102 protein-coding genes and 1 pseudogene (2 of these 103 only partly in view) are annotated in these 115,343 nt (G+C 69.4%); 56 read left to right on the top strand and 47 right to left on the bottom strand.

Annotated features, from left to right (window positions below):
* The 5 genes from glmS to H4Q84_RS12455 all read left to right on the top strand — a co-directional run.
* Positions 1–993 carry the 3' portion of a glutamine--fructose-6-phosphate transaminase (isomerizing) gene (glmS, locus tag H4Q84_RS12475; RefSeq protein ID WP_248579423.1) on the top strand. The gene continues 855 nt to the left of window position 1, outside the view, so 993 of the gene's 1,848 nt are visible here — the last part of the coding sequence; the start codon falls outside the window, past its left edge; its stop codon occupies positions 991–993.
* A gap of 24 nt (positions 994–1,017) precedes the next feature.
* Positions 1,018–2,844 carry a penicillin-binding transpeptidase domain-containing protein gene (locus tag H4Q84_RS12470; RefSeq protein WP_248579422.1) on the top strand — a complete coding sequence of 609 codons (1,827 nt, stop codon included), beginning with the start codon at positions 1,018–1,020 and terminating at the stop codon, positions 2,842–2,844.
* Positions 2,845–2,928: 84 nt separating this feature from the next.
* Positions 2,929–3,933 carry an SGNH/GDSL hydrolase family protein gene (locus H4Q84_RS12465; RefSeq protein WP_248579421.1) on the top strand — a complete coding sequence of 335 codons (1,005 nt, stop codon included), beginning with the start codon at positions 2,929–2,931 and terminating at the stop codon, positions 3,931–3,933.
* Between the two features lie 293 nt (positions 3,934–4,226).
* Complete coding sequence (locus H4Q84_RS12460; protein ID WP_248579420.1) at positions 4,227–5,675, top strand: NAD-dependent succinate-semialdehyde dehydrogenase; 1,449 nt, start codon at positions 4,227–4,229, stop codon at positions 5,673–5,675.
* Positions 5,675–6,655 (top strand): DUF2332 domain-containing protein, encoded by a 981-nt coding sequence (locus H4Q84_RS12455; RefSeq protein ID WP_248579419.1) that lies wholly within the window; start codon positions 5,675–5,677, stop codon positions 6,653–6,655. The genes H4Q84_RS12460 and H4Q84_RS12455 overlap by 1 nt, the downstream gene beginning before the upstream one ends.
* A gap of 73 nt (positions 6,656–6,728) precedes the next feature.
* On the opposite strand, the gene H4Q84_RS12450 is transcribed toward H4Q84_RS12455, so the two are convergent.
* Genes H4Q84_RS12450 through H4Q84_RS12440 form a run of 3 tightly spaced genes read right to left on the bottom strand, consistent with a single transcriptional unit; the run spans position 6,729 to position 10,146 of the window.
* Positions 6,729–8,012 carry an MFS transporter gene (locus H4Q84_RS12450; protein ID WP_248579418.1) on the bottom strand — a complete coding sequence of 428 codons (1,284 nt, stop codon included), beginning with the start codon at positions 8,010–8,012 and terminating at the stop codon, positions 6,729–6,731.
* 47 nt (positions 8,013–8,059) lie between these two features.
* Positions 8,060–9,589, bottom strand: a complete 1,530-nt coding sequence (locus H4Q84_RS12445; RefSeq protein WP_248579417.1) for a glycerol-3-phosphate dehydrogenase/oxidase — start codon at positions 9,587–9,589, stop codon at positions 8,060–8,062.
* Positions 9,586–10,146: a TetR/AcrR family transcriptional regulator gene (locus H4Q84_RS12440; RefSeq protein WP_248579416.1), complete on the bottom strand. Its 561-nt coding sequence runs from the start codon at positions 10,144–10,146 to the stop codon at positions 9,586–9,588. Before H4Q84_RS12440 ends, H4Q84_RS12445 begins: the two co-directional genes overlap by 4 nt.
* A 17-nt stretch (positions 10,147–10,163) precedes the next feature.
* On the opposite strand from H4Q84_RS12440, the gene H4Q84_RS12435 reads away from it, so the two are divergent.
* Both H4Q84_RS12435 and H4Q84_RS12430 read left to right on the top strand, forming a co-directional pair.
* On the top strand, positions 10,164–11,744 hold the full coding sequence (locus H4Q84_RS12435) for an FAD-binding oxidoreductase (RefSeq protein WP_248579415.1): 1,581 nt from the start codon (positions 10,164–10,166) through the stop codon (positions 11,742–11,744).
* Positions 11,741–12,646, top strand: a complete 906-nt coding sequence (locus H4Q84_RS12430; RefSeq protein WP_248579414.1) for a diacylglycerol kinase family lipid kinase — start codon at positions 11,741–11,743, stop codon at positions 12,644–12,646. Before H4Q84_RS12435 ends, H4Q84_RS12430 begins: the two co-directional genes overlap by 4 nt.
* 209 nt (positions 12,647–12,855) lie before the next feature.
* Here the strand turns inward: H4Q84_RS12430 and H4Q84_RS12425 are convergent, their stop codons facing one another.
* Positions 12,856–14,010 carry an MFS transporter gene (locus H4Q84_RS12425; RefSeq protein WP_248579413.1) on the bottom strand — a complete coding sequence of 385 codons (1,155 nt, stop codon included), beginning with the start codon at positions 14,008–14,010 and terminating at the stop codon, positions 12,856–12,858.
* Positions 14,011–14,035: 25 nt separating this feature from the next.
* On the bottom strand, positions 14,036–14,677 hold the full coding sequence (locus H4Q84_RS12420) for a pirin family protein (protein WP_248579412.1): 642 nt from the start codon (positions 14,675–14,677) through the stop codon (positions 14,036–14,038).
* Between the two features lie 17 nt (positions 14,678–14,694).
* On the opposite strand from H4Q84_RS12420, the gene H4Q84_RS12415 reads away from it, so the two are divergent.
* Positions 14,695–16,083 (top strand): GH1 family beta-glucosidase, encoded by a 1,389-nt coding sequence (locus H4Q84_RS12415; RefSeq protein ID WP_248579411.1) that lies wholly within the window; start codon positions 14,695–14,697, stop codon positions 16,081–16,083.
* A gap of 21 nt (positions 16,084–16,104) precedes the next feature.
* On the opposite strand, the gene H4Q84_RS12410 is transcribed toward H4Q84_RS12415, so the two are convergent.
* The 4 genes from H4Q84_RS12410 to H4Q84_RS12395 all read right to left on the bottom strand — a co-directional run bounded on the left by H4Q84_RS12410 (position 16,105) and on the right by H4Q84_RS12395 (position 20,074).
* Positions 16,105–16,665: a hypothetical protein gene (locus H4Q84_RS12410; RefSeq protein ID WP_248579410.1), complete on the bottom strand. Its 561-nt coding sequence runs from the start codon at positions 16,663–16,665 to the stop codon at positions 16,105–16,107.
* Positions 16,666–16,776: 111 nt separating this feature from the next.
* A complete protein-coding gene (locus H4Q84_RS12405) occupies positions 16,777–17,238 on the bottom strand; it encodes an SRPBCC family protein (RefSeq protein WP_248579409.1) in 462 nt (153 codons plus the stop codon).
* A gap of 284 nt (positions 17,239–17,522) precedes the next feature.
* Positions 17,523–18,770, bottom strand: a complete 1,248-nt coding sequence (locus H4Q84_RS12400) for a hypothetical protein (protein WP_248579408.1) — start codon at positions 18,768–18,770, stop codon at positions 17,523–17,525.
* Positions 18,771–18,976: 206 nt separating this feature from the next.
* The gene (locus H4Q84_RS12395) at positions 18,977–20,074 is read right to left on the bottom strand and encodes an IS630 family transposase (protein WP_248579407.1); all 1,098 of its coding nucleotides are present in this window, start codon (positions 20,072–20,074) and stop codon (positions 18,977–18,979) included.
* Between the two features lie 209 nt (positions 20,075–20,283).
* Here H4Q84_RS12395 and H4Q84_RS12390 point away from each other — a divergent pair, with 209 nt between their 5' ends.
* Positions 20,284–21,078: a hypothetical protein gene (locus tag H4Q84_RS12390; RefSeq protein WP_248579406.1), complete on the top strand. Its 795-nt coding sequence runs from the start codon at positions 20,284–20,286 to the stop codon at positions 21,076–21,078.
* Positions 21,079–21,382: 304 nt separating this feature from the next.
* Here the strand turns inward: H4Q84_RS12390 and H4Q84_RS12385 are convergent, their stop codons facing one another.
* The 5 genes from H4Q84_RS12385 to H4Q84_RS12365 form a co-directional block, all read right to left on the bottom strand.
* Positions 21,383–21,805 carry a DUF1036 domain-containing protein gene (locus tag H4Q84_RS12385; RefSeq protein WP_248579405.1) on the bottom strand — a complete coding sequence of 141 codons (423 nt, stop codon included), beginning with the start codon at positions 21,803–21,805 and terminating at the stop codon, positions 21,383–21,385.
* Positions 21,802–22,011, bottom strand: coding sequence for a hypothetical protein (locus H4Q84_RS12380; protein WP_248579404.1), 210 nt, complete (start codon positions 22,009–22,011; stop codon positions 21,802–21,804). Before H4Q84_RS12380 ends, H4Q84_RS12385 begins: the two co-directional genes overlap by 4 nt.
* Positions 22,012–22,348: 337 nt before the next feature.
* Positions 22,349–22,660, bottom strand: coding sequence for a hypothetical protein (locus H4Q84_RS12375; protein WP_248579403.1), 312 nt, complete (start codon positions 22,658–22,660; stop codon positions 22,349–22,351).
* A 574-nt stretch (positions 22,661–23,234) separates the two neighbouring features.
* On the bottom strand, positions 23,235–23,810 hold the full coding sequence (locus tag H4Q84_RS12370; protein ID WP_248579402.1) for a metallophosphoesterase: 576 nt from the start codon (positions 23,808–23,810) through the stop codon (positions 23,235–23,237).
* 9 nt (positions 23,811–23,819) lie between these two features.
* The gene (locus H4Q84_RS12365) at positions 23,820–25,013 is read right to left on the bottom strand and encodes an acyl-CoA desaturase (protein WP_248579401.1); all 1,194 of its coding nucleotides are present in this window, start codon (positions 25,011–25,013) and stop codon (positions 23,820–23,822) included.
* Positions 25,014–25,517: 504 nt separating this feature from the next.
* On the opposite strand from H4Q84_RS12365, the gene H4Q84_RS12360 reads away from it, so the two are divergent.
* The 4 genes from H4Q84_RS12360 to H4Q84_RS12345 are packed head-to-tail and all read left to right on the top strand — an operon-like array spanning position 25,518 to position 30,766.
* The gene (locus tag H4Q84_RS12360) at positions 25,518–26,570 is read left to right on the top strand and encodes a sulfotransferase family protein (protein ID WP_248579400.1); all 1,053 of its coding nucleotides are present in this window, start codon (positions 25,518–25,520) and stop codon (positions 26,568–26,570) included.
* Positions 26,560–27,495 carry a glycosyltransferase gene (locus H4Q84_RS12355; RefSeq protein ID WP_248579399.1) on the top strand — a complete coding sequence of 312 codons (936 nt, stop codon included), beginning with the start codon at positions 26,560–26,562 and terminating at the stop codon, positions 27,493–27,495. The genes H4Q84_RS12360 and H4Q84_RS12355 overlap by 11 nt, the downstream gene beginning before the upstream one ends.
* On the top strand, positions 27,492–29,225 hold the full coding sequence (locus tag H4Q84_RS12350) for a hypothetical protein (RefSeq protein ID WP_248579398.1): 1,734 nt from the start codon (positions 27,492–27,494) through the stop codon (positions 29,223–29,225). The genes H4Q84_RS12355 and H4Q84_RS12350 overlap by 4 nt, the downstream gene beginning before the upstream one ends.
* Positions 29,225–30,766 carry a glycosyltransferase family A protein gene (locus tag H4Q84_RS12345; RefSeq protein WP_248579397.1) on the top strand — a complete coding sequence of 514 codons (1,542 nt, stop codon included), beginning with the start codon at positions 29,225–29,227 and terminating at the stop codon, positions 30,764–30,766. Before H4Q84_RS12350 ends, H4Q84_RS12345 begins: the two co-directional genes overlap by 1 nt.
* A gap of 69 nt (positions 30,767–30,835) precedes the next feature.
* Here H4Q84_RS12345 and H4Q84_RS12340 read toward each other — a convergent pair whose 3' ends face one another.
* From H4Q84_RS12340 to H4Q84_RS12320, 5 genes are all read right to left on the bottom strand, one after another.
* The gene (locus H4Q84_RS12340) at positions 30,836–32,008 is read right to left on the bottom strand and encodes a nucleotide sugar dehydrogenase (protein WP_248579396.1); all 1,173 of its coding nucleotides are present in this window, start codon (positions 32,006–32,008) and stop codon (positions 30,836–30,838) included.
* A 28-nt stretch (positions 32,009–32,036) separates the two neighbouring features.
* A complete protein-coding gene (locus H4Q84_RS12335) occupies positions 32,037–33,179 on the bottom strand; it encodes an aminotransferase class I/II-fold pyridoxal phosphate-dependent enzyme (protein WP_248579395.1) in 1,143 nt (380 codons plus the stop codon).
* A gap of 87 nt (positions 33,180–33,266) precedes the next feature.
* A complete protein-coding gene (locus H4Q84_RS12330) occupies positions 33,267–35,264 on the bottom strand; it encodes an NADPH-dependent 2,4-dienoyl-CoA reductase (protein WP_248579394.1) in 1,998 nt (665 codons plus the stop codon).
* On the bottom strand, positions 35,261–35,791 hold the full coding sequence (locus H4Q84_RS12325) for a PadR family transcriptional regulator (protein ID WP_248579393.1): 531 nt from the start codon (positions 35,789–35,791) through the stop codon (positions 35,261–35,263). The genes H4Q84_RS12330 and H4Q84_RS12325 overlap by 4 nt, the downstream gene beginning before the upstream one ends.
* Before the next feature lie 52 nt (positions 35,792–35,843).
* A complete protein-coding gene (locus tag H4Q84_RS12320; protein WP_248579392.1) occupies positions 35,844–36,236 on the bottom strand; it encodes a hypothetical protein in 393 nt (130 codons plus the stop codon).
* 255 nt (positions 36,237–36,491) lie between these two features.
* Here H4Q84_RS12320 and H4Q84_RS12315 point away from each other — a divergent pair, with 255 nt between their 5' ends.
* Positions 36,492–37,643, top strand: coding sequence for a CaiB/BaiF CoA-transferase family protein (locus H4Q84_RS12315; protein ID WP_282580235.1), 1,152 nt, complete (start codon positions 36,492–36,494; stop codon positions 37,641–37,643).
* On the top strand, positions 37,640–39,088 hold the full coding sequence (locus H4Q84_RS12310) for an NAD(P)/FAD-dependent oxidoreductase (protein ID WP_248579391.1): 1,449 nt from the start codon (positions 37,640–37,642) through the stop codon (positions 39,086–39,088). Before H4Q84_RS12315 ends, H4Q84_RS12310 begins: the two co-directional genes overlap by 4 nt.
* A gap of 2 nt (positions 39,089–39,090) precedes the next feature.
* On the opposite strand, the gene H4Q84_RS12305 is transcribed toward H4Q84_RS12310, so the two are convergent.
* From H4Q84_RS12305 to H4Q84_RS12275, 7 genes are read right to left on the bottom strand one after another with little or no spacing between them, the layout of a single operon-like run.
* Positions 39,091–40,305, bottom strand: a complete 1,215-nt coding sequence (locus tag H4Q84_RS12305) for an AGE family epimerase/isomerase (RefSeq protein WP_248579390.1) — start codon at positions 40,303–40,305, stop codon at positions 39,091–39,093.
* Entirely contained in the window at positions 40,302–41,270 is a 969-nt protein-coding gene (locus H4Q84_RS12300) for a glycoside hydrolase family 130 protein (protein ID WP_248579389.1), read from the bottom strand. Before H4Q84_RS12300 ends, H4Q84_RS12305 begins: the two co-directional genes overlap by 4 nt.
* Before the next feature lie 50 nt (positions 41,271–41,320).
* Entirely contained in the window at positions 41,321–43,375 is a 2,055-nt protein-coding gene (locus H4Q84_RS12295; RefSeq protein WP_248579388.1) for a hypothetical protein, read from the bottom strand.
* A gap of 44 nt (positions 43,376–43,419) precedes the next feature.
* The gene (locus H4Q84_RS12290; RefSeq protein ID WP_248579387.1) at positions 43,420–44,241 is read right to left on the bottom strand and encodes a carbohydrate ABC transporter permease; all 822 of its coding nucleotides are present in this window, start codon (positions 44,239–44,241) and stop codon (positions 43,420–43,422) included.
* A 1-nt stretch (position 44,242) separates the two neighbouring features.
* Entirely contained in the window at positions 44,243–45,184 is a 942-nt protein-coding gene (locus H4Q84_RS12285) for a sugar ABC transporter permease (protein ID WP_248579386.1), read from the bottom strand.
* A gap of 11 nt (positions 45,185–45,195) precedes the next feature.
* Positions 45,196–46,482 (bottom strand): extracellular solute-binding protein, encoded by a 1,287-nt coding sequence (locus tag H4Q84_RS12280; RefSeq protein ID WP_248579385.1) that lies wholly within the window; start codon positions 46,480–46,482, stop codon positions 45,196–45,198.
* A 59-nt stretch (positions 46,483–46,541) separates the two neighbouring features.
* The gene (locus H4Q84_RS12275) at positions 46,542–47,558 is read right to left on the bottom strand and encodes a LacI family DNA-binding transcriptional regulator (protein WP_248579384.1); all 1,017 of its coding nucleotides are present in this window, start codon (positions 47,556–47,558) and stop codon (positions 46,542–46,544) included.
* 238 nt (positions 47,559–47,796) lie between these two features.
* Between H4Q84_RS12275 and H4Q84_RS12270 the strand changes: the two genes are divergently transcribed.
* Positions 47,797–49,281 (top strand): DEAD/DEAH box helicase, encoded by a 1,485-nt coding sequence (locus H4Q84_RS12270; protein WP_248579383.1) that lies wholly within the window; start codon positions 47,797–47,799, stop codon positions 49,279–49,281.
* A 78-nt stretch (positions 49,282–49,359) separates the two neighbouring features.
* Complete coding sequence (locus tag H4Q84_RS12265) at positions 49,360–49,554, top strand: CsbD family protein (protein WP_248579382.1); 195 nt, start codon at positions 49,360–49,362, stop codon at positions 49,552–49,554.
* 54 nt (positions 49,555–49,608) lie between these two features.
* On the opposite strand, the gene H4Q84_RS12260 is transcribed toward H4Q84_RS12265, so the two are convergent.
* Positions 49,609–50,361 carry a MerR family transcriptional regulator gene (locus tag H4Q84_RS12260; protein ID WP_248579381.1) on the bottom strand — a complete coding sequence of 251 codons (753 nt, stop codon included), beginning with the start codon at positions 50,359–50,361 and terminating at the stop codon, positions 49,609–49,611.
* A gap of 116 nt (positions 50,362–50,477) precedes the next feature.
* Here H4Q84_RS12260 and H4Q84_RS12255 point away from each other — a divergent pair, with 116 nt between their 5' ends.
* On the top strand, positions 50,478–51,689 hold the full coding sequence (locus tag H4Q84_RS12255; protein ID WP_248579380.1) for an acetyl-CoA C-acetyltransferase: 1,212 nt from the start codon (positions 50,478–50,480) through the stop codon (positions 51,687–51,689).
* A 150-nt stretch (positions 51,690–51,839) separates the two neighbouring features.
* On the top strand, positions 51,840–54,038 hold the full coding sequence (locus tag H4Q84_RS12250) for a 3-hydroxyacyl-CoA dehydrogenase NAD-binding domain-containing protein (protein ID WP_248579379.1): 2,199 nt from the start codon (positions 51,840–51,842) through the stop codon (positions 54,036–54,038).
* Between the two features lie 55 nt (positions 54,039–54,093).
* On the opposite strand, the gene H4Q84_RS12245 is transcribed toward H4Q84_RS12250, so the two are convergent.
* Positions 54,094–55,080: a LacI family DNA-binding transcriptional regulator gene (locus H4Q84_RS12245; RefSeq protein ID WP_248579378.1), complete on the bottom strand. Its 987-nt coding sequence runs from the start codon at positions 55,078–55,080 to the stop codon at positions 54,094–54,096.
* Between the two features lie 11 nt (positions 55,081–55,091).
* On the opposite strand from H4Q84_RS12245, the gene H4Q84_RS12240 reads away from it, so the two are divergent.
* The 7 genes from H4Q84_RS12240 to H4Q84_RS12210 all read left to right on the top strand — a co-directional run bounded on the left by H4Q84_RS12240 (position 55,092) and on the right by H4Q84_RS12210 (position 61,731).
* Complete coding sequence (locus H4Q84_RS12240) at positions 55,092–56,234, top strand: substrate-binding domain-containing protein (protein WP_248579377.1); 1,143 nt, start codon at positions 55,092–55,094, stop codon at positions 56,232–56,234.
* Between the two features lie 65 nt (positions 56,235–56,299).
* Positions 56,300–57,031: an ATP-binding cassette domain-containing protein gene (locus H4Q84_RS12235; protein ID WP_248579376.1), complete on the top strand. Its 732-nt coding sequence runs from the start codon at positions 56,300–56,302 to the stop codon at positions 57,029–57,031.
* Between the two features lie 4 nt (positions 57,032–57,035).
* On the top strand, positions 57,036–58,055 hold the full coding sequence (locus H4Q84_RS12230) for an ABC transporter permease (RefSeq protein ID WP_248579375.1): 1,020 nt from the start codon (positions 57,036–57,038) through the stop codon (positions 58,053–58,055).
* Positions 58,052–59,107, top strand: coding sequence for a hypothetical protein (locus H4Q84_RS12225; protein ID WP_248579374.1), 1,056 nt, complete (start codon positions 58,052–58,054; stop codon positions 59,105–59,107). The genes H4Q84_RS12230 and H4Q84_RS12225 overlap by 4 nt, the downstream gene beginning before the upstream one ends.
* Before the next feature lie 13 nt (positions 59,108–59,120).
* Entirely contained in the window at positions 59,121–59,876 is a 756-nt protein-coding gene (locus H4Q84_RS12220) for a glutamine amidotransferase (RefSeq protein WP_248579373.1), read from the top strand.
* On the top strand, positions 59,876–60,826 hold the full coding sequence (locus tag H4Q84_RS12215; protein WP_248579372.1) for a nucleoside hydrolase: 951 nt from the start codon (positions 59,876–59,878) through the stop codon (positions 60,824–60,826). Before H4Q84_RS12220 ends, H4Q84_RS12215 begins: the two co-directional genes overlap by 1 nt.
* Positions 60,823–61,731 carry a PfkB family carbohydrate kinase gene (locus H4Q84_RS12210; protein WP_248579371.1) on the top strand — a complete coding sequence of 303 codons (909 nt, stop codon included), beginning with the start codon at positions 60,823–60,825 and terminating at the stop codon, positions 61,729–61,731. The genes H4Q84_RS12215 and H4Q84_RS12210 overlap by 4 nt, the downstream gene beginning before the upstream one ends.
* 25 nt (positions 61,732–61,756) lie before the next feature.
* Here the strand turns inward: H4Q84_RS12210 and H4Q84_RS12205 are convergent, their stop codons facing one another.
* A complete protein-coding gene (locus H4Q84_RS12205; RefSeq protein ID WP_248579370.1) occupies positions 61,757–62,920 on the bottom strand; it encodes a M20 family metallopeptidase in 1,164 nt (387 codons plus the stop codon).
* Positions 62,921–63,019: 99 nt separating this feature from the next.
* Here H4Q84_RS12205 and H4Q84_RS12200 point away from each other — a divergent pair, with 99 nt between their 5' ends.
* The 7 genes from H4Q84_RS12200 to H4Q84_RS12170 all read left to right on the top strand — a co-directional run bounded on the left by H4Q84_RS12200 (position 63,020) and on the right by H4Q84_RS12170 (position 71,132).
* Positions 63,020–63,727, top strand: coding sequence for an ABC transporter ATP-binding protein (locus H4Q84_RS12200; protein WP_248579369.1), 708 nt, complete (start codon positions 63,020–63,022; stop codon positions 63,725–63,727).
* On the top strand, positions 63,702–65,240 hold the full coding sequence (locus tag H4Q84_RS12195) for a hypothetical protein (protein WP_248579368.1): 1,539 nt from the start codon (positions 63,702–63,704) through the stop codon (positions 65,238–65,240). The genes H4Q84_RS12200 and H4Q84_RS12195 overlap by 26 nt, the downstream gene beginning before the upstream one ends.
* Before the next feature lie 293 nt (positions 65,241–65,533).
* Complete coding sequence (locus H4Q84_RS12190; protein WP_248579367.1) at positions 65,534–67,216, top strand: glycosyl hydrolase family 18 protein; 1,683 nt, start codon at positions 65,534–65,536, stop codon at positions 67,214–67,216.
* Positions 67,217–67,383: 167 nt separating this feature from the next.
* Positions 67,384–68,646, top strand: coding sequence for an acyl-CoA dehydrogenase family protein (locus tag H4Q84_RS12185; protein ID WP_248579366.1), 1,263 nt, complete (start codon positions 67,384–67,386; stop codon positions 68,644–68,646).
* Entirely contained in the window at positions 68,646–69,401 is a 756-nt protein-coding gene (locus H4Q84_RS12180; protein ID WP_248579365.1) for an SDR family NAD(P)-dependent oxidoreductase, read from the top strand. Before H4Q84_RS12185 ends, H4Q84_RS12180 begins: the two co-directional genes overlap by 1 nt.
* Complete coding sequence (locus H4Q84_RS12175) at positions 69,394–70,464, top strand: phosphotransferase family protein (RefSeq protein WP_248579364.1); 1,071 nt, start codon at positions 69,394–69,396, stop codon at positions 70,462–70,464. The genes H4Q84_RS12180 and H4Q84_RS12175 overlap by 8 nt, the downstream gene beginning before the upstream one ends.
* Positions 70,464–71,132 carry a histidine phosphatase family protein gene (locus tag H4Q84_RS12170; protein WP_248579363.1) on the top strand — a complete coding sequence of 223 codons (669 nt, stop codon included), beginning with the start codon at positions 70,464–70,466 and terminating at the stop codon, positions 71,130–71,132. Before H4Q84_RS12175 ends, H4Q84_RS12170 begins: the two co-directional genes overlap by 1 nt.
* 92 nt (positions 71,133–71,224) lie before the next feature.
* Here the strand turns inward: H4Q84_RS12170 and H4Q84_RS12165 are convergent, their stop codons facing one another.
* The 4 genes and pseudogenes from H4Q84_RS12165 to H4Q84_RS12150 all read right to left on the bottom strand — a co-directional run bounded on the left by H4Q84_RS12165 (position 71,225) and on the right by H4Q84_RS12150 (position 73,694).
* A complete protein-coding gene (locus H4Q84_RS12165; RefSeq protein WP_248579362.1) occupies positions 71,225–71,977 on the bottom strand; it encodes an SDR family oxidoreductase in 753 nt (250 codons plus the stop codon).
* Positions 71,978–72,042: 65 nt separating this feature from the next.
* A complete protein-coding gene (locus H4Q84_RS12160; RefSeq protein WP_248579361.1) occupies positions 72,043–72,459 on the bottom strand; it encodes a TM2 domain-containing protein in 417 nt (138 codons plus the stop codon).
* 126 nt (positions 72,460–72,585) lie between these two features.
* Positions 72,586–72,828 (bottom strand): annotated as a pseudogene (locus tag H4Q84_RS12155) (DUF4282 domain-containing protein); the annotation flags it as partial.
* A gap of 284 nt (positions 72,829–73,112) precedes the next feature.
* Entirely contained in the window at positions 73,113–73,694 is a 582-nt protein-coding gene (locus H4Q84_RS12150) for an RDD family protein (RefSeq protein ID WP_248579360.1), read from the bottom strand.
* 118 nt (positions 73,695–73,812) lie between these two features.
* Between H4Q84_RS12150 and H4Q84_RS12145 the strand changes: the two genes are divergently transcribed.
* The 9 genes from H4Q84_RS12145 to H4Q84_RS12105 all read left to right on the top strand — a co-directional run bounded on the left by H4Q84_RS12145 (position 73,813) and on the right by H4Q84_RS12105 (position 84,425).
* Positions 73,813–74,868 carry an LLM class flavin-dependent oxidoreductase gene (locus H4Q84_RS12145; protein ID WP_248579359.1) on the top strand — a complete coding sequence of 352 codons (1,056 nt, stop codon included), beginning with the start codon at positions 73,813–73,815 and terminating at the stop codon, positions 74,866–74,868.
* A 4-nt stretch (positions 74,869–74,872) separates the two neighbouring features.
* Positions 74,873–75,367, top strand: a complete 495-nt coding sequence (locus H4Q84_RS12140; protein ID WP_248579358.1) for a VanZ family protein — start codon at positions 74,873–74,875, stop codon at positions 75,365–75,367.
* Between the two features lie 31 nt (positions 75,368–75,398).
* A complete protein-coding gene (locus H4Q84_RS12135) occupies positions 75,399–76,004 on the top strand; it encodes a TetR family transcriptional regulator (protein WP_248579357.1) in 606 nt (201 codons plus the stop codon).
* On the top strand, positions 76,001–76,786 hold the full coding sequence (locus H4Q84_RS12130) for a TIGR03084 family metal-binding protein (protein WP_248579356.1): 786 nt from the start codon (positions 76,001–76,003) through the stop codon (positions 76,784–76,786). Before H4Q84_RS12135 ends, H4Q84_RS12130 begins: the two co-directional genes overlap by 4 nt.
* On the top strand, positions 76,783–78,546 hold the full coding sequence (locus H4Q84_RS12125; protein ID WP_248579355.1) for an acyclic terpene utilization AtuA family protein: 1,764 nt from the start codon (positions 76,783–76,785) through the stop codon (positions 78,544–78,546). Before H4Q84_RS12130 ends, H4Q84_RS12125 begins: the two co-directional genes overlap by 4 nt.
* Before the next feature lie 119 nt (positions 78,547–78,665).
* A complete protein-coding gene (locus H4Q84_RS12120; RefSeq protein ID WP_248579354.1) occupies positions 78,666–79,778 on the top strand; it encodes an acyl-CoA dehydrogenase family protein in 1,113 nt (370 codons plus the stop codon).
* The gene (locus tag H4Q84_RS12115; RefSeq protein ID WP_248579353.1) at positions 79,775–81,358 is read left to right on the top strand and encodes a carboxyl transferase domain-containing protein; all 1,584 of its coding nucleotides are present in this window, start codon (positions 79,775–79,777) and stop codon (positions 81,356–81,358) included. Before H4Q84_RS12120 ends, H4Q84_RS12115 begins: the two co-directional genes overlap by 4 nt.
* Entirely contained in the window at positions 81,355–83,268 is a 1,914-nt protein-coding gene (locus H4Q84_RS12110; protein WP_248579352.1) for a biotin carboxylase N-terminal domain-containing protein, read from the top strand. Before H4Q84_RS12115 ends, H4Q84_RS12110 begins: the two co-directional genes overlap by 4 nt.
* A complete protein-coding gene (locus H4Q84_RS12105; protein ID WP_248579351.1) occupies positions 83,265–84,425 on the top strand; it encodes an acyl-CoA dehydrogenase family protein in 1,161 nt (386 codons plus the stop codon). Before H4Q84_RS12110 ends, H4Q84_RS12105 begins: the two co-directional genes overlap by 4 nt.
* A 139-nt stretch (positions 84,426–84,564) precedes the next feature.
* On the opposite strand, the gene H4Q84_RS12100 is transcribed toward H4Q84_RS12105, so the two are convergent.
* The 3 genes from H4Q84_RS12100 to H4Q84_RS12090 form a co-directional block, all read right to left on the bottom strand.
* Positions 84,565–85,422, bottom strand: coding sequence for a hypothetical protein (locus H4Q84_RS12100; protein WP_248579350.1), 858 nt, complete (start codon positions 85,420–85,422; stop codon positions 84,565–84,567).
* A gap of 376 nt (positions 85,423–85,798) precedes the next feature.
* The gene (locus H4Q84_RS12095) at positions 85,799–86,935 is read right to left on the bottom strand and encodes a hypothetical protein (RefSeq protein WP_248579349.1); all 1,137 of its coding nucleotides are present in this window, start codon (positions 86,933–86,935) and stop codon (positions 85,799–85,801) included.
* A 77-nt stretch (positions 86,936–87,012) separates the two neighbouring features.
* Entirely contained in the window at positions 87,013–87,576 is a 564-nt protein-coding gene (locus H4Q84_RS12090; protein ID WP_248579348.1) for a protein-L-isoaspartate carboxylmethyltransferase, read from the bottom strand.
* Between the two features lie 70 nt (positions 87,577–87,646).
* Between H4Q84_RS12090 and H4Q84_RS12085 the strand changes: the two genes are divergently transcribed.
* From H4Q84_RS12085 to H4Q84_RS12070, 4 genes are all read left to right on the top strand, one after another.
* The gene (locus tag H4Q84_RS12085; protein ID WP_248579347.1) at positions 87,647–88,018 is read left to right on the top strand and encodes a PLD nuclease N-terminal domain-containing protein; all 372 of its coding nucleotides are present in this window, start codon (positions 87,647–87,649) and stop codon (positions 88,016–88,018) included.
* A gap of 67 nt (positions 88,019–88,085) precedes the next feature.
* Positions 88,086–88,553, top strand: coding sequence for a phage holin family protein (locus H4Q84_RS12080; protein WP_248579346.1), 468 nt, complete (start codon positions 88,086–88,088; stop codon positions 88,551–88,553).
* Complete coding sequence (locus H4Q84_RS12075; protein WP_248579345.1) at positions 88,550–88,840, top strand: DUF3618 domain-containing protein; 291 nt, start codon at positions 88,550–88,552, stop codon at positions 88,838–88,840. Before H4Q84_RS12080 ends, H4Q84_RS12075 begins: the two co-directional genes overlap by 4 nt.
* Complete coding sequence (locus tag H4Q84_RS12070) at positions 88,837–89,955, top strand: YihY/virulence factor BrkB family protein (RefSeq protein WP_248579344.1); 1,119 nt, start codon at positions 88,837–88,839, stop codon at positions 89,953–89,955. Before H4Q84_RS12075 ends, H4Q84_RS12070 begins: the two co-directional genes overlap by 4 nt.
* A 6-nt stretch (positions 89,956–89,961) precedes the next feature.
* On the opposite strand, the gene H4Q84_RS12065 is transcribed toward H4Q84_RS12070, so the two are convergent.
* The 9 genes from H4Q84_RS12065 to H4Q84_RS12025 form a co-directional block, all read right to left on the bottom strand.
* The gene (locus H4Q84_RS12065; RefSeq protein ID WP_248579343.1) at positions 89,962–90,759 is read right to left on the bottom strand and encodes a DUF1295 domain-containing protein; all 798 of its coding nucleotides are present in this window, start codon (positions 90,757–90,759) and stop codon (positions 89,962–89,964) included.
* Positions 90,756–92,075 (bottom strand): cyclopropane-fatty-acyl-phospholipid synthase family protein, encoded by a 1,320-nt coding sequence (locus H4Q84_RS12060; protein WP_248579342.1) that lies wholly within the window; start codon positions 92,073–92,075, stop codon positions 90,756–90,758. The genes H4Q84_RS12065 and H4Q84_RS12060 overlap by 4 nt, the downstream gene beginning before the upstream one ends.
* Positions 92,072–93,346, bottom strand: a complete 1,275-nt coding sequence (locus H4Q84_RS12055; protein ID WP_248579341.1) for a cyclopropane-fatty-acyl-phospholipid synthase family protein — start codon at positions 93,344–93,346, stop codon at positions 92,072–92,074. Before H4Q84_RS12055 ends, H4Q84_RS12060 begins: the two co-directional genes overlap by 4 nt.
* Complete coding sequence (locus tag H4Q84_RS12050) at positions 93,343–95,322, bottom strand: FAD-dependent oxidoreductase (protein ID WP_248579340.1); 1,980 nt, start codon at positions 95,320–95,322, stop codon at positions 93,343–93,345. Before H4Q84_RS12050 ends, H4Q84_RS12055 begins: the two co-directional genes overlap by 4 nt.
* The gene (locus tag H4Q84_RS12045) at positions 95,319–96,035 is read right to left on the bottom strand and encodes an anti-sigma factor (RefSeq protein WP_248579339.1); all 717 of its coding nucleotides are present in this window, start codon (positions 96,033–96,035) and stop codon (positions 95,319–95,321) included. Before H4Q84_RS12045 ends, H4Q84_RS12050 begins: the two co-directional genes overlap by 4 nt.
* Positions 96,028–96,630, bottom strand: coding sequence for an ECF RNA polymerase sigma factor SigK (sigK, locus tag H4Q84_RS12040; protein WP_248579338.1), 603 nt, complete (start codon positions 96,628–96,630; stop codon positions 96,028–96,030). Before sigK ends, H4Q84_RS12045 begins: the two co-directional genes overlap by 8 nt.
* Positions 96,631–96,652: 22 nt before the next feature.
* A complete protein-coding gene (locus H4Q84_RS12035; RefSeq protein WP_248579337.1) occupies positions 96,653–97,321 on the bottom strand; it encodes a fasciclin domain-containing protein in 669 nt (222 codons plus the stop codon).
* 76 nt (positions 97,322–97,397) lie between these two features.
* The gene (locus H4Q84_RS12030) at positions 97,398–98,927 is read right to left on the bottom strand and encodes a molybdopterin-dependent oxidoreductase (RefSeq protein ID WP_248579336.1); all 1,530 of its coding nucleotides are present in this window, start codon (positions 98,925–98,927) and stop codon (positions 97,398–97,400) included.
* Positions 98,928–99,079: 152 nt separating this feature from the next.
* Positions 99,080–100,081 carry a type IV toxin-antitoxin system AbiEi family antitoxin domain-containing protein gene (locus H4Q84_RS12025; protein ID WP_248579335.1) on the bottom strand — a complete coding sequence of 334 codons (1,002 nt, stop codon included), beginning with the start codon at positions 100,079–100,081 and terminating at the stop codon, positions 99,080–99,082.
* A gap of 201 nt (positions 100,082–100,282) precedes the next feature.
* On the opposite strand from H4Q84_RS12025, the gene H4Q84_RS12020 reads away from it, so the two are divergent.
* From H4Q84_RS12020 to H4Q84_RS12000, 5 genes are all read left to right on the top strand, one after another.
* A complete protein-coding gene (locus H4Q84_RS12020; protein ID WP_248579334.1) occupies positions 100,283–101,038 on the top strand; it encodes an enoyl-CoA hydratase-related protein in 756 nt (251 codons plus the stop codon).
* A gap of 65 nt (positions 101,039–101,103) precedes the next feature.
* Complete coding sequence (locus H4Q84_RS12015; protein WP_248579333.1) at positions 101,104–103,281, top strand: UvrD-helicase domain-containing protein; 2,178 nt, start codon at positions 101,104–101,106, stop codon at positions 103,279–103,281.
* Between the two features lie 144 nt (positions 103,282–103,425).
* On the top strand, positions 103,426–105,153 hold the full coding sequence (locus H4Q84_RS12010) for a hypothetical protein (RefSeq protein ID WP_248579332.1): 1,728 nt from the start codon (positions 103,426–103,428) through the stop codon (positions 105,151–105,153).
* A gap of 46 nt (positions 105,154–105,199) precedes the next feature.
* Positions 105,200–106,357, top strand: coding sequence for a glycosyltransferase (locus H4Q84_RS12005; RefSeq protein ID WP_248579331.1), 1,158 nt, complete (start codon positions 105,200–105,202; stop codon positions 106,355–106,357).
* Positions 106,354–107,418 carry a class I SAM-dependent methyltransferase gene (locus tag H4Q84_RS12000; protein ID WP_248579330.1) on the top strand — a complete coding sequence of 355 codons (1,065 nt, stop codon included), beginning with the start codon at positions 106,354–106,356 and terminating at the stop codon, positions 107,416–107,418. The genes H4Q84_RS12005 and H4Q84_RS12000 overlap by 4 nt, the downstream gene beginning before the upstream one ends.
* On the opposite strand, the gene H4Q84_RS11995 is transcribed toward H4Q84_RS12000, so the two are convergent.
* Positions 107,404–108,966 (bottom strand): DUF2142 domain-containing protein, encoded by a 1,563-nt coding sequence (locus H4Q84_RS11995; RefSeq protein WP_248579329.1) that lies wholly within the window; start codon positions 108,964–108,966, stop codon positions 107,404–107,406. The genes H4Q84_RS12000 and H4Q84_RS11995 overlap by 15 nt on opposite strands.
* A 232-nt stretch (positions 108,967–109,198) precedes the next feature.
* Here H4Q84_RS11995 and H4Q84_RS11990 point away from each other — a divergent pair, with 232 nt between their 5' ends.
* Positions 109,199–110,128, top strand: coding sequence for a glycosyltransferase (locus H4Q84_RS11990; RefSeq protein ID WP_248579328.1), 930 nt, complete (start codon positions 109,199–109,201; stop codon positions 110,126–110,128).
* Here H4Q84_RS11990 and H4Q84_RS11985 read toward each other — a convergent pair.
* The gene (locus tag H4Q84_RS11985; RefSeq protein ID WP_282580234.1) at positions 110,125–110,871 is read right to left on the bottom strand and encodes a class I SAM-dependent methyltransferase; all 747 of its coding nucleotides are present in this window, start codon (positions 110,869–110,871) and stop codon (positions 110,125–110,127) included. The two genes, H4Q84_RS11990 and H4Q84_RS11985, sit on opposite strands and share 4 nt — an antisense overlap.
* A 176-nt stretch (positions 110,872–111,047) precedes the next feature.
* Between H4Q84_RS11985 and H4Q84_RS11980 the strand changes: the two genes are divergently transcribed.
* From H4Q84_RS11980 to H4Q84_RS11965, 4 genes are all read left to right on the top strand, one after another.
* A complete protein-coding gene (locus H4Q84_RS11980) occupies positions 111,048–111,842 on the top strand; it encodes a glycosyltransferase family 2 protein (protein ID WP_248579326.1) in 795 nt (264 codons plus the stop codon).
* On the top strand, positions 111,839–112,255 hold the full coding sequence (locus tag H4Q84_RS11975; protein ID WP_248579325.1) for a DUF2304 domain-containing protein: 417 nt from the start codon (positions 111,839–111,841) through the stop codon (positions 112,253–112,255). The genes H4Q84_RS11980 and H4Q84_RS11975 overlap by 4 nt, the downstream gene beginning before the upstream one ends.
* 99 nt (positions 112,256–112,354) lie before the next feature.
* Positions 112,355–114,295, top strand: coding sequence for an anthranilate synthase family protein (locus H4Q84_RS11970; protein ID WP_248579324.1), 1,941 nt, complete (start codon positions 112,355–112,357; stop codon positions 114,293–114,295).
* Positions 114,296–114,383: 88 nt separating this feature from the next.
* Positions 114,384–115,343, top strand: the 5' portion of a protein-coding gene (locus H4Q84_RS11965; protein ID WP_248579323.1) for a sulfatase-like hydrolase/transferase. The gene runs 783 nt beyond the window's last position; the window shows 960 of its 1,743 coding nt (coding positions 1–960); its start codon is at positions 114,384–114,386; its stop codon lies off the right edge, out of view.

Below are 115,343 nucleotides of genomic sequence, written 5' to 3'. Positions count from 1 at the left end.
GCCCACCTGGGCGGGCTGAACATGGAGCCGCGGGAGTTCCGTGCGATCCGGCGGGTGAAGATCCTGGGCTGTGGCTCGGCGTACTACGTCGGCCAGATGGGTGCCGGGCTGATCGAGGACCTGGCGCGCATCCCCGCCGACGCCGAGGCGGCCAGCGAGTTCCGCTACCGCAACCCGATCATCGAGCCCGACACGCTGTACGTCGCGGTCAGCCAGTCCGGCGAGACCATCGACTCGCTGCTGGCCGTGCAGGAGATCCGGCGCAAGGGCGGGCGCGTCATCGGGCTCGTCAACGTCGTCGGCAGCGCCATCGCCCGCGAGTGCGACGGCGGGATCTACCTGCACGCCGGCCCCGAGGTCGCGGTGGCGAGCACGAAGGCGCTGACCAACATGTTCCTCGGCTTCGCGCTGCTGGCGATCCAGCTCGGCCGGGTGCGTGACCTCTCCATCGCCGACGGCAAGCGGCTGGTCACCGCGCTGGCGGCGCTGCCCGGACAGATCGAGCAGATCCTGGCCAAGGAGGAGGAGTACGCCGAGGTGGCGCGCACTCTCGCCGAGGCGCCGAGTCTGTTCTTCATCGGTCGAGTGCGCGGCTTCCCGGTGGCGCGCGAGGGTGCGCAGAAGTTCAAGGAGATCAGCTACCGGCACGCCGAGGCCTACCAGACCTCCGAGCTCAAGCACGGGCCGCTGGCGCTGATCGAGCCTGCCCTGCCCACCGTGGCGATCGTGCCGGCCGACGACCTGACCGAGCGCAACGTCGGCGCCCTGCACGAGATCGCCGCCCGCCGCGGACCGCTCGTCGTGGTCACCCACGAAGGCGTCGACCTCGGCGGGGTCGCGGCCACGCGCCTCGACGTACCGAGGAGTGAGCCGGAGCTCGACCCGATCCTGATGACCCTGCCGCTGCAACTGCTGGCCTACCACGCCGCGTTGCACCTGGGTCATGACATCGACAAGCCGCGGAACCTCGCGAAGTCGGTCACGGTGGAGTAGCCGGTCACTTGGTAGACAGGGGCCATGCATCTGCGGACCGGTTCGGCGGCCCTTGCCCTCACTGCCCTTGCGGCCACGCTCACGGCGTGCGATCTGCCCTGGTCGGGCGGACCCGACCCGGAGCCGGTGCTGGAGAAGCTTGCCGTCGCGCTCGAGGCCGGTGACGTGCCCGCCGACATGGAGCCAGTGCTCGCCGAAGTGGCCGACCTGCCGCACTCGGTGACGGCAGCGCCGGCGAAGATCGAGGAGGACGCCGCGACATCCGCGCTGACCTGGCAGTGGGAGGTGGCGGGCGAGCCCTGGGAGTACGACGTGCCCGTCGAGCTGAACCTTGTCGGGGACGAGTGGCAGTTCGACTGGACCCCGACGCTGATCCACCCCGAGCTGACCGACGGCGACACCCTCGACACCACCACGATCAACTCGGCGCGCGGCCCGATCACCGGCGCCGGTGACCTGCCGTTGGTGACCGGGCGCGACGTCGTGCGGTTCGGCATCGACCGGTCCCTGATCGACCCGGCGCAGGCCGACGCGTCCGCCCGGGCGCTGGCCGCGCTCATGCAGGTCGACCCCGAGCGGTTCGCGACCTCGGTCGTCAAGGCCGGGCCGAAGGCGTTCGTCGAGGCCATCGCGCTGCGCACCGAGGACGTCGATCCGGCTGTCTCCGCGGGACTCGAGGCCATCCCGGGCGCCCGCGCCGTACCCGGCACGCAACAGCTCGGCCCCACGCGCGGCTTCGCGGCGCCCATCGTCGGCACGGTCGGACCGGTGACCGCCGAGATGGTCGAGGAGAAGCCCGACACCTACGCCGCCGGAGACGTGGCCGGCCTGTCCGGCCTCCAGGCGAGGTACGACGACCAGCTGCGCGGCACGCCCGGCCTGGTGATCAACCGCGTGACAGGCGACGGCGAGGAGGAGCTCTTCCGGGTCGACCAGGTCGACGGTCAGCCGCTCGCCACCACGCTCGACGAGAACCTCCAGGTGGCGGCCGAGAAGATCCTCGCCGACGTCGGCCCGGCCAGCGCACTGGTGGCGATCCGGCCGTCAGACGGGGCGATCCTGGCAGCCGCCAACGGTCCCGGCGCGGGTGGCTACAACAACGCGACGTTCGGCCAGCTCGCGCCCGGCTCGACGTTCAAGACCGTCAGCACCCTGGCGCTGTTGCGGGCCGGACTCACGCCCGAGACTCCCGTGCCGTGCACGGCGTCGATCGTGGTCGACGGGAAGCCGTTCGAGAACTACGACGACTACCCGGACGACCGGCTCGGCACGATCCCGCTGCGGTCGGCGCTTGCCAACTCCTGCAACACCGCTTTCATCTCCCAGCGCGACAAGATCCCGGCCGGCGGCCTGGCAGAGGCGGCCGCGGCGCTCGGGCTCGGGGTCGACCACGACCTCGGCTTCCCGGCGTACTTCGGCCAGGTCGAGCCGCCGGCCAGCGACACCGAGGGCGCGGCCGACATGATCGGCCAGGGCAGCGTGCTCGCGTCGCCGATGACGATGGCCTCGGTGATCGGGTCCGTCCAGGCAGGGCACACCGTCGTACCCAAGCTGCTCACCTCGACCGTGGCGACCGAGCAGACGCCGATCCCCGAGGCCGAGGCGCTGCGCGGGATGATGCGCGGCGTGGTCACCGACGGCAGCGGCACCTTCTTGAACGCGCTGCCCGGCCCGCCGGTGATCGCGAAGACCGGCACGGCCGAGTTCGACCGTGACGGCAAGCGGCTGCTGCACGCCTGGATGGTCGCTGCGCAGGGCGATCTCGCCGTCGCGGCCTTCGTCGACGAAGGCGTTGGTGGACGGGTGACGGCGGGCCCGTTGCTCGAGGCGATGTTGCGCGCGGGGCGTTGACGCCCTTCCCCTCACCGCGCGGTAGCCCTAGCGTGACGTGGGCCACATCTTGTGGCGATGTTGTTCTGATTCTCGGAGGAACCAATGTCGTTCTCACTCGTGCGCGCCATGGCGACCGCGTCCGCGGCCGCCGTGCTCGCCGTACCTCTCCTGCATGCACCCGCCCAGGCGGCCGCTGCCGAGTACGTCGCCCTCGGCGACAGCTACTCGTCGGGCACCGGCACGCGCAGCTACATCGCCGACGGCACGTCGTGCCAGCGGTCGACGAAGGCCTACCCGTCCCTGATCGCGGCGGCGCGCGGCTACTCGCTGAACTTCCGTGCCTGCTCCGGGGCCCGCATCCCCGACGTCACCAACACCCAGCTCTCCGCGCTGACCGCCGCGACCAGCTTCGTGACGATCTCGGTCGGCGGCAACGACGCCGGGTTCGCCGACGTACTCACCGAGTGCGCGAAGCCGGGTTGGATGAGCAACTGCAACGGCGCTGTCGACCGCGCGCAGGCCTTCATCAACAACGCGCTCCCCGGGCAGCTGGCCGGCCTGTACGCCGCGATCCGCAGCCGGGCGCCGAACGCGCAGGTGGTGGTCGCCGGCTACCCGCGCATCTTCAACGGCGAGGACTGCAACGCCGCGACCTTCTTCTCGCCCGCCGAGGAGATCCGGCTCAACCAGACCGCCGACCTGCTCAACAGCCGGACCAGTACCCAGGCCGCGGCCGCCGGCTTCGGCTACGCGAACCCGACCTCGGCCTTCATCGGCCACGCGGTCTGTGACAACCCCGAGTGGCTGAACGGCCTCTCCAACCCGATCAGCGAGAGCTACCACCCCAATGTCGCCGGCCACGCCAGTGGCTACACGCCGACCGTCAGCGGTGTGCTCACCGGCGTCGCGCTCCAGGTGACCGGCGCGATGCGGCGTACGTCCGCGGCCAGCGCCTCATCGCAGGCAGCTACTCAGCGCCAGTACGCCGCGGCAGACCGCTCCATCCGTCCGAAGGAGTTCACCGCCCCGGACCTGACCTCGAAGGCCGCCCGGGTGGCGGCACGGAAGGCCGGGATCGACCTGGAGAAGTGGGTGGCGCGGCACTGATTCTCGCCTGGTGTGGCTATCGGCGAGCTGCTCACGATATCCGCCGCTCGGTCGCCGACCACCGACGTTGCTCGTTGGTCGAGTGGGGCGATGCGAAGCGAGCCCGTATCGAGACCCAGCCCGAATGACCGGGAAATGGCGCAGGCCCCTTGCCGCATGGGGTCGGCAAGGGGCCTGCGCTGACCAACCTTACGGTGGGCCGTGAGAATGTTCCCACGGCGGAACATCGCACGTCACGGGCTCCGCCAAATGACAAAGCAAAATCCCGACCCGGTCCAGACGAGGTGAGGCACATGTCCGACTTCAAAGACCTGCTGTTCATCGGCGGCGAGTGGCGAGAAGCCGCTGATGGCGCGAGGTTCGAGGTCATCGACCCGGCCGACGAGTCGGTCCTGGCGCGGGTCGCCGACGCCGGCGAGGCCGACGCGATCGACGCCCTCGAAGCCGCCGTCGGGGCCCAGGCGGCCTGGGCCGCGACCGCCCCCCGCGAACGCGGCGAGATCCTGCGGACGGCCTACGAGCTGCTCGTCGAACGTGCCGATGACCTGGCCAGGCTGATCAGCCTCGAGATGGGCAAGCCGCTGGCCGAGGCGGCGGGCGAGGTGGCCTACGGTCGCGAGTTCCTGCGCTGGTTCAGCGAGGAGGCGGTGCGGATCCACGGTCGCTGGATGAGCGCTCCCGACGGCAAGAGCCGGCTGCTGACCTTGAAGAAGCCGGTCGGGCCGTGCCTGTTCGTGACGCCGTGGAACTTCCCGCTCGCGATGGGCACCCGCAAGATCGGGCCGGCGCTGGCGGCCGGCTGCACGATGGTCGTGAAGCCCGCGGCGCAGACTCCGTTGACGATGCTCGAGCTGGCCGCGGTCTTCGCCGAGGCGGGCGTGCCGGCGGGCGTGCTCAACGTCGTCACGACCAGCTCATCGGCCGAGATAGGCCAGGCCATCATGGGCGACGACCGGTTGCGCAAGGTGAGCTTCACCGGGTCGACCGGGGTCGGCAAGGTGCTGGTCAAGCAGTCGGCCGAGAACCTTCAGCGGGTCTCGATGGAGCTGGGCGGCAACGCGCCGTTCATCGTCTTCGGCGACGCCGACCTCGGCGCCGCCATCGACGGCGCGATGATCGCCAAGATGCGCAACATGGGCGAGGCCTGCACCTCGGCCAACCGCTTCCTGGTGCACTCGTCGGTGGCCGAGGAGTTCGCGACCAGACTGGGTGAGCGGATGTCGGCGCTGACCGTCGGCCGTGGCCAGGACGACGGCGTCGACGTCGGTCCGCTGATCGACCCCGACGCGGTCGAGTCGGTCGGGCAGCTCGTGATCGACGCAGTCCACGACGGGGCTCGGGTGGTCTGCGGTGGCGAGACGCCGAACGGCGCGGGCTACTTCTACCCGCCGACCGTGCTGGTCGACGTACCCGCCGAAGCCCAGATCAACACCGTCGAGATCTTCGGCCCGGTCGCGCCGATCACCAGCTTCGAGACCGAGCAGGAGGCGGTCGCTGCGGCCAACGCGACGGAGTACGGCCTGGTTGCCTACGTCTACACGCGCGAGCTGGCCCGCTCGCTGAGGCTGGCGGAGTCACTCGAGTTCGGCATGGTCGGGATGAACACCGGCCTCGTGTCCAACCCCGCTGCGCCGTTCGGTGGCGTGAAGTCGAGCGGGTTCGGTCGTGAGGGCGGGTTCGAGGGGATCGAGGAGTACCTCGAGACGACGTACGTCGCGCTGCCGGTGACCGAGCTCGACTGATGGAGCTGTTTGCCGACGTCACCACGCAGTACGCCGACTTCGCGACCTCTGCTGCCGACTCGCCCTGCTTCGAGGCGTGGTCGCTAGCGGTGGTCGACGACCCACAGGTGCAGGAGTGGGTGGCGACCCTGCCGGGCATCAAGCAGCAGCCGAACCTGGTGTTCGCGGCGGCCCGGTGGCACGGCGTACCCGCTCCAGGCCCGTACGCCGGCTTGCGCGAGGCGCTGCTGACCGACGACGGATCGATTCGGGCCACGATCATGGCGCGCGCCACCCAGACCAACGAGGTCGGGCGACTGGCCACCTTGCTGCCGGCTTTCGTGCAGGCGGCGGCCGGTCGGCCGCTGGCACTCCTGGAAGTAGGTGCGTCGGCGGGGCTGTGCCTCTATCCCGATCGCTGGTCCTATGCGTGGCCGCCGGTGGGGGCGCTGGCCGGCCCGGGTCCGGAGCTGCGGTGCGAGGTGAGGGGACCGATGCCCGTGCCCGACGCCCTGCCCGAAGTGTCGTGGCGTGGCGGGCTCGACCTGCACCCGCTGTCGGTCACCGACGCCGACCAGATGGCGTGGCTGGCCAACCTCGTCTGGCCCGAGCAGGACGACCGGCGCGCCCGTCTCCAGCAGGCCATCGAGATCGCCGCCGCCGATCCGCCGCAGCTGGTCCAGGGTGACCTGCTCGAGGACCTGCCGGCGCTGGTGGACGAGACGTCGTCGTACGGCGAGGTGGTGGTGTTCCACAGCGCGGTGCTGGCGTACGTCGACGAGCAGGGCCGGCGTCGCTTCGAGACCATGATGGCGGGGCTGGTCGCCGACGGTCGGTGCCACTGGGTGAGCAACGAGGGCAGACGCGTGCACCCGGTGGTCACCGAGACCGGCCCGGAGCTGCCGGCCGACCTGGCGTCGTTCGTGCTCGGGCTCGACGGGCAGGCCGTGGCGTGGACGCACGGTCACGGCGCCTCGATGCGCTGGCTTCCCGCTGGTTGAGGTCCGAGCGCAGCGAGCCTCGAAGCCAAGGGCACGGCCGCCTCGGGTCTCGATACGGCGCTCGTCCTCGCGCCTACTCGACCACCGATGAGCGCAGCATGACCCGGTAGCGCACGAACGTCGGCACGGCGATCGACGCGACCACGGTGAGTACGACGACCAGCACGCCACCGCCGGCGGCGGCGGCCGCGGTCCCGACGACTGCGGCGGTCGCGCCGTGGGCGACGTCGGCGATCCGCGGACCTCCGGCGACCACGACGATGAAGATGCCCTGCAACCGACCGCGCACGGCGTCGGTCGCGACGGTCTGCAGCATGCTCGTGCGGAACGCGGCGCTGGCCATGTCGGCGGCGCCACCGATGACCAGCATGAGCAACGCGATCACGAGCATCGCGCGCGGTGACACGTCGGCGAACCCGACGGCAAGTCCGAATCCGGCCATCGCCAGACCCCACACGATGATGGCGACGACGACCGCCTTGCCCTGCGCAGAGACCCGCGAGACCCAGCCCGAGAGGATCCCGCCGATCACGGCACCGGCAGGGATCGCGGCGAAGAGCAGCGCGAAGGCGAGCCCACCCTCCTCCGGCCCGGCGAAGCTCTCGTGCGCCACCTCGGGGAAGAGCGCGCGCGGCATGCCGAAGACCATCGCGATGATGTCGACCAGGAACGACATCAGCAGCACCGGCTGGCCGCGCAGGTAGCCCAGCCCCTCGATCACCGAGCGAATGCCCGGCACCCCGGCCACCGCGCCCTCGACGGGCAGCGCCGGCAGCCGCACCACAGCGGACAACGTGGCGAAGAGGGTGAGGGTGTCGATGAGATAGAGCCACTCGAAGCCCAGCACCGGGATCAGCGCGCCGGCCACGAGGGGTCCGCCGATCGCACCGGCCTGCATGACGGTCATGTTGAGCGAGTTGGCCGCCGGCAACAGCTCATCCCCGACGAGCTTGGGCACCACCGCGCTGCGGGTCGGCTGATTCACCGCGAAGAACGCCTGCTGCACCGAGAACAGACAGAGCAGCGCCCACACGTTGTCCATGCCCAGCGCCGCCTGCAGCCAGAACAGCCCGCTCGTGACTATCAGGCCGAGCGTCGTGACCACCAGCAACGTGCGGCGGTCGAAGACATCGGCCAGCGCGCCGCCGTACAGGCCGAAGACGACGAGCGGCACGAGGCCGAAGACACCCGTGAGCCCGACGTACGCCGACGAGCCGGTGTCGGCATAGATCTGCGCGGGCACCGCGACGACCGTGAGCTGGGCGCCGATGACGGTGATGATGTTGGCCGACCAGAGCCGGCGGAAGTGCGGGTTCTTCAACGGCCGGGTGTCGGCGACCAGACCCCGGATGTGCATGCGTGGACGATACGTGGTGCGGACCGAGTCGTCCGCCTGACGCCGGGTCAGGGCACGGTGTGGGGCGGACGAGTCAGCGCGAGGGCGCGTTCGGCTGCGGCTACGGCGAGTGCCCGGTCCTCGGCGATCAACCCGACCCGAGTACGCCGGTCGAGCAGGTCGCCGACATCGGCAGCACCCTCGTGGGTGACGCCGAAGACCAGCTCGGCCAATGTGACCGGCACGCCCTCGGCTACCGGTGCGAGCAGCGTCTGGTCATCGAGCCCGGTGACCTCGCGGGCGTTGTCCAGCACCAGCGCAGCATCGGTGCCGAACCGCCGGACCAGCCTGGCCGGCAGCTCGAGCGCGGCCAGGTCGGCGCGGGGTGCGGCGCCGAGCAGAGGCGTACGCGCTGTCACGCATGGGCCGGCGTCGAGACCGATGGCGTCGATGGCGTCCTCGGCCATCCGGCGGTACGTCGTGAGCTTGCCGCCAACCACTGTGACGACGCCGCTGGCCGAGCGCAGCACGGCGTGGGTGCGGGAGAGGTCGGCGGTCTCGGTCTGGCCGGCGACCTCGAGCAGGGGCCGGAGCCCGGCGAACGCGCCGACCACATCGCAGCGCCGCAGTGGCCGCGAGAACGCCGCCGCCACGACGTCGAGGAGGAAGCCGATCTCGCCGTCGGTGGGTTCGGGAACATCGGGCACGTCGCCCTCGATGGGCTCGTCGGTGAGGCCGACGTAGATCGTGCCGTCGGGCTGGGGGAGCACGAGCACGAAGCGGTTGGTCTCGCCCGGCACCGGCGCGGTGACCGCGACCCGGAGGCCGGGCAGGGTGTCGGCGCGCAGCACGAGGTGGGTGCCCCGGCTCGGCCGGAGTCGGACCTCGTCGACGAGGGTGTCGGCCCACACACCGGTCGCGTTGACGACGGCCCGTGCCGTCACGGTGTGGGTGGCGCCGGTGAGCTCGTCGCGCAGCTCGACCAGGTGACCAGTGGCGGACAGGACGCGGGCGCGGGTGCGCACGTGCGCGCCGTACGACGCTGCTGTGCGGGCGATCGTGGTGACGAGCCGGGCGTCGTCCTCGAGCTGGCCGTCCCATGACAGCAGTCCGCCGCGCAGGCCGGCGTGGCGCAGGTCGGGAGCCAGAGCGAGCGCTTCGGTCGCGGAGATGCGGCGCGGGTGGGGCAGGGTCTCGGCGGACGTGTGGGCGCTGCGTCGCAGCAGGTCGCCGGCGGCGAAACCCGCCCGGGTCAGGGCGCCCTGGAACCCGCCGACGCTCGAGTTGAGGGGGAGGAGCATCGGCATGGCGTGGGTGAGGTGCGGTGCGGTGACCTCCATGAGGATGCCGCGCTCGACGGCACTCTCGTGTGCAACGCCGACCTGGCCCCTGGCGAGGTAGCGCAGCCCGCCATGCACCAGCTTCGACGACCAGCGGCTGGTGCCGAAGGCGAGGTCGTGGGCATCGACGGCGAGAGTCGTCAGGCCGCGGGTCACGGCGTCGAGGGCGCAGCCGGCGCCGGTGACGCCCAGGCCGATGACCACGACGTCGACCTCGGTCGGCGCTCCGGCCAGACCGGGCGTGATGCGCGGGCTCATGGCGCCAGTGCCCGTTCGACCAGGGTGCGCAGCTCGGTCTCGAGGTCGGTCTCGGTGACGTCGTCGTCGACCATCGTGTGCGCGCTGAGCACGAAGCCGTGGGCGGCCAGCACCAGCGCTCGCGCGATCACCCGCGGGTTGCCGCGCCGGATCGTGCCGTCGGCCTGGCCGTCCACGATCGCCTGCTCGACGAGGACGAGGATCCCCTCCTGCGAACGCCCACGCCGATTGAGCAGGTAGGGCAGCAGCAGCTCGGGATCGAGCTCGACGATCCGCATGAACAGCTCGTTCTCGCGCAGCGCCTGCACCGTCGTCAGCACGCTCTCCATCAGCGTCTTGCCGTGGCTCGCGGCCACCACGTCGCGCCACTCGCGGGTCATCAGGTCGCCGAGCAGCTGCGGCATGTCGGACCACGCGCGGTAGATGGTCATCCGGCTGACGCCGGCCCGGCGGGCGACCTCGGTGAGGGTCGTTCGCCGCCAGCCGACGTCGAGGATGCAAGCCCGGGCCGCATCGAGATAGGAGTCCAGGAGACCGTTGTGACGAAGTGACGTCATATGTCACACTGTAACACATGACCCATGTCGACAACCGCGAGATGCACACCAGCCGCTGGGGCGATCCCGCCTCGGCCACCGCGCTGCCCGAGGCCGCCCGCGGCCTGATCGAGCTGGCCTTCGGCCTGACCGAGACCCCGGCGGTTGAGACGTCCGTGCTGCCCGAGGGGCGGTTCCCATCGGAGGCACTCTCCGAGCTGCGCGCCTTCATCGGCGACGAGCATGTGCTGACCGACGACGACAGCCGACGCCGTCGTACTCGCGGCAAGTCGACGCCCGACCTCCTCAAGGCCCGTGCGGGCGACTGGAGCGACGCGCCCGACGTGGTGGTGCGACCGGCCAGCCACGACGACGTGCAGCGGGTCCTCGACCTGGCCGTCGCCCACCGACTCGCGGTGGTGCCGTTCGGCGGCGGCACCGCGGTCACCGGCGGGCTCGTCGCCCGGCGCGACGGCCTGGCCGGCGTCATCTCGCTCGACCTGGTGCGGATGAAGGCGCTCCGCGACGTCGACACCGTCTCGATGACCGCCACCCTCGAGCCCGGCCTGCGCGGACCCGAGGCCGAGGCGCTGCTCGCCGAGCACGGGCTGACGCTCGGCCACTACCCGCAGTCGTTCGAGTACGCCTCCATCGGCGGCTTCGCCGCCACCCGCTCGTCGGGCCAGTCGTCGGCCGGCTACGGCCGCTTCGACGCCCTCGTCATGGCACTCACCGCGGCCACGCCGTCGGGCCGTCTCGACCTCGGCACCGCGCCCGCCAACGCGGCCGGCCCCGACCTGCGACAGCTGCTGCTCGGCTCCGAGGGCGCGTTCGGCGTGATCACGTCGGTGACCGTGCGGGTGCGGGCGCTGCCCGAGGTGACGGCGTACGACGGGTGGCGCTGGCCGTCGTTCGAGGCCGGCGCGACCGCCATGCGCACCCTGGCCCAGTCGGGGCTGGTGCCGACCGTGATCCGGCTGTCCGACGAGTCGGAGACCGCGCTGAACCTGGCCCGGCCGGAGTCGATCGGCGACTCCAATGACGGTGGCTGCCTGATGATCACTGGCTTCGAGGGCACCCCGGCCGCCGTCGACCTGCGACGTGTCGCCGTGACCGCCGTCCTCACCAACCTCGGAGGCACCCCGCTCGGCGAGGAGCCGGGGGCGGCATGGGTGCACGGCCGCTTCCACGCGCCGTACCTCCGCGACTCGCTGCTCGACGTCGGCGTGCTCGTCGAGACGCTCGAGACGGCCACGTTCTGGTCCAACCTCGACCGGGTGTACGCCGACGTGAAGGCCGCGCTCACCGGCGCTCTGGGTGACGGGGCGATCGTGCTCTGCCACATCTCGCACATCTACGAGACGGGGGCGTCGCTGTACTTCACCGTGGCCGCCAAGCAGGCCGACGACCCGCTCGCGCAGTGGCAGGTGGCCAAGACCGCGGCCAGCGACGCGATGATCGACGCCGGCGCCACGATCACCCACCACCATGCCGTCGGCATCGACCACAAGCCGTGGCTGGAGCGAGAGATCGGGCCGGTCGGCGTGCAGGTGCTGCGCGCGGTCAAGGCGTCGCTCGACCCGGCCGGCGTGCTCAACCCGGGGGTGCTGATCCCGTGACGCGGTCGTTCACGTTTCTCGTCAACCCCGCCGCCGGTGGCGGCGCCGCCCCGGAGGCCGTGGTGCCTGTGGCGCGGGTGCTGCGTCAGGCCGGGGCGACGGTCGAGGTGACCTACTCGCCCGGCCCGCAGGCCATGCGCGCGCTGGCCATCGAAGCCATCGAACGTGGCGACGTGGTCGTCTCGGTCGGTGGTGACGGCATGCTGTCGTCGCTCGCCGGTCTCGTCTCCGGCCTCGGCGGCACCCTGGGGATCGTGCCGGCCGGCCGCGGCAACGACTTCGCCCGGATGCTCGGGCTGCCCGCATCTCCGGCCCAGCAGGCATCGATCCTGCTCGAGGCGTCGCCACGCAAGGTCGACCTGCTGCGCGTCGGCGACCTGCTGGTGGCCGGCTCGGTCTACGCCGGGGTCGACGCCCGCGCGGCCGCCATCGTCGACCGCGCCCGGTGGGTGCCGAGGTCGCTGCAGTACCCGCTCGCTGCGGTGCGCGCGCTCGCTTCGTACAGGCCGGGGCGCTATCGCCTCGACGTCGACGGAACCGGGCACGAGTTCTCCGCGGCGACCGTGGTGGTGGCCAACTCGGCCTACTACGGCAAGGGCATGAAGATCGCGCCCGATGCCGGCCTCGACGACGGGCTCCTCGACATCGTCGTCATCGAAGCGGCATCCCGGGTCGCCCTGATCCGGTCGCTCCCGAGCGTGTACGACGGCTCGCACGTCGCCCGTCCCGAGGTGACCGTGCTGCGTGGCCGGCGGGTCGAGCTGTCCGGCCGTGCTCGGGGCCCCATCCCGGTCGGTGCCGATGGTGAGCCCTTGGGTGACCTGCCTGGGCTGACTGACCCGCCCCTCGTCGTCGAGGTGGTGCCGGGAGCATTGTCCGTCCTCGCTCCCACCGCTGGTTGAGGTGCGAGGAGCGCTAGCGACGAGCCTCGAAACCGAGGCGAAACGGTCTTGGCTTCGAGGCTCGTTTCGAGGCTCGCTGCGCTCGCACCTCAACGCAAGGCTGCGCTCGCACCTCAACGCAAGGCTGCGCTCGCACCTCAACGCAAGGCTGCGCTCGCACCTCAACGCAAGGCTGCGCTCGCACCTCAACGCAAGGCTGCGCTCGCACCTCAACCAGCGGCGGTAGCCGACGCCAGCACGAACCCTGCCGCCACAACCGCGGTGGCTCCCATCGCCGGCCAGAGCAACCCCGGCGCTGCGGCGTACAAGGTCGTGCCGATCGGGCCGGCCAGCATCATGCCGCTGGTGGAGGCGCCGCTGTAGAGGCCCTGGTACTGCCCGACGAGGTGGTCGGGCGCCGCATCGAGGAAGTGCGCGGTGGCGGTCGTCTTGTAGAGGATCTCGCCGGCCGTGAGCACCGTCATCGCGATCACTACCGTCACGACCGTCACCGGCAGACCGAACATGACGGTGCCGACTCCGACCAGGGCGTAGCCGATCGCGATCACGGGGTACGCCGACCGGTGGCGCAACTGCTGCGTCGCCGGGATCTCGAGCAGCAGAATGAGCCCGGAGCCGACCGCGATCACGGTCGCGTAGAGGCCGATGGGCGCCCCCGAGTCTCGCAGGTGCAGCGGGAGAGTCGTGTAGAGCTGGCGATAGACGATGTCGACGAGCACCACGCCGACGAGCAGCACCACCAGCGACCGGTCGGCGCGCACGGAGCCCCACATTCCGGGATGCGGAACCTCCTCGACCTCGACGGCAGGCTCCTCCTTGGGCAGCGCTCGGCTGAGCGCGACCCGGATCGCCAGCACGGCCAGGCCGTCGAGGATGAACAGGGCGTCGCAACTCCAGGTGAACACCAGCGCTCCGAGCAGCGGGCCGATCACGAAGCCGGCGTTGGAGGCGGCCCGGTTGATGGCCACGGCGGTACGCCGGCTGCCCCGGGGCACGGCAAGAGCGGTGAGGGCGCCTGTCGAGACGCCGCCGGTGGCACTCAGATACGCGGCCACCGGGAGGGCGGCTGCCATCAGCCAGACCGGCAGCCACGGCACGGACATGAGTACGACGGCGCCGACCGACGACGCGATGAGCAGCACCCGGCGGTGGCCGAACCGGTCACCCCAGCGTCCGCCGGTGAAGTTGCCCACCAGCAGGGCGACCCCGATGACACCGGAGATCACGCCTGCGGTCGGCGCGCTCAGGTCGCGCGGCCCGGTCAGATAGAGGGTGAGGAAGAGGAAGACGAACGCCGTCGCCGAGCCGACGAAGCGGGAGGCCGCCAGCACCCACACGACGCGGGGCAGCTCGCGGAGGTCCACGGGCAGCACCCTCTCAGACCAGCGCTCAGTGATCGAACGCCCACACCAGCAGCGATCCGGGCGCCGCCAGCTCCAGAGAGCGACCCGGCTCGTCGCGGACGCGCCACGCATCGCCCGAGCTCGCGTCGAACACGTGCAGCAGCGGAGCTTCCGGCAGTACGACGCTCGAAGCGACCGAGCCCACCCAGAACGTCGCCCCGGCCACCCCGATCGGCAGGTCCGAACCCCCGGCAACCCGGTGCAACCCCGCCGCGACAACGGGCGAGGAGACGGCGCGCGACGGCGTACCTCCGGACGAGTCGGGCCGCACCCACGCCTGTACGAACCTGGTCGGCCCGGACGCGGCGTCTGCGATCTCGGAGTGCGTAATGCCCGAGCCGGCCGACTGCACCTGCACGGTCCCGGGCTCCAGCACCGAGTGATGCCCGAGCGAGTCGGTGTGCACCAGCGCCCCCGACAGCACCCAGGTGACGATCTCGAGGTCGCTGTGCGGATGCGTCGGATAGCCGCCTCCGGGCGACACCTTGTCGTCGTTGTGGGCGATCAGCGGCCCGAAGCCGAGGTTCGCGGGGTCGTAGTGCTCGCCGAACGAGAACGAGTGCGCGGTCTCGCGGTCCGGACGTCTGGTCAGCGGCCTCGACGAAGCGGCGTACAGGTCGAGGGTCATGCGGATATCGTCGCCGGGTGACCGACCGGGAGACAACTGTGCGCTCAGCCGGGCGCGACTTCCCGTTGCTGCCCGCCGGCTTCACGTTCGGCACCAGCACCGCGTCGTACCAGATCGAGGGCGCTGCCAGCGCTGACGGCAAGGGCCGCAGTATCTGGGACACCTTCACCCACGCCGACGGCAGCGTCGTCGACGGCAGCACGGGCGACGAGGCGTGCGATCACTACCACCGGGTCGACCAGGACGTCGCGCTGATGAAGGGGCTGAGCCACGGTCTGGGCACCACCGGCTACCGCTTCTCGATCTCGTGGCCGCGCATCCAGCCGACCGGCTCCGGCCCGGCCAACGCCAAGGGCCTCGCGTTCTACGACCGGCTCGTCGACACCCTGCTCGACAACGGTGTCGCACCGATGGCGACGCTCTACCACTGGGACCTCCCGCAGGCGCTCGAGGACGACGGCGGCTGGCTGAACCGCGTCACCGTCGACCGCTTCGCGGAGTACGCCCACATCGTGGGCGCGAAGCTCGCCGACCGGGTCGCGCACTGGATCCCGGTCAACGAGCCCAACGTGGTCACGATGCTGGGCTACGGGCTCGGCGTGCACGCGCCCGGCAAGGACCTGCTGTTCGAGGCCATGCCGGTCGCCCACCACCTGCTGCTCGGGCACGGCCGGGCCGCGATGGCGCTGCGCTCGCACGGCGCCGAGAGTGTCGGCTGCGCCAACAACCACGCGCCGATCTGGCCGGCCAGCGAGGACCCCGCCGACACCGGGATGAGCAAGATCTTCGACCAGCTGTGGAACGGCGTGTATCTGGAGCCGATGCTGCTGGGCCGCTACCCGATCGACATCGAACCGCTGCTCGAGCCCGTCGTACTCCCCGGCGACATGGCCACCATCCGCCAGCCCCTCGACTTCTACGGCGTCAACTACTACAACCCGATGCGCATCGCGGCAGCCGACGAAGGCGCGACGATGCCCTTCGAGATCCGCGACATCCTGGGCTACCCGACCACCGACTTCGGCTGGCCCGTGGTGCCCGACGCGCTGCGCGAGTGGCTGATCGTCTTCCGCGCGCGCTACCGCGCCGCCCTGCCGCCGATCGTCATCACCGAGTCGGGCTGCAGCTACAACATGGGGCCGGACGAGCACGGCGTCGTCGACGACCAGCCGCGCATCGACTACCTCGACGCCCACATCCGTGCCGTCTCCGACGCCGTCAACCGCGGCGTCGACGTGCGCGGCTACTACTGCTGGTCGCTGATGGACAACTTCGAGTGGGCCGAGGGCTACACCCAGCGCTTCGGCCTGGTGCACGTCGACTTCGAGACCCAGAAGCGCACACCGAAGCGGTCCTATGCCTGGTACGCCGACCTCATCGCCGCCCAGCCGCCCGCCGACGCCTGACTGTCCCCGGTCGAGGCAGGCTCAGGGGGACCAGTCGTCGCCGTCACTCCACTCGCGGAAGTTCGTGTCCGCGAACAGCGCGTCGTCCCCGTGCTCCAGCCGCTCAGCAGCGGCCGTCTCCTCGTCGTCGGCCAGCACGATGAGGTCGGCGGGGTCGTCGGTGAGGTAGAAGACGACCACCGAGGACTCCGACACGTCACCGGCCTCGAACCACCGCCGCAACGACTCCCGGCTGACCTCGTCGCCGAGGTAGAGCGCCGACCCGCGCACCTCGTCGGCGTGGTCGGTGCCGTTGGGACGAAGCAGCCGGTAGTGGGCGATCGTCCAGTCCTTCTCGAAGCGGGAGTCGTCGAGCTCGGTCATCCGGTCGGCCAGGGCGCCGAGCTGCTCGACCGTCACGTCCTCGGTGAGCTCGATGTCGATCCACTCGGGATACTGGAAACCCGTATGGGTCTCCACCGCGGCCACGCCCGGCGCCATGGAGAGGTGGTCGCGCACCGCCGTGCCGCCGTAGTCCGGACCCGAGCACCCGGTGAGCACGAGTACGGCGCCGAGCAGGCGGACCGTCCCCCGAAGTCCCATGACCCCATGCTCGCACGACGGGCGGGACGCCCTGTCGCACTCGGACACCGGCGTCTGCGGCCAACTGCGACCGCCACGCTGGCTTGGACGTCCCCTGCGGTGGTTGGCGCGTCAGGACCCGGCGTCGACGTCGCCGCGCCACGCGCCGGACTCGTTGCCCTGCCTCTCGATGAAGTCCTTGAAGCGGTCGAGGTCCTTGGCGACCTGGCGATCGTCGACGTTGACCATCGATCCGAGCTTCTCGAGGAGGCCCGAGGCGTCCCAGTCGATCTGGACCATGACGCGGGTCCTCGACTCGTCGAGGCGGTGGAAGGTGACCACGCCGGCGTGCTTCGTGTCGCCCCCCACGCTGTGCCACGCGACCCGCTCGTCAGGGTGCTGTTCGCTGACCTCGGTGTCGAACTCGCGCTCGACGCCGGCGATGTTGGTGACCCAGTGGCTCCGGGTGTCGCCGATCTGGGTGATCGACTCGACGCCCGACATGAACTCCGGGAAGGACTCGAACTGCGTCCACTGGTTGTACGCCGTGCTGACCGGTACGTCGACATCGATGGACTTCTGGATCTGGCTCACGATGGAACCTCTCTTCGTGTCTGGATGGGTGGTGCCCGCGCTCGGAGCTCGACCGTCTGGTGTCGCTCGCGAACTTCTCGGTACCCGACCCGGGTGCTCCTACGCAGCCTGTGCAGCAGGCTCTGGTCCTGGCGGTGAGGCCCGGCTGCGGGTTGCTCCGACCCGTCGTACGTCTTGACAGTCATAGGCGGGCGAAGTGACGCGCCCTCTCGCCGGGCTCATGGCGCGGCCTGATCATGCGGCGGGGCACGGAGTCGATCAGTAGAAGTGCGCGGCCATCTTTGCTAAAGAATTGCCGCGGGGAGCGGTCGCTGGTCATCCCCGGGCGACGGCAGCATCTCTATGTAGTCAAGAGGGTAGTCCTCGTCACCGGCGCTCGACGATTGAGTGAACTTGCGAGCACCTTTTGCCACCCGCGAAAGAGCCTGTGCGATCTCGTCCTCGGTGGCTGCGCCGCCTCCGACAAGCGCGGCGGCCGCCAGGAGGTCATTCGGGATTGGCTCGGGGCCGGGCTTGTCCTTGGGCCCGGGGAAAGCCTCTACGAAAACCACCCGGAGGGTCCAGTAGGCGTAGAACAATAGGAAGGCTGAAAGCGCTAGCGCGATAATCGCTACGGAGTCGCCGCTCATCACAAGTGTAAGCACTTGACGAGGGATTGAGTACATCGTGTCAGTGGCCTCCACTTCCCCCTTGCGAAGAATCCAAGCGATCGTGACGATTTGGCCAAGGACACCCGTCAGAGTGAAGAGGGCGCCGGCCATCAGACCACCCACGGTGGGAACAGTCGAGGGTCCGATCGTCTTTACGACCAAAGGGGCGAGCCCCACGAATAGTCCGGCGAAGGCGCCGACAACAAGCAACTGGGCAAGACTCTCGTCAGTTGCCTCTCCGAAAATTGCGGTGATGATCTCCTTCGACCCGAAGAGTGCGATGAAGACCGTGGTGCCGACGCTCAGATTGCTGGCCCAACTATCCTTGAAGGTCCATCCTGTCGGCACCCCAACGACAGGCGTGCGCCAATCGACATCCTTGGTCTTGGCTGTCGACACCCCATTACCTGGCGGGTTGGCCGCCGGCTCGTTGTAGGCAATCTTGCCCTGAGCGTCCTTCCCCGGCACCTTCAGCTTCGGTCGAGCCAGATACCAAACGAGGAGAAGAGTGAATGCCGCGAGCGCCATCCAGCCGAAAGGTGGAAGCAGTGGCTCCAAATTCGTTTCCGGCTTCGTGGGGTTGGTCAACACGACCGAGAGGTCGCCCGGAATCGTTGCATCGAAGTGAAGCGTTACGGCGTCACCGTTCCCTGACACGGTGCACGGCTGCACGACCTTCAGCGCGATCTTCATTGTGCGATTGGCCGGCAAAGATGAAGGAACGACCTGCAATGCGCAGTTCTCGATGGCACCGGTGCCTTTGGCTGTGACGGTGTAGAGGACGTCGGAGACGTTGCTGAGAGAGATGTTTCCCGTGAAGCCGCCCTCACTGGTCCGAGACACCGACACCGTGTCGCCACCCTGTGCGTCCGTCGTGAGCACTACACCCGGAGGCTCGTCGGCCCAGCTTGGGCCCGGAGTCAAAAGCACAACCGCAGCAGAAAGGAGCCAGAGCCCAAGATGTCCTGACGCCCGACGTTTCATGGTCACCCCCGTGTGGTGATTCTCTTGCCAGCAATCTATGAGAAGCACTGCAGGTGTCCAGCCTGACTAGTCCACCCTGCCCCATAGCGTCGCGGATACGTCCGCTAGTGGCGCGGATTTGAAGTTGTTGGACGGTTGGCCTTCTTGAGGATTTCCTCGGCGGTCTTTGTCCACACGAAGGGGTGGGAGCGGTCGTTCCAGCCGTCGATGAAGGTGCGGATCTTGGTGTTGAGGTCTTTGACGGACTTGAACACTCCGCGGCGGATGGCTTGTCGCTCGACGATGCCGAACCAGACCTCGACCAGGTTCATCCAGGAGGCGTGGGTCGGGGTGAAGTGGACCTTGAACCGCGGGTTCTTCTCGAGCCACGCGCGGACGTTCGTGTGTTTGTGTGCGGCGTAGTTGTCCATCACCAGGTGCAGCTCGACGGGCTCGCCGTCGCTGTCGAGGACGTGTCGGTAGGCCCGTTCGATCTGCTTGAGGAACGCCAGGAACTCCTGATGTCGGTGCCGTTGCTTGAGGGCGGCGGTGACTTGCCCGGTGGCGATGTCGAGGGCGGCGAAAAGGGTCGAGGTACCGTGTCGGTAGTAGTCGTGGGATCGGCGCTCGATCCGCCCCTCCTGCATGGGCAGGATCGGGACGGTGCGGTCCAGCGCCTGGATCTGGGACTTCTCATCCACGCACAGCACGATCGCGTTCTGTGGTGGCGCGAGGTAGAGACCGCAGATGTCGGTGACCTTCCCGGCCAGCTCGGGGTCGGTGGAGAACCGGAACGATTCGGCCTTCCACGGCTTGACCCCGTAGGCCCGCCACGCGCGGGCGACCGAGGTGTTGCTGATCTTCAGACGCTCGGCAAGCAGTCGCGAGGACCAGTGCGTGACACCCAGCTTCTTCGGCGGCGGCTTCAAGGTCTCGGCCACGATCGCACGATGGTCCAGCGTCCGCGGACGACCAGACCGCGGCTGATCAGCCAGACCAACCAACCCCTTGGCCTGGTACCGCTGCCGCCACAACAACACCGTGGTCACCGTCGCGTCGACCAGCTCCGCGATCCGGGTGTTGGCCACCCCGTCGTCCGCGAGCAACACGATCCGGGCACGCTTCGCAGCAGACGCCGTCACTGTCGATGCCCGGGTCCAACGTTCGAGCTCTTCGCGATCGCCAGCACGCAGAACAAGGGCCGGAGCAGGACGATTCGCCATACCCCCATGATTTCAGACCACAACCATCTAGACAGTTACGACACGAACCACTAGCTGCCCGGCCTCGCGAACTGCGTTGATGGCGCTACCCGTGAGTGGGCTGAACGCGGCGGATAGACGCAGGGCTGTTGGATCGATCCCCGCCAAGCGGTAGGTCGACGGCGGTGGGGTGCGAGCGGGGTAGGCGACTTGGTCTAAGTTCCACGCATATGAACGCTGACCCTCTGGCCGGTCTCTCCTCGCAAGAGGTGTTCGCAGCCATCGTCGTCGCTAACGCCGTCGGCGCACGAGCGGAGGCGTACGACGTCCGAGGCAGGCAACGCGCGTTTGACGTCCGGCTGACGTATCCGGATGGCCGCGAGGCCGCCTTGGAGGTGACCAGCCAAGCCGGTGTGGGCGTTCAGCAGCGAAATTCACTGACGCGCGACGAGGTGCCGAACCCCGGTAGGTGGACGTGGCACATCTCCATTGGGGACGTGAGGGATCTACCCGAGTTGTTGGAGCGGTACGCCCGCATCATCACAACGTCAGAGGCTCTTGGGATTTCTGATCCGTCCAGCCTTTACAGCCGCCATCTGCCGTCCCTCGACTTCGAATGGCTGATGGAGTCCAGCGCCTCCATGTCAGGCATGCCCGACATGGCTGCCGACGAGAGGCCAAACCGGCAGACGATCCGGATCCTTCCGCCTGGGACCGGTGGTGCAGTCGATGACTCGCTCGAGGGGCTACCTGGCGTTATCGCCGGAGTGTTGTCGCTCCCGAATCAGCTGCGCCACGTCGACAAGCTTCGAGCAAGTGGCTATGAGGAGACCCACCTGTTTCTGGCGCTCGATGAGGGCTCTTTACCCTTCGCTCAACGCGCTGCGCTGGTCGGCAAGCCGACTGCGGTGCCGAGCGAGGGCTTGCTCCTGCCAGAGGGATTGAACTTCCTGTGGTTCGTTTCAGACTTTTCCCACACGCTCTACGCCTATGGAGAGGGCGGATGGCGTCTTCACGCCATCTAGAGGGTCGAAAGCAGCGCTCCTAGCGGTTTAGGCTCAGACGTGCGACCAAGGCGCGCCGCGTTCGAGATCTACGTTGGCCACGCCGTCTCGCGACGGAATGACGCTGCCGGGATCGTGGCTTGTCCATGGCCAGGGTTGAAGCCGTTTGCCGGTGAGGCAGCTCGGCGTCTCGCTTGCTGCCTCCTGGCTGCTAGGCCGTCGCCTGGTCGAGGGGCCAGCGGTAAGCACGCGCGGTTATCAGCCATTCGGGAGGCGATGACCGCGCCGCTGCACGACCTGCCGCTCGTGCCGCTGTGAACGCGACCTAGAGGTGCAGATCGACCGTCAGGTCTTGCGACGGTGAGTAGAACTCAAGGAACCAGCATCGATCGAGGGGCTGGTCGAACTGGTACCAGATGCACTCCTTGAACCCGTAGTGCAGTGGCAGGTTTCTCGGACTCCTGTCTCCCCAGCCAGCCACCCAGTTCGATCCGTTCCAGGCTCTGGCGTGCACGTAGACGTACCGTCTCTTGATGCTGCCGGTAATCACCTCTTTTCGGCCCCCAAAGGTCAAAGGTGGTGCCCCTTCGTATGGCGGGGGCAGCGTTTGGAACGGGGGCACGCGATACCAGCCGGCTTTGGCCCAGCTTCCGTCGGGCGGGGGATTGCCGTCGCACATGCGATCCTCGTACATGATCGCGACGTAGAGATCGAGACCGTCGACGCGGTTCACGATCGTGAGGCTCATTTGGAATCGGCCTCCGGCACATCCTCGGCCCGTGCCCGTCGGGCGTCCGCTGGCGGCGGCAACGGGTCGGTCTCATCGTCGTCCGGGATGGCCTCAGCAATGGCCTTGCCCCGTTGGTCGGGCAGTGGTGAATAGTCGCTGCCGCTCGGAAGCGCCTGGCGGCCAGTGGCAGCCTTGATATCGGGGGTGTCGTCATCGCTCGACATGGGCAACTTCCTTCCGACGCGAGCATGGCGCGATGGCCGTTGAGAAGTCAAGAAGCCCGAGTTGTGGCGTTCGCGGAGGGCCAACACCAGGCGGCCAAGAGGGCGAGAACCCACCACACGAGATTCGACGCCGCTCATCACCCGCGGGCTTCCTGCGCACACGCCAATCTTGCTCTCACCAGCGCGGCTCCATGAACCGTTGCGCACAACCAGCGCACCTCGTGGGCCCACCCAGAGGGACTGACGCGGCGGAGCGTCTGTGAGGATCGCCTTCGCAGCCTGATGGTGGTGGGCTGTGGGTGGCGACCACGGGTGTGACCCCCGGAATGACGTACTACTACCTACAGCCCGCGATCTCGGCCGCATCAAGGTAAAACAGGGCGTCCTCGATGTAGTCCGTGTCGCCTGTGTCGTCAGCGAGAGTCAATGCGATGTAGGCCAGCAGGTGGTACGTGCCGCAGTGCGGCGACGAGCGGTCCGCGAGCCCTACGCCCCTCTTCCGATGTGTGAGGGTCTTCCGCAGTTCGTCGACGTTCACCGACGCCAGTTCGTCCCGACCCGCGTCATCGCCGACCCGCCTGAGCTCGTCGAGAACGGCGCGCACGTGGGGTTTCAACATTTCGACGTCCAGCACAGTTTCTTCGCTCATCGGCGATCCTTTCATCAGATCTCAAGGCAAGTCACCTTGCCGCGCTGACACCCCTCACCGCAAGGGTCACTTCAACGCAAGGTGCCTGGCGGCGCCCTCGACGCTCTTTCGCCACGGCTCCGGTGGCAGGCGGTTTCGCCAATGAACGGATTCCTCCTCCGCCGCAGTCTTCAGGTCGAGTTTCTTCAGAATCGACGTGGGCACTTCTCGCACCTTCGGAAGAATTCACAAGTCTTCGATCCTGTCGCGCGTGGGTCGTGCCTGATCGACAACAGACGGTCTGGTCAGAAGCGCCTGCCGCGGCAATCTGGGCGCAATGGGCTACACGGGTCAACGTCCTGGTAGCGACGGGGAGTGCGAGTCACGCCGGTCAGCTTCGGACCAGCGCCGTAGTGCATCTCCGATCGCCGGTCTCGGTTGCACTCACCCTGTGGAACTTTGGCGAGTGAGACCTGTTCCCAACGGTCCTGTCGGTATGGCGTGGGGGAGTCCACATCACGGGTGTTGGTCCTTGGCGGGCATGCCAGCGAGAGCCCTGCTGCATCCTCATCCTCACGTCAAGCCATCGCTGGAGTCACTGCTGGCGCGATGGTGTGCCCACGTTCGCCACGGTTGGCGTGAGCGTGTTGCTCATGTCCGAAGGAGCGGCCGACACCGGGTGGAGTACGACGTTGGCTAGCGCGCCGTCCGCCGCCGTGGCGGTCATGAAGGTGCAGTGAGGTTGGCGCCGGCGATCGCTGGGTGAGCCGGGATTGAGTAGCCGGATGCCGCCGGGCGTCGTGGAGTCCCATGGAATGTGGCTGTGGCCGAAGACGAGCACGTCGAGGCCTGGGTGGGCCAGGTCCATCCGGCGCTCGCGTTCCTGCTTGGCGCCCGTCTCGTGCGTCACGCCGAGCCGCACGCCGTCGATCTCCACTCGGGCGAACTCGGGGATTCGCGCCCGCAGCCTCGGACCGTCGTTGTTTCCCCAACAGGCCACCAGCAGTCGTGACCGAGTCTCGAAAGCGTCCAGGGTCGCCTCGTCGACCCAGTCGCCGGCGTGCACCACGACGTCAGCAGCGTCGATAGCGCTCCACAACTCCTCAGGCAGGCGTTTGGCGCGCGTGGGCAGGTGCGTGTCGGAGGTCAGGACGAGGCGGGTCGGGGCCATGCTCTCGTCCTAACCCGCCGCAGACTGGGCTGCCGCCTCGTCGGGCCCGTGCGCCACCCCGCGGACGAGGTCGCGAACCTGCGAGACGACGTTGTGACGGTTCGTGGCCGCCAGCCAACCGTTCGGCAGTGACAGGCGCAGCACCTTGTGCCACGCCGACGCGAGCTGCCGGGGGAGCGGCGCGGAGTGGTAGGTGAGGCCGTAGCGCTCGAAGAGCTGCTCCACCTCGACGGCTATCTCCGCGTAGCGGTTGCTCGGGAGGTCGGGGAAGAGGTGGTGCTCGATCTGGTGCGAGAGGTTGCCGCTCATCAGGTGCATCAGCGGGCTGCCCGAGATGTCGGCCGACCCGAGCATCTGGCGCAGGTACCACTCGCCGCGCGTCTCCTGGTCGTCGAGCGCCGGTGTCTCGAAGGTCTCGACGCCCTCGGGAAAGTGTCCGCACATGATGACCGAGTGGCTCCACACGTTGCGCAGGAAGCTGGCGGTGAGATTGGCCGTCAGGGTGCTGCGCCACCCAGGCCCGGCCAGCAGTGGGTGAACGACGAAGTCCTTGGTCACCTGTTTGCGGATCTTGGCCAGGGCCGTGCCCACACGCTGTTTCAGCTCAGGGGTGAAGCCCCGCTTCTGGCGCAGGTGCTCGCCGAACTCGATGTCGTACATTGCGATGCCGTACTCGAAGATGCAGGCGTTCAGCAGGTTCCACAGCGGCTGGGCGAGATGTCGCGGTTCCCACTCCTGGTCCTCGTCGACGCGCATGATGCCGTAGCCGAGGTCGTTGTCCTTGCCGAGGATGTTCGTGTAGCGGTGGTGGGTGTCGTTGTGGGCGTGCTTCCACTGCTCCGGCGGGGAGGCGTGGTCCCAGTCCCAGGTCGTGGAGTGGATCTTCGGATCGCGCATCCAGTCCCACTGGCCGTGGAGCACGTTGTGCCCGATCTCCATGTTGTCCAGGCTCTTCGCCACCGCAAGCCCTAGCGTGCCGACCACCCAAGCAGGGCGCCAACGGCCGGCCAGCAGCGCGACGCGACTGCCGAGCTCGAGACTGCGCTGGAACCTGATCACCCGACGGATGTACGCCGCGTCACGAGCTCCCCGGCTGTCGACCACGCGCTGCCGGACCGCGTCGAGCTCGCGACCGACTTGCGCAACATCTTCCAGCGTCAGGTGCGCGACCTGACTGTGTCGTTGCTTCTGGAGGACCGTCATTGAACACCTCGTAGTCATGTCCGGAGAGGTCCGGTACCCGTTGCAGACCGTTCCACCCGTCTGACAGCCGGAGCCTCGGGGTGGCCGGGGGGCAGGCGCTTCCTGTCAGATGTCAGGAAGCCGCGAGGACGGAGGAGGTCAGCCGAGAGAAGTGGGGGGACATCGCGTTACGGCGCAGGGCGACGAGCACCACGTGGAGGAGAAGGGCGTCTCGGGTCATCGACCAAAGGAGCCTCCCTTCCCGCAAGCTCGCCCGAGGACCACATGTTCGAACATCGTGCTCGATTACCCTCCCATGCCGACTACAAGGCACTGATCTGCGCAGAGCATGCGCCTGATCGAGGCCGCGAGCAGAGGAAAGGCCAGCGCACGAAATCCGCAGCACCTTCGATGGAGCGATCTGGTCTCGTGACACCTCGCTCGCCCGTCGCGAGGTAGCCAATCTCCGGAGGAACCCGCGCCGGCGCTCACGCCTCCGATTTCGCCGACGATAGGCTGCCCGCCATGTCGACAACTCCGGTGCAGCCGTCGGACCAGCCGCGCCGGATCGTGTTCGTGGCGGGCTCCGGGCGCAGCGGCACGAGCGTCATGGCGGGCACGCTCCGCACCCTCGGCCTGCACGTCCCGCAGCCCGAGGTGGCAGCCGACTCGACCAACCCCAAGGGGTTCGGTGAGCCGCAGTGGGTGGTCGACCTGCACGACGAGCTGCTCAGAGCCAGCAACGTGCAGGTCTCCGACGCCCGGCCCCAGGCCTGGCTCGAGGCCGGCAAGGTCAGCGCAGACCACGCGGTGCGCGAGCGCGTCACGCAGTGGCTGACAGGCCAGTTCGAGGCCGGCGACGAGCTGGTGATCAAGGATCCGCGGGCCGCCTGGTTTCTCGGGCTCTGGCGGGCTGGAGCCGACCGCAGCGCCGCCACGTCGTCGTACGTCACGATGCTCCGGCCCGTCACCGAGGTGGTCGGCAGCAAGCAGGCCTACTACGACGCTCGCCAGAGCGGCGTCACCCGCACCGCCGCGTGGATCAACATGATGCTGCACACGGAGCGGGCCACGCGCGGGGAGCCGCGGGCGTTCGTGCGGTACGCCGACATGCTGGCCGACTGGACCATTCCCGTCTTCCGCATCGGCGACGCCTTCGACCTGCACGCCGTGAAGACCGCGATGGCCAACGACATCCGCGAGGTGCACAAGTTCATCGACCCGAACCTCCGCCGAGTCACCCTCACCTGGGACGACGTCGACGTGCCCGACCGCCTCCGCGACCTCGCCGACGAGACGTGGCACGCGCTCGACGGGCTGGCCGACGAAGGTGGTGACGACGCGAGGGCACACGAGACGTGCGACCAGCTGCGGGTCGCCTACGCCGACATGTACGCCGAGGCGGAGGCCTTTGCACACTCCACGACGCTGGCCGCGCGCCGCGAGGGCGCCCGCACCGCCACCGGCCCGGCCCCGGCCGCGCAGAGCCGGGTCGACAAGGTGCCGCACGCCGTACGCGCGATGGTGCCGCCCGCCGCCCGTCAGAAGATCCGGAAGGCGCTGGGGCGTGAGCGCTGACATCCCCACGCTCGAGGGCATCAGCGAGTACGACGTCACCTGGCCCTGGCGCGAAGGTCGACTGAGCCCCGGGCTGACGTGTGTCTTCCGGGTGCGCAACGAGGCGCGCAACCTGCCGTGGGTGCTGCCGCCCATCCTCGACGCCGTGCAGCACGTGGTGTTCGTGGACAACGGGTCCGACGACGGCACCCCCGAGCTGGCCGCGCAGATCGCCAAGGAGCACGGCGCGACCGACAGGTTCACCGGGCTGACCTATCCGCACCAGGTCTCCCGCGCCGGCGCCGAGCACCTGGCCACGCCGGCGACGAGCGTGCACTCGCTGGCGCACTTCTACAACTGGTCGTTCAGCAAGGTGCGCACGTCGTACTCCATGAAGTGGGACGGCGACATGGTGCTCTCACCCGAGGGCGTGTCGATCCTGCGCGACCTCTCGTGGCAGCTCGAGACCAGCCGGGCGATCGTCGCGATGCCGCGGCACCCGCTGACCGTGGTCGACGAGTCGACCGGCTGGATCGACCTGAGCCTGAGCTTCCTGGAGCCGTGGATCTACCCGATGGGGCCGGATTTCACGTTCGTGAAGGCGTTCGACTGGGAGCTGCGCGAGTACCCCTCCGACACCGAGCGGATCGTGCTGCCGCAGGGGTTGTGCGTCGAGGTGATGTGGCACGACGCCGACGAGTTCGCGCACTGGCGCAAGGACGGCGTCGACTTCACAAACACCCGGCTCTACCGCAAGCTGCGGGAGTTCGAGGTCGACGACGCGATCCGCACCGGCACGCCGCTCAACGGGCTGGTGAAGGTGACCGCACCGGCCGGCGTCCACATCATTGACCACGTCACGCACACCTGGCTGCGCGAGCAGCCGCGGCCGCTGGTCAAGCACTCGCTGCCCCCGAGCCTCTCTCTGCGCAAGGCGAAACCGTGACTCATCCCCTCGACAGCTTCCTCGCCAACGCGCCCACGCCGATCCTCATCGTCACGGCGGACAACCCCGTCGTGGCGGCACTCCCCACCGGCTTCGACGGCTCGTTCCTCGCGCTCTCCCAGGTGGATCGTGGTGCCCCGGTCAAGCGCGGCTGGAAGTCGATCCTGCTCGTCGCGTCCGACCGGGCCACCCTGCGTCAGGCTGCATCCGTCATCCCGCGCCTCGGCCAGTGCCGCACCGTCGGCGTCTGGCTCACCGAAGGCACCAGCCCGCTGGTGCTGCATCCGCGCGGCGAGTGGGCGCCGCTCTCCAGCCTCAACGCCCGGCCGCTGGCCCGGGGGTTCCTGACTGTCGCCCGCTTCGACGACCCGGTGGGCGCCCATGCGGTGCTCGCGGAGTTTGCCCGCCAGGCCGTGCCGGGCGCCGACGCCACTCATGGCGGTGTCGTCGTGGCGTACGCCGGCCGGCCGGCCGCGCCGGGTCTCGACGTGCGGGCGCTGCATGTGTCGTCGGTCGAGGAGGCCGGGGACGCTGACCGTGACGTCCCGCCGGACGTTGTGATCTCGACTTCGCTCGACCAGCCGGAGACTCACCACGTCATCGACCGCGCTCCCACCGTGGTCACCGACCCCGGGCTCGACCCGGTCGACGAGCTCGTCTTCAACCCCGTCGGCTGGCGCAAGGACTGGGACCGCCCCGTCATCGACCTGCTCAAGCTCGCGCCCGGACCTGCCGGCGTCACGGAGGCGATCGTCGACCGGGCGCGCGGTCACCAGGGTGTCCGGGTCGACCTCGGCCGCGACGACGCCAACCACGTGCTGCGGCTCGCGATGGCCGGGGTGCCGCTCGTAGCCACCGGCACCGGGATCGGTCTTTCCCCCGCGGTCATCGAAGCCCTGTCCACGACCGCCGACCTCGCCGACCCGCTCTCTCGCGAGGAGCACGCCCTTCGCTTACGTCGCGCCACCTTCGCCCACCACTCCACGCTGGCCTGGCGTTCCGGCCTCGCCGCGCGCGCCGGCGTACGCCATGCGGGGTTGCCGGCGGTGAGCGTCCTGCTCGCGACGATGCGGCCCCAGCAGCTCGACTTCGCGCTCGGCCAGGTGGCCGCGCAGCGTGGCGCCGACGTTGAACTGGTGCTCGCGACGCACGGGTTCGCCGCCGACGAGGAGCAGGTGAGGGCGGTGCTCGGCGCGACGCCGTACGTGTTGCTCGACTTCGAGAAGGATGCCTTCTTCGGTGACGTGCTGAGGGCCGCGGCCCGCGCTGCGTCGGGCGAGGTGCTGATGAAGATCGACGACGACGACTGGTACTCCCCGCATGCCGTGCACGACCTGCTGATGGCCCGTCGTTTCAGCGGCGCAGACGTGGTCGGGATGCCGTCGGAGTTCGTCTACCTCCAGCAGGACGACGTCACCGTGCGCCGCAACCACCCGTCCGAGTGCTTCAACCGCTTCATCGCCGGCGGGACGATCATGATCGACCGCGGGATGCTGCGCGCCCTGGGCGACTTCCGCCGCGTACGACGCTTCGTCGACACCCAGCTGCTCGCCGGCGTGGAGGCAGCCGGTGGCCGGATCTACCGCACGCACGGGCTCGGCTATGTCCTGCGGCGTACGGGCTCCGGGCACACGTGGGCGATGGACGACGACCAGTTCCGGCGGGCGGAGATCACCGAGACGCAGTGGCCGGGCTTCCACCCCGGCAGCGAGATGCGGGTGGCCGACTGATGCCGCGGCAGACCGTCGTACGCCACAACGACTGGAGCGTGCTCACCCCGCCGGCGCTGGGGCAGTGGGAGCCGACGAAGACCGTCACGATGGTGGTGCCGGCGTACAACTATCACCGCACGCTGCCCTACGTGCTTGCCGGTCTGGCGGCGCAGAGCTACCCAGCCCACCTGATGGAGGTCGTCGTCGTCGACGACCAGAGCACGCCGCCGCTCGAGCTGCCCGAGGTGCGGCCCGACAACACCCGCATCCTCCGCGTCGAGTCGGGCTGGGGGCGCGCGAATGCCGCTCACCTGGGGGCGTTGGCGAGCGACGGCGAGGTGCTGCACTGGTACGACGCCGACATGCTCGCCCATCGCCAGGAGGTCGAGGCGCAGCTGCGCTGGCACCACCTCATCGACTATGCAGTGCCCGGTGGCGACAAGCGGTTCGTCGACCCGGCATCTCTTTTCGACCGTACGCCGACCGAGGTGCGCGACGTCGTCGCCGAGGGTGGCGCGGCCGACCTCTTCCCCGGCGAGGAGCACGAGAAGCACACCTGGGTGGAGGGCTTCTGGAAGCGCACCGATGATCTGCGGAAGGCCGGCCCACGCGCGCAGCGGGTGCACATCGGCATGACCGGCTCGGTCTCCCGTGACCTCTACTTCTCCTCACGCGGCTTCGACCCGATGCTCCGTCTGGGCGAGGACATGGCCGTCGGCCACGAGCTGGCGCAGGCCGGCGGCGTCTTCATCGTCGACCGCGAGGCGATGAGCTGGCACCTCGGCCGGTCGCAGGTGCTGCGTCGCGCCGAGCTGGTCAACCGCTACAACGACCCGTACCTCGCCAACCTCGTGCCCGCGATGCGCCCCAAGCGCAACCGGCACGGCCGCACCTACGAGGTGCCCTACCTCGAGGTCGTCGTGCCGCTCGGCCCCGCCGACGAGACCGTGCGCGTGGTCGACGCCCTGCTCGACTCGTCCGTGCCCGACCTGCGGGTCGTCGTCGTCGGACCCTGGGACGACGTGCACGAGGACCGCATCCAGCCCGTCGAGGACCCCGTGCTCGAGACCCGCATCGTGCACCGGTCGTATCGCGGCGAGCCCCGGGTGCGGCTCGTGTCATCGGTCGACCCGGACACCGACGCGGAGTTCCGGCTGACCCTGCCCGGCGTCGCCTTCGCGCCGTCGTACGACGCGATGGGCGCGCTGCTCGACGACCTCGAACGCACCCACCACGGCGAGCGCATCATCGCCTTCCCCGACGGCTCCACCACACGGTTGACACGGATCGCGGCCCGGGCGCGGGTCGAGCGACTGCTCGACGAGGGCGAAGACCCCGACGCGCTGATGGCCGCGGCCTTCGGCCTCGTGGAGTACGACGCGGCGCGGGCCGGGTTCCTGCCGATCGCCGATCGCGTGGTCGAGCGGTTCGAGCTGCGCGCCAAGCCCGCAATGGACCCGGCTGCGTCGTCGGCGCTGCTGGACGAGAAGTTGTCGCGGTCGGACGCCGAACCAGAGCAACTGGGCGACGACAGGCGCAACTGGTGGCGGCGTAGCTGAACTTGTCGGCCCGTGCACTGCCTGACAAGTTCAGGAATCCCCGGTCGACCGGGGATTCCGAACGCGACCTCAGTCAGACCCGAACAGGTCCCGCGTGTAGACCTTGTCGTCGACATCCCTGATCTCGTCGACCATCCGGTTGGCCACGATCACGTCGGAGACCTGCTTGAACTCGTCGAGGTCGCGCACGACGCGCGACCCGAAGAACGTGTCCTCCCGCAGCTCGGGCTCGTAGACGACGACCTCGACGCCCTTGGCCTTGATGCGCTTCATGATGCCCTGCACGCTGCTCGACCTGATGTTGTCGGCGGCCGCCTTCATGATGAGCCGATGGATGCCGACGACCTGTGGCCGGCGCGACAGGATGTCGGTCGCGACGAAGTCCTTGCGCGCGGTGTTGGAGGTGACAATCGCCTCGATCAGGCTCTGCGGCACGTCCTGGTAGTTGGCCAGCAGCTGCTTGGTGTCCTTCGGCAGGCAATAGCCGCCGTAGCCGAACGACGGGTTGTTGTAGTGCGTCCCGATGCGCGGGTCGAGGCCGACGGCGTCGATGATCTGACGCGTCGCGAGCCCCCGCGTGATCGCAAACGAGTCGAGCTCGTTGAAGAACGCCACCCGCATGGCCAGGTAGGTGTTGGCGAAGAGCTTGATCGCTTCGGCCTCGGTCGGCTGGGTCAGCAGGATCGGCACGTCCTTGTCGATCGCGCCCTCGACGAGCAGGTCGGCGAAGCGTTGCGCCCGCGGGCTGTCCTCGCCGACGACGATCCGCGACGGGTGCAGGTTGTCGAGCAGGGCCTTGCCCTCCCGCAGGAACTCCGGCGAGAAGATCACGGTGTCGATGCCGAGCCGGGCGCGGACGTCCTCGACGTAGCCCACCGGGATCGTCGACTTGATCACCATGGTTGCTTCGGGGTTCGCGGCCAGCACGTCGGCGATCACCTTCTCGACCGAGTCGGTGTTGAAGTAGTTGGTGACCGGGTCGTAGTCGGTCGGCGTCGCGATGACGACGTACTCCGCATCCGCGTACGCCGAGGCTCCGTTGAGGGTGAAGGCGAGATCGAGCTCGCGGGTCCTCAGGTACTCCTCGATCTCGGCGTCGCTGATCGGACTGATGCCCCGGCCGAGCCGATCGACGCGATCGGGGTCGACATCGACGCCGATCACCTCGTGGTGCTGGGAGAGGAGTACGGCGATGGAGAGGCCGACATAGCCGAGGCCGACGACGACGATCTTGGTGGTCACCCCGGCATTGTGCCCGAACCGGCCCTGGTCAGGAGGCAAGGGCAGCGGCCATCCGGTGGACGATCTCGGTCAGCCGCTCGGGCGAGGTTGCGATGTTCAGGCGCACATGGCCCGCCAGACCCGCCTGGTAGTCGCTTCCGTCGAACAGCCACACCCGCCCGCGGTCCCTGATCAGCTGCGCCGCTTCGTCATGCCCGTAGGCCCGCAGGTCGAGCCAGACGAGGTACGTCGCCTCGAGCGGCCGCATCCGCGCCTGCGGCAGGTGTTCCGCCAGTAGGCTGGCCAGGAGTGAGCGCTGTTCGTCGAGCCGTTGCACGAGTGCCGCCAGCCACGGGTCCCCGTGGTTGTACGCCGCCACGGCGGCCACGACGCCCAGCGTCGACCACGAGTCGTTACGCACCATCGGCACGTTCACGAGCCGGTCGCGGGTGGCCGGGTCGGTGGTGATGATCTGCGCGCACCGCAGCCCTGCAGTGTTGAACGCCTTCGACGAGGCCACGACCGCGACCGCGTGGTCGGCCGTGCCGTCGATCGCCAGGTACGACACGTGCTCCGCGCCCGGCAGCACCAGCGGGGCGTGGATCTCGTCGCTGATCACCCGGGCCCCGTGCCGCACCACGACGTCGCGGATGCCCTCGAGCTCGGCACGCGTGAACACCCGACCCCACGGGTTGTGCGGCTGGGTCAGCAGCAGGGTCCGCGCACCGTCGGCGAAGAGCCGGTCGAGGTGGTCGAGGTCGATCTCGGCCCGGTCGGCGTCGGGGTCGAGCAGCAGGTCGACGCGCTCGCGCCCGGTGACCTGCGCGACCTCGAGCTGCGGCGAGTACGCCGGTCCGGGCATCACCATCGGGCCTTCGTCGGAGAGGACGTCGAGGGCGAACCGCACGCCCGCCGTCACGTCGACCACCGGCAGCACCTGCCCCGGGTCGACGTCCTGGTCGTAGTGCCGCGCCGCGAACCCGGCGTACGCCTTGCCCAGCTCGCCGCCCGTCTCGAACGGCGGGTAGCCGGTCATGCCCAGCGCCACGGCATCGGCCAGCGCCTCGGCGACCGGCGGCGCCAGGGCGTAGTCCATCTCGGCTACCCAGGCGGGGATCTCGTCGGCCGCCGCCATGCCCCACTTGAGGACCAGGGCGCGCCGGGCTTCGTCGTCGGTGAAGTCGCGGATCATGTCGCCACGCTATCGCCCGGTAGTCCAGTCACCTTTCGTCGTCCCGCCGGCAGCGAAGCGACAAGTTCCGACTGGACTATCCAGCGGTCACAGCGAGGCAGCGACCTCGGTGCCCTGCTTGATCGCCCGCTTGGCATCCAGCTCGGCAGCCACGTCGGCCCCGCCGATCAGGTGCAGCGAGGGGTGTTCGAGGTCGTCGTACACCGAACGCACCGAGTCCTGACCCGCGCACACCACCACGGTGTCCACGGCCAGCACCTGCGGCTGCCCGTCGACGGTGATGTGGAGGCCGGCGTCGTCGATCCGGTCGTACGACGCCCCCCCGATCTGCCGGATCCCCGACTGCTTCAGCACGGCCCGGTGCGCCCAGCCCGACGTCTTGCCCAGGCCGATGCCGATGGGCGTGGTCTTGCGCTGCACGAGCGTGACCTCGCGGATCGGCGTACGCGGCTTCGGCGAGCTGAGCCCGCCCACGTGCAGCGTCGGGTCGCCGACACCCCAGTGCGACATCCAGTCGTCCAGGTCGTCGGCGGGGTCGTGGGTGAGGAACACACTGATGTCCACCCCGATGCCGCCGGCGCCGATGACCGCGACGCGAGGACCAGGCACCACGGTGCCGTTCAGGACGTCTGCGTACGACGCCACGCTGGGGTGGTCGATGCCGTCGATGTCTGGCATTCGCGGCACGACCCCGCTCGCGACCACCACGTGGTCGAAGCCGGCCAGGTCGTCGGGCGAGGCCGCCGTCGAGAGGCGTACGTCGACACCGAGGACCTCGAGCCGCCGGGTGTAGTAGCGGAGCGTGTCGGTGAAGTCCTCCTTGCCGGGCACCCGCATGGCCAGCCGGAACTGGCCGCCGGGCTCGGCCGACTTCTCGAAGAGGGTCACCGCGAGACCGCGCTCGGCAGCGCTGACCGCCGCCGCGAGACCGGCAGGCCCGGCGCCCACGACCGCCACCGAAGCCGGCCGACGAGTCGGCATCAGCACCAGCTCGGTCTCGTGGCACGCCCGGGGGTTCACCAGGCACGACGCCCGCAAGTTGTCGAAGACATGGTCGAGGCATGCCTGGTTGCAGGCGATGCACGTGTTGATCTCGTCGGCCCGCCCGGCCGCGGCCTTGGCCACGAACTCCGGGTCGGCCAGCAGCGGACGAGCCATCGACACGAGGTCGGCCTCGCCCGACGCCAGGATGGAGTCGGCCAGCTCGGGGGTGTTGATGCGGTTGCTCGCGCACACCAGCACCGACACCTCCGACTTGAGTCGCGCCGTCGCGCTGCGCCAGGCCGCGCGCGGCACCTGGGTGATGATCGTCGGCACCCGCGCCTCGTGCCAGCCGATGCCGGTGTTGAGCACGCTCACGCCGACCTCCTCGAGGCGGTGCGCCAACTCGACGACCTCGTCCCAGCTCTGCCCTCCCTCGACCAGGTCCAGCAGCGAGATCCGGTAGATGATCGGGAAGTCGTCGCCGACCTGCTCACGCGCCCGGCGCACGATCTCGACGGGCAGTCGCATCCGCTTGGTCGCCGTACCTCCCCACGCGTCGGACCGGTCATTGGTGCGCGCGGCGAGGAACTGGTTGATGAGGTAGCCCTCGGACCCCATGATCTCGACGCCGTCGTAGCCGGCCTTCTTCGCCAGGCGTACGGCGTTCGCGAAGTCCGACGCCGTCCTGTCGACACCGCGTGTCGACAACGCCGACGGCTTGAACGGCGTGATGGGCGACTGCTTGTTCGACGCGCTCACGCTGAACGGGTGGTAGCCGTAGCGCCCCGCGTGCAGGATCTGCATGGCGATCGCGCCGCCCTCGTCGTGCACAGCGTCGGTCACCCGGCGGTGCCGCATCGCCTGCAGCCGCGTCGTCATCTCGGAGCCGAACGGCTTGAGCCAGCCGCGCTTGTTGGGGGCGTAGCCGCCGGTGATGATCAGCCCGACCTCGCCGCGCGCCCGCTCCGCGAAGTACGCCGCGAGCTTGTCGATGTCCCACGGGTAGTCCTCGAGCCCGGTGTGCATCGAGCCCATCACGACCCGGTTCCGCATCCTCAACGAGCCGATGGTCAGCGGCGCGAGCAGGTGGTCGTAGGTCATGGGTGTGCCTCCAGGTATTCGTCGAGCCAGCTGATCCAGAACTTCTCGAGCCCGATGCCCCCGCGCAGCACGAGGTACTGGTCGAGCTCGTGACCCACGAGGAGCGACGGCTCGGGGTAGTCGCGCTTGGCGAGCAGTTCGTAGTGGGCGAGCCGGGTCCGGTGGTCGGCCAGCGTGTCTCGCACCGTAGCCAGCACCGCTTCCCGATCTCCGTACGACGCCCCGCGGAGCTTGACGGCCAGCGCACTGCGGAAGGTCTCGACCGGGGTCGGCTCGGCCAGCCACTCGGCGAGCACGCGCTCGCCCGCCGTCGAGACGGCGTACACCTTCTTGTCGGGCTTCCCGCTCTGGGCGACCGCCTCGGCGCTCACCCAGCCGTCGGCCTCCATCCGCGCAAGGACCCGGTAGATCTGCTGGTGGGTGGCGTGCCAGAAGTAGCCGATCGACTTCTCGAACCGTCGCGCGAGGTCGAGCCCGGACGCGGGCTGTTCGCGCAGGGCGACGAGGAGGGCGTGTTCGAGGGCCACGGAGCGAGGATGGCAGACCTATGCAACGAGTTGCAATCGGGTGTGGTCCGGGTCACTCCGGGATCGGAATGCCGCGCGAGGTCAGGTAGGCCTCGGACCGTGCGAGCAGGTCGGCGCGCTTCGCCGAGATCTGCTTGATGCTGGCGTAGACGGACTTCTTGAACGCGCCCTCGTGGAGCAGGTCCAGGTCGGGACGCTCGAGGAAGACGTCGTAGAACGGCGCCAGCGTGGCATCGGTGAACTTGAAAACCCCGGCAAGCGCCTCGAGGGGAGCGCCGAGCCGCGGGACCACCCGGTTGACGTCGGCGCCGGCCTCGATCATCCGCCGGAGGAGTGCGGGCTCGGCGTCGAAGTCGTGCGCCGTACCGCTCAGCAGCACGTGCAGCTCGTTGGCGTGTGCGGTCACCTCGGCGCCGCCGTCGAGCAGCCGGTTGGAGATCGCCACGCGCGCCGCCGGGTTGCCGCTGCCGAGCGCCAGCCCCAGAAGGGATGCACCCGAGAAGTCGAGGTTCGCGTCCCCGGGCTCGTAGATCGCGCTGAACTCCGCGAAGGAACCCCGGGCGGCGGCGCCGTGCAGCGCAGAGTTGTCGCGCCTGGTGCAGTTGAAGATGCCCCATGTCTCTCACCGTAGCCGGATCCCTACCCGGACCTGAGACGCTCATTTCCTCGACCCTGACAGTGGTTCTGTCATGATCGCGCCATGGACTACGCGCTGGGACAGGGCACCGGACCGCTGCGAGGGGTCAAGGTCGTCGAGATCGCCGGCATTGGGCCCGGCCCGCACGCCTGCATGATCCTGGCCGACCTCGGTGCCGACGTGATCCGCATCGAGCGCCCCTCCGACGGGATGTTCCCGACCAACGACAAGGACGTGCTCAACCGTGGCCGGCCGAGCGTCGCGCTCGACCTCAAGGACACCGCCGCGGCGGGCGTCGTACTCGAACTGGTCGAGGGTGCCGACGTGCTCATCGAGGGCATGCGGCCCGGCGCCATCGAGCGCCTCGGCCTCGGGCCCGACGATTGCCTCGGGCGCAACCCGCGGCTGGTCTACGGCCGGATGACCGGGTGGGGGCAGGACGGTCCGCTGGCACACACGGCCGGGCACGACATGAACTACATCGCCATCACCGGCGCACTCTTCGGCCTCGGCCAGGACCGCGGCCGGCCGCACTTCCCGAGCAACCTGGTCGGCGACTTCGGCGGCGGCTCGACGTACCTTGTGATCGGCGTGCTCGCGGCCCTCCTGGAGGCCCGGCTCAGCGGTCAGGGGCAGGTCGTCGACGCCGCGATCGTCGACGGTACGGCGCACCTCAACGCCATGGCGATCACCCTGTCCGCCGTCGGGCTGCAGCGCGAACGCCGCGCCTCCGGGCTGCTCGACGGCGGCACGCCGTTCTACGACATCTATGAGACCTCCGACGGCCGGCACATGTCGGTGGGTGCGCTGGAGCCGCAGTTCTACGACGAGCTGGTGCGGCTGCTCGAGGTCGACGTGCCCGACCGCAACGACCCGGCCAGCCTGCCGGCGCTGCGTGAGGTGTTCACCGCACGGTTCAGGGAGAAGACGCAGGCCGAGTGGGTCGAGCTCTTCGAGGGCACCGACGCCTGCGTCGCCGGCATCATCACTCTCTCCGAGGCGGCGACGCATCCGCACCTCGCGGCCCGTGGCACGTTCGTCGAGGCAGACGGGCTGACCCAGCCGGCCCCGGCTCCGCGCTTCTCGCGCACGAAGGCCGAGCTCGGCCAACCGCCCGCCCCGGCCCCCGGCGCCCACACCCGCGAAGCGCTGGCCGCCTGGGGCATCGACGACATCGACCACCTGCTCGACAACGGAACGGCGGTCCAGGCATGACTGACATCGACCACGTCGACGTACTCCTCATCGGTGCCGGCCTCTCCGGCATCGGCGCGGCCTGCCAGCTCGGCCGGGAGCACCCGGGGCGCTCCTACACGATCCTCGAACGGCGCGACGCGAGCGGCGGCACGTGGGACCTGTTCCGCTACCCGGGCGTGCGGTCGGACTCCGACATGTTCACCCTCGGCTACCGGTTCAAGCCGTGGCGCGGCGACAAGGCGCTCGCCGACGGGCCGTCGATCCTGGAGTACGTCCGCGAGACCGCGCAGGAGTACGGCGTCGACGAGCACATCCAGTACGCCACGCACGTCACGGGCGCGTCCTGGGACACCGACACCGGGCGCTGGGCCGTCACCGGCACCCGCGACGGCGCGCCGTTCGCGATGACCTGCGACTTCCTGTGGTGCACCAGTGGCTACTACAACTACGACCAGGGCTTCACGCCGCACTTCGAGGGCATCGACGACTTCGGTGGCCAGGTGATCCACCCGCAGCTCTGGCCCGAGGACATCGACTACGCAGGCAAGAAGGTCGTCGTCATCGGCTCCGGCGCGACCGCCGTGACGCTGGTGCCGGCACTGGCTGACTCGGGCGCCGCCCACGTGACGATGCTGCAGCGCTCGCCGACGTACATCCTGTCCCTGCCGGCGATCGACAAGATCGCGCGAGGGCTGCGCAGGGTGCTGCCCGAGAAGGCGTCGTACTCCGCGACCCGGTGGAAGAACGTCGGCGTCGCCACCGGCATCTACCAGCTCTCGCAGCGGCGGCCGGAGTTCATGCGCGGGCTGATCCGCAAGGCGACGGTCAAGGCGCTTCCCGAGGGGTACGACGTAGACACCCACTTCAAGCCGGTCTACGACCCGTGGGACCAGCGGTTGTGCCTGGTGCCCGACGGCGACCTCTTTGCGTCGATCTCGCGCGGCGACGCGTCGGTGGTGACCGACACGATCGTGCGGTTCACCGAGACGGGCGTGCTGCTCGGGTCAGGTGAGGAGCTCGAGGCCGACATCGTGGTCACCGCCACCGGCCTCAACCTGGTGGCGTTCGGTGGGCTCGACCTGGTCGTCGACGGCGAGCCGGTCGCGCTGCCCGACACGATGGCCTACAAGGCGCTGATGCTCTCGGGCGTGCCCAACTTCGCCTACACGATCGGCTACACCAACGCCTCGTGGACGCTGAAGGCCGACCTGGTCGCGGAGTTCGTCTGCCGGGTGCTCGCGCACCTCGACGAGCACGGCCAGCGCATCGTCGTACCCGTCGACGACCCCGACGTCGCGCGGCTGCCGTTCATGGACTTCATGGCCGGCTACGTCCTGCGCGCCATCGACCAGCTGCCCAAGCAGGGTGACGTGGAGCCGTGGAAGCTGCGCCAGAACTACCTGTACGACGTCCGCTCGATCCGGCGCGCGCCGATCGACGACGGGGTGCTGGCGTTCAGCTGAACTCAGCCCAACAACCCGTCCCGCAACGCAGCCGCGAGCGTCGGCGCCAGCGGCAGCCGCGGAATGAGCGTGGCCTGGAACGCGTGGTAGGTGTCGGGCTTGCCGCTCCACACCACCGCGCTGGGCCGGTTCTGCGCATCGAGCTCGTGCCGCCAGGAGCCGAGATCGCGGTCGATGAAGAACTCCGCGAGGTGGTCCCACCAGGTGGAGTACCACTCGGCGTACGACGCGTCGCCGGTCGCCGTGTGTAGGACGGCGGCGGTGGCGGTGGCTTCCGCGGCGACCCAGTGCATGCGCTCGCGTACGACGGGTGCGCCGGCCCAGTCGACGGTGTAGACGAACCCGTCGGCGCCGTCGACCGCCCAGCCCTCCCGCACTGACGCGTCGAAGAGCGCGACGGCGTCGTCGAGCAGCCACTCGGGTGCCGAAGGTCCGAGGGCGGCCCGCAGGTGCAGGGCCAGCCGCGCCCACTCGAGCCAGTGGCCGATCGTGGCGCCGTACGGGCGGAACGGGTCGGCTGGGGCGTCGATGTTGTAGTCCAGCAGCGGCGTCCACTGCTCGTCGAAGTGCTCCGGCAGCCGCCACTCGTGGGCAGGCCCCAGCTCGTGCACGACCCGCGTCACGATGCGCAGCGCCCGGTCGAGCAGGGTCCGGTCGCCGGTGGCGTCGGCCGCGGCGAGCAGTGCCTCGACGGTGTGCATGTTGGCGTTCACGCCGCGGTAGGGGTCGAGCGTCGAGAACGACTCGTCCCACTCCTCGACGACCATGCCGTGCTCGTCGTCCCAGAAGCGTGTGAGCAGGACAGACAGTGCCTCGTCCAGCAGCTCGCGCGCACCAGGTCGCCCGGCACAGGTCGCACTGGCCGCAGCTAGTACGACGAACGCGTGCGGGTAGGCGCTCTTCTCGCGACCGGTCGGGCCGTCGGGCGTCACCGCGGCGTACCACCCACCGTTGTCGGCGTCCCGGAAGCGGCCGGCGAGCGCAGCAAGCCCGTGGTCGGCCAGGGCTCCGCTCCCCGGGCGGCCCAGCAGGTGCCCGAGGGAGAAGACGTGCGTCATCCGGCAGGTGATCCACAGCTCGACCGGCCGGTCGAGCTGTGGCCGCCCCGACTCATCGAGCCAGGCGAAACCTCCCGACGGGTGGCGCGAGCCCCGGCTGAAGTCGAGCAGCCGGTCGCCCTCGCCCTCGAGCCACCGGGCGTGTGCGGGGGAGATCACTCGCCGAGCTTGGAGTAGCGGGTCCCGACCTCGTAGGTGGCCACACCGAGAGTCGAGTCGCTCTGGCCGTAGTAGGCGAACCAGGTGCCCTTGAAGTGCACCAGCCCCTCGACGAAGGTCACGTTCGAGACCAGCCCGTGCGTGTCCTCGTACGTCGACGGCTCGAGCCACGGCTTGTTCATCTGCGCCAGGATCTCGGTGGGCGCCGCAGGGTCGAACAACAGCTGCCCGCACGAGTAGCGGACCGAGCCGTCCGGGTTCTTCACCGCTGCGTTGTGCACCAGCAGGATCAACCCGTTGTCGGTGATGATCGGCGGCGGCCCGACCTCGACCAGGAACTCGCCGAAGGTGCCCGGTGCGGTCGGCACCATGATCGGGTCGTCGTTGGGGCCGGGCGTCCAGTGGAGCAGGTCGTCGGACCACGCGTGATAGATCGAGCCCTCGCCGAAGTACATGAGGTAGCGACCGTCGATCGGAACCGGCAGGATCCCGCCAGCCTTGCTCCACGGTGCGTCCTGCCCGTTGCCCTGCGGCAGGAACGTGTTGAAGTCGGGGAACATCGGTCCGTGCTTGGTCCAGCTGACCAGGTCGGTGGACGTGGCCAGGCAGAGCTGGGCCGACGTCCGGTCCCAGCCGGTGTAGGTCAGGTAGTAGGTGCCGTCGACCTCGCTGACCCGCGGGTCCTCGGCGCCGAACTCCTCGTAGGGCTCGGTCGGCGAGAGCACCGGATCCGGGTGCCGCTCGAAGTTGATGCCGTCGTCGCTGGTGGCCAGCCCGACGTACGACACGATGTCGTCGGCGTGCGCCCGGTAGAGCAGCACGATCTTGTCGTCCTTGACGATGGCGGCCGGGTTGTAGACGTTCGCGGACTCCCAGCCGTCGCCCCGGGGGCTCAGGATCGGGTTCTGCGCGTACGGCGTGAAGGGTCCCAGCGGGAAGCTGGCTGGTGCGGTCGGTGAAGGCATGGTTCCTCAGATCTGCTCGTGTCGAACGGCGCGTTCAGCGGGTCGGGCTGTCATCGACGGACCAGGACGAATCCTCCGGCCGGTACGGCGACGGACACCGTGGTCGCGGGGGAGCGTCGGCTCTCCACGAGCCTGCCTCGGCCGTCGTACGCCCGGATGAGGGCCTGGCGGCTCCCGGGCAGCCGCACCTGCGTGCGCTCGGTCGAGTCCGAAGCGCTCCGCAGCAGCGCGGTGGTGTGGCCGTTGCCCTGGAGGACGAGGCGGGAGACCAGGGGCTCCAGCATCACGCCGTCCAGGGCGGCGGGGTCGCCCGGCGCGGTCGACGTCGTCGCGGTGAGTGTGCCGGCGCTGGCCTTCAGGGTCCGCGGCAGCGTCACGGGGAGAAGTGCGCCGGGGGCGGGCGAGTCGCCCTGTGCGCCGATGTCTCCGGAGTCGACGGTGCCGAGCACCTTCTTGCCAGCGCGGAACGTGGTGACGGCATCGCTCCCCGGCCGAAGGTCCGTGACCGGGAGGACGAGGGAGCGGGTGTGGTCGGGCAGGGTGATGGTGGCGGAACCGCCCGAGCCGAGTGCGGCGTAGCCGGTGCCGGAGAACAACGACTCACCCGTCCACAGCGACGTCGGTACGACGGCAGTGGCGTCGCCGGCGAGCGCGCCGTCCTCGGCCTGCACGGTGACAGTTCCCTGTCGCTCCACGATGGAAGCGGTCTGGGCAAGCTCCGCCACGTCGGGCGCCTGGTCGAGGGCGATCATCGCGAGCAGCCCGTGGATCGTCGACTCCGCGCCGGAGTTGCGGTTGATCACGCCTGCCGCGGAGATCCCGTCGAAGGTCCGCCCGGTGGCTGGGTTGTACATCGCCTCACCGGCCGGGTTCGCTCCGAAGAACCAGGCGGCGACGATGCCCGCGAGCTGGCGGGCGGAGTCCTTGCCGGTGGCCTGGCCGGTGGCCAGCAGCGACTGCAGCCTCGCGTCGGCGCCGTACGCGATCTGCGAGGCGTCGCCACGGGTGGGCAGCCGGCCGTTGTCGGGCCCGCCGGACGTCAGCATCCACGGGTCGAACGTGAACGAGTCCCTGATGGCGGGCCTGGCCAGCCCGGGGTCACCGAGGGTGACCGACGCGCGGGCGAGTGCGGCCGGCATCTGCGAACCCCAGGCGTGCCACAGCGAGCGGGACAGTGCCCACGGGCGGACGGACCCCATCGGCCAGGTCTGTGCATCGCCGCCGGAGAGGGCGGCGATGCCCTCGCTCAGCTTCGCCAGGGTGGCGCGGGCCTTGTCGGAGCCGCCCGCGTCGACGTACGCCGCCAGCCCGAGCACGGCCTCGGCCGACGCGTCTGCGCCGTCGGCGATCAGCCAGGCGGGCGCTAGCTCGCCGTCGATGTCCAGGTGCTCGCCGTAGGCGTCGAGGACCTGCCGATCGATGGCGTCGATCGAGAGCTCGAGCCGGTCGCGCAGGAAGGCCGCGAAATCGGGGTCCGACTCGGCGAACGCGGCGTAGCCCTCGCCGAGGGCCCAGATGGTGCGGGCCACCCAGTAGGACGCATCGCTGTCGGAGGGGTCGGGCAGCTCGACCGGCTCGGCACTGGGGTTCAGCGTGCCGTCGGGCTGCATCCAGAGCACCACGTTGCCGGCGTTGGGGCCGGTCGCGGTCTGCAGGTAGGTGAGCCCGCGCAACATCTCGTACGCCGCGTCACGACTGGCGGTCGCACCGGTGGCCTGCCAGTGGCGCAGGTAGACGACGGCCGCACGGGCCATGTCGTCGGCGTTGAACGCGCCCTGGCCCCAGGTGTCGGTGGCCGCGTCGTAGCTGCCGCCGCCGACGTGCCTGTAGCTGCCGTCGGGGTTCGGCTCCGCGTAGGTCCACAGGGTGCCGATCGACGGCTCCTCCGCCAGCCGGTACGTCGTGTGGTCGTCCTGGGCGGGTGGCGTGACGGGCACGCTCAGCCAGTCGAGGTGGTCGAGGTTCGTCAGTGCCGACGAGGCAGCACCGGGCGCGGTCTGAGCGGAGACGGCTGGCGTCGAGCCGGCTGACAGGGCGACGCCGAGTACGACGGTCGCCGCGGCCGCAGTCAGGCGCGTCCAGCGGCGTACGGGCTGGCTGTTCATGGGGTTCCCCATTCGGTGGAGGTGGCTGGCTCGCGGAGTCCAGGTCATCCCTTGACTCCCGACCCGATGTCGGAGGTGGTGAAGTGCTTCTGGAAGACGACGAACAGCGCGACCGCGGGCGCAGCCAGCACGACAGCGCCGGCGAGGATCGCGCCATACGGGTTGGCGGCACGGCCGGCGATGTTGCTGATGTAGTTCGCCAGCGATACCGCGAGCGGCTGCATGTCGGCGTCCTTGGTGACCAGGAACGGCCACAGGAACTCGTTCCACGGTCCGATGAAGGTGAACAGGATCGCGGTGAGCATGGCCGGGCGGACCAGAGGCAGGGCCACCGACCACAGGATTCGCAGCTCACCGGCGCCGTCGAGACGAGCGGCAGAGAAGAGGTCCTCGGGCAACTGCAGGAAGAACTGCCGGAACAGGAACACCGCAGTGGAGTTGATCGCGAACGGCAAGATCATGCCGAGGTAGGAGTCCGAGAGCCCGTAGGTGCGCACGATCATCACGTAGATCGGGATGATCAGCAGCTGGAACGGGACGATCTGGACGAGCAGCATGACCGAGAACAGGGTCCCCCGGCCACGGAAGCGCAGCCGGGCCAGGGCGTAGCCGGCCAGCACACCGAACACGACAGTGCCAAGGAGCACGCCGCCGGTGAAGATCCCGGAGTTGGCCAGCGACTGGAGCAGGTTGATCCGCTCGTTGATCTGCACGTAGTTGTGGAAGGTGAAGCCACCGGTGGGGAACACCCCGGCCAGGGACGTGTCGGGTTCCCTCTGCACCGACGTGACGAACATGTAGTAGAAGGGGAACAGGAACAACAGGGCACCGATGAAGAGCACCAGGTGTCGAAGGATCCGGGTCATGTCACTCCCTCTCCAGCAAGAACTTGTTGACCAGCGCGATCAACAGGACGCCGATCACGAGGAGTACGCCGATCGCCGCGGCGGTGTCGGGACTGCCCTGCTCGATGCCCTTCTGGTACATCACGAGGACCGGTGAGGCCGAGGCGCCGTTGGGGCCGCCGCCGTTGGTGAGCAGGTAGGGCTCGGTGAAGAGGTTGGCGCCGGTGATGATCGCCAGGATGAGGACCAGCGTCGTGGCCGGCCGCACGCCCGGGACGGTCACGTGCCAGAACGACTTCGCCTGGCCGGCGCCGTCGACCGAGGCCGACTCGTAGAGCTCCTTGGGCACGTTCTGCAACGCGGCCAGGTAGATCAGGACGGAGAAGCCGAGCTGCTTCCAGGTCACGAACATCGCGATCACCGGCATGGCCAGGCCCTTGTTGACCAGCCACGAGGGTTTCGGCGCCAGGTCACCGAGCAGCTGGTTGACCATGCCGCCCTGACTGAACAGGAAGAGCCACACCGACACCAGCGCCACGCTGGCGGTGACGTAGGGGACGAAGTAGGCGATCCGCAGGAACGAACGGCCGCGGATGGCCCCGTTGAGCGCGGCGGCCAGGACCAGGGAGAGCGCCACGGTCAGCGGCACGTTGATCACGAGGAACTCGAGGACGTTGAGGAACGACCGGCGTACGGCGGGGTCCCCCAGCACCTCCTTGTAGTTGTCGAGCCCCACGAACGGCCGGTCCACCTGTGCCCCGGGCGCGCTGAAGAAGTAGTCGTGGAAGCTGATCCACACCGCGAGCCCCAGGGGGTACGCGAACACCGCGGCGAGGAAGATCGCGTACGGAGCCGCGAGCACGATCCCGAGGGGCTGGCGGCCCAGGAGGGCCGCCAGCTTGCTGGAACGCGGGCGAGTGCCCGGAGGGGCACCTGTCCCCGAGGTCGCGCTGTGCGTTGTCATCGCGCCCGGGCTCAGGACTCGCCGGCGAGCTTCGTGGCCTCGTCGGAGGCGCCGGTCAGCGCCTCGTCCACAGTGCCCTCGCCGAAGATGACCGACTTGGAATACTGGTCACGGAAGGCCTGCCAGATCGCGATCGAGTTCGGCACGTTGGGCACCTCGACGGTGCGCGATGCCTGGTCGGCGAAGGTCTCGTACTCGGGCTTCTCCGCGAAGTAGTCCGGGTAGGTGGCCTGCAGGTCGGTGCGCAGCGGCATCTGGCCGGTCAGCTCCAGGAGCTGGCCGTCCTGCTCCTCGCTGGTGGCGAACTTGAGCACCTCGAAGGCGGTCTTCTGGTTCTTGCAGGCCGAGTAGAGCCCGATGTTCTTCGCGTCGGAGAAGGTGTAGGTCTCCTCCGGGCTGGTGCCGGCCGAGGTGGGCACCGGAGCGACACCCCAGTTGATCTTGTCGCCGTAGACCGCGACGGCCCACGGGCCGACGATCGCCATCCCTGCCTTCTGGTCGGCGAAGGAGTCGGCGTTGTACTTCTCCTGCTGCGACAACCCTTCGGAGTACATCGTGGCCCAGAAGTCCGCGACGGCCTTGCCCTGCTCGGAGTCGAAGGTGGCGTTGCCGTCCTCGACCAGCTGCGTGCCACCGGTCTCGGCGGCGTACAGCGGGTAGAAGTCGAACCAGGACTGGAAGAACTCGCTGCTGGGGGCCGGCCAGATGGCTGCGTCGGCGGCGCCACTGTCGACGATCTTGCGCGAGGTGGCGAGGAACTCGTCGTACGTCGCGAGCGGCGGGTTCTCGGGGTCGACACCGGCCTTCTTCATGATGTCCTTGTTGTAGAAGATCATCACGGGGTTCGACTTCCAGGGGATCTGGAAGTACTGGCCGTCCGGCGACTGGTACTGCTCGGCGACGTCGCCGCTGCGGGACTCGACGTACTCGGTGCCGCCCTCGAAGCTGTCGAGGGCGACGAGGCCGCCCTGCTTCTCGAACTGGGGTACGGCGGCCGGCGAGGTGTTGAACACCAGACAGGGTGCGTTGCCGGCCGTGATGGCCGCGCCGATGACCTCCTCGGAGGTCTTGCCGGCCGGGATCTCCTGAGCGGTGACCTTCTCGTCCGGGTTCTCGGAGTTCCAGGCGTCCACCATCTGCTTGCCCCAGGCGATCTCCTCCGGGTTGTTGGAGAGCCAGACCTTGATCGGGCCGACGGAGGAGGCGGCGTCGGAGTCTCCCGAGCCACCCCCGCACGACACGGCGGTGATGCTGAGCGCCAGCATCGTGAGTGTGGCGGTGGCAACCTTCGATCTCATGTGCGTCTCCATTCGTGTGCTGCCGGGAAGGTGCGGTGCTCGTGCTGCTCGCCGGACGGTCAGGTGGGCGCGGGTCCGGTTGACCCACGCACCACCAGTTGGGGTGGTTGGAGCGGGAAATCAGTGGGGTCCCTGCGTTCGACCAGCTCGAGGAGGCGACGCGCGGCGGCTCGGCCCCACCCGATGACGTCGGTGCTGACCGTGGTCAGAGGAGGCTGGACGTGGGCCGCGAGCTCGGTGTCCTCGTAGCCGGTGATCGACAGGTCGCGCGGCACGTGCAGACCGCGGGCCAGGGCGACGGACAGCCCGGCGATGGCCATCAGGTCGTTGGCGTAGACCACCGCGGTCGGCGGGTCGACCAGATCGAGCAGGTGACGGGTTGCGGAAGCGCCTGCCTCGGCGGAGAAGTCGGCGTCGACCGATGGGGCCTCGGGCAGGCCGGCGCGGATCAGGGCGTTGGCCCAGGCCTCGCGGCGCGACTTGCCGTGCACCATCTCGGGCGGTCCGGCGACGTGGGCGATCCGGGTGTGCCCCAGAGCGACGAGGTGCTCGACCGCGGCTGTGATGCCGGGCTGGTCGTCGACGCCGACTGAGGCCCAGTGGGTCTCGAACAGACCTGGCCCGACGATGACCGCCGGCAACCCGAGCTCAGCCAGCAGGGCCGGGCGCTCGTCGTCGACGTACAGGTCGGTGACGAAGACGCCGTCGACGCGCCCCTCGTCGCTGAGCCGGCGGTAGGTGTGGTGCTCGGCCTCGTGCTCCGGCACCACCTGGAGGAGCAGCGCGTAGCCGTGTTGGGAGAGCTCACTCTCGATGCCGGCGATGAACGAGGGGAAGAACGGGTCGGCCCGCAGGGTCTCCGGGGGCCGGGCCATCACCAGTCCGACGGCGAGAGCCCGGGAGACGGACAGGGCGCGAGCGCGGGCGCTGGGCCGCCAGCCGAGCTGCTCGGCGGTCTCGAGGATGCGCGCCCGGGTGTCGTCGGCGAGGCCGGGACGGTTGTTGAACGCCAGCGACACGGCGCCCTTCGACACCCCCGCCAGGCGGGCGACATCGTTGATGGTGGTGGGCGTCACACTTTGACTAAACCGGTTTAGTCGACTGGTGTCAATGGTTAGGTGTCGGCCGGTCTTTCCGCGATGCAACGCTTCGCGGGCCAAGCCACTACAGTTGTAGACAGCAGCCCGTGAAGTCTTGCCTCGGGCCGCAGCGCAGCTCTCGACACGCTCGAGACGGCGCCCTCCGCTCTTGGAGGCACACGTTTCCGCCTGATGGCGTGATGTGTTGGCGAGACGCCAACCGAAAGCTACTTCCTTGTCTGCCCAGACCTTCGCCGATCTCGGCGTGCCCACTGTCCTGTCCGCGCTCCTCGCCGAGCAGGGCATCACGATCCCCACTCCCATCCAGACCGCGACGCTGCCCGACTCGCTGGCCGGCCGCGACGTCCTCGGCCGCGGCCGCACCGGCTCCGGCAAGACCTACGCGTTCCTGCTCCCGCTGGTCGCCCGGCTCGACGCCGCGAAGCTGCCGGCGATGCCGCGCAAGCCGCGCGCCCTGATCCTGGCGCCGACCCGTGAGCTCGTCGGCCAGATCGCCCAGGCCCTCCAGCCGCTGGCCAAGGCCGCCGGCCTCAGCACCCAGACCGTCTTCGGCGGTGTCGGCCAGAACCCGCAGGTGACCGGCCTCAAGAAGGGCGCCGACATCGTCATCGCCTGTCCCGGCCGCCTCGAAGACCTCATCGGCCAGGGTCACTGCGACCTGTCGGCCATCGAGATCACCATCCTCGACGAGGCCGACCACATGGCCGACCTCGGCTTCCTGCCGTCCGTACGCCGCCTGCTTGACCGCACCCCGCAGTCGGGCCAGCGCATGCTCTTCTCCGCCACGCTCGACAACGCGATCGACAGCCTGGTCAAGCGCTTCCTGACCAACGCGGTCACCCACCAGGCCGACTCGGCCCAGTCGCCGATCTCGACGATGGCCCACCATGTGCTGCACCTCGGTGGCCGCGAGCAGAAGCTGCCCGTGCTGGTCGACCTCACCAGTGGCCCCGGCCGCACGGTGATCTTCACCCGCACCAAGCACGGGGCCAAGGCGCTCGCCCGCCAGCTCAACAAGCTCGGCGTGCCGTCGGTCGAGCTGCACGGCAACCTGTCGCAGAACGCCCGCACCCGCAACATGGACGCGTTCCACGCCGGCCTGGCGAGCACGCTCGTCGCGACCGACGTCGCGGCCCGCGGCATCCACGTCGACGACGTGTCGCTCGTCGTCCACGCCGACCCGCCGTCGGAGCACAAGGCCTACCTGCACCGCTCCGGTCGTACGGCGCGTGCCGGCGCCGAGGGCACCGTGGTCACGATGATGACCAACGAGCAGGTGCGCGAGGTCCGCGACCTCACCCGCGCGGCCGGCATCAAGCCGACCATCACCAAGGTCAACGGTGTCGGTCACCCGATCCTCGTCGAGCTGGTGCCGGGCGACCGCACCCTGGTGCCCGGCGGCTACATCGTCGAGGTGCCGGCCGGTTCCGGTGGCGGCTCGTCGCCGACCGGCCAGGGCCGTGCCCGTCGCTCCGGCGGCGGTCGCAACCGGGCCCGTGGCGGTGGTGCCGGTGCCGGTGCTGGCGCCGGCGGCCGGGGCCGTGGCGCGCAGGGTGGTTCGAAGTCGTCGGGTCAGAAGCAGGGTGCTCCCAAGGCCCAGGGCCAGGGTGGCCAGCGCTCGCGTCGGGGTGGCAGCCCTGCCGCCGCCGCAAGTGGCGGCTCGCACAGCGCCGCGTCGTTCAGCTCGCGCAACCGCTGACCTCACCCCTTCGGACGGTTGCCCGCAGCCGGTTCCGTGCTTGGCTGGAGAGATCCAGCCCCGATGAAAGGACTCCTCATGGGTCTCGCGGACAAGGCACAGAACAAGGCCGAAGACGTCAAGGGCCACGCCAAGGAAGGCGCAGGCAAGGCCACCGACAACGAACGACTCGAAGCCGAGGGCCGGGCCGACCAGACCAAGGCGCACGCCAAGGACGCCGGCGAGAAGGTCAAGGACGCCGGCAAGGACGTCAAGGACGCTTTCAAGTCCTGATCGAGCAGCGCAGCAAACCCCGTCACACGTCTCGTGTGGCGGGGTTCGTGCGTTTCAGCGGGTGCGACGGGCGATGCTCTCGCGCTTGGTCTCGTCCATCGCGGACTCGTAGGCCGAGACGAGCGACGCGATCGACAGCGGCTTGAGCTTCTCGACGACCTCGCGGAGCCGCTCGGGGCTGGTGCCCGACTCCTTGTACGCCGGCCAGACGGTCGTCAGGAACAGCTCCTGGAGCTCGTTGGCCAGTGAGCGGCCGTGCGCGGCGTAGATGTCGGCGGCGGCCACGGCCGCCTCCGTCGGGAAGCCGAGGTCGAGCAGCCCGACGCCGACCGAGAGCTGGGAGACCGCCACCTCGTAGCGGCCGCGCTTGACCGGGAAGATGATCCCGAGCGCGTTGAGGGTGGTCAGCTCCTCGTCGCTGAGCCCTCTGCCCGCACGGGCGGTGACCTCCTTGCGGCTCATCTCGACGGCCCGCTCGGCCTCCCACGGCGCCAGCATCGCCCGGTGGAGGGCGATGTCCTCGGGGGTGGCGGAGACGGGGATGTTGGCGACGTACTTCTCGATCGCCGACAGCGTGAACCCGTGACCCTGGAGCTCCCGCACCAGCTCGAGCCGGGCGACGTGGTCGGGGGAGTAGTAGCCCGAGCGGCCGCGCCGGATGGGCGGCGGCACCAGGCCTCGGGTCGTGTAGAACCGCACGTTGCGCACGCTCATGCTGACCCGCTTGGTCAGCTCGTCGAGGGTCAGCAGACCGCGTAGCGCTTCGACACCGTCGACGACACTCTCGGACTCCGATGCCTCGGACACGGCGTACTCCTCGATCGTTCGGGTAGGTCGGGTGACAGGCAACACACAGCTGCTCTTGACCACAGTGACAGTGATGATGTCACAATCGAGTCACGCATCTCTCCCTTAGGACGGTCATGGCAGAAGCATTCGTGTACGACCACATCCGTACGCCGCGTGGCAAGGGCAAGGCGGTCGGCTCCCTCCACGAGGTGAAGCCCGTCGACCTGATGGTCGGCCTGCTCGACGAGGTCCAGCGTCGCAACCCCACGCTCGACACCAACCGCGTCGACGACATCGTGCTCGGCGTCGTGACCCCGATCGGTGAGCAGGGCGGCGACATCGCCAAGACGGCTGCACTGGCCGCGGGCTACCCCGAGACCGTGGCTGGCGTGCAGCTCAACCGCTTCTGCGCCTCTGGCCTCGAGGCCGTCAACCAGGCCGCGCAGCGCGTGCGCAGCGGCTTCGAGGACCTCATCCTCGCGGGTGGCGTCGAGTCGATGAGCCGCGTGCCGATGGGCTCCGACGGTGGCGCCTGGGCGATGGACCCGGCGACCGCGCTCACCACCGGCTTCGTGCCGCAGGGCATCGGCGCCGACCTGATCGCCACCATCGGTGGCTGGGACCGGGGCGCCGTCGACGCGTTCGCTGCCGAGTCGCACCACCGGGCGGCCAAGGCGTGGGCCAACGGCTACTTCGCGGGCTCCGTCGTACCCGTCAAGGACTTCAACGGCCTGACCGTGCTAGACCACGACGAGACGATCCGCCCCGACACCTCGCCCGAGGGCCTGGCCGGCCTCAAGCCGAGCTTCGCGCAGATGGGTGCCGACGCCGGCTTCGACGACGTGGCGTTGGAGAAGTACCACTGGGTCGAGAAGATCGACCACGTCCACCACGCCGGCAACAGCTCCGGCATCGTCGACGGTGCGGCCATCATGGCCATCGGCAGCGAGCAGGTGGGCGCCGACCTCGGCCTCACCCCGCGGGCCCGCATCATCGCCACCGCGGTGTCCGGCGCGGACCCGACGATCATGCTCACCGGTCCTGCGCCGGCGGCCCGCAAGGCGCTGGCCAAGGCCGGTCTCGAGGTCGACGACATCGACCTGTTCGAGATCAACGAGGCGTTCGCGGCCGTGGCCATGCGCTTCATGCAGGACCTCGACATCAGCCACGAGATCACCAACGTCAACGGTGGCGCGATCGCGATGGGTCACCCCCTCGGCGCGACCGGCGCGATGATCCTCGGCACCCTCATCGACGAGCTCGCGCGCCGCGACCTGAAGCGCGGCCTCGCCACGCTCTGTGTCGGTGGCGGAATGGGGATCGCGACGGTGGTGGAACTGGTCTGAGCGCGTAGCGCTCCACCAGTCTCCACCACCGGGCGATCGATGCTGGTCGAGCGAGCGGCACGGCTGAGGAACGAAGCCGTGACCCGCGTGTCGAGACCCAGTGAGTCGACAAGCAGCCGCAACCGAATCCCACGGATGAACAGGACTTCCATGACCACCACCACCACCGAGACCCAGACCGCGGTCCGCTACGACCGCGACGCCGACGGCATCGTCACCCTGACCCTCGACGACCCGACCGCCAGCGCCAACACCATGAACGAGCTCTACCAGCGCTCGATGCAGGACGCCGTCGAGCGCCTGTACGACGAGCAGGACGACGTCACCGGCGTCGTCGTCACCAGCGCGAAGAAGACCTTCTTCGCCGGCGGCAACCTCACCCTGCTCTCGTCGGCGAGCAAGGACGACGCGGCCGACGTGTTCGCCTCCGCCGAGCTGATCAAGTCGGCACTGCGCCAGCTCGAGAAGTTCCCGCGCCCGGTCGTGGCCGCCATCAACGGCGCCGCCCTCGGCGGTGGCCTCGAGATCGCGCTGGCCTGCAACCACCGGATCGCCGTCGACGACAACCGCACCGAGATCGGCCTGCCCGAGGCCAGCCTCGGCCTGCTGCCCGGCGGCGGCGGGGTCACCCGCGTCGTACGCATGCTCGGCATCCAGTCGGCGCTGATGGACGTGCTGCTCCAGGGCACCCGCTTCAAGCCCGCGCAGGCGAAGGAGAAGGGCTTGGTCGACGAGCTCGTCGGCAGCCAGGAGGAGCTGGTCCCGGCGGCGAAGGCGTGGCTGAAGGCGAATGCCGAGTCGGCTGCGAACCCGTGGGACGTGCCGGGCTACAAGATGCCCGGTGGCGCCCCGACCAACCCCAAGCTCGCGGCGTTCCTGCCGGCGTTCCCGGCGCTGCTGCGCAAGCAGACGAAGGGCGCGGTCTACCCGGCCCAGCGCGCGATCCTGTCGGCCGCGATCGAGGGTGCGTCGACCGACTTCGACACCGCGTCGCGCATCGAGAGCCGCTACCTCACCAAGCTGATCGTCAACCAGAACGCCAAGAACATGATCCAGGCGTTCTTCTTCGACCTCCAGGCCATCAACTCCGGATCGTTGCGGCCTGACGGCATCCCGCCGTACCAGGCCGTCAAGGTCGGCGTGCTCGGCGCCGGCATGATGGGCGCCGGCATCGCGTACTCGTGCGCGCGTGCGGGCATGCTGGTGGTGCTCAAGGACGTCGCGCAGGAGAGCGCCGACAAGGGCAAGGCCTACTCCGAGGCGCTGCTCGACAAGGCGATCTCCCGCGGCCGCTCCACCGAGGACAAGAAGGCCGAGCTGCTGGCGCGCATCACCGCGACCGCCGACCCGGCCGACCTGGCCGGCTGCGACCTGGTGATCGAGGCGGTGTTCGAGGACCCGTCGCTGAAACGACGCGTCTTCGCCGAGATCGCGCCGTACGTCAATGCCGACTCGCTGCTGTGCTCCAACACCTCGACGCTGCCGATCACGGAGCTGTCGGGCGGCGTGGACCGGCCGGCCGACTTCATCGGGCTGCACTTCTTCTCGCCCGTCGACAAGATGCCGCTGGTCGAGATCATCCGCGGCAAGGAGACCTCCGACGTCGCGCTGGCCAAGGCCTACGACGTGGTGCGCCAGATCAGGAAGACGCCGATCGTCGTCAGCGACAGCCGCGGATTCTACACCTCGCGTGTCATCGGCACCCAGATCAACGAGGGCCTGCGGATGCTCGGCGAGGGCGTGCACCCGGTCTCGCTGGAGCGGGCGGCCACCCAGGCGGGCTACCCGGTCGGTCCGCTGCAGATCAGCGACGAGCTCAACATGGAGCTGATGAAGAAGATCCGCCTCGCCAACGAGGAGGCCCTGCGCGTCGCGGGCCGCGAGATCGCGCCCGATCCCGCCACCGCCGTCATCGAGAAGATGATCGGGCTCGGCCGCCCGTCGCGTCTCAAGGGCGCCGGCTTCTACGAGTACGACGCCGGCAAGCGCGCCTCGCTGTGGTCCGGCCTGGCCGCGGAGTTCCCGGTCGCTGCCGACCAGATCCCGCTCCAGGACATGAAGGACCGGATGCTCTTCATCGAGGCGCTCGAGACGGCCAAGTGCTTCGAGGAGAACGTCCTCACGTCCGCCGCTGCCGCCAACATCGGCTCGATCATGGGCATCGGCTTCCCGCCCAACACCGGCGGCGCCGCCCAGTTCATGACCGGCTACGAGAGCGCCACCGGCGAGCTGGGCCTCGCGGCCTTCGTGGCCCGTGCCGACGAGCTGGCCGAGAAGTACGGCGAGCGGTTCCGGCCGACGGCGTACCTCGCCGACATGGTGGCGAAGGGGGCGGGCTTCCCGGCCTGACATTCTGCTGGTTGAGGCTGCGGCAAGCTCAGAACTCGATGGTGGCGGGCGGGCCTCAACCGGCGGCGGGACTCGAGGCGCCGAGGACGAGCTGGGGCTTGATCCGCTTCGAGACGGGTTCGCCGTTCGCGGTCTGTCCGCCACTCTCCACGAGCTCGCGGATGGCCTGCGACATGGACTCAACCGGTTGCCGGACGGTGGTCAGGGTCGGGCTGGCGAGGCGGACCATGCCGATCCCGTCGAACCCGATCACCCGGAAGTCGCCGGGAACGCTGAAGCCGGCGGCCTGCAGCCGACTCATCAGTCCGATCGCGATCACGTCGGCAGCGGTCACGATCGTGCCGCTCGTCCAGCCGTCAGCGATCAGCCTCGTCGCAGCCTCTTGGCCCCACGCTGCGTCGAAGGAGCCCAGCAGGCTCGGCTCGTCGGCCCCGAACCACCTGCGGAAACCGTCGAGACGCTCGTGCCCTGACGACGAGGTCGGCATGGCGCCGACGAACGCGACCGGCTGACGAGCCAGGTCGACCGCCGAGTGCACGTGCTCGTGCACGAGCCGCATCCCGCGCCGGTTGCTCACGCCGACGGAATGAGCCCCGGTGCCGGGTACGCGACGGTCGAGCTGGATCGTCGCGACCGAGGACGCGGCGAGGGAGATGCTCGCGGCACTCTCGACCTCGTCGACGGGAATGATCACCAGCGCGTCGACCTGACGTCCGATGAACGAGTGCACGCCGCGCAGCTCGCGGTCGATTGAGCTGTCAGCGCTGAAGACCAGCAGGTCGATGCCGGGTGCGGCGAACGCCTTCGTGAGGTGCTGGGCGAGTGAGGAGAAGAACGGGTTCTCGAAGTCCGGAACGATCAACCCGACGGTCGAGCTGCGGCGCTGGCGCAGGGCCCGCCCCACCAGGTTGACCCGGTAGCCCAGCGCGTCCGCAGCGGACAGCACCCGGCTCTGAAGATCCGGATCGACCGCTCGAATACCGCTGAGCGTGCGGGAAACCGTGGCTGTGGAGACCCCGGCCCGGCGAGCGACGTCAGCCATGGTCACGGCGTGTGGTCCCGCAGCAGCCACGCTTCTGCTCCTTCTCTGGACTCCAGAACTGCCCCGTCACGCCTGATCGAGCCGATCGGGAAATTGTGGCGGAACCCTTTACGACGCCGACCGGGAACGCTAACATCAGATTACTCGGCAATCGATTACCCACACTCTCGCTGGAGGCAATGATGAAGACCTCTACCCGCTCCCGGGTCCGTCTCGGGTCTGCAGTCGCCGCATCGGCCGTACTCGTCCTGGCCGGGTGCAGCACGGGCAATGAAGAGCCGTCGAGCACGGCGAACGATGCCGACTCGAGCGGCGACTGCGTGATCGGCATGACGCAGATCAACCAGACTGCCGCGTTCTTCACTCAGATGAACGAGGGCGCTCAGGAGGCGGCCGACGCTGCTGGCTGCGACCTCACGATCGCCAACGCGAACAACGACTCAGCCAAGCAGAACAGCGACATCGAGAACTTCGTCTCCCAGGGAGTCACCGCTCTGATCGTGGTCGCCATCGACGTGAACGGCGTCGTGCCCGCGGTCAACGCCGCGAAGGATGCCGGCATCAGGGTGGCGGCCATCGATGCCGAACTGGAGGAGGGCCTGGCAGACACGTTCGTCGGTGTCGACAACGACAAGGCGGGCGCCGAGGCCGGTCAATGGGTCGTCGACCAGGGCCTGGCCGACGGCAAGAGCTACGGCGTCGTGGACGCACGCAACTCGTTCATCCAGAACCAACGCGAGGACAGCTTCCGCAAGATCGTGGACGCGGCCGGTGCGACGTACACCCAGAGCGTGAACGGGGACAACGTGCAGGAGAAGGCCGCGACGGCGGCCCAGAACCTGGTCACGGCCCAGGAGAACCTCGACTTCGTCTACACGACCGGCGAGCCGGCCACGGTGGGCGCGGTCGCGGCTCTGGACCCCAGTGGCGCCACCAAGGTGATCGGCTGGGACCTCACCGCCGAGGTAATCGCCGGCATCGACGGCGGCCTCGTGACCGCCGTCATCCAGCAGAACCCGAAGCAGGAGGGCGTCGAGGCGGTCAACGAGCTCAAGGCGATCCTTGGCGGCGCCGAGGCGAAGGGCTTCGTCGATGTCCCGATCGCGATCGTGACCACCGACAACGTCGACGACTACCGCTCGATCTTCGAGTGAGCAGCGGTGCGCGGCCCGGGAACTAGGCCCCTCAGGAGACGACGGACGACGGAAGGGGGTCGGCGATGACGGTCGAACGGGTCGAAATGCTCGAAATCCGCAAGAGCTACGGTGCGCTCGACGTACTCAAGGGAGTCAACCTCCAGGTCGCGCCCGGTGAGGTGATCGGGCTGATCGGCGACAACGGCGCCGGGAAGTCCACCTTGATGAAGATGCTGGCCGGAGCCGTCATCCCGGACTCCGGCCGCATCCTCATCGACGGTGTCGAGCTGACCGGGACAGGTCCCCGAGCGGCCCGAGCGCACGGGATCGAGATGGTCTACCAGGACCTGGCGCTGTGCAACGACCTCGATGTGGCCAGCAACCTATTCCTGGGCCGGGAGAAGTACCACCCCCTCACCCGCCGCCTCGACCACAACCGCATGCACGCCGAGGCCGCCGACGACCTGGCCCGTCTGCATATCCGGATCACCAACACGCGCCAGACCGTTGGCAACATGTCCGGGGGGCAACGCCAGGCGATAGCGATCGCGCGGGCGGTGACCTTCGAGCCAAAGGTTCTCGTGCTCGACGAGCCGACCGCCGCACTTGCCGCTCGCGAGGTCGAGATGACTCTGCAGCTGATCCGCGACGTGTCCTCTCGCGGTGTCAGCGTCGTCCTCATCACGCACCGGTTGCAGGATCTCTTCGAGGTCGCCGACAGGTTCGTCGTGCTCTACGAAGGCGTCAACCACACGGAGATGGCGCCCTCCGAAACCGACCTCACCGGTCTCGTCCACGCGATGATGGGGAAGTGACGCCGTGAACGCGAATGCCACCGACAGCACTGCCGATCAGTCTGCCGACCGTAGCCGGATCAGGCGGGGGGCACGCCACGAGTTCATCGGCAAGCACTTCGGGGTGCTGTCGATCGGCGTCGTGTTCCTCGTCCTCTTCTCCTTCTTCAGCATCCAGGCCGATGCGTTCCTGACGACGAACAACCTGGTCAATGTGCTGCGTCAGATCGCGCCGACGGTCATCGTCGCGGTCGCGATGACCTTCGTGATCACGACCGGTGCCATCGATCTGTCCGTCGGCTCGATCGTCGGGCTCACGGCGGCGGCGCTGGCCATCTTCGCCGAGACCGGGAATGCGGTGCTCGCCCTCGTGATGACGATCGGCATCGGCCTCGGGATCGGCCTGATCAACGGCGCGCTCACCGCCTTCGGTCGGTTGCAGTCCTTCATCGTCACGCTGGCGGCGCTGACCGCGGTGCGCGGGATCGCGCTGCTGATCACCGACGGCTACAGCACTCCCATCACCTCGACATTCCTCCTGCCGTTGGGCCAGGGCAAGTTCCTCGGCCTCTACACGCCGACCTGGATCGCGGTCCTGACGGTCGTCGGCGGGTGGTACGTCTTCAGCCAGACCCGGTTCGGCCGCTACATCGTGGCGGTGGGCTCCAACGCCGAGTCGTTGCGTCGTTCCGGCGTCGACATCCGCAAGATCCAGCTCGCCGCCCTGGCCCTGACCGGGCTGTTCGCCGGACTCGCTGGCGTCATCACCGCCGCGCGCCTTGCGAGCGGCTCGTCGAACTCGGGTACGGCGTTCGAGCTCGAGGTCATCACGGCTGTCGTCCTCGGCGGCACCAGCCTGATGGGCGGTCGCGGCTCGATCCTCGGCTCGGCCATCGGCGCTCTCACCCTCGGCATCATCAGCAACGGCCTCGTGCTGCTGCGCGTCGACGTCTACTGGGTGCCGATCGTCCAGGGCACGATCCTGATCGTGGCGATCTTCCTCAACAGCAAGCTCTTCGGTCGCATCGTGAGCGGACACTCGTGACCGAGCCGAGTGCCTCCGGTCCCGAGGTCATCACCGTCCGTGGGCCGATGCCCGTCTCGGACATGGGGATCACGCTCACCCACGAGCACATCTTCAACGACGTGTCCTCGTGGTCGCACCGGACCGAGTCGCGCGGCTGGGACCCCGAAGAGCTCTCGGCGGTCCCGGTCACCGAGGAAATCCTGTGGGACCTGCGCCACGACCCGTTCGCGAACCTCGACAACTGCCGGCTCGACGACTTCGAGATGGCCCAGGCCGAGATCGGACGTTACGCCGCACTCGGAGGCCGGACGATCATGGACGCGACCGGGCTCGGGGTCGGTCGGGACCTGGCTCAGCTGGCCGCCGTCAGCGCGAGCACCGGTGTCGCCATCATCGCGGGAACGGGCTACTACCTCGACGCCGCCCAACCCGACGACGTGAAGTCCCTCTCCGCCGAACAGATCGCAGAGCGGATCCTGACCGACCTGACCGAGGGGGAAGACGGGGTCAGGCCCGGTTTCATCGGGGAGATCGGGGTCGGCTCCGCGTTCACGGCTGCCGAGCGGAACAGCCTCCGGGGCGCGTTGCTCGCTCAGCGGGAGACCGGTCTGCCCGTTCAGGTGCACCTCCCGGCGTGGTTCAGGCTCGGCGGTGCGGTGCTCGATGTCGCCGAGGGTCTCGGCGTCGATCCAGCGAAGGTGGTGCTCTGCCACCTGGGCCCGTCCGGTGAGGACCTGGCCTATCAGGAAATGCTGCTACGCCGAGGCGCCTGGGTTCAGTACGACATGATCGGCATGGAGGTCTTCTACGCCGACCAGGGCGTGCAGTGTCCCTCCGACGAGCAGAACGCGGCCTGGCTGGCCCGGCTCCACGAACGCGGCTTCGGCGACCAGCTGCTGCTGAGTCAGGACGTCTTCTTGAAGTCGCTCCTGCGCAGCCACGGCGGCCCGGGCTACGCCCACCTGCTGCAGTACTTCGTCCCCCGGCTGACCCGGCACGGCTTCGGGTCCGACGACATCGACCGACTTCTGATCGACAACCCACGACGCCTTTTCGTAGGCGACCAGTAGAAGGAGATAGACCATGGTCCGCGTCCTGCTCACAGGAGAGAGCTGGATCTCTCAAGCCACCCACTACAAGGGTTTCGACGAGTTCTCCAGCACCACGTTCCACACCGGGGCCGACGCCTTCATCGCCGCGGCTGCGTTGCAGGGGATCGAGATCGAGCAGTTGTACGCCCACGACGTTCCCCAGCGGTTCCCACGCACGGTCGAGGCGTTGTCGGCGTACGACGTGGTGATCCTCTCCGACATCGGGGCCAACAGCTTCGTACTCCCGCCCGAGGTCTGGCTGAGCGGCCAGCGGACGGACAATCCACTGGTGGCACTGGCCGAGTGGACCCGGGCGGGTGGCGGACTGATGATGGCGGGGGGCTACCTGAGCTTCCAGGGCTTCCAGGCCCGCGCCAACTTCGCGCGCTCGCCGATCGCCGACGTCCTGCCCGTCACGATGCACGACTTCGACGACCGGGCCGAAGTTCCGCAGGGCGCGCGACCTGCCGTGGTCGACGCCGACCACCCGGTGGGACAAGCCTGGCCCGGCGGCGCTCCGGAGCTGCTCGGCTACAACATCGTCGAGGCAAAGGAAGGCGCCGACGTCGTTGCCACGGTCGAGGACGACGTCCTGATTGCCACCATGAAGGTCGGCAGCGGCCGCTCCCTGGTGTGGACGTCGGACATCGGGCCGCACTGGTGCCCCGAGCCGTTCCTGGCGTGGGAAGGCTTCCCCGCTGTTGTCGGAGCCATGCTCCGCTGGCTGGGAACGGGCGGGGACGCCTGATGCCCAACCCCACCAGGATCGTGTTGGACTGTGATCCCGGCCATGACGACGCCGTGGCGATCCTGCTCGCACTCGGGTCGCCCAAGATCGAGCTGCTCGCCGTGACGACGACCTTCGGCAACTGTGCTGTGGAGGACGCCACCCGCAACGCCCAGCAGGTGCTGGCGCTGGCGCGCCGGGCCGACGTGCCCGTGGCCGTCGGTGCGGCCGGGCCGCTCCTGGGCGCGGCCCATCTCGGCAACTACGTGCATGGCGCCAGCGGCCTGGACGGACCCGAGCTGCCCGAGGTGGTGAGGCCGCCGGTCGAGGAGTCGGCCGTCGAGCTCCTGGCTCGCACGATCCGCGAGTCGGACGCTCCCGTCACGATCGTCGCGATCGGACCGATCACCAACGTCGCCCGGTTGTTGCAGGAGCACGGCGAGGTCGCCGACAACATCGGCGAGGTCATCTTCATGGGCGGCTCGTCCGAACGTGGCAACCACACGCCCACGGCCGAGTTCAACACCCACGCCGACCCGGAGGCCCTGGACGTCGTCCTGCGATCGGGGCTGCAGGTCCGGATGGTCGGCCTCAACCTCACCCATCAGGCGCTGGCCACGCGGGAGGTCGTGGCCCGGATGTCGGCGATGGACCACGAGGTGGGTCGCACCTGCGCCGCGTGGATGGGGTTCTTCGGGGGCTCCTACGAGCGGATCTGGGAGTTCGACGCGCCGCCGGTCCACGATCCGTGCACGATCGCCGCGCTCATCGACCCCGACGTCATCGAGTGGCGCGACGCGTTCGTCGCCGTGGAGCTCGATGGCACCTGGACCCGTGGCACGACGGTGGTCGACCTGTTCGACCGCTACCCCGACCGGGCGCCCAACGTCTCGGTGGCCATGCGGCTGGACGCGCCCAGGTACTGGGATCTGGTGCTGGCGAGCCTGGATGAGCTGGCGGAGGCTCGATGACGCCGCTGATCTGCATAGTCGGCTCGATCAACGAGGACACCACCTTGCGGGTCCCGGCCCTGCCCGTGGGTGGGGAGACCGTGATGGCGACCGGTCGGACCCGCTCGCCGGGCGGCAAGGGTGCAAACCAGGCGGCTGCGGCGGCCGCGCTGGGCGCCCGCGTGGCCTTCGTCGGGGCGGTCGGGGGCGACGACGCCGGCAGGGCGGCGTTGAAGTCCCTGGACTCACGAGGAATCGACGTGTCTCGTGTCGCGGTTGCCGACGAGTCGGCGACGGGTGCAGCGATCCTGCTCATCGGTGATGACGGGGAGAACCTCATCGTGGTCGACGCCGGTGCCAATGCCGGCCTGCGAGATGCCGACGTCGAGGCTGCGTTCGTCGGCCTCGCGCCCGCGGTCACTCTCGGACAGCTGGAGGTCCCCGTGTCCTGCCTGGTGGCCGCATCGCGCGCGTCGGGTTCGGCGCGGGGCGGGTTGTTTCTCCTCAACCCCGCACCCATGCCGGACGACCCGGAGGGCCTGGCCAGGCTTGCCGGCCTGCTGCCGATGGTCGACATCCTCGTTCCCAACCGCGGCGAGCTGGGCCGGCTCGCGGGGCGCCCGACGCCTTCCACGCCGGCCGAGGTCCAGGACTGCGTGGAGGCACTGGACTTCGCCGGTGCGTTGGTGGTGACACTCGGGTCGGAAGGCGTGCTGATCCGCGATCAGGGCGAGTACAGCTCGGTTCCCGCCGTACCCGTCGACGCCATCGACACCAGTGGTGCCGGGGATGTCTTCTGCGGCGTCCTGGCCTACCGGCTCGCCGAGGGCGACTCCCTGGCAGCTGGCGTACGCCGGGCGAACGAGGCTGCCGCGGTCAGCACCACGATGCCAGGCGCACAGGTGCCTCCAGCCTTCCGCGGCTGAACTTCCAGGACGCGTGCGGGACGGCTCAGAAGCCGTCTCCGGCCATCAGGTGCAGGGCTGCTCCGGTGGCCAGCACACTCTCGTCGAAGACGGCGTCGCCGGCGTGGTTGAACGCGGTATGTCCCTCGATGTTCGCGCCGAGGTAGACCATGGCTCCGGGCCAGCGTTGGAGGAAGTACGCGAAGTCCTCGATGACCATCGACGGCTGGGTCATCTCGGTCAGGCCCGTGCCCAGCTCGGTGGCCGTGAGGGTTGTGAGCATCTGGTCGACGTATGACCCGTCGTTGACGACCGCCGGGTAGCCCTCCATCAGCTCGAACGAGGCCTCGGTGTCAGTGTCCTTCGCGGCGCGCGCGGCGGCGTCGCGCAACCCGTTGATCAGGGCAGCCCGTTGTGCCGCGCTCAGGGTGCGGATGGTGCCGCGCAGCCTGCCCTCCCCGGGGATGACGTTGACGGTGTTGCCCATGAAGGACTCGGTGACCGTGGCCACCAGGTGCTCGGAAGCGGACAGCGTCTCGACGAGGGCTCGTGCGGCCAGCACGAAGCGGGCACCGGCTTCGATCGGGTTCCCGGCCAGATGGGGCTGGCTGGCGTGTCCGCCCGGCCCCCGGAAGTCGATGCGGAACCAGTCGCCGTACCCCATGAAGGTGCCGCGTGTGTAGCTGATCGAGTGCGGAGGCCAGGTCGCGTGGACATGGAGGGCGAACGCGGAGGCAGCCTCGAGCTGGAGGCTCTGGTGCCGCGCCAGCGTGGGCACGGCTCCCCGGTCGGTCTCCTCACCCGGCTGGAACACGAGCACCACGTCGCCCGCTGGTGGCTGGTCGGCGTAGGCCCTCGCCGCGCCCAGCAGCATGGCCATGTGCAGGTCGTGTCCGCACGCATGCATCGCTCCCTGGCGCTGGGAGGCGAACTCCGCGAACCTCGGGCCGGTCTGCTCGTCGACCGGGAGAGCGTCCATGTCCGCGCGTAGCACCGTGGGTGTGCGTGATCTGTCTCGTCCCGGAATCTGCGCGGTCACACCGGCGCCGGGGTGGACCTCGGGCTGGTAGCCGCACTCTTGGAGCACCTGTACGACGTACGCGGTGGTGTCGGGGAGCTCCAGGCCGACCTCGGGTTCGGCATGGAGCTGTCGCCGGTGCGTCACCATCCAGGACTGCAGCTCGCGCGCCTGGACCAACCGGGGATGCATCCGCTGAATCTAGCCTCGTCGGCTCGTCGGCTCGTCGGCTCGTCGGCTCGTCCGCTCATTCACCAGCCACGCACCCCCACCACCATGCACACTTGCCCGGTGACTGACTTCGCCGTCGACGTACGCGACCTCCACGTGCGCTTCGGCGAGGTGGAGGCCGTGTCCGGAGTCGACCTGCACGCCCGCGCCGGGCGGGCGACCGCGCTCCTGGGGCGCAACGGTGCGGGGAAGTCGACCACCATGCGCGTGCTCGCCGGCGTGGTGCCGCCGACTGCAGGTCAGGCGCTCGTGCTGGGCCACGACGTACGCACCGAGACGCTGACCGTGAAGCGGCTCATCGGCTACTGCCCCGACGTCGGCGGGCTCGTGCCGCGCGCGACGCCGTGGGAGCACCTCCAGCTGTCCGCCCGGCTGCGCAGGATGCCCGACTGGGAGGCCGAGGCGCGCGAGCTGCTCGAGCGCTTCGAGCTCGGCGACGCCGCGCACCGGGTCACTGCCGGCTTCAGCCACGGGATGGGTCGCCGGTTGTCGGTGATCCTCGCGGCGTTCCACCGCCCCGACGTACTCCTCCTCGACGAGCCCTTCGACGGCGTCGACCCGATCGGCGTCGAGGCCACCTTCGAGGTCATCGCCGACGCGCGGGCCCGCGGCGCGTGCGTGCTGCTGTCCACCCACCTGCGCGACCTCGCCGTCCAGGCCTGCGAGACCGCCATCGTGCTGCGCGGCGGCGCTCTCGTCGCCGAGCTCGGGGCCGGGGACCTCTCGGGGGAGGCCGGGGCCGATGCCTACCGCGCACTCCTGGACTGAGCCCGCCGAGCTGCGCCGTGCCGTCTCCGAGACGCGCGAGCTGGTCCGCTTCCGAGCCCGGACGGTACGACGACCGGGCGCTGCCGGCCGGTTCCTGGCCGTCCTCCTCGGGCTGAGCGCCGCTGCGGCGCTGACGCCGGCGTGGGTCCCGGGAGGGGGGGGCGACGATAAGGCGTTCGGCGTGCTCCTCGTTCTGCCCTCCATGCTCGCCGGCTTCCTCTCTCTGGCCATCGTGTCGGCCGTCGCGTCGGGTGGCGGCCGCGAGCTGCTTGCGCGCGACCACGCGGTGGCCTTCCCGGTCAGCCCGACCACCGACCACCTCGGCGCGCTGGTCATGGCGCCCCTCAACATCGCCTGGATCCTGCAGGCCTGGACGTTGCTCGGCGCGGGCGCCTACGCGTTGGGACCTGGCGGGCTGCCGTACCTGCTGCCCGCGATCCTGCTCTGGATCATCGCCGCGACCGCCCTGGCGCAAGTGGTGGCCTGGACCTCCGAGGCCGTACGCCGCGGGCCGCACGGAGCCTGGATCGTGCGAGGCATCACGACGGCCGCCCTCGTCGGCGCCGTGTGGCTGCAGCTCAGCGGCCGGCTCACCGACTTCTTCGACGCCATGCCCACCAAGCACCTCGTCGTCACCTCCGTCCGCATGATGGAAGGGTGGACGTGGACCTGGCCGGTCGCCTTGCTGGTCGAGGTCCTGCTGATCGTCGGTGCCGTCCTCGTCGGCATCGTGCCCGCGCATGCGGCGTCGAAGCGGGTGCCTCGTGACGAGCTGCGGATCGAGACGGGCGTGTACCCGTCGCGGCCCTCACTGCGCGGTGACATCCCGATGCTGGTGCGCATCGACCGCGGCTCGATCTGGCGATCGGTGCCGATGCGCCGCGGCCTGATCGTGCTGGCGATCGGTCCCGGCGCGATCGCGATGGCTGGCGGTCTCGACTGGACCCAGATCACCGTGCTCCCCGGCCTCGTGGCCAGCGGTGGCGCCCTCCTGTTCGGCGTCAACGCGTGGTGTCTCGACGGCCGCGGCGCCCTGTGGCGCGAGAGCCTCCCGGTAGAGCCGTCCGCGGTGTTCTCCGCCCGAAGCTGGGTGCTGGCCGAGTGGCTGCTGCTCGGTGCTGTCGTGACCGTCGTACTCGCTTCCCTGCGGGCCGGCACGCCCACCACCGCCGAGGCCACCGCCATCGCGTGCACGCTCGTCGCGGTGATCGCGCAGGTCGTCGCCGTGGCGATGGGTTGGGCAGGGCGCCGCCCGTTCTCGGTCGACATGCGCTCCGCCCGGGCCACCCCCGCGCCACCCCTGGTGATGGTGGGCTACTCGACCCGTCTCGCCATCAGTACGACGCTCACGGGCCTCGTCTTCTCGGCGCTCGCCCTGGTGCCCGACTGGCGCGTCTCGGTGCTGGTGGCCGTCCCGTTCCTGGCGTGGTCGACCTTCCGGCTGCTGCGCGCGCGGCGCCGGTGGCTGGATGCCCCGGAGCGGGCCCGGGTCGTGCTGACCGTCGCAGCCTGAGGTCTCGAAGTCGACCTCGTCGCGTGGTCTTCAGTGAGTCGTCGCTGCCCGACGTCGGCCGCTCACGCCTCTGTCCCTCCCGGGCGGGCAGGACTGCAGCCGTCTGTCGCGACGCCTTCGCCCGAGCTGGGTAGCGGTGGATCGGGGCGAAACTCTTGACAGTAATTTGTTAGTGCGGTGAACTAACAAATGTGACAACGGTCACAGCGCCTATCGGGAGGCGCCTCGCGCGCAGGCAATCTGCGCCTGGAGGACGCCCCGCGTCTTCACGGACTGATTGGAAGAAGGAGCGCATGAAGCGACTACACGTGGCGGCACTGGCCGTTGTCATGGCAGCAATGCTCATCCCGGTGCTGTTCGCATCCACCGCATCCACCGCATCCACCGCATCCACCGCATCCACCGCATCAGCTGCATCAGCTGCCGCCTGCCCGGCTGCCTGGAGTGCGAGCAAGGTCTACGTCAGCGGAGACGTGGCGGCGTACAACGGGCGCCAATATTCCGCGAAGTGGTGGACCCAGGGCGATACGCCTGGTTCGGCTGACGTCTGGGCGGACCAGGGTGTCTGCGGTGCCGACACTCCGACGCCCACGCCGCCCGCAAGCGGCACCTGCCCGGCCGCCTGGAGCCCGAGCAAGGTCTACGTCGGCGGAGATGCGGCGGCGTACAACGGGCGCAAGTACTCCGCGAAGTGGTGGACCCAAGGCGATACGCCCGGTTCGTCCGATGTGTGGGCGGACAGCGGTGCCTGCGGTGCCGGCACCCCGACACCGACTCCGACACCCACACCGACACCGACTCCGACTCCGACACCCACACCGACACCCACACCGACACCGACTCCGACGCCGACTCCGGGCACCGGGAGTTCCAAGGTGGTCGGATACTTCACGAACTGGGGCACCTACGGCCGCAACTACAACGTCAAGGACATCGAGACCTCCGGGTCGGCGGCGAAGATGACACACATCCTCTACGCGTTCGGCAACGTCCAGGGCGGCAAGTGCACGATCGGCGACGCCTATGCCGACTACGACAAGGCGTTCACCGCAGCCAACAGCGTGGATGGCGTCGCCGACACGTGGAACCAGCCGTTGCGCGGGAACTTCAACCAGCTCCGGAAGCTCAAGGCGATGCACCCGAACATCAAGGTGATCTGGTCGTTCGGCGGCTGGACCTGGTCCGGCGGCTTCGGTGAGGCGTCGCGGAACGCGGCTGCCTTCGCCAAGTCGTGCCACGACCTCGTCGAGGACCCCCGTTGGGCTGATGTGTTCGACGGCATCGACATCGACTGGGAGTACCCGAATGCTTGCGGCCTGACCTGCGACACGAGTGGTCGCAGCTCCTTCCCGACCATGATGAGGGCGCTCCGGACGGAGTTCGGAAACGACCTCGTCACCGCGGCCATCACCGCTGACGGAACGACGGGCGGGAAGATCGATGCTGCGGACTACGGTGGCGCCGCCCAGTACGTCAACTGGTACATGCCGATGACCTACGACTACTTCGGTGCCTGGGACAAGGACGGACCGACGGCTCCGCACTCTCCCCTGCGGTCCTACCCGGGCATGCCCCAGGCCGGTTTCGACTCCGACACCGCGATCCAGAAGCTGAAGAGTCTTGGGGTGCCGGCGAACAAGCTGCTGTCCGGCATCGGCTTCTACGGTCGGGGATGGACCGGCGTGACCCAGGCCGCCCCTGGCGGCTCGGCCACCGGACCGGCCCCCGGCACCTACGAGACCGGCATCGAGGACTACAAGGTCCTCAAGACCAGGTGCCCGGCCACCGCCACGATCGCCGGGACCGCCTACGGCTTCTGCAACGGTGAATGGTGGGGCTACGACACCCCGTCCACGATCCGCGCCAAGATGGACTATGCCAAGGGCCAGGGCCTCGGCGGAGCGTTCTTCTGGGAGCTGTCGGGTGACACCAGCAATGGTGAGCTCGTCGGTGCCATCCGCGGAGGTCTCGGCTGACCCGGCGTGCTGAAACGCGGGGGCGTGCGGTCAGCGCTGTCCGCACGACCTGGGATGAGGGCCTCCTTCGACCCGCGACACCGGAGGCCTTCATCCCATGGTCACACCCGTCCAGGCAGCAGCGGACCCGCCGCCGCGGAGTCACCCCCGCGGCTAGGGTCGCGGGCATGGACTTCTCCCCCTCGTCCCGCGCCGCCGAGCTCCGCGAACGGGTGGCGGCCTTCATGGCCGCCGAGATCGATCCGGTCGAGAGCGGCTACCACCACGACCTGGCCGAGCGGCGTCGTACGGGCGATCCGTGGCAGCCGCTGCCCGTCATCGAGGAGCTCAAGACCAAGGCCCGCGCGCAGGGGCTGTGGAACCTCTTCCTGCCCAAGGAGCACGCCGGCGAGTACGCCGCCCGGTTCGGCACCGACGGGGGAGAGGGCCTGAGCAACGTCGACTACGCGCCGCTGGCCGAGCTGATGGGCCGCTCCGCGATCGCGCCCACCGTCTTCAACTGCAACGCACCCGACACCGGCAACATGGAGGTGCTGCTGCGCTACGGCAGCCAGGCCCAGCGTGACGAGTGGCTCGAGCCCCTGCTGGACGGCCGGATCCGCAGTGCGTTCACCATGACCGAGCCCGACGTCGCCTCGTCCGACGCGACCAACATGGCCGCCACCGCCATCGTCGACGGCGACGAGATGGTCATCAACGGACGCAAGTGGTGGTCGACGGGGGTGGGTCACCCCGATTGCCAGGTCTTCGTGTTCATGGGGCTGACCGACCCGGCTGGCAACGGACAGAGCGTCGACCGCCACCACCGGCACACTATGGTGCTGGTGCCGCGCGACACCCCCGGTGTGAAGGTCGAGCGGCTGCTCAACACCATGGGCTACTACGACGAACCGGTCGGGCACGGCGAGGTCAGTTTCACCGACGTACGCGTGCCGATGACCAACGTGCTCTCCGGTCCCGGTGAGGCATTCGGCATCGCCCAGGGCCGCCTCGGCCCGGGCCGGGTGCACCACTGCATGCGGCTCATCGGGCTGTCCGAGATGGCCCTCGAACGGGCGATCAGGCGCGGCCTCGAACGTACGGCGTTCGGCAAGCCGCTCCTCGACCTCGGCGGCAACCGCGAGCGGATCGCCGATGCCCGGATCGCCATCGACCAGGCCCGGCTGCTGGTGTTGCACGCCGCCTGGAAGCTCGACGAGGGCGGACCGCTCAACGCGCTCAGCGAGGTCAGCCAGATCAAGGTGGCGGTGCCGCGGATGGCGCAGCAGGTCATCGACATGGCGATCCAGCTGCACGGAGGTGGCGGCATGTCCGACGACTTCCCGCTGGCGATGGCCTACGTCAACGCCCGGGCCCTGCGGCTGGCCGACGGCCCCGACGAGGTGCACCAGGGCATGGTCGCCCGCCTCGAGATCGGGAAACACTCCTGATGGCGCGCGTGCTGATCACCGGTGCGGCCGGCGGCCTCGGCCGCTCGCTCGTCGACGCCTTCGAGGCCCGCGGCGACGACGTAGTGGGGACGGACCTGAACGGTGCCGAGCTGACCCTCGACGTCACCTCCGAGGCCGACTGGGCGGCAGCCCGCGACCACGTCGAGCAGACCTGGGGTGGCCTCGACATCCTGGTCAACAACGCCGGCATCGCGGGCGGCGGACGCCTCGACCACGACACCATCGAGGAGTGGCAGCGCCTCGTCGACATCAACCTGATGGGCGCGGTGCGCGGCACCAAGGCGTTCGTGCCGGTGTTCAAGGCGCAAGGCAGCGGCCACATCGTCAACATCGCCTCGCTCGCCGGGCTCGTCCACCCGGCGGGCATGGGCTCCTACAACGCCACCAAGGCCGCCGTCGTCGCGCTCACCGAGACGACCGGCCATGAGCTGGCCGGGTTCGGCGTGCGCGCCAGCGTGGTGTGCCCGTCGTACTTCCGCACCGGTCTCGTCGACCACATGCAAGGCAGCGACCGCATGGTCGGTCAGGTGATCGGCCGGCTCGTGAAGGACTCCCCGTGGGGCCCCGACGACATCGCCCGGGCGGTGATCGAAGGCATCGAGCGTGGCGACGAGCTGATCCTTCCCGACGACGCCGCGCGGGCGGCGTACAAGCTCAAGACGACCGACCGACCGGCGTACGACGCGACGATGCGCGCGCAGGCCCGCAAGCTGGAGGAGAGCGCCCGTGACTGACGGCAACCCGGCCAAGCCGGTGCGCGACGAGGACGCCTTCGACGTGGAGGCGGTGGCCAGCTGGCTGCGCGAACACGCTTCGCCGGAGGTGCGTGACGACCTGGTGGGCACTCCGGAGGTGCAGCAGTTCCAGGGCGGTGCGTCCAACCTGACCTACCGGCTCTGCTACCGCACGCGCGACGTGATCCTGCGCCGGCCACCCCCGGGCGTGAAGGCGAAGGGCGCCCACGACATGGGCCGCGAGCACCGCATCCAGTCGGCCCTCGCGCCCGTCTTCCCGCTGGTCCCGGCGATGGTCGCGTCGTGCGACGACGAGTCGGTGATCGGCACCCCGTTCTACGTGATGGAGGCCGTCGCCGGTGTCATCCCGCGGCGCGAGCTGCCGCCCGGTATGACCGCCGAGGCGACCGCGACGCTCTGCAGCAACGCGTTCGACGTGCTCGTCGACCTGCACTCGGTCGACGTCGCGTCCGTGCCCGAGCTGGCCGCCATGAGCAAGGGCGAGGGGTACGTCGCGCGGCAGGTCGGCGGCTGGACGACCCGGCTCGCCAACGCCCGCACCGACGACATGGGTGACTGGTCCGACATCACCGGCTGGCTGGACGAACACCAGCCCGCTGATGTCGCGAACTGCCTGATCCACAACGACTTCCGGCTCGACAACCTGGTGCTCGACGGTGACGACATGTCGCGCATCGTCGGTGTGCTCGATTGGGAGATGGCCACCGTCGGCGACCCGCTCATGGACCTCGGCGGCGCGATGGGCTACTGGGTGCAGGACGACGACGACGAGTTCTTCCGCCAGTTCCGCCGCCAGCCGTCGAATGCGCCGGGCATGTGGACGCGCGACCAGATCGTGACGCGCTACTGCGAGCACATGGGCTTCTCGGTCACGCCGGACCAGTGGCGGTTCTACGAGGTCTTCGGGCTGTTCCGGCTCGCCGTGATCGCGCAGCAGATCTGGTACCGCTACTTCCACGGCCAGACCACCAATGAGACGTACGCCCGCTTCGGCCCGGCCGTCGGGTTCCTGGAGCGGCGCTGCCGCGGGCTGATCGGCTGATGGGTCTGCTCCTGCTGGTGCGGCACGGCCAGGCGTCGTTCGGCGCCGCCGACTACGACGTGCTCTCCGAGACCGGCTGGGAGCAGTCACGGGTGCTCGGTCGATGGCTGCGCGAGCACGGCGTCACGCCCGATGCCGTGATCGCCGGCGGCATGCGGCGGCACCGGGAGACGGTGGAGGCCATGCTGACCGGGCTGTCGAGCGAGGTGGAGCCCACCATCGACCCCGGATGGGACGAGTTCGACCACCTCGCCGTCGTCGCCGCCTACCCCGACCTACCTGCGGGTGAGCTCGACCGGCGCGGCTTCCAGCGCGTCTTCGAGGGCGCCACCGCTCGCTGGACCAGCGGCGCCCACGACGACGAGTACGCCGAGTCCTGGGGCGGCTTCGTGGGCCGGGTCGACGCCTCCCTGGTGGTGGCGGCCGCGGCGGCCGGGAAGGGGTCGACGGTCGTGGTGGTGAGCTCGGGCGGCCCGATCGCCGCCGCCTGTGCGGGTCTGGTGGACCCATCGGCCGACCCCGTCGGGCGCTCGCGGCTCTGGGCGCCCTTCAACACGACGTACGTCAACACCGGGGTGACCCGGGTCGTCGTCGGGGGCAGCGGCGCCAGGTTGCTGACGTTCAACGAGCACAGTCACCTCGCGGGAGATCTGCTCACCTACCGTTGAGTTGCGCCTCCGTCTCCGTCGAGTTGCGCCTCCGTCTTGTGCGACGCGCACTCAGGCGCAACTGAACGGGTACGCGGGCGCAACTCAACGAGTCAGATCAGCCGCTTGAACAGAGGCATCGGCGCGTACTTCATCACCACCGACAGCGGCGCCCACGGCAGTGGCGGCACGCACGCGGACTCCTTCTCCTTCTCGATGGCGGAGACCATCGCACGCACGCCTTTCTCGGTGGAGACCATCATCTTGTTCCCGGCGGCCGCGACGCCGTCGTTCATCTCGGAGGCGATGTAGCCGGGGTACAGCACGGTGACCTTGATCGGCTTGCCGTACATCTCGGCCCGAAGCCCCTCGGCGAGGTGCGCGACGGCGGCCTTCGTGGCGCCGTACGTCGTCATCGTCTTGGGCAGCCCGCGCATCGCCGACATCGACGACACCATCACGAGGTGGCCGGCGTTCTGCGCGCGGAAGATCTCCATCGCGGCCTCGCACTGCGCGAGCGCGGCGACGAAGTTGGTCATCGCGGTCTCGCGGTTGGCCTTGAAGTTGCCGGTGCCGAGCGGTGCGCCCTTGCCGATGCCGGCGTTGATGACGATCCGGTCGATGTGCCCGAAGTCCGCTCGGAACGCGCGGAACACCTCGAAGACCTGGTCGTCGTCGTTGACGTCGAGCGCGCGGATCTCGACCCGGCGGTCGGGGTGGGCCGCGAGGATGTCGCTCCTGACCGCGTCGAGCTTCTCGGTACGACGCGCGCACAGCGCCAGGTCGTAACCGAGGGTGGCGAACTGGCGGGCCATCTCGGCGCCGAGCCCCGAGGAGGCGCCGGTGATCAGGATCGTCCTCGTCATGCGGGCCAGTGTGTCAGCCTCGGGGGAGCCCTTCTGCGCTCCCCCATGGCCGTCTGTCGGGGCAGCTATGAGCGGAGTGGTCGGCCGTGACCGTCCACCGGGTCTCCCGTCAGCATGACGATCCCGTCGATCACCGACCAGAGCCAGACGGCCGGGACAACCAGCCAACCAATCACGACCAGCGCCAAGATCCAGCCGAACAAGTACAGCAGGAGCTGCGTCAGACCGATCCCGACGTGGCCCGAATAGAGACGACCGACGCCGCAGACGAAGACGAATGGCAGCAACATCTGCAGCAATCCCGCTGTGACCTTTGACTTGTCGGAGTACGGGATGCCCGTCATCGGGTGCACGCCGAACGGCGCAATGGCGCCCGGATGTGCTCCGAAGGGGGCTGGAACTGACGATGGGGCGTGGCCATGCCCGGGATGTCCGTACGGACCCTGGTTCGGCGGCGGCCAAGGGTCGTTCGGAACGGACATGGCCAGAGACTAAGCGCGAAACAGTTCGGCCGTCCACGGTTCTTCGCAATGCGTGCAGGCGCCGCGGGAGCGCCACGGCTGACCGCCGCGCCGCCCCCGCTCGTGTTGTTCCGGGTGAGCCCGCTGCTACGAGTTGAGCTTGTGATGGACCTCTTCACTGAGGCGGGTGACCGAGAGGTAGAACTCGAGCGTCATCCGGATGAAGCAGAGGTAGAGAAGTATCGCGAGGGGGCCCAGGATCAGCACTACGAGACCTGCCCCGACGCTGTTCGCGAAGCCGCTGACGAGGAAGACGAGCCAGCCGAGAACGAGGCCGAGGAGTGCCAGAACGTAGACGAACTTGACGATCATCGGGGTCACGAAGTGGTTGAACCCGAAGTCGAAGAGGGACCCGAAGAACCCCTTCGAGGACGTGTCCGGGGACGGGCTACCGCCGTACGGGAGGGTCCGTACGAACCCGGTGTCTGGGGCGGCGGCCCGCTTGCGCCGCCATAGCCGGGCTGCTGGCCGTAAGGATCCTGTGGTGGTGGGTTGCCGTAGTCAGACATGTGTTTCCCCTCGTAGATGTGTTCGTTGGCGGTTCACCGTACCGACGCGCGAAGGGCGCCGCAGCGTGTTGCTGCGGCGCCCCTGCGGGGATCTTCGCGCGTGGGTCAGCTCTTGGGCTGGTCGATCACCACGGTGCCCATCACCTTGTCGGCGAAGGTTTGACGCTTTGCGTCCCACAGTGGCCACAGGTACCCGATTCCGCAGGGCAGGGAGTCGAGGAAGTGTGCGATAGCCCTGACGAAGGCCAGGCCGACGCCGACAGGCTGGCCGGTCTCCTCCCGGATCAGCTTGATACCCAAGAGGCCCTTCCCGATGGAGTAGCCGGTGCGGCCCTGCTTGATGAGCAGGTTCCAGATCGCGAACGAAACGCTGACGAGCAAGCCGAGAAGTATGAGTACAACGGCAAGCCCGCTCGGGTCTCCGTTGGTCGTCACGACCCCGGTCTCCGGGTCCGTCACAGGGTCGAGGCTGACGATCAGCATGACGTAGCCGATGATCAAGGGGAGTGCGGCAAGTGCGCCCAGGAGGCCGTCGACGAGCAAGGCGCCAACTCGTTTTCCCCACGAGGCGTAGTTGCTTGGAGTGCCATACGCGGGCTGGCCGAGGCCCGGCTGTTGGCCGTACGGGTCAGCCGATGCGGGCTGCTGGCCGTATGGGTCCTGCGGCGGGTTGCCGTAGTTGGACATGTCTCTCCCTCGTGGGCGTTCAGTGGCGCGTCACACCGTAGGCGACGGGTCATCCCCCCGTGCCAAGGTGTCGAAACCAATCGGGATGAATCCGGTGGGTCGATCGTGTTGACCAGGGGTGAGCCATGACCTGCCTGCCCTGTCCGTCCTCGACCTCGTGCCCGTCCGCAGCGACCAGACCACGGGTGACGCGCTGGCCGCGACACGGTCGCTCGCGCAGGTGGCCGACGACCTCGGCTACCGGCGCTACTGGCTGGCCGAGCATCACAACATGCCTGCCGTCGCAGCGACCAACCCGCCGCTGCTGATCGCCATGGTGGCCGCGGCGACGTCGCGCATCCGCGTCGGGTCAGGCGGCGTGATGCTGCCCAACCACGCGCCGCTGGTGGTGGCCGAGCAGTTCGCGCTGCTGGAGGCCGCGCACCCGGGCCGCATCGACCTCGGCATCGGCCGCGCGCCCGGCACCGACCAGCTCACCCGCTACGCACTGCGTCACGGAACTCAGGGCCAGGGCGCCGGGGGCGACGACCCGGTCAACCTCTTCCCGCAGTACGTCGCCGACGTGATGTCGCTGATGAGCGCGGAGGGGGCATCGATGTCGGTCGCCGGCCGGGTGCACCCGATGCGGGCGACTCCGCGAGCCGCCTCAGTGCCGCCGGTGTGGCTGCTCGGTTCGTCCGACTACTCCGCTCGGCTCGCCGCCGAGAAGGGGCTGCCGTACGTGTTCGCGCACCACTTCGCCGGGCAGGGCACTGCCGAGGCGCTCGAGCTGTACCGGTCGTCGTACAAGTCGAGTGCGGCGCACCCGGAGCCGCAGACCTTCCTGACGGTCAACGTCGCGGCCGCCGCCACGCACGAGGAGGCCGAGCGCGCGGCGCTGCCGCAGCTGCTGTCGATGCTGGCGCTGCGCACGGGTCAGCCGCTGACGGCCCAGCGCCTCGTCGAGGAGGCAGAGGCGGTCGAGGTGCCGGCCGAGCACGCCGGCCTGCTGCGTGCGATGGCTGCGCGCTGGGTGATCGGAAACGCCGACTCGGCACGCAGTCGGATCGCCGAGCTGGCAGGGGAGTACGGCGTCGACGAGGTCATGGTGCATCCGGTCGCGGGCGCGCTGGCCGGCACGGCTGCCGACATCTCGCCGGCTCGCGAGGAGACCCTGCGCCTGCTGGCAAAGTGAGCGGGTGATCACAGACCTGCTGCTCGAGCACCCGTGGGCATCACCGACGGCGCTGGCGGTCTTGGTGGTCCTCGGACCGGTCGTGGGCTGGTGGTTGGTCGCGCGCCCGCGGCTCGCGTGGTGGCTGACGGGGGTCGCGTTGCTGCCGGTGGCGCTGCTGACCCTGGTGCCGGTCGACCGCGAGCTGTATGCGCGTTGCACGGTGCAGTGGTCACTGCCGACGCCGGGCCGGGTCGAGCTGATGGCCAACGTCGTGCTGCTCGTCGCCCCGGTGCTGCTCGCCGGGGTCGCGACCCGACGCCCGCTGCTGGTGCTGGCAGCCGGGAGCGCACTGTCGGCCGGCCTGGAGGCGCTCCAGGCCGTGGTGCCCGCCATCGGCCGCTCCTGCGACACCAACGACTGGTGGTGCAACACGATCGGTGCAGCCGTCGGCGCGGTGCTGGCCGGGTTCGCGCTGCGGCTGGATCGAGCGATGTGTCGAATAAAAAGTCAGGCTTGACTGTTTGTTCATCGACCAGCACGATGGCCGGGTGACGACCACCCGCGTGCCGCAGGAGGAACGCACCCGCGCCATGCGGGCGCGGCTGCTCGAGGCGACGGTGGAGTGCCTGGTCGACCACGGCTTCAGCAGTACGTCGACCACGCTGGTCAGCGAGCGCGCGGGTGTCTCCCGGGGTGCCCAACTCCACCACTTCCCGACGAAGAACGACCTGGTCCTCGCCGCGGTCGAGCACATCACCGCCCTGCGCGGCGCCGAGCTGGAGGCCGCGCTGACAAGCGTGCCGGCCGGGCCGCGGCGTACTCGTCAGGTCCTGCGGGTGCTCGCCGACCACTTCACGTCGCCGGTCTTCACCGCCGCGTTGGAGCTGTGGGTCGCGGCCCGCACCGACGAGCAGCTGCTCGCCGCGGTCGCGCCGCTCGAGCAGCGCGTCGGCCGCGAGGCGCACCGGCTGACCGTGCTGGCCCTCGGTGCCGACGAGTCGAAGCCGGGCGTGCGCGAGCTCGTGCAGGCCACCCTCGACCTGGTGCGCGGCCTCGGGCTGGCCACCACGATCACCGACGACACCCGGCGCCGCGGGCGCATCCTCGACCAGTGGGCGGTCACCCTCGATGCCGCCCTCAAGGAGACCCTGTGAAGTCAGTCCTCGACGGCGTGATCGCCGACCTCGCCATCGAGGGGCAGCGGCTGGACACCGTCGTCGCCGCGCTCGACGCCGACGGTTGGCGCACGCCCACTACGGCTGCCGGCTGGGACATCGCCGCGCAGATCTCGCACCTGGCCTGGACCGACGAGGTGGCGGTGGCCGCCGCCACCGACAAGGCTGCGTGGGACGAGGTCGTCACGGAGGCGATCGCGGACCCCGGCGGCTACATCGACGCCGAGGCGCTGGCCGGCACCCTGGTCGAGCCCGGCGAGCTGCTGCTGCGCTGGCGCGCCGCGCGGGGTGACCTGGTCGAGGCGCTGCGGGCCCAGCCCGACGGCCAGAAGATCCCGTGGTTCGGACCGCCGATGTCGGCCGCCTCGATGGCGACCGCGCGCTTCATGGAGACCTGGGCGCACTCGCTCGACGTGCACGAGGCGCTCGGCGTCGAGCCTGAGATCACCGACCGGATCCGCCACGTCGCCCACCTCGCCGTACGCACCCGCAACTTCTCGTTCGTCACCAACGGCCTCGACGCTCCGGCCGAGGAGTTCCGGATCGACCTGGTCTCGCCGTCGGAGGACGTGTGGAGCTACGGGCCGGAGGACGCCGCGCAAACTGTGACCGGCTCGGCGTACGACCTCTGCCTGCTCGCCACCCAGCGCATCCACCGCGACGACACCGACCTGGTGGCCAGCGGAGCCGACGCCGAGGCGTGGCTCGGGATCGCGCAGTGCTTCGCCGGGCAACCTGGTGAGGGTCGGGCGACGCGATGACGCTGCGGATCGGGAACTGCTCGGGCTTCTACGGCGACCGGCTGGGCGCCATGCGCGAGATGATCGAAGGCGGGCAGCTGGACGTGGTCACCGGTGACTACCTGGCCGAGCTGACCATGCTGATCCTCGGCAAGGACCAGCTCAAGGACCCCTCTCTCGGCTACGCGCGCACGTTCGTGCGGCAGGTCGAGGACTGTCTCGGGCTCGCGCTGGAGAGCGGAGTGCGCCTCGTCGCCAACGCCGGCGGCCTCAACCCGGCCGGCCTCGCCGACAAGCTGGGCGAGGTCGCCCGCGGGCTCGGGCTCGACCCGGCGATCTCCCATGTCGAAGGCGACGACGTGCGAGCCATCGGATTCGCCAACGCGCTGACCGCGAACGCCTACCTGGGCGGCTTCGGCATCGCCTCCGCCCTCACCGCGGGCGCCGACATCGTCGTCACCGGTCGCGTCACCGACGCCTCTCTGGTCGTCGGACCGGCGGTCGCGCACTTCGGCTGGACCCGCACGTCGTACGACGAGCTGGCCGGCGCCGTCGTCGCCGGGCACGTCCTCGAGTGCGGCGCGCAGGCCACCGGCGGCAACTTCTCCGGCTTCCTCAAGCTGAATCGCACTCGCCCGCTGGGCTTCCCGCTCGCCGAGATCGCGGCCGACGGCTCGAGCGTGATCACCAAGCACGACGGCACCGGCGGCGCGGTGACCGTCGACACCGTGACGGCGCAGCTGGTCTACGAGATCCAGTCGACGCACTACCTCGGGCCCGACGTGACGACTCACCTCGACACCGTCGAGCTCGCGCAGGAGGGCGCCGACCGCGTCGCGATCAGCGGCGTGCGCGGCTCCGCCCCGCCGTCGCGGCTGAAGGTCTGCGTCAACGAGCTCGGCGGCTATCGCAACCAGGCCGAGTTCGTGCTGACCGGACTGGACATCGACGCCAAGGCTGCCTGGGTGCGCGAGCAGCTCGGGCCGGTCCTCACCTGCGACACGGTGGCCTGGACGACGCCGTCCGCGCCGGCCGCCGACGCAGACACCGAGGAAGCCGCGTCGGTCGTGCTGCGGTGCACGGTCCAGGACCCGAAGCCCGGGCCGGTCGGCCGGGCGTTCACTGCCGCCACCGTCGAGATCGCGCTGGCGTCGTACCCCGGCTTCACGATGACGGCCCCGCCCGCCCAGCCCACGCCGTACGGCATCTATCGCGCCGAGTACGTCGACCGCGGCCGGGTCGAGCACACGGTCGTGCACGCCGACGGCACCCGCGAGGTGGTCGCCGATGCGACCGACTTCGGCACCGACGACCCGGGCCGGGGTCGCCGACCGTCGCCGTACCCCGCGCCCACCGACACGCGTACTCGCCGGCTGCCGCTCGGCACGTTCGTGCACGCTCGGTCGGGTGACAAGGGCGGCGACGCCAATCTGGGGCTGTGGGTTGCTCATGAATCCCCGGTCGACCGGGGATCCCTGAACATGACGGGGCGTGCACGGCCCGACAAGTTCAGGGAAGGGCCGACAAGTTCGCTGTACGACCGCCGCGTGACGTGGCTGACCAAGCTGATCACCCCGCAGAAGGTGCGCGAGCTGATCCCAGAAGCGGCCGACCTCGAGATCGACGTCTACAACCTGCCCAACCTCGGCGCCGTCAACGTGGTGATCCGCGGGCTGCTGGGTGCCGGCGTCGCCGCGTCGACCCGCTTCGACCCGCAGGCCAAGGGGCTGGGCGAGTGGGTGCGGTCGCGGTTGGTGCAGGTCGAGGAGGGATTGGCGTGACCGAGCAAGAGATCGCGAGGAACGAGCGAGCTGCGTCGCGAGGGCAGGTAGAGCAAGCCCCGCGGCCGAGGGACGAGGTCGCGACGGGCGCGTCGAAACCAGCGTCCGAGACCAGGGCTTTGCGTGACAGTGCCGCCGAGTTCGTCCGCCGCGAGATCACCCCGCACCTCCAAGAGTGGGAGGACGCCGGCGAGGTGCCGCGCGCCCTCCACCTGGCGGCCGCACGCCAGGGCCTGCTCGGCCTCGCCTTTCCCGAGGAGGTCGGCGGCCAGGGCGGCACGCTGGCCGACAGCGTCGCGATGCAGGAGGCCTTCTTCGAGGCCGGTGCGTCCAGCGGGCTGATGGCGGCGCTCTTCACCAGCGGCATCGCGCTGCCGCATATCGCAGCGTCGGGCAACGCCGACCTTGTCGACCGGTTCGTCCGGCCGACACTCGCCGGCGAGAAGATCGGGGCGCTGGCGGTCACCGAGCCGGGCGGCGGATCCGACGTCGCGTCGATCCGGACCAGCGCGGTCCTCGACGGTGATCTGTACGTCGTCAACGGCGCCAAGACCTTCATCACCTCCGGCGTCCGCGCCGACTTCGTCACCACCGCCGTGCGCACTGGCGGCCCGGGACACGCCGGCCTCAGCCTGCTCGTCGTCGAGAAGGGCACGCCCGGCTTCACCGTCGACCGCGGCCTGGCCAAGATGGGCTGGCACTGCAGCGACACCGCCGAGCTGTCGTACGTCGACGTGCGGGTGCCGGTCGCCAACGTGGTCGGTGCGCCGGACACCGGGTTCGCGCAGATCGCCCAGCAGTTCGTGGTCGAGCGCATCGCTCTGGCCGTGCACGCCTACGGCATTGCCGCTCGCTCACTCGAGCTCACCGCGGCGTACTGCCGGGACCGCGAGACGTTCGGCAAGCCGCTCATCGCGCGGCAGGTGGTGCGCCACACGCTCGTCGAGATGCACCGGCAGGTCGAGGTGGCGCGCTCCTACGCCCGGTCGATCGCCGCGCGGCACGACGCCGGCGAGGACGTCGTAGCCGAGGCGTGCCTGGCCAAGCAGACCGCGTGCGACGCCGCGACGTACGTCTGCAACGAAGCCGTGCAGCTGCACGGCGGGGCGGGATACATGCATGGGACCGAGGTCGAGCGGCACTACCGCGACGCCCGCATCCTGCCGATCGGAGGAGGTGCGACCGAGGTGCTGACCGACCTGGCCGCGAGGCTGTTGGGGTACGCCTCATGACCGCCAACAGGCAGGCGATGCTCACCAAGCTCGCCGATCTCGACACCGAGCACGCGAAGGCGGTGGCCGGTGGCGGTGACAAGTACGTCGCCCGCCACCACGCCCGCGGCAAGCTGCTGCCCCGCGAGCGGATCGAGCTGCTCGTCGACGAGGGTTCGGCGTTCCTCGAGCTCTCGCCGCTGGCCGGGTGGGGCTCCGACTTCGCCGTCGGCGCGAGCCTGGTCACCGGCATCGGCGTGGTCGAGGGCGTGGAGTGCATGATCACCGCCAACGACCCGACGGTGAAGGGTGGCGCGAGCAACCCGTGGACGGTCAAGAAGGGCTTCCGGGCCGCGCAGATCGCCGCCGAGAACGGACTGCCCACCATCTCGCTCGTCGAGTCCGGCGGCGCCGATCTGCCCACGCAGAGGGAGATCTTCATCCCCGGCGGCAAGGTCTTCCGCGACCTCACCCGGTCCAGCGCCGCGAAGGTGCCGACCGTCGCGCTGGTCTTCGGCAACTCCACCGCCGGCGGGGCGTACGTGCCGGGTATGAGCGACTACACGGTGATGGTCAAGGAGCAGGCCAAGGTCTTCCTCGGTGGCCCGCCGCTGGTGAAGATGGCGACCGGCGAGGAGTCCGACGACGAGTCGCTCGGTGGCGCCGAGATGCACGCTCGCATTTCTGGTCTCGCTGACTATCTGGCACAGGACGAGCGCGACGCGATCCGGATCGGCCGGCGGATCATCGCGCGGCTGAACTGGCGCAAGGCGGTGGTCTCGACCGCCGAGTTCTCCGAGCCGGACGCCGACCCCGACGGCCTCCTCGACCTCATCCCCGTCGACCTCAAGGAACCGTTCGACCCCCGCGAGGTGATCGCCCGGATCTGCGATGGCGTCGGCCCCGCCAACGGCGTGGTCCTCGACGAGTTCAAGCCGCTGTACGGCGCCTCGCTGGTCACCGGCTGGGCGAAGCTGCACGGGCATCAGATCGGCATCCTCGCCAACGCCCAGGGCGTGCTGTTCAGCGAGGAGGCCCAGAAGGCGACGCAGTTCATCCAGCTCGCCAACCAGATCGACGTGCCGCTCCTCTTTCTGCACAACACGACCGGCTACATGGTCGGCAAGGAGTACGAGCAGGGCGGCATCATCAAGCACGGCGCCCAGATGATCAATGCCGTCTCCAACAGCCGGGTGCCGCACCTCAGCGTGATCATGGGTGCGTCGTACGGCGCCGGCAACTACGGCATGAACGGCCGCGCCTACGACCCGCGCTTCCTCTTCACCTGGCCGAGCGCGAAATCGGCGGTGATGGGTCCGGCGCAGCTCGCGGGCGTGCTGTCACTGGTCGCGCGCGCGGCCGCGGAGGCCATACAGCTGCAGGGGGGGCCGGCGTACGACGAGGAGGCCGACGCCGGCATGCGCGTCTTCATCGAGCAGAGCATCGAGGAACAGAGCCTGCCGCTCTTCCTCTCCGGGATGTTGTACGACGACGGCGTGATCGATCCGCGGGACACCCGCACCGTGCTGGGCATCTGCCTGTCGGTGATCGACACCATGCCGTACGCCGGCACCGACCGATTCGGGGTGTTCCGGACATGATCACCCGCCTCCTCGTCGCCAACCGCGCCGAGATCGCCAGCCGCGTCTTCCGCACCTGTCGCCGTCTCGGCATCGAGACCGTGGCCGTGCACTCCGACGCCGATGCGGCGTTGCCGTACGTGCGCGAGGCCGACCACGCCGCGCAACTGCCCGGCAACGCCCCTGCCGACACCTACCTGCGCATCGACCTGGTGCTCGACGCCGCGCGCAGAAGTGGGGCCGACGCGATCCACCCGGGCTACGGCTTCCTGTCCGAGAACGCCGACTTCGCGCGCGCCGTGATCGACGCCGGGCTGACGTGGATAGGGCCCCACCCCGACGCGATCGAGCAGATGGGTTCGAAGATCGAGTCGAAGAAGCTCATGGACGCAGCGGGTGTGCCGGTCCTCACCAACCACGCGGTCGACACCGCCACCGAGGCCGACCTGCCGCTGATCGTGAAGGCCTCCGCGGGTGGAGGTGGTCGCGGCATGCGGATCGTGCGGGCGCTGGCGGACCTGCCTGGCGAGATCGCGAGGGCATCCGACGAGGCTGCCTCCGCGTTCGGCGACGGCACCGTCTTCGTCGAGACCTACGTCGAGCGCGGGCGCCACGTCGAGGTGCAGGTCCTCGGGCACCGCGACGGCGTCCTGGTCCTGGGCGAGCGGGACTGCTCGATCCAGCGGCGCCACCAGAAGGTCGTCGAGGAGGCGCCTGCGCCCAGCCTGCCCGAGCCCACCCGGGCAGCGCTCCACGAAGCGGCGCGAGCTGCTGCTGCGGCGATCGACTACCGCGGCGCCGGCACCGTCGAGTTCCTGTACGACGCCGCGACCGACCGCTTCTTCTTCCTCGAGATGAACACCCGCCTGCAGGTCGAGCACCCGGTCACCGAGCTGGTGCACGGCGTCGACCTGGTCGATCTCCAGATCGCTGTGGCTGAAGACCGGGCGTTCGACCCACGTGTCTTAGGCGAAACCGACGGCCACGCCATCGAGGTCAGGCTGTACGCCGAGGACCCGGCCGCCGGCTACCAGCCGCAGAGCGGCGTGCTGACGACCTTCGAGATCCCCGGGGGCGACGGCATCCGGGTCGACACGGGCTTCGAGTCCGGGTCGGAGGTGTCCACCCACTACGACGCGATGCTGGCCAAGGTGATCGCGCACGCGCCCGACCGGCGTACGGCGACGCGGAAGCTGGCCGGAGTGCTGCGGCGGGCCCGCATCCACGGCCTGGTCACCAACCGCGACCAGCTCGTGCAGATCCTCACGTCACCGGAGTTCATCGACGAACAGATCAGCACGGCGTTCCTCGACGAGTGCCCGATCGTCCCTCCCGCGCGCGACCCGGGGGCGGCCGTGGCTGCGACGGTCGCGCTCGCCGAACTGGCCGGAGAGGCCAGGGCGGTCCAGCGCGGCATCCCGGTGGCCTGGCGCAGCGTCGTGTCGCAGCCGCAGCGCACCGAGTTCGAGGGTGACCTCGTCGTCGAGTGGCTCGGCGGCCGTGGCTACACCGTCGACGGGTTCTCGGTGGTGGCGGCGAGCACCACGTCGGTGACGCTCGAGGCCGACGGTGTCGCCACGACGTACGACGTGGCGGTCAGCGGTCTGGCCGTTGATGTGGACTCGCCCGGCGGGCACGTGCGGCTCATCCGGGTGCCGAGATTCACCGACCCGGCCGACGCGATCGCGAGCGGGTCACTGCTCGCGCCGATGCCGGGCACCGTCGTGAAGGTGGCGGTCGAGCGGGGGGCGAGCGTGGCCGCGGGCGACGTCGTACTCGTGCTCGAAGCCATGAAGATGCAGCACACCGTGAGCGCGCCGACCGAAGGCACGGTCACCGAAGTCAACGTCCAGCAGGGATCCCAGGTCGCCGCGGGCGACGTACTGGCTGTGGTCTCGACAGGCTCGACCGACGAAATGGAGAACCCATGAGCACGTTCACCGAGTCCGACGAGCGCCGCGAGCTGCGCAAGCAGGTCGCCAAGCTGGCCGGCAAGTACGGCCGCGAGTGGTTCACCGAGAAGGCCCGCGCCGGCGAGAAGACGACCGAGCTGTGGATGGAGATCGCGCGCAACGGCTACCTCGGCATCAACATCCCCGAGGAGTACGGCGGCGGCGGTGGTGGCATCGGCGACGTGGCCGCGGTGTGCGAGGAGCTGGCTGCGCAGGGCTGCCCGCTGCTGCTGATGGTCGTCAGCCCGGCGATCTGCGGCACGATCATCACCCGCTACGGGTCGACTGGGCAGAAGCAGAAGTGGCTGCCGGGCATCGCCGACGGCACCGGCACGATGGCGTTCGCGATCACCGAGCCCGACGCCGGCACCAACACCCACAACATCACCACCACCGCGCGCCGCGACGGCGACGAGTGGCTGCTGTCGGGCCGGAAGATCTACATCTCCGGTGTCGACGAGGCCGACAACGTGCTCGTCGTGGCCCGCACCGAGGACGCCAAGACGGGCAAGCTCAAGCCGTGCCTGTTCGTGGTGCCGACCGACGCCGAGGGTTTCGAGGCGAGATCGATCCCGATGGAGATCGTGTCGCCGGAGCTGCAGTTCCAGGTGTTCCTCGACGACGTCCGGCTGCCCGCCGACTCTCTCGTCGGTGACGAGAACGCCGGGCTCGTTCAGCTCTTCGCCGGGCTCAACCCCGAACGGATCATGGCGGCGTCCTTCTCGACCGGCCTGGCGCGCTTCGCGCTCGACCGGGCCGCGGCGTACGCCAAGGAGCGCGTGGTCTTCCAGGTGCCGATCGGCTCCCACCAGGCCATCGCGCACCCGCTCGCGCAGTCGCACATCGAGATCGAGCTGGCCCGGCTGATGACGCAGAAGGCGGCCGCGCTGTACGACGCCGGCGACGACATGGCGGCGGGCGAGGCGGCCAACATGGCGAAGTACGCCGCCGCCGAGGCCGCCTGCGACGCCGCCGACCGTGCGGTGCAGGCGCACGGCGGCAACGGCATCACGCAGGAGTACGGCATGGCCGGCCTGCTGGTCGCCACCCGCGCGGGCCGGATCGCGCCGGTGAGCCGCGAGATGATCCTGAACTTCGTGGCCATGCACTCGCTGGGGCTGCCGAAGTCCTACTGAGCCGCTCCCATTCGTTGGTCGGGTAGCCGCGAGGAACGAGCGGCGTATCGAGACCCGTCCGTCCGTTGGTCCGATGGTCGACTACTGGATGGGACGCGACCGGGCCTCGACCGCCGGGTGTGCGCGAGAAGGCGCAGCCTCAGTCAGGAGATGCAGCGGGCAGCAGTGCAGGACTTTCAGCGGCGTTGTGCTCAACTGCCGGTCCATCGAACACACCATCGGTGGCAGGTAGGGCGAGACGGCTGCTGTCGCAGGAACCCGTCCCACTGGAGGCACTGCCTGCCACTCCAGCCACGGCGTGGTCCCGATCGACGCCGAACAGCAGGCGACCGGTCACAGGGTTCGCCTGTGTGCCTTCCACGGAACCTGTGGAGCGGTCTGACGATGTCGTCTCCGGCCGGTCAGCGGGTGCCAGAATCGCTCCGGTCGTCGATACTGATGCGGAGCGGGCCGTGTGCTGCCTCTTTGCAGCTGCCCGGCCCTCGGCTACGGCGCCCTCAGGCGCGCGCGAGTTGCGGTGCCACGTGGGTGCGGCGTCCTGCTCGACGGTCACAGTCGCCGAGATCTGCTGCGCCGAGTCGCTCGTGGCGGCGGCGGTCTGCCCGGCCTCGATGTCGTCCATGGCGTCGGTTGTCGGGACCACAACCTCCTTGGCCTGGCCGGGGAGAGCATGACCCACAGTGCCTCGACCGCCTTCGGCGATCGGCCCGACCAGCGAGATCGTGCCGAGATGTTCGTCGGTGGTCACGACCACGCTCTGCGTCGTCTCGGCGACGGTTGTCTTCGCATCGCTCGGCACATCGGCGATCGCCGTGGCCCTCTCGGTCACGTCGGCGACGACATCGCCGACCAGTGACACCCCACCGCCGAGCGGCGATGAGTCGTCAGTGTGCGATGGCGCGGCCGTGGCCAGCAACCAGAGCAGGAGGCCGGCACCCAGCAGCAGGACATAACCCAGGACGCGTGGTCCCGGGATCGTCGCCGCTCGCCGGTCCATGTCGCCCACCCTCGTTCGGGTTCATCGCGATGGCTGGAAACCTCCAGTCAGATCCATAACGACTGCGGACGTGGAGCGACACGAAGTGTGATGTAGATCACACGTGTCCGTTCTCAAATGTTTGGCCGACAAGTGCTAGGGCAACCACTCGCAGCGGCGTCGCGCCGCCGCTCAGGCCAATGTGTCGGTGCCACGTGGCAGGCTGATGCCGTGGCTGAGCGAGCGTTGGTGCCGAGCGAGACGGTGCGCCGCCTCGACGCGATCATGACTGGCTTCCCCGAGTGCCGCCAGGAGGATGCCTGGGTCGGTGTTCGATGGCGGGTGGGCTCGGCGACGGTCGCCCATGTCTTCGGTGGTGAGGACCAGCTGTTCCGGATCACGTTCCGGGCAGAGGCCGACGAGGTGATGGCCTTCGAGCACCTCGGGCCGCCGTACTTCCGCGGCCAGTGGGGGAGCCAACGTGGTCGGCCTCCTGCTCGACGACACCACCGACTGGGTGGAGCTGAAGGAGCTGCTGACCGATTCCTACTGCCTCCTTGCACCCGCGAAGCTGGTCAACCAGGTGCCGCGGCCCGGCTAGTCGCTCACGGGCGAGTCGAGCCGCCTGCTCGAGCACGGCCATCACCTCGGGCGCGGCCTGCCACATGGCGTCGGGGTCACTACGGGAGTGCGTCGGTGTGCGGGGTGGATAGAAGTGGCTGCACTGGCCCGAGAGCTGGATGTGGTCACCCCATGCGTTATGGCCGCGGATCATCGTGGCCGAAAGCAGGGGCGGACAGTCCACCCCCGGCATCGACCCGGTGTCCGCGTAGTCGGAGTTGATCGCGGCCACCACGGAGGCGTCGAGCCGCACCTCGCGCCAGTGGGAGACGCCCTCGTGCAGGCCGTCGAAGACGCACAAGACAGCGGTGACCAGCCCCGGAGGCCGGGAGAGTCGAAGGGGCGAGGCAGGCGGCACTGGATTGATGTCGCAGTCTGGCGCCTCGCCGACTGACGGCGGGGTTGTGGCGGCGCGTTGGGCCGCAAGCGCCGCCTCGAACGCGACGGCAACGGGAGTCCCGGCTCCGCGCGTGTCCGAGGGCCCCAGTGAGAGCTCCCGGCAGCCGCCCAGGTTGAAGGATGCGGCCCGCGCATCTCCGTCGGGATAGGTGAACCAGTAGACGATGGTGTAGCCGCCGTCGGCCGGGCAGACGCTGTTGAAGGGGTCCCACTCAGGCAGCGAGTTGACCACGTCGACCACGTCCTCTACCCCGTCAGTCAACGCATCGACCGGTGGCACGAAGCCGACGCGCGTACCCATCAGCGTGCCCGGACACAGCCGGACGCTGACGGCTCCGGCAGGTAGGGGGCCGTCGGCGTACCGCAGTGGGGCGTTCGCGGGCGGGCAACCGGCCTCGATTCCGGCAGGGATCGGAGGCTGGTCGGGCAGCGCCTGTGGCGCCGGCGACTCGCTGCCGCACCCCGCGAGCAGCACCACCGCCAGGAGTCCCGGCACTCCGCGAGTCCACGTCATGACGACATGGTGCTCATCGGTCGACCTGCCTGCCAGCGACCTCGCGACAACGAGTCCCAATCGTTGCCGCGTGGTGCCTACGACGACCGCAGCGGCACGAACCGGTAGCGCCCGTGCTCGCTCACCTCGACGTCAGGACCGGCGCGTCGTACGCGCAGCATCACGCCGGCCACCGGGATCACCAGCACTCCGTCGTCTGCGAGCTGGCCGACGAGCTCGTCCGGCAGCGAGTCGGGCTCGGCCGACACCAGCACCCGGTCGTACGGCGCCCGGTCCGGCACGCCGAGGACCCCCGGCGCAGCCGGCGAGATGGACGCCCACGGCTGACCCGTGGCGGCCAGGTTGGCGGCTCCGAATGTCACGAGGGTCGGCTCCAGCTCGACGCCGATGACCGACCCGGTGGGGCCGACCAGATGCGCGAGCAGGGCGGTGGTCCACCCCGAGCCGGACCCCACGTCGAGCACCCTCTGGCCGGGCTGCACGTCAAGCAGCCGCACCATCGCCTCGACGGTGCGCGGCTGGGAGTTGGTCTGGCCGCAGCCGATCGCGAGCGGGCCGTCGTACTCGACGCGATGCCGCGCCGCCGGCGGCAGGAAGCTCACGCGTGGCACGGCCGCGAAAGCTGCCCGGACGGCGTCCATGTCGCCGAGTCAACCACGCACTTAACCGAAACCGCGGCGGCGCAGGCCCGCGATGCCACACACTGTCGCCATGTTGAAGGTCGAGCTGCTCATCAGCCTTGGCGGGTTTGCCCTCTGGCTGTTCTGCCTGATCGACGTCGTCGGCACCGACACCGGCCGGGTACGCAACCTGCCGAAGCTCTGGTGGCTGCTCATCGTGCTGTTCTTCCCGTTCATCGGCTCGATCGCGTGGCTGGTCGCCGGCCGTCCGGAGGGCCGGGCCGCCGGTCACCACGGTCGCCCGGCCTTCCCGGAGTACGACCGGCCGGGCCGGTTCGCCGCGACCGACGACAGCTTGGACGAGGAGTTCCTGCGCGGGGTGCGCGAGCGCGCCGAGGAGCAGCGTCGCCGCTACGACGCCGAGCGCCGCAAGAAGCAGCAGCCGGACGACGACTCCGCCTGACGTGCGCTGACGTCCGGCGGTTCGGTCGCCAGCGAATGAGGACGCGAGGTTTTGGGCACCGGGCGACATGACCGACACACCCGATATCGACAGCGGACCCATCGAACCGTCGAGCAGCGCCGCGCGGGCGACCGCGTCGGTGCCCGACGCGTCCGACGCCACCACCGGCCAGCTGGTCTCCCGCCTGTCCCAGGAGGTCTCGGAGCTCGTGCGCGGCGAGCTCCAGCTCGCCAAGGTCGAGATGACAGGTAAGGCCAAGGCAGCCGGCATCGGCGCCGGCCTGTTCGGCGGCGCCGGCGTCATCGCGCTGTACGGCCTCGGCGTACTCATCGCGACCGTGATCCTGGCGCTCTCCCTCGTGCTCGATGCGTGGCTGGCGGCGCTCATCGTCGCCGTCGTGCTGTTCGCCGTGGCCGGCGTGACCGCCCTGATGGGAAAGAAGCGGGTGCAGGAGGCCGCTCCGGTCACGCCGACCGAGACGGTCGACAGCGTCAAGAAGGACGTCCGAGCCGTGAAGGGAGCCCGCAAGCGATGAGCCAGCCCACAGACCAGACACCCGGTGTCGACGAGATCGAGGCCGACATCGCCCGCACGCGTGAGCAGCTGGCCACCACGGTCGACGAGCTCACGGGCCGCCTCGATGTGAAGTCACGCGTCAAGGGCCGGGTCGAGCAGACGAAGCAGGACGCGGCGCGCCGCGTGCACGTGGCGCGCGACAAGGCCACGGACCCAGATGGCCGGCCGACTCCGCCGGCCATCGCCGGAGCCGTGGCAGCCGTGGCCCTGGTGGCCCTCGTCGTCTGGTGGCGCAGGCGCCGATGAAGCTGCCGTTCGGCTCGCGCCGGCCCCACGACGAGGCACCGAGCGAGGAGCAGCCCACCTCTGCCGCCACCGTCACTGAGGAGAAGGAGCACACCGCCCCGGATCCGGAGGCGCCGTACAAGCCGGACTCGCCCGCGGATCTGAAGAAGCCGTCGTGGGTCTACGTGCTCCGCAAGACGGTGCGCGAGTTCTCCGACGACCAGTGCACCGACCTGGCGGCAGCGCTGACCTACTACGCCGTGCTCGCCCTGTTCCCGGCAGCGATCGCGTTGCTCTCGCTCGTCGGCTTGGTGGGACAGGGTCAGCAGACGGTCGACACCTTGCTGCAGATCCTGCGCGACGTCGGCGCCTCCTCGGCCGCGGACACCCTAGAGCCGACGCTCAGCCAGCTCGCGACCACACAGAGCGCCGGTCTCGCGCTGGTGATCGGCCTGGCGACCGCGCTCTGGTCGGCGTCGGGGTACGTCGGCGCGTTCGGGCGCGGCATGAACCGCATCTACGAGGTCGGCGAGGGTCGGCCGATCTGGAAGCTTCGCCCGGCCATGCTCCTGGTCACCCTCGTCACCGTGCTCCTGGTCGCGGTGGTCGCGCTGGGGCTGGTGGTCACCGGACCGGCTGCCGACGCGGTGGGCAACGCGATCGGACTCGACTCGACCGTCGTGACGGTGTGGAACATCGCGAAGTGGCCGGTGCTGATGGCTGTCGTCGTACTCATCGTCGCGCTGCTCTACTACGCGACGCCCAACGTCCAGCAGCCGAAGTTCCGCTGGATCAGCGTCGGCGCCTTCGTCGCCATCCTCGTATGGGTGGTGGCGTCCGCGGCGTTCGGCTTCTACGTCGCGAACTTCTCCAGCTACGACAAGACCTACGGCTCGTTGGCCGGGGTCATCGCGTTCCTGCTGTGGCTGTGGATCACCAACCTCGCGCTGCTCTTCGGTGCCGAGCTCGACGCCGAGCTCGAGCGTGGTCGCCAGCTTCAGGCCGGCATCGCCGCCGAGGAGACGATCCAGCTTCCTCCGCGCGACACGCGCAAGACCGAGAAGACCGCGGCCAAGGAGCGTGACGACATCGAGCGTGGGCGTCGACTGCGCCTGTCCCGCGGTCGGCGCCAGTAGAAGAAGTCAGCGCTTGCTCGGAGGCAGCGGGAAGAACATCGACGTGCGCCCGGCGTACTCGGGATAGCCAGGACGCTGCATCATCGAGCGCTCGAGCAGCCGCGCGCCGGTGGCGTACATCAGGAAGTACGTCATCGCGAGCGGCGAGACCACCGCGAGCAGGCCGGGCAGCAAGCCGGAAGCCAGCGCGCCGGTGAGCCACAGCCCCCACCACACGCACGCGTCGCCGAAGTAGTTGGGGTGACGGGTCCAGCCCCACAGGCCGCGGTCCATGACGGGCGGTCGGTCGGGGTCCTTCTTGTACCCCGCGAGCTGGGCGTCGCCCACTGACTCGAAGACCAGGCCGATCGCCCAGACGGCGACACCGACCCACACCAGCGGAGACCACTCGACATCGAGGGCGGCACCGATGGCGACCGGCACCGAGATGAGGGCCATCGCGACGCCCTGCACGACGAAGACCTTGCGTACGACGAGGGCCATGCCGACCTCGGCGAGCGAGCCGCCGAGCAGCTTCTCGTAGCGGGGGTCCTCGCCCTCACCGACGGCGCGCTTGCGGATGTGCCAGGCCAGGCGCAGGCCCCACGCGGCGACCATCGCGACGAGCAGCCAGCGGCGTCCGGTGTCACCCGAGTCGAGCAGCTGGCCGACGACGCCCGTGACGAGGGCGACGAGCACGAAACCCGCGCCCCACGCGACATCCACGACCGCGACCCGGCCCTGAGCCTTCGCGGCGAGGGCGGCGAGCACCATGACGAGGGCGGCGGTCAGCAGACCGGCCAGCAGGGTCCAGACGACACTCACCGCGTGCGCACCGGCGCGAGCGTGTGCGCGGCGCCGGGGCGGACCATCAGGATCTGGTCGACGCCCATGCGGCCGTCGCGGAACGCCATGGCACCACCCACGAGGTAGAGCCGCCAGACGCGCACCTGCTCCTCGCCGACCATCGCGGTCAGCCGGGGCGCGGCGGCCTCGAAGCGCTCCAGCCAGCCCGCGACCGTGGCGACGTAGTGCTCGCGCAGCGCGTGCACGTCGCGCACCTCGAGGCCACCGGCCTCGAGGAACGCCACGGTCTCGCCGACCGGTCGCATATGCATGTCGGGGGCGATGAAGCTCTCGATGAACGGACCACCACCGGGGTAGCGGCCGCCACCCCTTCCGTGCCGCGACATCTGCTGGATCAGCACGCGACCGCCGGGCTTGACGCGGTCGTGCAGCACCGACGCGTAGGTCGGATAGTTGGCCTCGCCGACGTGCTCGCCCATCTCGAGCGAGGCGACGGCGTCGAACGTGCCCGGCACGTCGCGGTAGTCCTGCAGCCGAATCTCGACCCGGTCGCCCAGCCCGCGCTCGGCGATGCGGGCGTCGATGAACGCCTTCTGCTCCTTGGCGATCGTGACGCCGGTGACCTTTGCGCCGAAGTGCTCGGCGGCGTGCAGAGAGAGTGAGCCCCAGCCGCAGCCGACGTCGAGGAGCGTCATGCCGGCTTCGAGACCGATCTTTCGGCAGACCAGGTCGAGCTTGTCGCGCTGCGCGTCCTGAAGTGTGTACGACGCCTCGTCGGAGGTGAAGTAGGCACACGAGTAGGCCATCTGCTCGTCGAGGATGGCGGCGTAGAACTCGTTGGAGAAGTCGTAGTGGTGGCTGATCGCCGCCCGGTCGCGCAGCTTGCTGTGCAACCGGCCCCGCACCCGTGCCTGGCTGGCCGGCGGTGCCGGGGGCCGGCCGAGTGCGCCGACGCCGTACGCCGCGCGGGCCGCGGCAGCAAGGGTGGACGGCGTGGGGCGGATGCCGCTGAGGTCGCGCTCGGCGATGACGTCCCACACGTGGGTCAGCGCCGCGTCCAGGTCCCAGCCATCTTCTTCAGCGACGTCGATCTCGCCGCTGACGTAGGCCTGCGCGGCACCGAGCTCGCCCGGGTGCCACAGGAGACGTCGTACGGCGTCGCGGGAGCGCAGCCGCACCACGGGTGCGTCGACCGGGCCGGCGGCCGAGCCGTCCCAGGCCTCCAGCCGGACCGGCAGGTCGCTGCCGACGAAGGGCGCGAGCGCGTCGGCGAGCCGCTGCGCGACGCCGCCGCCTGCGCGGTGGGTCGAGGTCGTCTGGCCGGTGAGCGTCACGACTGCTCCTCGGGTCGGGTGAGGATCAGCTGGGCCACGTCGAGGTAGCCCGAGGCGAACCCGGCGCGGGAGTACTCGAGGTAGAAGTGCCACATCCGGACGAACGTCTCGTCGAAGCCGAGCGCGTGCACCTTCTCCACAGCCCCCATGAAGCTGTCGTCCCACTGTCGGAGGGTCTCGGCATAGTGCTTCCCGAAGGACAGCCGGTCGGTGACCCGCAGCGAGGTGTGCGTGCGGGTGACGTCCTCGATCGCATCGACAGAAGGGAGGAACCCGCCAGGGAAGATGTACTTGTTGATCCACGTGTAGGAGCCCTGGGTGGCCAGCATCCGGTCGTGGGGCATCGTGATCGCCTGGATCCCGACCCGTCCGCCGGGCGCGAGCACCTGGTCGATGGTGGAGAAGTACGACGGCCAGAACTCCGCGCCGACGGCCTCGATCATCTCCACCGAGACCACCGCGTCGAACTGCTCGGGGCTCTGGCCCAGGGTGCGGTAGTCACGTAGCTCCACCGAGACCTGGTCGCTGAAACCGGCTGCGGTGACGCGGTCGCGGGCAAGCTGCTGCTGCTCCACCGACAGCGTGATCGAGGTGACGTGCGCGCCCCGGCGGGCCGCGCGGATCGCGAGCTCGCCCCAGCCGGTGCCGATCTCGAGGACCCTGCTGCCCGCGGTGACGCCGGTGCAGTCGAGCAACCGCTCGATCTTGCGTTCCTGCGCCTCGGCGAGGTCGAGGGGTGCCCGTAGACCGGGCTCGAACAGGCCGGACGAGTAGCTCATCGTCGGGTCCAAGAAGAGCGCGAACAGCTCGTTGGAAAGGTCGTAGTGGTGCGCGATGTTGTCCTGCGAGTTGTCCTCGGTCGGGCGGTGCTTCGAGGGTGGGCGCAGGCTGACGAGCTTGCGCAGCTTCTGCAGCGGCTCGGGCACGAGCGTGGCCATCCGCTCCGCGAGCACCGTCAGGAAGCCAGCCAGGTCGGGTGCGTCCCAGGCGCCGGTGAGGAAGGCCTCGCCGAAGCCGATGAGTCCGTCGCGCCCGATGCGCGCGAACATCTCGTCGGGGCGGTGCACGGTCATCTCGGGGCCGCCGCGACCGAGCGCGGGGCCACCGTCGCCGATGTGCACCGTGACGTCGAGGCGCTTGACGGCGGCAGTGAACAGCGCGCGGGCGACGGGGGCGGCCACGACGTTGCGGGTGCCGGACGGCACCAGCGTGAGTCCGGGCCAGGTGTCGGCTGCGGGTGGAGCGGTGGGACGAGCGGGAGTCAGGGTCATCGCGTGACTCCTTCTTGATGGTGTGCGGGGCGAGTTCGGATGGGCAGGCGTCGCGCCCAGAGCACGATGCCGTGGGCCCGGATCAGCGCCGACCCGGTGAGCGCGGCCGAGGCCGCCCGCCACGGCCTGGTGTGAGTACGACGTCCGTCGAGGCGCGCGCTGAACACGGCATCGCCTTCAGGGCCGGAGTCTGAGTGCAGCGTGACCGAGATGTTCAGCCGCTCGCCGGGCAGCGGCACGGCGAGCTCGTAGTGGCCGTCGGTGCCGTGGAACGGCGAGACGTACATCTGCTTGTCGGTGGTGGCGCGACCGTGGGCGTCCGGGTGGACGACGTACGCGTGCCGGTCGCCGTAGGTGTTGTGCACCTCGACGACGGTGGCCAGCGGCTTGCCGTCGGCGCCGTGGCACCAGTGGACGGAGATCGGGTTGAAGCAGTAGCCGAACGCTCGCGGCAGCGCGGCCATCAGGATCCGGCCGCCGGTGGCGTCGATGCCTTCGCGTTCGAGCAGCCGCTCGACGTTGGCACGGATCGACAGGTCGGGCTCGCCGAGGTGGTCGCGCGCCTCGAACCGCGCCAGGACACCGTGGTCGGGCAGCGCGTCGAGGTCGACCAGCCACATGTGCGAGCGGTTGGTGAAGACGCGCTTCCACGGCTTGCGACGGGTGTGGGTGATCGTGGTCGCGTAGACCGCGTTGCCCACCGGGGGAGTGGGCTCGTCCCCCCAGCTGAAGCCGAGGCGCTCGGCCGCAGCCAGGCCGGATCGCGCGCCGTCCTCGTGGAATCCCCAGCCGTGGTAGGCGCCGGCGAAGGCCAGCCGGTCGGTGGCGATCTCGGGCAGTCGCTCGCGCGCGGCCACCGAGGTCGGGGTGTAGAGCGGGTGGGAGTACTCGCGCCGGGCGATCACGGTCTCGGGGTCGACCAGGTCGTCCCCACCGAGCGTGACGAGGTAGTGGGTGTCGGTCGCGAGCCGCTGCAGGCGGGTCAGGTCGTAGGTCACCGTCACGAGGCCGTTCGACGTGGTCGGCCGGCGGAAGTTCCACGACGCGCGCGCACCCTCGGCACGGGGGAGCAGCGACTGGTCGGTGTGCAGCAGCGCGGTGTTGGCGCTGTAGGGCAGCGCCCCGAGCACGTCGCGTTGCTCGGCGGTCGGGTCGGCCAGCATCGCCAGCGCCTGGTCGGGATGGGTGGCGATCACGCACGCGTCGTACGTCGTGAGCTCGCCGTTGCCGTCGACCACCTCGACACCCGTGGCGGTCTCGGCGACCGAGGTGATCTTGGTGCCGGGGCGGACGTCGGTCAGCCCGGCGACGACCTTGTCGACGTACGCGCGAGAGCCGCCGGTGACGGTGCGCCAGGTCGGCGACCCGAAGACGCCGAGCATGCCGTGGTGCTCGAGGAACGTGAAGAAGTAGCGAGCTGGGTAGTCGAGTGCGACGTCGGGGTCGCACGACCACACGGCGGCGACGACCGGCTCCATGAAGTGGCGGCGGAAGTACGGCGAGAAGCAGCCGTCGTCGAGGAACGCCCCGAGGGTCTGCTCGCCACCAGCCCCGTCGGCGGCGAGCAGAGACTTCGCCCGGCGGTGGAACCGGGGAATCTCGGTGAGCATGCGCAGGTACGACGGCCGGCGTAGGTTTGCGGCGCTCGGGAACAACCCACGACGACCGAGCGCGCCGGCCCATTCGAGGCCGGTCGCGTCGTCACCGACCGACAGCGACATCTCCGACGGCTGGGTGGCGACGCCGAGCTCGCGGAAGAGACGGAGCAGCGTGGGGTAGGTGCGCTCGTTGTGCACGATGAAGCCCGTGTCGATCGAGAGACCGTCCACGTCGTGGGTGTCGGCGTGGCCACCGATCCGCTCATCGGCCTCGTAGAGCGTGACCTCAGCCGTACGCGACGCGACGTGCGCGGCCAGCAAGCCCGCAACTCCGGACCCGACGACCGCTACGCGGCGCCGGGATGGGGCGGTGTTCACGCCGAGGTCTCGCTGAACTCGAACATGGCGAGCGCGGGCTGGGTCGGCACCTTGGAGCCGCCAGCCGGCTCGAGCGTGATGCCGACACCGGTCGCCTGGGTGGCGTCACCCTCGAGGACCACCGTGTTGTCGCTGCCCGGGGGCATCAGCCCGGCCGGGAAGAGCCGGCCCTTGTCGTTGCGGAGCCACAGCTCGTAGACCTTGCCGGTCGGCGGCGCTGCCATGCCCTGGGTGACCACGACCGCGCGGCCCTGGCTCTTGGAGCGGACGACGGTGGCCTTGGCCTGGTCGATCTTGAGGGAGACCTGCTCGGCGTCGGGCGCCTGGAGCACCCGGTCGGCCGCACTCAGGGTCACCGACGGGTTGTCGGCGGGGTCGTTCCAGGGCTGCCACGTCGCGCCGACACCGGCGACGATCACGACCGCCGCGGCGGCCGCCAGAAAGGGAGCCCACCGCCGACGTCGTTCGTGCGAGGTGGAGACGAGGGGCGGCAGCGGCCGCACGGTCGCGATGTCGGACAGCACGAAGTCGCGCAGTGACGCGGGCGGGACGACGGGGGTCGCGGACGCGAGCATGGAGGCGGTGGCACGGAGGCCGTCGACCTCGGCGCGACAGTCATCGCAGGCGGTGAGGTGCTCCTCGAAGCGAGCCCGCTCCAGGTCATCGACTGCGTCGACGGCGTAGGCGCCCACGAGGGCGTGGATGTCACTCATGTCCCACTCCCATGGTGTCGCGCAGCCGGATGAGTCCGTCTCGGATGCGGGTCTTGGCGGTGCCCACAGGCAGATCGAGCATCGTGGCCACCTCCGTGTGTGTGTATCCGCCGAAGTAGGCAAGCTCGATGGCGGTGCGCTGTGCTGTTGTCAGGTCGGCCATGGCCTGCCTGACGCGCTGGCCTTCGATCACTGCCGCCGCCGACTCGGCGGTGGTGTCGTGGGCGACAGTGTGGTTGGTCTGGTGGTACGAGGTGTCTCTGCGACTTGCGGCTTCTGCGGACCTGACCCGATCGACTCCCTTGCGGTGAGAGATCGTGAGGAGCCACGAGATCGCGCTGCCCCTCGCGGCGTCGAACCGGGAGGCCGTGCGCCAGGTCTCGAGGAAGACTTCTTGCGTGACTTCCTGGGCCTGAGCCGGATCGCGGACCACCCGGAGCACGAGTCCGTAGACCCGGGCCGAGGTGGCGTCGTACAGCTCTGCGAACGCTGCTTGGTCCCCGCGAGAGGAGCGGCGCAGCAGCTCGCCGAGGTCTGGCGCGTCCGTGCCGTCCGATGACGTGCCACCGGAGGGCACGGACGCGAGACCAGACATGCGAGTCATTCTGCCTGAAGGATCAGGAAGGCATGAGCACGGAGTCGACGATGTACACCGTGGCGTTCGCAGTCGGGACGTTGCCGCAGATGACGTTGGCCATGTTGCCGCCGCCAGCGTCGACGGTGAACGCGTCGCCGCTGCCTTCAACCGTGACGGTGTCCTTGTTGAGGGTGTCGTGGTCGCCGGCCAGGGTCTCCGGGGTGAGCGCGCCACCGACGACGTGGTGGGTCAGGATCTGCGTGAGCAGGGCCTTGTCCGCCAGCACGGCCTTCAGGTCCTTCTTCGGGAGCTTGGCGAAGGCGTCGTCGGTCGGAGCGAAGACGGTGATGTCCTCGGCCGAGTTCAGGGTGTCGACGAGGCCGGCCTTGGTGACGGCCGCGACGAGCGTCTTGAGGAGCGGGTTGGCCGAGGCCGCGTTGGCGACAGGCTCGGTGGCCATGCCATCGAACGAACCGTCACCGTCGGGGGGAACGGCTGCGCAGCCTTCACCGAAGACCTGAGCAGCAGCGCCTTCTGCTGCGGGCTCGCTCGAGGGCTCCTCGGGCGTCGGCTCGGCCGGGGCCGAGCTCTCGGCGTCGGTGCCGGAGTCGGCAGCGGTGTCGTCGCCGCCGCAGGCGCTGAGGCCCAGCGACAGGGTCAGAGCGAGGGTGGCGAGGGAGCCACCCGTACGGAGAGTGGTGCGCTTCATGATGAAACCTTTCGATGAGTTGTGCCTTGCTGCGGTGACGACAGGGATTCGGTGCAGTCTTCGTAACGGATTGGATCTACTCGACGAAGATCGTGACCTCCTGGATGCCGCTGGCTCCCGAGGGGAACGGCGTCGCCCGGGCAGCCGTCTGGACCTCGCCGTCCTGGGTGGTCGCGCGGACCGAGAGCATGTGCGTGCCATTGGGGGCGTCCCACGGCAGGTACCATTGGCGCCAGTAGTCGAGGTTGACCTCCGGGCCGAGCTCGGCCGGCTGCCAGGCGCCGCCGTCGATGCGGACCTCGACGGTCTTGATGCCACGCGTTTGCGCCCACGCCACGCCACCGATCGCCGTCTTGCCGGGCTTGAGGCGCGCCAGCGGCTTGGGGGTGTCGATGCGGCTGGACACCTTGATCGGTGCGTCGGTGGCCCAGTCACGCTCGGTCCAGTACGCCGTCTGCTCGGCGTACGTCGTCAGCGTGAGCTTGGTGAGCCACTTGGTGGCGCCGACGAAGCCGTAGATGCCGGGGGTGATCAGCCGGCACGGGAGGCCGTGCTCGCGGGGGAGCGGCTCGCCGTTCATGCCGATGACGACCATCATGTTGCGGCCGTCGGTGGCCAGCTCGAGCGGCGTGGAGATGGTGAAGCCGTCGACATCGGTCGAGAGGATCTGGTCGGCCTTGCTTCCGACACCCGCCTGGTCGAGCAGCGTGGTGATCGGGACGCCCAGCCAGCGCGCGGCGCCGATGTACTTGCCGCCGACGTCGTTGCTGACGCACGTCATGGTGATGTCGTGCTCCTCGAGCGACATCTTCATCAGGTCGTCGAAGCTGAACGTGAGCTCCTTGTCGACGTCACCGTCGATAGTGAGCGACCAGGAGTCGACGTCGACGATCGGCACGGTGAGCCGGGTGTCGACGCGGTAGAACTTGCTGTTCGAGGTGCTCAGCGGGGTGATCTCGGCGTACTGGTCCTCGAGGCCAACGGGCAGCGCCTTGGCCCTCTTTGCCGCCAGGGGCAGCTTGATGTCGCCGATCCTGCTGCGCGCGCGGGTGATCCACTCGCCTGCTCCGCCGATGACACCGACCGCGACCGCGACCGCGGCCATGCCGAGAATGCCACGGCGCGAGAGGCGCGGGCCGGTCTTGGCCTCGGCGGACGCAGTCCTGGTTCGGAAGATCAGCGCAAGCGTCAGCACTCCGACGATCGCGGCGACCACGGCGGGGATGACATCGGTGATGGTCGCGGTCGGGCGGGCCAGTGCAGCGGCGCCGGCGAGAGCGGTGAGTACGACGAGCAGCGCCGCGCCGAGCGGGAACCTGCGGCGGGCGAGGATGCCGGCGATGCCGGCCAGAACCAGGGTGCCCGCGAACACCGAGCCGATCAGGATCGGCTTGTCGGCGGTGCCGAAGTTGCTGACCGCCCATTCCTTGACCGGGGTCGGCGTCAGGTCGATGACGGTGGACCCGATGGAGACCACCGGGCTCGTCGCCGGGTCGGTGAGGGCCGCGGTGAGGTGCGCGGCTGCCAGCCCGGCCAGCGTGGCGAGGACGCCACCAGCGGCGCCAGGGATGCCCGTTCTCAGGGCGGTGCGCAGTCGATCGGCCATGCAGGTTGTTCGTCGCGGAGGGCCTCTCGGATTGCGGCTTGTAACGCGGAGTTAGGGCGTCTGGGCGCCCGGTCTGCGGGTATCCCAGTCGCCCTAACTCCGCGTTACATGAAATTTCGGCGGCAGCCCGAACAACGCCAAGGAGTGTTGGGTCAGCCGGCGACGCGGTACGCCGCGAGGTCGGAGATGTCGGTGCCGAACAGGCGGCACGTGGCGGCGTACTCACGTGCGAGCCGGGCCCTCGTGGCGTCCCAGCGCGGCGGCATCAGCTCCGACCAGACGACGCGCGAGACGCCGAGCCGGTGGGCTGCGATCCAGTCCTGACGCAGCTTCTCCTGCCAGACCACGCCCGACGCGTCGTCGTCGGCCAGGCCACCGCGCTCGGGCGGTTCGTACTTCACCTGACCGTCGAACTCGAAGATGTGGCGACCGAGCCTCACGTCGCAGAAGACCGTGCGGGCGCTGCCGGTGAGGCCGAACTGGGCTTGCGGTCTGCCTTGGCCGAGCTCGTGGACCATCAGCCGCACCAGGGACTCGCCCGCGCCGTCGGCCTTGGCGTCCGCCAGACCGATCGCGTGTCGCGCGGTCCTGACGCCTGGCCAGCAGGTCATCGGCTCGATCGCCCGGCGCAGGTCGGCGTGGCTGGCGCCGAGCCGGAGCGCCGCGTCGCATGCCACCAAGCCCGCGCGCACGCCGGAGTAGCGGGCGACGTCGGCCGCCGTACGAGCCGGGTCGAGCACCGCGAACCCGTTGCGCTCGACCACCTGGTTGTCATGGAAGACGGCCTTGTGGTGCACGACGCCGTTGCGGCGCCGGCTACCCAGGACACCGGGCCGGGTGACGTGCGGCAGGAATGGCTCGCGCAGCAGCACCGGCATCCCGTGTTCGAGTGCGGCCGACTCGTGCGAGAGGACATGGTCGGTCCACATGTTGAGGCTCGCCGCCCGGGAGAGCTGGCGGCAACGGTCGCTGCGGTGGCGCAGGGTGGACCAGTCGGCAGCCCTGGCATAGACGCCGCGGCGTACGCGCACCCACTCGCCACTGCGCACCAGCGCATTCACGTCGGCTGGATCGAGCCCAGCCGACATCGCGGCGGTATGCGTGATGAGTCCGTGATGGCCGGGCAGCACGGCCGGCAACATGTCGAGGCGCATGCCTCACCCTGCGTCGTACGGCGGACCCGCTGCTGGGAGACGGACGGTCCCTGTGGACGACGGCCGGATCGGGCTTCCTGTGGATGCCTATCGGTCCGTCAAGCTTCCATGTAACGCGGAGTTAGGACGACTGGGCGCCCGGTCTGCGGGGGTCCCAGTTGACTTAACTCCGCGTTACATGGGTGTGGCGGGGCTGACAAGATGGCCACCATGACCGCGCTCGTGCAGTACGACGTCACCGGGCCCCGCGCCACGATCACCCTCGACTCCCCGCACAACCGCAACGCGTTGTCGCGGCAGCTGGTGAGCGAGCTCTTCGGCTTCCTCGAGCAGGCGGCCGCGGACGACGAGGTGCGGGTGGTGCTGGTCCGCAGCGGCGGGAAGGTGTTCTGCTCGGGCGCCGACCTGTCGGAGGCGACCGCCGACGGCATGGAGGAAGGGGCGCGGCGCATCGTCGAGCTCCAGCGGCTCGTCGTCACCATGGACAAGCCGGTCGTCACGGCCAACCTGGGCGCGGTCCGCGCCGGCGGCATCGGCATCGTCGCGGCCGCCGACATCGCGATCAGCGCCGAGGAGGCGACGTTCGCGCTCACCGAGGTCAAGCTCGGGCTGGCCGCCGCGATCATCAGCCTGACCGTGCACCACCGCATGCACCCGCGGGCCGCCGCGCTGACCACGCTGGGCGGTGAGATCTTCAGCGGCACCGAGGCCGCGGTGTACGGGCTGGTCACGAAGGCCGTGCCTGCCGACGACCTCGAAGCTGAGGTCGACCGGGTCTGCGAGAGCCTCGCCACTGGGGCGGCGCAGGGGCTGCGCGAGTCCAAGCGCATCCTCAACGCCGACCTCGTCGCCCGCATCGACGAGCGGGGCGCCGAGATGGCCACACTCAGCGCCAGGCTGTTCGCGTCCGACGAGGCTCGCGAGGCGATGACGGCGTTCTTGTCCCGGAAGCGATAGACGAAAGCCGTGACGGGTAGAGTTCTTCTCTTGCCAGTTCTCGTCAAGTGTTGGGGGAAGCGGAGTTGGCCGATCAGCTCGAGCAGCGTGAGATCGCTGCCGAACAGGCATTCGTCGACCGGGTCTACGTCCAGCTGGAGCGCTCCGCCGTCGCGGCTGCCCAGCTCGCGACGGAGGGTCACGGTCGCGCCCACCTCGGGCACGAGGGCGGGCTCGTCGAGCGCGACGCGATGGTGTTCCAGGCTGCGCGCCGGATCGCCCAGCTCGACGCCGCCCACGAGGGGCTGGTCTTCGGCCGCCTCGACCTCGACCCGGGTTTCGACCCCGAGCCCCGCTACATCGGCCGCATCGGGCTGCGCGACGACCAGCGCGACTCGATCCTGATCGACTGGCGCGCCCCGGCCGCCGCGGTGTTCTACCAGGCCACCGCCGCCGAGCCGCAGCAAGTCGTCCGACGCCGCGTGCTGCGGTCCGACCACCGCACCGTCGTCGGGGTCGAGGACGAGCTGCTCGACGCCGAGCACCCCGCCGCCGCCGACCTGCCCGTGGTCGGCGAGGGCGCGCTGATGGCCCAGCTCTCCCGGGCTCGCGACCGCTCGATGCACTCCATCGTGGCCACCATCCAGGCCGAGCAGGACAAGGCGATCCGCGCACCGGGCCGGGGCGTGACCTCGATCTCCGGTGGTCCCGGCACCGGCAAGACAGTCGTCGCGCTGCACCGGGCGGCGTACCTCCTCTACTCCGACCGGCGCCGCTACGAAGGCGGCGGCGTGCTCGTCGTCGGCCCCAGCGGCGTCTTCATGCGCTACATCGAGCGGGTGCTGCCCAGCCTCGGCGAGACCGCCGTAGCACTGCGCAGCCTCGGCGAGGTCGTCAACGGCGTGCGCGCCACCCGCCACGACGAGCCGGCCGTCGCCGACGTCAAGGGCTCCGCTCGCATGGCCGAGCTGCTGCGTCGTACGGCGCGGCAACAGGCCCCCAACAGCCCGCGCGAGTTCTCGGTGTTCTGGCGCGACGACCGCATCAGGCTCGACCAGGCCAGCCTCGGCCGGGTCCGTCGCAAGCTGATGACGCAGGGCCGGCGCAACCGCCAGCTCTCCCGCGTGGCGCCCAGCCTCCTCGACGCGATGTGGCGCCAGGTGCGCGGCGAGCGCGGGCGTGAGCGCGGTCGCGAGTACTTCGACGACGAGATGCTCTCCAACCAGGCGTTCGTCGACTTCGCCGTCTCCTGGTGGCCGCCGCTCGATGCGATGACGGTGCTCGGCTGGCTCCGCGACCCCGAGGTCCTGGCGCGCGTCGGCGACGGCGTCGTCAGCGACGAGGACCAGCGCTTGCTCTCGAAGTCGTGGGCGACTGATGGCCTCAGCGTCGAGGACGTGCCGTTGCTCGACGAGCTGCGCTACGCCATCGGCGACGTGCCCCAGCAGCAGAACGAGGACGAGGACACCCTCACCGCAGCCCAGGGTGGCGTCGACCTGCAGGAGCTCACCACGGCAGCCGACCGCGAGTACGCCCCGAGCGGCCGGTCGTGGGCTCCGCCCACCCACCGCATCGAGGACGACGGCTACGCCCACGTGCTCATCGACGAGGCGCAGGACCTCACGCCGATGCAGTGGCGGATGCTCGGCCGTCGCGGCCGCGGCGCCAGCTGGACCATCGTCGGCGACCCCGCGCAGTCGTCGTGGCCGGTGCCCGAGGAGTCCGCACAGGCCCGCGCCGAGGCGCTCGAGGGCAAGGCGCTCCACGAGTTCCACCTCTCCACCAACTACCGCAACTCCGCCGAGATCTACGAGTACGCCGCGGCGTACGCCCGTCGAGTCGGGCTCGACGCCGACCTGCCGACCGCGGTCCGCTCGACCGGGGTGGCGCCACGCGAGGTGTCCGGTGCCGACGACCTCGAAGGGGTCGCTCGCGAGGCAGTGGCCGACGTCGCGGGCCGGGTCGCCGGCACCGTCGCGGTCGTCGTACCCGTCGCCCGGCGCAGCGAGGTCAACGCCTGGCTGGCCGGCTGGTCCGAGTTCGCCGACGACGCGGCCGGTGCTCGTGCCGCGGTCGACTCGTCGGTCACGCCCAGCGGCGACGACCGCATCGTCGTGCTGACCGGCGTCGACACGAAGGGACTCGAGTTCGACGGCATCGTGGTCGTGCGGCCTGCGGAGATCGAGGCAGAGTCCGCGACCGGGCGCGCCACCCTGTACGTCGCACTCACGCGCGCCACGCAGCTGCTGACGACGGTCACCTGACGAATCGGACTTGGAGGGCCGCAACCGCGGTGGCATACAGTGGTTGGGTGCCGTGCGCACGACTCCCCGGAGCCGGCCACGGCGTTGCCATGCCCGCACTCTTCCGGAGCCCACATGCCTCAGCAGGATCCCCGCCGGGATGCCATGACGGACCGCGAGCTGCTCGCCGCATCCGAGCTGTTCGACGAGGAGTTCTACCTCGCCACCTACCCCGACGTGGCAGCCGCCGGCATCGACCCCACCGGGCACTACCTGCAGTCGGGAGCCCGTGAGGGACGCGACCCGTCGGCCGAGTTCTCGACGACCGCCTACTGGAAGCGTTACCCCGACGTCCAGGCCACTGGCTGGAACCCGCTGGTTCATTTCCTGCGGGAGGGGGAGGCCGAAGGGCGCCTGCTGAATCCCTTCCTCGACGACGTCCGGATCATCCGGGAGTCCGGACTCTTCGACGACGCCTACTACCGCCACTTCCGCCCCGACGTGCCCGACGACGTCGAGCCGCTGCACCACTTCCTTGCGCACGGCGCCGACGAGGGTTTCGACCCGGGCGAGGGATTCTCGACCTCCGATTACGTGCGACAGCACCCCGACATCATCACGACGGGGTTGAACCCGCTCATCCACTACCTGCGCCACGGTCGTGCCGAGGGACGGTCGACCACGGGTGGCCGGCCCCTGTATCCCGAGTTCCGCACCCTGTACGACGAGCGCTGGAGCGACATTGGCGCCTTCCCGGTGCTGCGCGTCACCGGCGTCGGACCCCGGGTCACGGTGCTGACCGACAGCGTGGCGGCCTCCAGCCTCTTCGGTGGTGTCGGCACCGCGCTCATCTTGGGCATGCTCCTCGCCAACCGGTATGACGCGTCGTTGCGACTGGTCACCCGGCACGACTCGCCTGACCCCGGCGTGATCGCGTCGCTGGAGCGTGCCGCCGGGATCACGCTCCTCGGCGATGTCGAGATCGCTCACCTACCCCTCACCGGGCCGAAGCAGCCGCTGCTGATGGGCGAGCGCGAACTCGTGCTGACGACCTCGTGGTGGAGCACCCGCGCCGCGCTCGACAGCACGCTGTCGAAGGACGAGATCGTCTACCTTCTCCAGGAGGACGAGCGCATGTTCTACCCCTTCGGGGACGAGCGGCTGCTCTGCACGGAGACCCTCGACGACCCGGGCCTGACGACCGTCGTCAACACGCAACGACTGATGGACCACATGGTCGGCGACTTCCCGCGCCTGGACCGGGACGGGGTGTCGTTCGAGCCGGCCTTTCCAGCGCACGCGGCGTCGGCGCAGCCTCCGGCACGGGAGGGCAAGCGACGCTTCTTCTTCTACTCACGCCCACAGAACTCCCGCAATCTCTTCTGGCGCGGCGGTCTGGCGCTGTCCCGCGCGATCGAGGAGAACGTCCTCGACCCCGACGAGTGGGAGCTGCACTTCGTCGGCAGAGCCACACCTGACCTCTCTCTGCCCCGCGGGGTGCGTCCAGAGCTGCATGAGGGGCTGAGCTGGGCGGCCTATCAGGCGCTCGTCGGCTCCATGGATGCCGCGCTCGTGCTGATGGACACCCCCCACCCGTCGTACCCGCCGCTCGACCTGGCCGCCGCCGGCGCCGCCGTGCTGACCAATCGGCACCCCGGCAAGGAGGACCTGTCGGACGTCTCGGAGAACATCCTCGTCGCCGACCTCGGGCTGGAGACGCTCGTCGAGGGAGTGGCGCGGGCGGTGGCGCTGGGCCTGGACGACAATCAGCGCGCGGCCAACCGCGAGCGGGACTCGATCGGCCGCGACTGGACGGCGGCCATGGGTGCGGTTCTTGCTGAACTCGACGATCGCCTTCGAGGCCGACTCGGCGTCGGCGGCCATGTTCACTGATCTTCCCGAACTCCCTCCGCCCGCTCCTGCGCTTTGGTCGCACTCGATGAGCGAGCGGGTCGGCTGGATGATGCGCCGGCCTCGTCGCGTCGCTTGGATCTACCGGTCGCCGGACACCAGCACGTTTCGCTACCGCGTTTCCAACATCGTCGATGCGCTCAACAACGACCCCGACTGCGACATCGGGGCGGGCTGGTTCAGCGAGCTCGAGCTCGACTCCATGCACCACCTCATCGAGCGACTCGACGCCGTCGTGATCGTTCGCTACCCATGCAGTGGACCCCTGCTGCGACTGATGGACCGCGCCAGGCACTGTCGGGTCCCCTTGATCTTCGACAGCGACGACCTCGTGTTCGACCCCAAGTTCGCGCCGTTCGTCATGGACGCTATCGGTGTCGACGGGGAGGACTTCCGCAACTGGTCCCTGTGGCTGGCCTACATGGGGCAGCTCCAGCAGACCGTAAGCCGCTGCGATGCGGGCCTGACGACGGGCGTACCGCTCCAAGAGCGCATGGCGCCGTACTTCGACGAAGGTCGGGTGGCGCTGATCCCCAACTTCCTCAACCGCGACCAGGAGCGCTACTCGCGGGAGCTGCTCGACGCCAAGCGTGACAGCGGCTGGAAGCGCGACGGTGCCGTCACCGTGGGCTACTTCAGCGGCACCCCGACGCACGCGCGGGACTTTGCCGTGGTGTCTCCGGCGCTGCACCGTCTGCTGGTCGACGACCCGGAGGTCCGGCTGCGCGTTGTGGGTCGGCTGGACGTGCTCGGCGAGCTGGCCGATCTGCCCAGCGAGCGGGTCGACGTGATGCCCTTCATGGACTACGTGGCCCTTCAGCGGGCTATCGCGGGCGTCGAGGTCAACCTGGCGCCGTTGCAGCACCACGCGTTCACCGCGTGCAAGTCGGAGCTGAAGTACTTCGAGTCGGCGGCCGTCGGCAGCTGGACCATCGCCAGCTCGACGCCCGCGTTCACCGGAGCGATCGCCGACGGTCGGACCGGCCGGGTCGTCCGGGCACACGAGTGGGACGATGCGCTGCGCGAGTCCGTCGACCTGGCCCGAGACACCGCCGGCTACCAACAGCGGGCCGAAGAGTCGGCCGACGAGGTCTATCAGCGTTACGGCTGGGACCGTCAAGTCCAGACCATCGTCGAGGCGCTGACGACCACCGGTCTGGCAGAGGTCGGAAAGGGACGCCGATGACCCCCCTGCCGCAACATCCCGAGAGCATTGGGACACGTGCCGACGACTACATGGGCGCCTACTACGCCAGCCACTTGGGGGGAGACGAGTATGACTGGTCCTCGGAGTCCTGGCGTAGCTTCTTCACCCGCGCTGCGACACGGTTGGTGGCGCTGACAAGCGCTACCAACGTCCTGGACGTCGGGTGTGCCAAGGGGCTGCTGGTCCAGGCATTCGCAACGGTCGGAGCTGACGCCTCCGGGTTCGACCACTCCGCGCACGCGATCGAGTCGGCCCACCCCGACGTGCGCGCGAAGTTGTACGTCGCCTCAGCCACGGCGCCGATCGAGGGGCGATTCGACCTCGTCACGTGCGTCGAAGTCCTGGAGCACATGTCGCCGACCGATGCCGAGCTCGCCATCGACAGCATGTGTGCCGCCACGGACCTCATCCTATTCTCATCGACTCCCACAGACTTCGAAGAGCCCAGTCACGTCAATGTGCGGCCAACACCCGACTGGGCGGCATCCTTCGCCGAACGGGGGTTCTTCCGGCGCACCGACGTGAGCGTGGACTTCCTGACGGGATGGGCGCTCCTTCTCGAGCGCCACGACCTCACGCGGCGCGACGTCGTTCACCGCTACGAGTCCCAGTACGTCTCGTTGCACACCGAGGTGCTGGAGAAGCGGCTGGCCCTGCTGGAGTCCCACCGCCTGCTCGCGCAGAGCATGGTGGAAACCGATGGGTCCGAGGCCGATGCGGAGGTTCGGCTGCGTCACGATCTGGCTGATGCCACCGGGGAGAACGCTCGGCTGGATGGCGAGCTCGCCTACGAGCGGGAGCAGGCGGAGCTGCTGCGCGAGGACCTGGCCGCTCGAGAGGCGGACGTCGAGCGCCTGCAGCAGCAGCTCTCCAACACCGTCACGCGACTCAGGTCGAGGGCCCGACGAGTCCGCCAACTTCAGCGACGGCTACAGCGGCAACGTCGTCGTACTGTCTCGCTGCGTCGCCGGCTGAGGGCCGTGACGTCGTCGCGAACCTGGCGACTCCATGCCAGGGTCGCCCGCCTACTGCGCCGTTGAATCGTGCGCGTGTGCCAGGTCATCCCGATCGGCTACTGACGTGGCGTCCGCCTCTTCGAGTCGATCGCAGTCCGCTGAGTACCACGCCCACAACGTCAATACACACACCGCGGAGAACGCCAGGGACCCAATGAGCCACACACCGGTCGCAGGCAACGGGACGCCGGACCACCACCATTCGCGGTCGGCGTCCAGGTTGAGCCCTGTCACATCGAGCCCGGTCACGTAGCGGCGGATCTGGCGAGCAAGCGCCAAGGTGTGGCTGATGACCAGTGCCACCAGCAGGATTCCGGTCTGGGCCCTGGTGAGCCGCCACGAGTGTCCCGTCACCGGGCGAAGCAGGCACAGCCCTGTGAGAATGACCAGCAGGGGCAGGGCGTAGCGAGGCTGAAAGGCGCCGCCGACTGCCACCCCGGTGCTCCCCAGAACCACCAGTGGATACAGCACCAGGGCCGTCGCAACGGCACCTACCGCTATGGCCTTCGCGCGGGTGAGATGGCCCAAGGAGTCGAAGACCAGAGCCGCCCAAACGCTCACCCCGAGTGCGCCGACGGCGGCGGGGAAAGTTGTGTCCAGCCAGCCGGTCGCGCCCATCGGCCCGTATCCGAAGCCGCCAAAGAGCAGCACGGGAAGTTCGCGAGCATTCAGGAGAGCCAGATCAGTCCAAGGGACCGCCAAGGAATCAAGCGTGTCAACGCCATTGACCACAGTGGAGGCCTGCCCGGTGCCCAGGAAGAAGTAGCCCGAGAGCGCCAGGCACGCCAGGCCCACGCTGACGAGGGCGCGGTTGTGGCGCAACTCCGTGAACCGGAGGATGAACGCGACTGCCACCGCCACGACCGAGAAGAGGCATGCGTCGCTGCGGGCTCCAGAGCCGAGCAGCGCGGACAGGACAGCAAGACCTAGAAGCATTGCTCGGCGTCTGCCGGTGACCTCGACCGAGGCGTAGAGGGTCAGCCACAGCGTGGCCGCACTGACGATGGCCCAGCTGCTCGGATTGGTCGAGGCGAAGAGCGAGAGGCCAAGGGGGACGGACGTGATGACAATCGGGACCACCGCCACCACACGAAGGCGGGCTGGCACCAGCAGACCTACCAGACCGACCATTCCCACCGTCACCAACGAGTTGACCAAGCGCATCAGGACAACGGAGACCTCGTAGTCAGGGGTGAGGAAAAGATTCATGACCATGTAGAAGACCGGCGGATAGCCGCCGTTCCAGTTGCCGTGTGACGTGGGGACCTCTGCCACGAGTTCATCGTCGAATGACGTCTGGCAGCTCGCGCTCGCGGCGGCGTCGGGCGCGTAGCAGGAGCCTGCCAGAACCGGCAGTGGGACAAGCCGGCTCTCCGCGTCTCCAGCGACCGGAGCGCAGGTGGCGGTGGGCCCCTGGGCACACCAGATCGACGGAAGATGGTAGTCGTCGTCTGGCGACGAACTCGGTGGTGAGGCGAAACTCCAGGCGAACAGCGTGAGCAAGGACGCCGCGACCAGCGCCGCACCGAGCGCGAACGCGGGGACCCCCCTCGGTCGACGTGTTCGTGGCATGCGAGTTCCTCTGTGTGGTGTGCTGGGGCGCAGACAGGGTAATGGTGAGAGGTCTCTCGACCCGCTGTCGACCTCACCAGAATCGGATCGGGCTCAGTCCATGCCGACCCCTCTGCCGTCCCCGACTATCGTGACTGCGAACGCATCGCTGGTCGTTTCCCAGATGCTAGCCAGATCACCATGCAGTTCATCCCGACCCTACGAATCGCCCCTTCACCCCTCAAGGTCCGACTTGTCCCCAGCAATCACGTTCGCCATCCCCTACTACCGGGGCCGCGATTACCTGGTCGAGGCCATCGAGAGTGTCCGGGCGCAGTCTGCGGACGACTGGGAGCTCGTGGTGGTCGACGACGCAGGACCTGAACAGGCGGACGATCTCATCTCCGTCTATGACGACCCCAGGATGCGCTACGTGCGGCACGCCCAGAACGTCGGCATGACCAGGAACTGGAACGCCTGTCTCTCCCTTGCCCGCAGCCCTTTGGTCACGCTGCTCCACCAGGACGATCGATTGCTGCCGAGGTACGCCGAGCGGGTGCTGGAGGCCGCGCGGCGGTACCCGGGTGCCGCCGCGTACTTCACGGACGTGCGGGTCATCGGGGCAGCGGGAGACGCCGGTACAAGTGCGGCGGACCTGGCCAAGAAGCTTGCGCGCCGCCCGCGGCACGACTACGCGCTCGCAGGTGACGCGGGGCTGTCAGCGATCCTGGCCAACAACTACATCTACTGCCCGGCCCTGTGCCTGAATCGGGCCGTGGTCGGGCCCGACCCCTTCGACCCTCGATGGCTCATGGTGCAGGATCTCGATTTCACCACCCGTCAGATTCTGGCGGACCGCGCCTTGGTGAGCGTGCGTGAGGTGCTCTTCGAGTATCGCCGGCACGTCGGCAACCAGACGGAGGCATACACCCTCGACTCATCGCGATTCCGCGAGGAGGTCGAGCTCTATCGCTCTCTCGCGTTCGCTGCGCACGAGCGTGGCTGGAACAGGTCGGAGCGCTCCGCGCGTCGACGGTGGATGCTGCGTGGCCACCTGGTCCAGAAGGCGCTCGTGGATCTGGTCGAACGCCGGGGTCGCGGGGCACGACACAAGTTGGCGCTCCTCATCGCTGACTTGCGCGGGCGTCCAATCGCGGAGGGTGCCTCCCGGCGCGAGGGTTAGGCCGTGCGCTCTGCTCGCTGGCGTCCGGCCGAGCGCCGCAACAAGGTCAACCAATAGGGCATGACGATCCGCTGGTAGCGGTCCTCGTCGTGGACCAGTGCAGCGACGAGATATAGCGGGGCACGGATCACTCGGTGGGCCAATGGCAGAAATCGCCGGATCGCCTTCACGTCAGCGTCGCTGGGGAACTGTGCCGCGCTCGGCGCTCCGGCCCGAAAGCCGACGAAGTACAGGTCGAAGGTCGTCGGCATCGTCCACAACCGCCACTCGCTGAACCATGACGACAGAGGCAAGGTCTCGAAATCGGCGGCAACGAGATTTCGGTAGTAGTCCAGGCCCTCGGCCTGAGTGCCGGGAGAGTCAGTCAGGTCGCTTCTGCGAGTGCCGTGCTCTGGTCTTCCGTGGGATGCACACGTGAATGCCACCAGACCGCCCGGCTTGGTCATCCTGGACATGTTCTCGAAGGTGGCCCGCCAGTGCGGGTCGTGCTCGAAGCACTCGCCCGAAACGGCGATGTCGAAGGCGCCGTCCGGCTCGCTCAGTTCGTGCCCGAATCCGATGACGTCGACCCCGGGGCCAGGGGTCAGGTCGACGCCTACGTACTCACCCGCCGCCGCGAAGCCCTCGCGCATGGACCCATTGACGTCGTACGACCCGATCTCGAGGATCCTGGCGCCGGTGACGAGCCCCGTGTTGCGGCGAACGACGGCCTCAAAGAACGCGAGTTGCTCCGCGTGGCTCACAAGGCACCACCGACATCGTCAGGCCTGGCCCAGACTTCCATGACCTGCAGGCGAGGCGCGCGACATCTGGTTCGTGTGAGCATCGCGGCAGCATACGTCAAGATGCGGTCCTCAACTGGCGACCCGTCAGGGGCCTGACGAGCAGGCAAGAGCGTGTGGAACATATGATGCACCAGATGCCCAGCCTCTCATTCAATCTGTCTGACGTCCTCGTCATCGTGCCGGCGTGGAACGAGGAAGCCGCTCTCGCGGGGACTCTGAATGAGCTATGCCGCGCCCATCCGCATCTGCACATCCTGGTCATCGACGACGGCTCCACCGACGCAACGGCATCGGTCGGAATCGCCGCCGGTGTTCCCGTCGTTCGTCTTCCCTTCAACCTCGGTGTGGGTGGAGCCATGCGGGCCGGTTATCGCTATGCCGTGCGTCACGGCTATCAGGTCGCAGTGCAGATCGATGCAGACGGGCAGCACGATCCGGCTTACCTGGTGCCACTTCTGGCGGGGCTGGAGCATGCCGACATCGTGGTCGGTGCCCGGTTCGCCGGCGAGGGGGACTATTCGGTCCGCGGCCCTCGTCGCTGGGCTATGAAAATGCTGGCCGCCGTCCTGTCTCGGATGGCGGGCACACGTCTCACGGACGTCACGAGCGGGTTCCGTGCGGCAAACCTGCGAGCGACCACGGTCTTCGCGGCCCACTATCCCGCTGAGTACCTGGGCGACACTGTGGAGTCTCTGGTGATTGCCATGCGAGTCGGCTGTTCCGTGACCCAGGTGCCCGTCCGCATGCGCCCGCGCCAGGGAGGACAGGCAAGCCAGAGCCCGTTTCGTGCCGGTCTCTACCTCGTGCGTGCGGTGATGGCGCTCGGACTCGCCCTGGTGCGTCGGTGGCCCGCTGCCATCGAGGCAACGCCCCGAGGATTCCCTGCAGAACAACGCGCAGCCCCCTCGTATTCTGAGCTGGCGCCGTGACGGCGAACGTGGCGCTCGGCCTGTTCGGAGCCGCGGTCACGATCGTGGTGGTCTTCGAGATGCTGCGGCGGCGCCGCTTGCGAGAGAAGTACGCCGCCCTGTGGATTCTCGTGGCGATCGCCACGGTAGTTCTTGCTGTGGCACCTGGCCTGTTGGCATGGGTTGCCCAGCTCTTCGGCATTGCCGTTCCAGCCAACCTGCTCTTCTTTGGTGCGTGCATGTTGCTCCTGATCGTGAGCATGCAGCACAGCTACGAGATCGGACGGCTGGAGGAGCGCACCCAGACCCTGGCTGAAGAACTCGCGCTCCTACAGTTGGAGCAGGACGCCCAGCCCCGAGCGGCCCGCGAGCAGCAGGGAACGCTCGACGTTCCTTCGGAACGCCATGAGGACGACCAGCAGCCAGACGAGTGACCGCCGGGCCCTGCCCTCCTACCGGGACCGTTGAGACGCCTTGATCGGTTCGCGGACAGCCTGGCGGAGCCCAGGCTCTGACGGCCTAGGGTTTCGGGCATGACCGAGCCGCTCACTGCCCGTGCCGCGATCGAGGCGATCCAGGCGCACGAGGCGTGGGCGATCATCCGGCGCTCGACCCGCGCCGGTGATCGCGACACCGTCGGTGTCGTGGGCGGCGCCCGCCGGGTGGTCGAGTCGATCCTCGACGTACCCCTCGAGGAGGGTGTGCCTGCAGACGGGCACATCGCCGACCGGTTGCTGGCCGTGCCGTTCCGGCAGGTCCGCGAGCGGGGCTTCGAGGCTCACGACGACGGCACCCCGCTGGTCGTCGTCGACATCGAGTCGGAGCTGGAATTCTCGGTCGCCGAGGTGATCGACGCGATCGACGACGCCGGCGTGGAGTTCGCCGACCGGGGTGGCTTCGAGACCGACGACGACGAGTACGCCGAGCTCGTCGGCGCGATCATCCGCGACGAGATCGGGCAGGGTGAGGGCGCCAACCTCGTCATCGGACGGCACTACCGGGCCACCGTCGCCGACTGGGACGCCGGCAAGGCGCTCACGGTCTTCCGTCGGCTCCTCGAGCGCGAGCGCGGCGCCTACTGGACCTACGTCTTCTTCACCGGCGACCGCTACCTCATCGGCGCCAGCCCCGAGCGGCACGTGAGCATCCACGGCGGCGACGTCCGGATGAACCCCATCAGCGGCACGTTCCGGGTCTCGACAGGCTCGACCGGCGGACAGACCGGAGACCTCAGGACCCGACTGCTCGACTTCCTCCGCGACGAGAAGGAGATCTACGAGCTCTTCATGGTCGTCGACGAAGAGCTCAAGATGATGTGCGACATCTGCACCGAGGGCGGCCAGGTGCTCGGCCCGTTCCTCAAGCCGATGACCCACCTCGTGCACACCGAGTACCTCCTCGCCGGCCACACCACCCGTGACCCGCGCGAGGTGCTGCGCGACACGATGTACGCCGCCACCGTGACGGGCTCGCCGGTGGAGAACGCGTGTCGGCTGATCAAGCAGTACGAGTCGGTCGGCCGCGGCTACTACGGCGCCGCGCTCGCGATCCTCGGCCGTGACTCTGCCGGCGGGCCTGTGGTCGACAGCCCGATCGTGATCCGCACGGCCGACGTCGGACTCGACGGCAGCCTCACCGTCACCGCAGGAGCGACGCTTGTGCGCGACTCCGTCGCGGCGTACGAGGTCGCGGAGACCCATGCCAAGGCCGGCGGCATCCTCAGCGCGTTCGGGCTGGTGCCCGCGGCGCCCACCCCGAGCGTGAACATCGCGGAGCTCGTCAACGACGAGGATGTGCTGCTCGCGCTGAACGCCCGCAACCGGCGGCTCAGCAGGTTCTGGCTGACCGACCAGGCCGGCGCCCCGCCCGACCCGTCGCTCGCCGGCCAGCGGGTGGGCATCCTCGACGGCGAGGATGACTTCGTGAACATGCTGCGCCACGTCCTCGGCGTGCTCGGACTCACCAGCGAGGTGATCCGGCACGACGCGTACGTCGACGGCGCGCTCGACGACTTCGACCTGGTCGTGGTCGGACCCGGGCCGGGAGACCCGCGCGACGACGCCGACCCGAAGATGCAGCGGATGCGGGCGGCCGTCGACCGGCTGCTCGAGCGCGGCCAGCCGTTCCTCGCGGTATGCCTGGGTCATCAGGCGCTCTGCCACCGGCTCGGCATCCCGCTCGACTTCAAGGACATCGTGTTCCAGGGCACCCAGTCACCGGTCGGGATCGACGGCCGGGTCGAGCGGGTCGGCTTCTACAACACGTTCGTCGCCAAGACGGGTGGGCCGCTGCCCGAGGGGGTCAGCGTCGAGGCCGACGAGGCGACCGGCGACATCCACCTGGTGCGGGGGCCGCACTACCGAGGCATCCAGTTCCACGCCGAGTCGATCCTCACCGAGCACGGTCGCGACCTCATCCACGACCTGGTCCGGGACCTCGTCGGCGCGCCCATCGCGCCTCCCTCTCGAAACTGATCCAAAATAGTTCGGGTTCGGTGGCAACCTCTTCGGGGTTCGCCGCGTCTACTTGTGTGGAGACCGGTTTCGAGGGGGACACCGCAACATGCGACGTCACGGGGGCATCGCAGCGCTGATCGGCCTGACGGCCGGCTCGGCGTTGCTTGCGGGTTGCGGCATGGTCGGGGTTCGCCCCGAATCGGCCGTTGATCCCTCTCGACCGGTCTCCGACCAGTCCCATGCGCAGGCTGTCGCTGCCAGGACGGAGCAGGCTCCGCGCGCGCAAGCCCTCGCCGAGCGCCCCAGCATCGTGTTCGTGCTGATGGACGACTTCTCCATGGACCTGCTCCAGACGATGAAGGGTGCACGCCGGCTGGCGCGCAAGGGCGCGTCGTACCCCGACTCCTACGTCGTCGACTCGCTGTGCTGCGTCTCGCGCAGCAGCATCTTCACCGGGCAGTACCCCCACCAGACCGGTGTGCGCACCAACACCGCCGCCGGCCCCACGACGTCGGGGCCGACGGGTGGCTGGGAGGCGTTCGACACCTACGGCAACGGCGAGCGCAGCTTCAACGTCGGGCTTCAGGACGCCGGCTACGCCACCGGCTTCGTCGGCAAGTACCTCAACGAGTACGAGTACGTGCCCGGCCGCAAGCCCGTGCCGCCGGTGCCGCCGGGCTGGTCGCAGTTCAACGTCGTCTTCGGGTCTGCCTACGACGGGTGGGGCTTCGACAGCACGACGATCACCGAGGGACAGCTGCGGCTGGTTTCCCACCCTGCCCCGCCGATCGGGTCGACGGCCGAGGTGCTCGACGACGCGTACGCCGGCGAGATCGTCGAGGACTACGCGCTCGACTTCATCCGCGCCCACCGCGACGAGTCGTCGCCGTACTTCCTCGAGGTGGCGCCGTACGCCACCCACAGCCGAGTCAACGCCGAGGGCGCCTACCCGGGCGACCCGCTCTTCCCGCCGATGTTCCGCGACCGCGCGGGCGGCGGCAAGGCCGACGGCAACTGTGGCGTCCCGTGCGGCAAGCTGACCACCGCCGACCTGTCCGGCTTCGGC

Source organism: Nocardioides sp. InS609-2, from assembly GCF_023208195.1.
Classification (GTDB): Bacteria; Actinomycetota; Actinomycetes; order Propionibacteriales; family Nocardioidaceae; genus Nocardioides.
The sequence above is the reverse complement of the archived record's forward strand: the minus strand, read 5'-3'. Positions and strand labels throughout refer to the sequence as shown.

Bases quoted from the DNA above. Each gene is read 5' to 3' on its own strand.
- H4Q84_RS12095 (WP_248579349.1), bottom strand. From the start codon at position 86,935: ATGACGTGGACTCGCGGAGTGCCGGGACTCCTGGCGGTGGTGCTGCTC.
- H4Q84_RS12420 (WP_248579412.1), bottom strand. From the start codon at position 14,677: ATGACCCTCGACCTGTACGCCGCTTCGTCGAGGCCGCTGACCAGACGT.
- H4Q84_RS12345 (WP_248579397.1), top strand. From the start codon at position 29,225: ATGCCGCGGCAGACCGTCGTACGCCACAACGACTGGAGCGTGCTCACC.
- H4Q84_RS12365 (WP_248579401.1), bottom strand. From the start codon at position 25,013: ATGACGGTCCTCCAGAAGCAACGACACAGTCAGGTCGCGCACCTGACG.
- H4Q84_RS12070 (WP_248579344.1), top strand. From the start codon at position 88,837: ATGAAGCTGCCGTTCGGCTCGCGCCGGCCCCACGACGAGGCACCGAGC.
- H4Q84_RS12395 (WP_248579407.1), bottom strand. From the start codon at position 20,074: ATGGCGAATCGTCCTGCTCCGGCCCTTGTTCTGCGTGCTGGCGATCGC.
- H4Q84_RS12035 (WP_248579337.1), bottom strand. From the start codon at position 97,321: ATGAAGCGCACCACTCTCCGTACGGGTGGCTCCCTCGCCACCCTCGCT.
- H4Q84_RS12310 (WP_248579391.1), top strand. From the start codon at position 37,640: ATGACTGACATCGACCACGTCGACGTACTCCTCATCGGTGCCGGCCTC.
- H4Q84_RS12410 (WP_248579410.1), bottom strand. From the start codon at position 16,665: ATGGGACTTCGGGGGACGGTCCGCCTGCTCGGCGCCGTACTCGTGCTC.
- H4Q84_RS12100 (WP_248579350.1), bottom strand. From the start codon at position 85,422: ATGGACCGGCGAGCGGCGACGATCCCGGGACCACGCGTCCTGGGTTAT.
- H4Q84_RS12160 (WP_248579361.1), bottom strand. From the start codon at position 72,459: ATGTCCGTTCCGAACGACCCTTGGCCGCCGCCGAACCAGGGTCCGTAC.
- H4Q84_RS12180 (WP_248579365.1), top strand. From the start codon at position 68,646: ATGGCGCGCGTGCTGATCACCGGTGCGGCCGGCGGCCTCGGCCGCTCG.
- H4Q84_RS12315 (WP_282580235.1), top strand. From the start codon at position 36,492: ATGGACTACGCGCTGGGACAGGGCACCGGACCGCTGCGAGGGGTCAAG.
- H4Q84_RS11970 (WP_248579324.1), top strand. From the start codon at position 112,355: ATGACCGAGCCGCTCACTGCCCGTGCCGCGATCGAGGCGATCCAGGCG.
- H4Q84_RS12110 (WP_248579352.1), top strand. From the start codon at position 81,355: ATGATCACCCGCCTCCTCGTCGCCAACCGCGCCGAGATCGCCAGCCGC.
- H4Q84_RS12470 (WP_248579422.1), top strand. From the start codon at position 1,018: ATGCATCTGCGGACCGGTTCGGCGGCCCTTGCCCTCACTGCCCTTGCG.
- H4Q84_RS12210 (WP_248579371.1), top strand. From the start codon at position 60,823: ATGACGCCGCTGATCTGCATAGTCGGCTCGATCAACGAGGACACCACC.
- H4Q84_RS12290 (WP_248579387.1), bottom strand. From the start codon at position 44,241: ATGACCCGGATCCTTCGACACCTGGTGCTCTTCATCGGTGCCCTGTTG.
- H4Q84_RS12170 (WP_248579363.1), top strand. From the start codon at position 70,464: ATGGGTCTGCTCCTGCTGGTGCGGCACGGCCAGGCGTCGTTCGGCGCC.
- H4Q84_RS12335 (WP_248579395.1), bottom strand. From the start codon at position 33,179: ATGATCCGCGACTTCACCGACGACGAAGCCCGGCGCGCCCTGGTCCTC.
- H4Q84_RS12205 (WP_248579370.1), bottom strand. From the start codon at position 62,920: ATGCATCCCCGGTTGGTCCAGGCGCGCGAGCTGCAGTCCTGGATGGTG.
- H4Q84_RS12465 (WP_248579421.1), top strand. From the start codon at position 2,929: ATGTCGTTCTCACTCGTGCGCGCCATGGCGACCGCGTCCGCGGCCGCC.
- H4Q84_RS12085 (WP_248579347.1), top strand. From the start codon at position 87,647: ATGTTGAAGGTCGAGCTGCTCATCAGCCTTGGCGGGTTTGCCCTCTGG.
- H4Q84_RS12375 (WP_248579403.1), bottom strand. From the start codon at position 22,660: ATGAGCGAAGAAACTGTGCTGGACGTCGAAATGTTGAAACCCCACGTG.
- H4Q84_RS12185 (WP_248579366.1), top strand. From the start codon at position 67,384: ATGGACTTCTCCCCCTCGTCCCGCGCCGCCGAGCTCCGCGAACGGGTG.
- H4Q84_RS12000 (WP_248579330.1), top strand. From the start codon at position 106,354: ATGACCCCCCTGCCGCAACATCCCGAGAGCATTGGGACACGTGCCGAC.
- H4Q84_RS12295 (WP_248579388.1), bottom strand. From the start codon at position 43,375: ATGAACAGCCAGCCCGTACGCCGCTGGACGCGCCTGACTGCGGCCGCG.
- H4Q84_RS12105 (WP_248579351.1), top strand. From the start codon at position 83,265: ATGAGCACGTTCACCGAGTCCGACGAGCGCCGCGAGCTGCGCAAGCAG.
- H4Q84_RS12080 (WP_248579346.1), top strand. From the start codon at position 88,086: ATGACCGACACACCCGATATCGACAGCGGACCCATCGAACCGTCGAGC.
- H4Q84_RS12215 (WP_248579372.1), top strand. From the start codon at position 59,876: ATGCCCAACCCCACCAGGATCGTGTTGGACTGTGATCCCGGCCATGAC.
- H4Q84_RS12115 (WP_248579353.1), top strand. From the start codon at position 79,775: ATGACCGCCAACAGGCAGGCGATGCTCACCAAGCTCGCCGATCTCGAC.
- H4Q84_RS12195 (WP_248579368.1), top strand. From the start codon at position 63,702: ATGCCTACCGCGCACTCCTGGACTGAGCCCGCCGAGCTGCGCCGTGCC.
- H4Q84_RS12025 (WP_248579335.1), bottom strand. From the start codon at position 100,081: ATGCGCCTCGACATGTTGCCGGCCGTGCTGCCCGGCCATCACGGACTC.
- H4Q84_RS12250 (WP_248579379.1), top strand. From the start codon at position 51,840: ATGACCACCACCACCACCGAGACCCAGACCGCGGTCCGCTACGACCGC.
- H4Q84_RS12435 (WP_248579415.1), top strand. From the start codon at position 10,164: ATGACCCATGTCGACAACCGCGAGATGCACACCAGCCGCTGGGGCGAT.
- H4Q84_RS12460 (WP_248579420.1), top strand. From the start codon at position 4,227: ATGTCCGACTTCAAAGACCTGCTGTTCATCGGCGGCGAGTGGCGAGAA.
- H4Q84_RS12265 (WP_248579382.1), top strand. From the start codon at position 49,360: ATGGGTCTCGCGGACAAGGCACAGAACAAGGCCGAAGACGTCAAGGGC.
- H4Q84_RS12190 (WP_248579367.1), top strand. From the start codon at position 65,534: ATGAAGCGACTACACGTGGCGGCACTGGCCGTTGTCATGGCAGCAATG.
- H4Q84_RS12220 (WP_248579373.1), top strand. From the start codon at position 59,121: ATGGTCCGCGTCCTGCTCACAGGAGAGAGCTGGATCTCTCAAGCCACC.
- sigK (WP_248579338.1), bottom strand. From the start codon at position 96,630: ATGTCTGGTCTCGCGTCCGTGCCCTCCGGTGGCACGTCATCGGACGGC.
- H4Q84_RS12285 (WP_248579386.1), bottom strand. From the start codon at position 45,184: ATGACAACGCACAGCGCGACCTCGGGGACAGGTGCCCCTCCGGGCACT.
- H4Q84_RS12385 (WP_248579405.1), bottom strand. From the start codon at position 21,805: ATGAGCCTCACGATCGTGAACCGCGTCGACGGTCTCGATCTCTACGTC.
- H4Q84_RS11980 (WP_248579326.1), top strand. From the start codon at position 111,048: ATGCCCAGCCTCTCATTCAATCTGTCTGACGTCCTCGTCATCGTGCCG.
- H4Q84_RS12390 (WP_248579406.1), top strand. From the start codon at position 20,284: ATGAACGCTGACCCTCTGGCCGGTCTCTCCTCGCAAGAGGTGTTCGCA.
- H4Q84_RS12235 (WP_248579376.1), top strand. From the start codon at position 56,300: ATGACGGTCGAACGGGTCGAAATGCTCGAAATCCGCAAGAGCTACGGT.
- H4Q84_RS12300 (WP_248579389.1), bottom strand. From the start codon at position 41,270: ATGCCTTCACCGACCGCACCAGCCAGCTTCCCGCTGGGACCCTTCACG.
- H4Q84_RS12450 (WP_248579418.1), bottom strand. From the start codon at position 8,012: ATGCACATCCGGGGTCTGGTCGCCGACACCCGGCCGTTGAAGAACCCG.
- H4Q84_RS12445 (WP_248579417.1), bottom strand. From the start codon at position 9,589: ATGAGCCCGCGCATCACGCCCGGTCTGGCCGGAGCGCCGACCGAGGTC.
- H4Q84_RS12020 (WP_248579334.1), top strand. From the start codon at position 100,283: ATGGCCACCATGACCGCGCTCGTGCAGTACGACGTCACCGGGCCCCGC.
- H4Q84_RS12005 (WP_248579331.1), top strand. From the start codon at position 105,200: ATGAGCGAGCGGGTCGGCTGGATGATGCGCCGGCCTCGTCGCGTCGCT.
- H4Q84_RS12455 (WP_248579419.1), top strand. From the start codon at position 5,675: ATGGAGCTGTTTGCCGACGTCACCACGCAGTACGCCGACTTCGCGACC.
- H4Q84_RS12030 (WP_248579336.1), bottom strand. From the start codon at position 98,927: ATGGCCGATCGACTGCGCACCGCCCTGAGAACGGGCATCCCTGGCGCC.
- H4Q84_RS12380 (WP_248579404.1), bottom strand. From the start codon at position 22,011: ATGTCGAGCGATGACGACACCCCCGATATCAAGGCTGCCACTGGCCGC.
- H4Q84_RS12125 (WP_248579355.1), top strand. From the start codon at position 76,783: ATGACGCTGCGGATCGGGAACTGCTCGGGCTTCTACGGCGACCGGCTG.
- H4Q84_RS12075 (WP_248579345.1), top strand. From the start codon at position 88,550: ATGAGCCAGCCCACAGACCAGACACCCGGTGTCGACGAGATCGAGGCC.
- H4Q84_RS12090 (WP_248579348.1), bottom strand. From the start codon at position 87,576: ATGGACGCCGTCCGGGCAGCTTTCGCGGCCGTGCCACGCGTGAGCTTC.
- H4Q84_RS12255 (WP_248579380.1), top strand. From the start codon at position 50,478: ATGGCAGAAGCATTCGTGTACGACCACATCCGTACGCCGCGTGGCAAG.
- H4Q84_RS12150 (WP_248579360.1), bottom strand. From the start codon at position 73,694: ATGTCCAACTACGGCAACCCGCCGCAGGACCCATACGGCCAGCAGCCC.
- H4Q84_RS12280 (WP_248579385.1), bottom strand. From the start codon at position 46,482: ATGAGATCGAAGGTTGCCACCGCCACACTCACGATGCTGGCGCTCAGC.
- H4Q84_RS12440 (WP_248579416.1), bottom strand. From the start codon at position 10,146: ATGACGTCACTTCGTCACAACGGTCTCCTGGACTCCTATCTCGATGCG.
- H4Q84_RS12330 (WP_248579394.1), bottom strand. From the start codon at position 35,264: ATGACCTACGACCACCTGCTCGCGCCGCTGACCATCGGCTCGTTGAGG.
- H4Q84_RS12055 (WP_248579341.1), bottom strand. From the start codon at position 93,346: ATGACCCTGACTCCCGCTCGTCCCACCGCTCCACCCGCAGCCGACACC.
- H4Q84_RS12045 (WP_248579339.1), bottom strand. From the start codon at position 96,035: ATGAGTGACATCCACGCCCTCGTGGGCGCCTACGCCGTCGACGCAGTC.
- H4Q84_RS12010 (WP_248579332.1), top strand. From the start codon at position 103,426: ATGACGGACCGCGAGCTGCTCGCCGCATCCGAGCTGTTCGACGAGGAG.
- H4Q84_RS12245 (WP_248579378.1), bottom strand. From the start codon at position 55,080: ATGGCTGACGTCGCTCGCCGGGCCGGGGTCTCCACAGCCACGGTTTCC.
- H4Q84_RS12360 (WP_248579400.1), top strand. From the start codon at position 25,518: ATGTCGACAACTCCGGTGCAGCCGTCGGACCAGCCGCGCCGGATCGTG.
- H4Q84_RS12165 (WP_248579362.1), bottom strand. From the start codon at position 71,977: ATGACGAGGACGATCCTGATCACCGGCGCCTCCTCGGGGCTCGGCGCC.
- H4Q84_RS11995 (WP_248579329.1), bottom strand. From the start codon at position 108,966: ATGCCACGAACACGTCGACCGAGGGGGGTCCCCGCGTTCGCGCTCGGT.
- H4Q84_RS12370 (WP_248579402.1), bottom strand. From the start codon at position 23,810: ATGGCCCCGACCCGCCTCGTCCTGACCTCCGACACGCACCTGCCCACG.